Annotated in this window: 82 protein-coding genes and 10 pseudogenes (1 of these 92 only partly in view); 49 read left to right on the top strand and 43 right to left on the bottom strand. The window is 69.6% G+C overall.

What is annotated here, in order from left to right:
- Window positions 1-62: 62 nt before the first annotated feature.
- The 3 genes and pseudogenes from SLUN_RS03295 to SLUN_RS03285 all read left to right on the top strand — a co-directional run bounded on the left by SLUN_RS03295 (window position 63) and on the right by SLUN_RS03285 (window position 2,056).
- A pseudogene (locus SLUN_RS03295) lies at window positions 63-533 on the top strand (Crp/Fnr family transcriptional regulator).
- Window positions 534-575: 42 nt separating this feature from the next.
- Window positions 576-1,225, top strand: a pseudogene (locus tag SLUN_RS03290) (CBS domain-containing protein).
- A gap of 129 nt (window positions 1,226-1,354) precedes the next feature.
- Complete coding sequence (locus tag SLUN_RS03285) at window positions 1,355-2,056, top strand: response regulator (RefSeq protein WP_108147076.1); 702 nt, start codon at window positions 1,355-1,357, stop codon at window positions 2,054-2,056.
- A 54-nt stretch (window positions 2,057-2,110) separates the two neighbouring features.
- Here SLUN_RS03285 and SLUN_RS03280 read toward each other — a convergent pair whose 3' ends face one another.
- The 4 genes from SLUN_RS03280 to SLUN_RS03265 form a co-directional block, all read right to left on the bottom strand.
- Window positions 2,111-3,862, bottom strand: coding sequence for a sensor histidine kinase (locus SLUN_RS03280; protein WP_159100172.1), 1,752 nt, complete (start codon window positions 3,860-3,862; stop codon window positions 2,111-2,113).
- Window positions 3,863-4,377: 515 nt separating this feature from the next.
- Window positions 4,378-4,887: a flavodoxin domain-containing protein gene (locus tag SLUN_RS03275; RefSeq protein ID WP_108147074.1), complete on the bottom strand. Its 510-nt coding sequence runs from the start codon at window positions 4,885-4,887 to the stop codon at window positions 4,378-4,380.
- A 32-nt stretch (window positions 4,888-4,919) separates the two neighbouring features.
- Complete coding sequence (locus SLUN_RS03270) at window positions 4,920-5,651, bottom strand: CBS domain-containing protein (RefSeq protein ID WP_108147073.1); 732 nt, start codon at window positions 5,649-5,651, stop codon at window positions 4,920-4,922.
- Window positions 5,652-5,663: 12 nt separating this feature from the next.
- Window positions 5,664-8,363 carry a bifunctional acetate--CoA ligase family protein/GNAT family N-acetyltransferase gene (locus tag SLUN_RS03265; protein ID WP_108147072.1) on the bottom strand — a complete coding sequence of 900 codons (2,700 nt, stop codon included), beginning with the start codon at window positions 8,361-8,363 and terminating at the stop codon, window positions 5,664-5,666.
- Window positions 8,364-8,588: 225 nt separating this feature from the next.
- Between SLUN_RS03265 and SLUN_RS03260 the strand changes: the two are divergent.
- Window positions 8,589-9,540 (top strand): annotated as a pseudogene (locus SLUN_RS03260) (IS481 family transposase).
- Window positions 9,541-9,650: 110 nt separating this feature from the next.
- Here the strand turns inward: SLUN_RS03260 and gap are convergent.
- The 11 genes and pseudogenes from gap to SLUN_RS03210 form a co-directional block, all read right to left on the bottom strand.
- A complete protein-coding gene (gene gap, locus SLUN_RS03255; protein WP_108147071.1) occupies window positions 9,651-10,664 on the bottom strand; it encodes a type I glyceraldehyde-3-phosphate dehydrogenase in 1,014 nt (337 codons plus the stop codon).
- A gap of 31 nt (window positions 10,665-10,695) precedes the next feature.
- The gene (locus tag SLUN_RS03250; RefSeq protein WP_108147070.1) at window positions 10,696-13,077 is read right to left on the bottom strand and encodes a phosphoketolase family protein; all 2,382 of its coding nucleotides are present in this window, start codon (window positions 13,075-13,077) and stop codon (window positions 10,696-10,698) included.
- Between the two features lie 154 nt (window positions 13,078-13,231).
- Entirely contained in the window at window positions 13,232-14,104 is an 873-nt protein-coding gene (locus SLUN_RS03245; RefSeq protein WP_108147069.1) for a universal stress protein, read from the bottom strand.
- Between the two features lie 5 nt (window positions 14,105-14,109).
- A pseudogene (locus SLUN_RS03240) lies at window positions 14,110-15,131 on the bottom strand (zinc-dependent alcohol dehydrogenase).
- A 24-nt stretch (window positions 15,132-15,155) separates the two neighbouring features.
- Complete coding sequence (locus SLUN_RS03235) at window positions 15,156-16,055, bottom strand: universal stress protein (protein ID WP_108154488.1); 900 nt, start codon at window positions 16,053-16,055, stop codon at window positions 15,156-15,158.
- Between the two features lie 124 nt (window positions 16,056-16,179).
- A complete protein-coding gene (locus SLUN_RS03230; RefSeq protein WP_108147068.1) occupies window positions 16,180-16,428 on the bottom strand; it encodes a hypothetical protein in 249 nt (82 codons plus the stop codon).
- A 280-nt stretch (window positions 16,429-16,708) separates the two neighbouring features.
- The gene (locus SLUN_RS03225) at window positions 16,709-18,616 is read right to left on the bottom strand and encodes a TniQ family protein (protein ID WP_257153898.1); all 1,908 of its coding nucleotides are present in this window, start codon (window positions 18,614-18,616) and stop codon (window positions 16,709-16,711) included.
- 5 nt (window positions 18,617-18,621) lie between these two features.
- Entirely contained in the window at window positions 18,622-19,869 is a 1,248-nt protein-coding gene (locus SLUN_RS03220) for an AAA family ATPase (protein ID WP_108147066.1), read from the bottom strand.
- Window positions 19,866-20,339: a hypothetical protein gene (locus tag SLUN_RS42005; protein WP_306610668.1), complete on the bottom strand. Its 474-nt coding sequence runs from the start codon at window positions 20,337-20,339 to the stop codon at window positions 19,866-19,868. Before SLUN_RS42005 ends, SLUN_RS03220 begins: the two co-directional genes overlap by 4 nt.
- A 205-nt stretch (window positions 20,340-20,544) precedes the next feature.
- Complete coding sequence (locus SLUN_RS42000; protein ID WP_306610667.1) at window positions 20,545-21,951, bottom strand: hypothetical protein; 1,407 nt, start codon at window positions 21,949-21,951, stop codon at window positions 20,545-20,547.
- Between the two features lie 227 nt (window positions 21,952-22,178).
- Complete coding sequence (locus SLUN_RS03210) at window positions 22,179-23,018, bottom strand: TnsA-like heteromeric transposase endonuclease subunit (RefSeq protein ID WP_257153645.1); 840 nt, start codon at window positions 23,016-23,018, stop codon at window positions 22,179-22,181.
- Window positions 23,019-23,169: 151 nt separating this feature from the next.
- Here SLUN_RS03210 and SLUN_RS42275 point away from each other — a divergent pair.
- The 3 genes and pseudogenes from SLUN_RS42275 to SLUN_RS40840 all read left to right on the top strand — a co-directional run.
- Window positions 23,170-23,754 (top strand): annotated as a pseudogene (locus SLUN_RS42275) (TniQ family protein); the annotation flags it as partial.
- 318 nt (window positions 23,755-24,072) lie between these two features.
- Window positions 24,073-25,242: a hypothetical protein gene (locus tag SLUN_RS40845; protein ID WP_254709835.1), complete on the top strand. Its 1,170-nt coding sequence runs from the start codon at window positions 24,073-24,075 to the stop codon at window positions 25,240-25,242.
- A 486-nt stretch (window positions 25,243-25,728) separates the two neighbouring features.
- Window positions 25,729-25,860 (top strand): annotated as a pseudogene (locus SLUN_RS40840) (alpha/beta hydrolase); the annotation flags it as partial.
- 120 nt (window positions 25,861-25,980) lie between these two features.
- Here SLUN_RS40840 and SLUN_RS03195 read toward each other — a convergent pair.
- From SLUN_RS03195 to SLUN_RS39285, 3 genes are all read right to left on the bottom strand, one after another.
- Window positions 25,981-26,292, bottom strand: coding sequence for a hypothetical protein (locus SLUN_RS03195; RefSeq protein ID WP_108147064.1), 312 nt, complete (start codon window positions 26,290-26,292; stop codon window positions 25,981-25,983).
- Window positions 26,264-26,842: an RNA polymerase sigma factor gene (locus SLUN_RS03190; protein WP_108147063.1), complete on the bottom strand. Its 579-nt coding sequence runs from the start codon at window positions 26,840-26,842 to the stop codon at window positions 26,264-26,266. Before SLUN_RS03190 ends, SLUN_RS03195 begins: the two co-directional genes overlap by 29 nt.
- A 199-nt stretch (window positions 26,843-27,041) precedes the next feature.
- The gene (locus SLUN_RS39285) at window positions 27,042-27,434 is read right to left on the bottom strand and encodes a transposase (protein ID WP_170146519.1); all 393 of its coding nucleotides are present in this window, start codon (window positions 27,432-27,434) and stop codon (window positions 27,042-27,044) included.
- Here SLUN_RS39285 and SLUN_RS40835 point away from each other — a divergent pair.
- A pseudogene (locus tag SLUN_RS40835) lies at window positions 27,397-27,945 on the top strand (ATP-binding protein); the annotation flags it as partial. The gene SLUN_RS39285 and the pseudogene SLUN_RS40835 sit on opposite strands and share 38 nt — an antisense overlap.
- 1,470 nt (window positions 27,946-29,415) lie before the next feature.
- Here the strand turns inward: SLUN_RS40835 and SLUN_RS03175 are convergent.
- From SLUN_RS03175 to SLUN_RS03160, 4 genes are all read right to left on the bottom strand, one after another.
- Entirely contained in the window at window positions 29,416-29,979 is a 564-nt protein-coding gene (locus SLUN_RS03175) for an alpha/beta fold hydrolase (protein ID WP_108154486.1), read from the bottom strand.
- 32 nt (window positions 29,980-30,011) lie between these two features.
- On the bottom strand, window positions 30,012-30,701 hold the full coding sequence (locus tag SLUN_RS03170; protein WP_108147061.1) for an alpha/beta fold hydrolase: 690 nt from the start codon (window positions 30,699-30,701) through the stop codon (window positions 30,012-30,014).
- 44 nt (window positions 30,702-30,745) lie between these two features.
- Window positions 30,746-31,720, bottom strand: a complete 975-nt coding sequence (locus SLUN_RS03165; protein WP_108147060.1) for an alpha/beta fold hydrolase — start codon at window positions 31,718-31,720, stop codon at window positions 30,746-30,748.
- A gap of 85 nt (window positions 31,721-31,805) precedes the next feature.
- Entirely contained in the window at window positions 31,806-32,774 is a 969-nt protein-coding gene (locus tag SLUN_RS03160; protein ID WP_108147059.1) for an RNA polymerase sigma factor, read from the bottom strand.
- A 1,261-nt stretch (window positions 32,775-34,035) separates the two neighbouring features.
- Between SLUN_RS03160 and SLUN_RS03150 the strand changes: the two genes are divergently transcribed.
- A complete protein-coding gene (locus SLUN_RS03150) occupies window positions 34,036-35,541 on the top strand; it encodes a GMC family oxidoreductase (protein ID WP_108154485.1) in 1,506 nt (501 codons plus the stop codon).
- Between the two features lie 463 nt (window positions 35,542-36,004).
- Here the strand turns inward: SLUN_RS03150 and SLUN_RS03145 are convergent, their stop codons facing one another.
- Window positions 36,005-37,039: a helix-turn-helix domain-containing protein gene (locus tag SLUN_RS03145; RefSeq protein ID WP_217505059.1), complete on the bottom strand. Its 1,035-nt coding sequence runs from the start codon at window positions 37,037-37,039 to the stop codon at window positions 36,005-36,007.
- 274 nt (window positions 37,040-37,313) lie between these two features.
- On the opposite strand from SLUN_RS03145, the gene SLUN_RS03140 reads away from it, so the two are divergent.
- The 9 genes from SLUN_RS03140 to SLUN_RS03105 all read left to right on the top strand — a co-directional run bounded on the left by SLUN_RS03140 (window position 37,314) and on the right by SLUN_RS03105 (window position 50,164).
- Entirely contained in the window at window positions 37,314-38,777 is a 1,464-nt protein-coding gene (locus tag SLUN_RS03140) for an ISAs1 family transposase (protein WP_306610747.1), read from the top strand.
- Window positions 38,778-38,918: 141 nt separating this feature from the next.
- Complete coding sequence (locus SLUN_RS03135) at window positions 38,919-39,746, top strand: FAD binding domain-containing protein (RefSeq protein ID WP_108147057.1); 828 nt, start codon at window positions 38,919-38,921, stop codon at window positions 39,744-39,746.
- On the top strand, window positions 39,743-42,466 hold the full coding sequence (locus SLUN_RS03130) for a molybdopterin-dependent oxidoreductase (protein WP_108147056.1): 2,724 nt from the start codon (window positions 39,743-39,745) through the stop codon (window positions 42,464-42,466). The genes SLUN_RS03135 and SLUN_RS03130 overlap by 4 nt, the downstream gene beginning before the upstream one ends.
- 4 nt (window positions 42,467-42,470) lie before the next feature.
- Window positions 42,471-43,442, top strand: coding sequence for an antibiotic biosynthesis monooxygenase (locus tag SLUN_RS03125; protein ID WP_108147055.1), 972 nt, complete (start codon window positions 42,471-42,473; stop codon window positions 43,440-43,442).
- Window positions 43,443-43,964: 522 nt separating this feature from the next.
- Entirely contained in the window at window positions 43,965-44,891 is a 927-nt protein-coding gene (locus SLUN_RS03120) for an LLM class flavin-dependent oxidoreductase (RefSeq protein ID WP_306610665.1), read from the top strand.
- Entirely contained in the window at window positions 44,870-45,028 is a 159-nt protein-coding gene (locus tag SLUN_RS41990) for a hypothetical protein (RefSeq protein WP_306610664.1), read from the top strand. Before SLUN_RS03120 ends, SLUN_RS41990 begins: the two co-directional genes overlap by 22 nt.
- 102 nt (window positions 45,029-45,130) lie before the next feature.
- Entirely contained in the window at window positions 45,131-46,018 is an 888-nt protein-coding gene (locus SLUN_RS03115; RefSeq protein ID WP_108147054.1) for an oxygenase MpaB family protein, read from the top strand.
- 26 nt (window positions 46,019-46,044) lie between these two features.
- A complete protein-coding gene (locus SLUN_RS03110; protein ID WP_108147053.1) occupies window positions 46,045-48,279 on the top strand; it encodes a serine/threonine-protein kinase in 2,235 nt (744 codons plus the stop codon).
- Between the two features lie 334 nt (window positions 48,280-48,613).
- Window positions 48,614-50,164 carry a phytoene desaturase family protein gene (locus SLUN_RS03105; RefSeq protein ID WP_108147052.1) on the top strand — a complete coding sequence of 517 codons (1,551 nt, stop codon included), beginning with the start codon at window positions 48,614-48,616 and terminating at the stop codon, window positions 50,162-50,164.
- Between the two features lie 87 nt (window positions 50,165-50,251).
- Here the strand turns inward: SLUN_RS03105 and SLUN_RS03100 are convergent, their stop codons facing one another.
- Window positions 50,252-52,072: a serine hydrolase domain-containing protein gene (locus SLUN_RS03100; RefSeq protein ID WP_108147051.1), complete on the bottom strand. Its 1,821-nt coding sequence runs from the start codon at window positions 52,070-52,072 to the stop codon at window positions 50,252-50,254.
- Between the two features lie 150 nt (window positions 52,073-52,222).
- Here SLUN_RS03100 and SLUN_RS03095 point away from each other — a divergent pair, with 150 nt between their 5' ends.
- A complete protein-coding gene (locus SLUN_RS03095; RefSeq protein ID WP_108147050.1) occupies window positions 52,223-53,332 on the top strand; it encodes an NAD(P)H-dependent flavin oxidoreductase in 1,110 nt (369 codons plus the stop codon).
- A 56-nt stretch (window positions 53,333-53,388) separates the two neighbouring features.
- Window positions 53,389-54,963, top strand: coding sequence for an acyl-CoA synthetase (locus tag SLUN_RS03090; protein ID WP_108154484.1), 1,575 nt, complete (start codon window positions 53,389-53,391; stop codon window positions 54,961-54,963).
- Window positions 54,964-55,086: 123 nt separating this feature from the next.
- Here SLUN_RS03090 and SLUN_RS03085 read toward each other — a convergent pair whose 3' ends face one another.
- Entirely contained in the window at window positions 55,087-57,540 is a 2,454-nt protein-coding gene (locus SLUN_RS03085; protein WP_108154483.1) for a penicillin acylase family protein, read from the bottom strand.
- Between the two features lie 570 nt (window positions 57,541-58,110).
- On the opposite strand from SLUN_RS03085, the gene SLUN_RS03080 reads away from it, so the two are divergent.
- Window positions 58,111-58,374 carry a hypothetical protein gene (locus SLUN_RS03080; protein ID WP_159100169.1) on the top strand — a complete coding sequence of 88 codons (264 nt, stop codon included), beginning with the start codon at window positions 58,111-58,113 and terminating at the stop codon, window positions 58,372-58,374.
- A gap of 96 nt (window positions 58,375-58,470) precedes the next feature.
- Here SLUN_RS03080 and SLUN_RS03075 read toward each other — a convergent pair.
- Window positions 58,471-58,770: pseudogene (locus SLUN_RS03075) on the bottom strand (IS5-like element IS4811 family transposase); the annotation flags it as partial.
- Between SLUN_RS03075 and SLUN_RS03070 the strand changes: the two are divergent.
- A pseudogene (locus SLUN_RS03070) lies at window positions 58,771-58,965 on the top strand (AMP-binding enzyme); the annotation flags it as partial.
- On the opposite strand, the gene paaK reads toward SLUN_RS03070, so the two are convergent.
- The gene (paaK, locus tag SLUN_RS03065) at window positions 58,952-60,238 is read right to left on the bottom strand and encodes a phenylacetate--CoA ligase PaaK (RefSeq protein ID WP_108147048.1); all 1,287 of its coding nucleotides are present in this window, start codon (window positions 60,236-60,238) and stop codon (window positions 58,952-58,954) included. The pseudogene SLUN_RS03070 and the gene paaK sit on opposite strands and share 14 nt — an antisense overlap.
- 330 nt (window positions 60,239-60,568) lie before the next feature.
- Between paaK and SLUN_RS03055 the strand changes: the two genes are divergently transcribed.
- Window positions 60,569-61,108 (top strand): VOC family protein, encoded by a 540-nt coding sequence (locus SLUN_RS03055; RefSeq protein WP_108154481.1) that lies wholly within the window; start codon window positions 60,569-60,571, stop codon window positions 61,106-61,108.
- A 135-nt stretch (window positions 61,109-61,243) separates the two neighbouring features.
- On the opposite strand, the gene SLUN_RS03050 is transcribed toward SLUN_RS03055, so the two are convergent.
- Complete coding sequence (locus SLUN_RS03050; RefSeq protein ID WP_108147047.1) at window positions 61,244-62,866, bottom strand: acyl-CoA synthetase; 1,623 nt, start codon at window positions 62,864-62,866, stop codon at window positions 61,244-61,246.
- A 179-nt stretch (window positions 62,867-63,045) separates the two neighbouring features.
- Between SLUN_RS03050 and SLUN_RS03045 the strand changes: the two genes are divergently transcribed.
- From SLUN_RS03045 to SLUN_RS03010, 8 genes are all read left to right on the top strand, one after another.
- Window positions 63,046-63,855, top strand: a complete 810-nt coding sequence (locus tag SLUN_RS03045; RefSeq protein ID WP_108147046.1) for a crotonase/enoyl-CoA hydratase family protein — start codon at window positions 63,046-63,048, stop codon at window positions 63,853-63,855.
- Window positions 63,856-63,970: 115 nt separating this feature from the next.
- On the top strand, window positions 63,971-64,930 hold the full coding sequence (locus SLUN_RS03040; RefSeq protein ID WP_108147045.1) for a Zn-ribbon domain-containing OB-fold protein: 960 nt from the start codon (window positions 63,971-63,973) through the stop codon (window positions 64,928-64,930).
- On the top strand, window positions 64,930-65,982 hold the full coding sequence (locus SLUN_RS03035; protein ID WP_108147044.1) for a thiolase family protein: 1,053 nt from the start codon (window positions 64,930-64,932) through the stop codon (window positions 65,980-65,982). The genes SLUN_RS03040 and SLUN_RS03035 overlap by 1 nt, the downstream gene beginning before the upstream one ends.
- Complete coding sequence (locus SLUN_RS03030; protein WP_108147043.1) at window positions 65,979-67,160, top strand: thiolase family protein; 1,182 nt, start codon at window positions 65,979-65,981, stop codon at window positions 67,158-67,160. The genes SLUN_RS03035 and SLUN_RS03030 overlap by 4 nt, the downstream gene beginning before the upstream one ends.
- Window positions 67,161-67,306: 146 nt before the next feature.
- Window positions 67,307-67,522, top strand: a complete 216-nt coding sequence (locus SLUN_RS03025) for a DUF397 domain-containing protein (protein ID WP_108154480.1) — start codon at window positions 67,307-67,309, stop codon at window positions 67,520-67,522.
- Window positions 67,523-67,678: 156 nt separating this feature from the next.
- Window positions 67,679-68,026: a hypothetical protein gene (locus SLUN_RS03020; protein ID WP_108147042.1), complete on the top strand. Its 348-nt coding sequence runs from the start codon at window positions 67,679-67,681 to the stop codon at window positions 68,024-68,026.
- A 136-nt stretch (window positions 68,027-68,162) separates the two neighbouring features.
- Window positions 68,163-71,078 (top strand): ATP-binding protein, encoded by a 2,916-nt coding sequence (locus SLUN_RS03015; RefSeq protein WP_108147041.1) that lies wholly within the window; start codon window positions 68,163-68,165, stop codon window positions 71,076-71,078.
- 67 nt (window positions 71,079-71,145) lie between these two features.
- Window positions 71,146-71,646 (top strand): hypothetical protein, encoded by a 501-nt coding sequence (locus tag SLUN_RS03010; protein WP_108147040.1) that lies wholly within the window; start codon window positions 71,146-71,148, stop codon window positions 71,644-71,646.
- A gap of 58 nt (window positions 71,647-71,704) precedes the next feature.
- On the opposite strand, the gene SLUN_RS03005 is transcribed toward SLUN_RS03010, so the two are convergent.
- The 3 genes from SLUN_RS03005 to SLUN_RS02995 form a co-directional block, all read right to left on the bottom strand.
- Entirely contained in the window at window positions 71,705-73,915 is a 2,211-nt protein-coding gene (locus SLUN_RS03005; protein ID WP_108147039.1) for a terpene synthase family protein, read from the bottom strand.
- A 170-nt stretch (window positions 73,916-74,085) separates the two neighbouring features.
- Window positions 74,086-76,008 (bottom strand): N-acetylmuramoyl-L-alanine amidase, encoded by a 1,923-nt coding sequence (locus SLUN_RS03000; protein ID WP_108154479.1) that lies wholly within the window; start codon window positions 76,006-76,008, stop codon window positions 74,086-74,088.
- Window positions 76,009-76,387: 379 nt separating this feature from the next.
- Window positions 76,388-77,512 (bottom strand): aminoglycoside phosphotransferase family protein, encoded by a 1,125-nt coding sequence (locus SLUN_RS02995; RefSeq protein WP_108147038.1) that lies wholly within the window; start codon window positions 77,510-77,512, stop codon window positions 76,388-76,390.
- A gap of 233 nt (window positions 77,513-77,745) precedes the next feature.
- On the opposite strand from SLUN_RS02995, the gene SLUN_RS02990 reads away from it, so the two are divergent.
- Window positions 77,746-79,242 carry a DNA-binding protein NsdB gene (locus tag SLUN_RS02990; RefSeq protein WP_108147037.1) on the top strand — a complete coding sequence of 499 codons (1,497 nt, stop codon included), beginning with the start codon at window positions 77,746-77,748 and terminating at the stop codon, window positions 79,240-79,242.
- Between the two features lie 107 nt (window positions 79,243-79,349).
- Here the strand turns inward: SLUN_RS02990 and SLUN_RS02985 are convergent, their stop codons facing one another.
- Complete coding sequence (locus tag SLUN_RS02985) at window positions 79,350-80,786, bottom strand: PP2C family protein-serine/threonine phosphatase (RefSeq protein ID WP_108147036.1); 1,437 nt, start codon at window positions 80,784-80,786, stop codon at window positions 79,350-79,352.
- Between the two features lie 253 nt (window positions 80,787-81,039).
- Here SLUN_RS02985 and SLUN_RS40825 point away from each other — a divergent pair, with 253 nt between their 5' ends.
- Window positions 81,040-81,243: a DUF5999 family protein gene (locus SLUN_RS40825; RefSeq protein ID WP_108147035.1), complete on the top strand. Its 204-nt coding sequence runs from the start codon at window positions 81,040-81,042 to the stop codon at window positions 81,241-81,243.
- A gap of 160 nt (window positions 81,244-81,403) precedes the next feature.
- Here the strand turns inward: SLUN_RS40825 and SLUN_RS02975 are convergent, their stop codons facing one another.
- Window positions 81,404-81,955 carry a DM13 domain-containing protein gene (locus SLUN_RS02975; RefSeq protein WP_257153644.1) on the bottom strand — a complete coding sequence of 184 codons (552 nt, stop codon included), beginning with the start codon at window positions 81,953-81,955 and terminating at the stop codon, window positions 81,404-81,406.
- A 220-nt stretch (window positions 81,956-82,175) separates the two neighbouring features.
- Here SLUN_RS02975 and ligA point away from each other — a divergent pair, with 220 nt between their 5' ends.
- Together ligA and SLUN_RS39875 are read left to right on the top strand one after the other, a co-directional pair.
- A complete protein-coding gene (ligA, locus tag SLUN_RS02970; RefSeq protein WP_170146547.1) occupies window positions 82,176-84,302 on the top strand; it encodes an NAD-dependent DNA ligase LigA in 2,127 nt (708 codons plus the stop codon).
- 231 nt (window positions 84,303-84,533) lie between these two features.
- A complete protein-coding gene (locus SLUN_RS39875) occupies window positions 84,534-84,968 on the top strand; it encodes a hypothetical protein (protein WP_108147033.1) in 435 nt (144 codons plus the stop codon).
- A 75-nt stretch (window positions 84,969-85,043) separates the two neighbouring features.
- Here the strand turns inward: SLUN_RS39875 and SLUN_RS02960 are convergent, their stop codons facing one another.
- Both SLUN_RS02960 and SLUN_RS02955 read right to left on the bottom strand, forming a co-directional pair.
- Window positions 85,044-85,628, bottom strand: a complete 585-nt coding sequence (locus tag SLUN_RS02960; RefSeq protein ID WP_108147032.1) for a GNAT family N-acetyltransferase — start codon at window positions 85,626-85,628, stop codon at window positions 85,044-85,046.
- Window positions 85,618-87,681, bottom strand: a complete 2,064-nt coding sequence (locus SLUN_RS02955) for a penicillin acylase family protein (protein WP_108147031.1) — start codon at window positions 87,679-87,681, stop codon at window positions 85,618-85,620. The genes SLUN_RS02960 and SLUN_RS02955 overlap by 11 nt, the downstream gene beginning before the upstream one ends.
- 90 nt (window positions 87,682-87,771) lie before the next feature.
- On the opposite strand from SLUN_RS02955, the gene SLUN_RS02950 reads away from it, so the two are divergent.
- From SLUN_RS02950 to SLUN_RS02935, 3 genes are all read left to right on the top strand, one after another.
- A complete protein-coding gene (locus SLUN_RS02950) occupies window positions 87,772-88,500 on the top strand; it encodes a siderophore-interacting protein (protein WP_108147030.1) in 729 nt (242 codons plus the stop codon).
- A gap of 34 nt (window positions 88,501-88,534) precedes the next feature.
- Window positions 88,535-89,131, top strand: a complete 597-nt coding sequence (locus SLUN_RS02945) for an HD domain-containing protein (protein ID WP_257153643.1) — start codon at window positions 88,535-88,537, stop codon at window positions 89,129-89,131.
- A gap of 346 nt (window positions 89,132-89,477) precedes the next feature.
- Window positions 89,478-89,954: a GNAT family N-acetyltransferase gene (locus tag SLUN_RS02935; RefSeq protein ID WP_108147028.1), complete on the top strand. Its 477-nt coding sequence runs from the start codon at window positions 89,478-89,480 to the stop codon at window positions 89,952-89,954.
- 48 nt (window positions 89,955-90,002) lie between these two features.
- Here SLUN_RS02935 and SLUN_RS02930 read toward each other — a convergent pair whose 3' ends face one another.
- Entirely contained in the window at window positions 90,003-90,737 is a 735-nt protein-coding gene (locus tag SLUN_RS02930; RefSeq protein WP_254708370.1) for a carbonic anhydrase, read from the bottom strand.
- 189 nt (window positions 90,738-90,926) lie between these two features.
- Here SLUN_RS02930 and SLUN_RS02925 point away from each other — a divergent pair, with 189 nt between their 5' ends.
- Window positions 90,927-92,552 (top strand): adenosine deaminase family protein, encoded by a 1,626-nt coding sequence (locus SLUN_RS02925; RefSeq protein WP_108147026.1) that lies wholly within the window; start codon window positions 90,927-90,929, stop codon window positions 92,550-92,552.
- 183 nt (window positions 92,553-92,735) lie between these two features.
- Here SLUN_RS02925 and SLUN_RS02920 read toward each other — a convergent pair whose 3' ends face one another.
- Window positions 92,736-93,587 (bottom strand): caspase family protein, encoded by an 852-nt coding sequence (locus SLUN_RS02920; RefSeq protein ID WP_108147025.1) that lies wholly within the window; start codon window positions 93,585-93,587, stop codon window positions 92,736-92,738.
- A gap of 180 nt (window positions 93,588-93,767) precedes the next feature.
- Between SLUN_RS02920 and SLUN_RS02915 the strand changes: the two genes are divergently transcribed.
- The 5 genes from SLUN_RS02915 (at window position 93,768) to SLUN_RS02895 (ending at window position 101,081) form a co-directional block, all read left to right on the top strand.
- Window positions 93,768-94,709 carry an alpha/beta fold hydrolase gene (locus SLUN_RS02915; protein ID WP_108147024.1) on the top strand — a complete coding sequence of 314 codons (942 nt, stop codon included), beginning with the start codon at window positions 93,768-93,770 and terminating at the stop codon, window positions 94,707-94,709.
- 83 nt (window positions 94,710-94,792) lie between these two features.
- Complete coding sequence (locus SLUN_RS02910; RefSeq protein ID WP_108147023.1) at window positions 94,793-95,914, top strand: hypothetical protein; 1,122 nt, start codon at window positions 94,793-94,795, stop codon at window positions 95,912-95,914.
- Window positions 95,895-98,888, top strand: coding sequence for an AAA family ATPase (locus SLUN_RS02905; protein ID WP_257153642.1), 2,994 nt, complete (start codon window positions 95,895-95,897; stop codon window positions 98,886-98,888). The genes SLUN_RS02910 and SLUN_RS02905 overlap by 20 nt, the downstream gene beginning before the upstream one ends.
- Entirely contained in the window at window positions 98,885-100,009 is a 1,125-nt protein-coding gene (locus SLUN_RS02900) for a trypsin-like peptidase domain-containing protein (RefSeq protein WP_108147021.1), read from the top strand. The genes SLUN_RS02905 and SLUN_RS02900 overlap by 4 nt, the downstream gene beginning before the upstream one ends.
- A gap of 10 nt (window positions 100,010-100,019) precedes the next feature.
- Window positions 100,020-101,081, top strand: a complete 1,062-nt coding sequence (locus SLUN_RS02895; protein ID WP_108147020.1) for a trypsin-like serine peptidase — start codon at window positions 100,020-100,022, stop codon at window positions 101,079-101,081.
- A gap of 104 nt (window positions 101,082-101,185) precedes the next feature.
- Here SLUN_RS02895 and SLUN_RS02890 read toward each other — a convergent pair whose 3' ends face one another.
- The gene (locus SLUN_RS02890) at window positions 101,186-102,448 is read right to left on the bottom strand and encodes a Tm-1-like ATP-binding domain-containing protein (RefSeq protein ID WP_108147019.1); all 1,263 of its coding nucleotides are present in this window, start codon (window positions 102,446-102,448) and stop codon (window positions 101,186-101,188) included.
- A gap of 201 nt (window positions 102,449-102,649) precedes the next feature.
- On the opposite strand from SLUN_RS02890, the gene SLUN_RS02885 reads away from it, so the two are divergent.
- Window positions 102,650-106,027, top strand: a complete 3,378-nt coding sequence (locus SLUN_RS02885; protein ID WP_108147018.1) for a pyruvate carboxylase — start codon at window positions 102,650-102,652, stop codon at window positions 106,025-106,027.
- Here the strand turns inward: SLUN_RS02885 and SLUN_RS02880 are convergent.
- Both SLUN_RS02880 and SLUN_RS02875 read right to left on the bottom strand, forming a co-directional pair.
- Complete coding sequence (locus tag SLUN_RS02880) at window positions 106,020-107,333, bottom strand: YhgE/Pip domain-containing protein (RefSeq protein ID WP_108147017.1); 1,314 nt, start codon at window positions 107,331-107,333, stop codon at window positions 106,020-106,022. The genes SLUN_RS02885 and SLUN_RS02880 overlap by 8 nt on opposite strands.
- A 117-nt stretch (window positions 107,334-107,450) precedes the next feature.
- A complete protein-coding gene (locus tag SLUN_RS02875) occupies window positions 107,451-108,749 on the bottom strand; it encodes a YncE family protein (protein ID WP_108147016.1) in 1,299 nt (432 codons plus the stop codon).
- A 190-nt stretch (window positions 108,750-108,939) separates the two neighbouring features.
- Between SLUN_RS02875 and SLUN_RS02870 the strand changes: the two genes are divergently transcribed.
- Window positions 108,940-109,590, top strand: a complete 651-nt coding sequence (locus tag SLUN_RS02870; protein WP_108147015.1) for a TetR/AcrR family transcriptional regulator — start codon at window positions 108,940-108,942, stop codon at window positions 109,588-109,590.
- A gap of 18 nt (window positions 109,591-109,608) precedes the next feature.
- Here the strand turns inward: SLUN_RS02870 and SLUN_RS02865 are convergent, their stop codons facing one another.
- A complete protein-coding gene (locus SLUN_RS02865; protein WP_108147014.1) occupies window positions 109,609-110,193 on the bottom strand; it encodes a TetR/AcrR family transcriptional regulator in 585 nt (194 codons plus the stop codon).
- 118 nt (window positions 110,194-110,311) lie between these two features.
- Here SLUN_RS02865 and SLUN_RS02860 point away from each other — a divergent pair, with 118 nt between their 5' ends.
- Window positions 110,312-111,016 (top strand): SDR family oxidoreductase, encoded by a 705-nt coding sequence (locus tag SLUN_RS02860; RefSeq protein WP_108154476.1) that lies wholly within the window; start codon window positions 110,312-110,314, stop codon window positions 111,014-111,016.
- Window positions 111,017-111,102: 86 nt separating this feature from the next.
- On the opposite strand, the pseudogene SLUN_RS40815 reads toward SLUN_RS02860, so the two are convergent.
- A pseudogene (locus SLUN_RS40815) lies at window positions 111,103-111,349 on the bottom strand (SAM-dependent methyltransferase); the annotation flags it as partial.
- 171 nt (window positions 111,350-111,520) lie between these two features.
- On the opposite strand from SLUN_RS40815, the gene SLUN_RS02855 reads away from it, so the two are divergent.
- Window positions 111,521-113,926, top strand: a complete 2,406-nt coding sequence (locus tag SLUN_RS02855; protein ID WP_108147013.1) for a SpoIIE family protein phosphatase — start codon at window positions 111,521-111,523, stop codon at window positions 113,924-113,926.
- A gap of 47 nt (window positions 113,927-113,973) precedes the next feature.
- Here the strand turns inward: SLUN_RS02855 and SLUN_RS02850 are convergent, their stop codons facing one another.
- Window positions 113,974-114,486: a DinB family protein gene (locus tag SLUN_RS02850; RefSeq protein WP_108147012.1), complete on the bottom strand. Its 513-nt coding sequence runs from the start codon at window positions 114,484-114,486 to the stop codon at window positions 113,974-113,976.
- 283 nt (window positions 114,487-114,769) lie between these two features.
- Here SLUN_RS02850 and SLUN_RS02845 point away from each other — a divergent pair, with 283 nt between their 5' ends.
- Window positions 114,770-115,343 carry the 5' portion of an extracellular catalytic domain type 1 short-chain-length polyhydroxyalkanoate depolymerase gene (locus SLUN_RS02845; RefSeq protein WP_108147011.1) on the top strand. The gene runs 902 nt beyond the window's last position, so the window shows 574 of its 1,476 coding nt (coding positions 1-574); its start codon is at window positions 114,770-114,772; its stop codon lies off the right edge, out of view.

The raw sequence follows: 115,343 nt of genomic DNA, 5'->3' as shown, positions 1-115,343 counted from the left end.
GAGGAGAGGAGATGGGAAGAGATTGGAGTCGGCAGGGTCGCGCGCCAGGAAGAGGCAGGACCATGAACGCTTCCCCTACACCCACATCCACCATGCTGCGGGCGTTGCCCGCCGATCACCGCGAGCGGCTGATGCGCCTCGCCCGCGAGGTGTCGTTCCCGCAGGGCACCCGCCTCTTCAATGAGGGCGGGCGAGCCGACCGGTTCTGGATCATCCGTACCGGCACGATCGCCCTCGACATGCACGTGCCCGGCCGCCAAGCAGCCGTCATCGAGACACTCGGGCACAACGAACTCGTCGGCTGGTCCTGGCTGTTCGGACCGCACGCCTGGTAACTGGGCGCCGAGACGACGAGCCCGGTGCGCGCGTACGAGTTCGACGCCGAGGCGGTACGGGCCATGTGTCGGGCCGATCCCGTGCTGGGAATGGCAGTGACCCAGTGGGTGGGAGACGTCGTCGCCCGCCGGCTGCGGTCGGCGAGGACCCGCTTGCTGGACGTGTACGCGCCCGACGGCAGCGGCGGCGCACGCTGACCCGACCACGACGGAATCGTCGGAACCGACCAAGGAGTCACCGTGCACGGCACCCCGCACATCGTGAGCGACGTGATGACCCACACCGTCGCCTCCATCGGCCGCAGGGCCGACTTCAAGGAGATCGTGCAGTTGATGGAAGAGTGGAATGTCAGTGCCCTTCCCGTTCTGGAGGGCGAGGGTCGGGTGGTCGGCGTCGTCTCCGAGGCCGACCTGCTGTACAAGGAGGAGTTCCGCGACGCCGACCCCGACGGCTACACACAGTTGCGGCGTTTCTCCGATCTCGCCAAGGCCGGCGCCGTGACCGCCGAGGAGCTGATGACGTCGCCGGCCCTGACCGTCCACGCGAACGCGACCCTCGCGCAGGCCGCCCGCACCATGGCGCACGCCAAGGTCAAGCGGCTCCCCGTCGTCGACTGGAAGGCGTCGTCAGCCGCGGTGATCTCCTGAAGGTGTTCCTGCGGGACGATGAGGAAGTCGCCGAGGAGGTCCGCAGGGAAGTCGTGTCATATCTGTTCCCCGCGTCGTCCTCGTCTGTCCGTGTGCAGGTGAAGGAGGGGGTCGTCACACTCGCCGGGCGCGTCAGGGACACCTCTCTGGTGCCCGTGGCCGCACGCCTGGTGCGGGCCGTCGAGGGTGTGGTGGACGTCGAGTGCGAGCTCGCGGGCCCGGCTCGCCGCCCGGAGCAGTGACCGGCAGCCGAACCGGGGGGCCATCGCCGGGTTGGCCCGGTCGGCCCTGGTGCGTGCGGTTCGGACGGGTGACGATCGTCATCACAGTCGGCATGTGGTCCGTGGTCCACCAGCGAACGAGGGGTCGTTATGGCCGAGGCACGTACCTTCACGGAACAGAACCCGATCCGGGTCTTCCTGCTGGACGACCACGAGGTCGTACGACGCGGTCTCACCGACCTGCTGGACTCCGAGCCGGACATCTCGGTGGTCGGCGACGCGGACAGCGTCGAGCACGCGCTGGTGCGCGGGCCGGCGCTGCGCCCGGACGTGGCCGTCCTCGACGTACGCCTGCCGGACGGTGACGGGATCAGTGTCTGCCGTGAGCTGCGCAGCCGGATGCCGGAGCTGGCCTGTCTGATGCTGACGTCCTTCGACGAGGAGGAAGCGCTGCTCGACGCGATCATGGCAGGGGCGGCGGGCTATGTGCTCAAACAGATCAGGGGGTCCGACCTGGTCGCGGCGGTCCGCACGGTCGCTTCCGGCCAGTCGATGCTGGATCCGACGACGACCGCCCGCCTGATGCGCTCCCTGCGGGCGGACCCCACCGAGGGACCGGCACCCGCACCCGAACTCGCCGGCCTGTCACCCCGCGAGCGGGACATCCTCGCGCTGATCGGGGACGGGCTCACCAACCGTGAGATCGGCAAGAAGCTCTACCTGTCCGAGAAGACGGTGAAGAACCACATCTCCCGGCTGCTGGCCAAGCTCGGCGTCCAGCGCCGCGTCCAGGCGGCGGTCCTGGCCAGCCATCTCGAACAGCCCGCCTCCCCCGACCGCTCGACGCGATGAGTCCGCCCTGCCCCGCCTCGCCGTTCGGGCCGGCGGGGCCGCGGCCTTCGGCGGTCAGCCTTCGTCCGCGGCACCGTCCGCACTCACCGGAACCCGCCACACCAGCCGCGTTCCGCCGCCCTCCGGCCGTTCGCCGAGTGCAAGAGTTCCGCCGAGGGTGACGGCCCGCTCCTCAAGGTTCTTCAGCCCGCTGCGTCCGACGCCACCTGGCACCCCGCAGCCGTCGTCCGTCACCGTGAGCGTCAACTCGCCCCTGGCGCACTGAAGCCGGACGTCCACCGCCTGTGCTCCGGAGTGCCGGGCCGCGTTGCTGAGCGCCTCGCCGAGCACCGCGACCGCATGGTCGGCGATGTCGCCGGGGACACCCGTCTCGACGAGCCCCTCGATGCGCAGCGCGGGCGGGAATCCGAGTGACGTGGCCGAGGCACTCACCGCCTCGGCCACCCGGCCGCGCAAGCCCTCGCTCTCCCGCCCGACCCCGCTGTGGGTGCGCAGTCCGAAGATCGTGGACCGAATGATCTTGATGGTGTCGTCGAGGTCGTCGACGGTCCGGGTCAGGCGCTCCATACCCTCGGGGTGCTCCATGAAGCGCTGTGTGCTCTGCAGGGTCATGCCGGCCGCGAAGAGCCGCTGGATGGCGAGGTCATGGAGGTCGCGGGCGATGCGGTCACGGTCCTGGAGCAGCGTGAGCTGTTCCGCGTCCCGCCGCCGTTCGGCCAGCTCCAGGGCCAGTGCCGCCTGGTCGGCGAACCCGAGCAGCGGCCCGGTGTCCACGTCGCCGAACGGCGTACCGGCCGGCACGCGTCCCAGCAACAGCACGCCCCGCGTCTTGCCGCCGGCGCCGAGCGGCACTGCGACCACGGGTCCGAGCCCGGCCCACTGGGCCTCGTCCTCGCCCGTGCGTGCGTCGTGCTCGATGTCGGCGCTGACCACCGGCGCCGCCGCGCCGAGTGCCGCTCCGACGAAACCGTCGCGCGCGGACAACACCAGACCGCTGCGCTCCTCTCGGCCCAGGCCGACCGCCAGGGCCGGCCGCAGTGTCTCCTCGCCCGGTACGTGCTCCGCGATCAGCCCCATGTCGGCGGAGACGATCTTCCGGGCCTCGTCGACGATCAGTTCCAGAACGTCCGCGCTCGGCGCACCGGTCAGGAGCATGCTGGTGACCTTGCCGCTGGCCCGCTGCCAGCGTTCGCGCAGCATGGTCTCCTCGTACAGCCGTGCGTTCTCGATGGCCACTCCGGCGGCCACCGCCAGCGTCGACAGGACGGACTCGTCCTCCACGTCGAATTCCCTGGCGCTGCGTTTCTCGGTGAGGTAGAGGTTCCCGAAGACCTCGTCGCGCACCCGGATCGGTACGCCGAGGAAGGAGTGCATCGGCGGGTGGTGCGCCGGGAAGCCGTACGACGCCGAATGCTCCGACAGCTCCGGCAGCCGCAGTGGTGACGGGTGCCGGATCAGCTCTCCGAGGAGCCCGTGCCCGCTGGGCAGCGCCCCGATCTCCGACCGCTCCTCTTCGCCGATACCGACGGTCAGGAACTCGGACAGCTTCTGGTCACCGCCGATCACGCCCAGCGCCCCGTACTCGGCGTCCACCAGCACCACCGCGGCCTCGACGATGCTGCGCAGCACCTGCGGCAGGTCGAGCTCCCGTCCGACGGAGAGGACGGCCTCCAGCAGGCTGTGCAGGCGGTCCCGCGTGCCCCGTACGGCGTCGATGCGCACCTGCAGCTCGCCCAGCAGCTCATCGAGCCGCAGCTTGGGCACATGCTCCTCAAAACCGCCGCGTCGATCCCCATCCCCACTCATGACTTCCTCCGACCGACACAGCAGACAAGGCGGCTCGAACCAGTTCCCCTGCCTTCACCGTACTGTCCGGGGGTCTCGGCCTCGCCGTCAAGCGGGCCGAAGACAGGTCGGCATCCCGGCGGCGCGGACCGCTCCTTCAAGCACAACGCCGGCTCCAGAACGGCCCCGTCGCTCCCCACACCCGCTCCCGCTCCCACACGCCCGCCCGACGGCGTTGGGCCACGGTCCGCACCCCCATCCACACGCCCGCCACGCATCCGCGACCGCCGTGGCTGCCCCCTGCCGGACGACCGTGGCGCTGCCCGCGGCTGCACCGGCCACCACCCTGACCGCGCTGATCCGTCCCCGCCCGCAGGGGCCGGTCCCGCGCACGGTCACGAGGTGTCCCGACCGGACCCAGCCTCTCGACGGACCGGCCCGCAGGGCGTCGTACTCGGCGGAGCCGACGAACACAGCGCCCAGGGGCGCACTCACCGACAGGACGGCGGAGAGGGACGGGAGGAGGCCCGCATGGTTCAGCTCCCTTGTGACACGCCCGCGAGTTCACTGCCGATCCGAGTGGCCCATGCCTCGATCGCCGTGAAGTCGCGGAAGTCTCCGCCCTTGCCGGAGGAGACGATCTTCCGGGCGATGAATCCCTTCGCTCCCTCTTCGAGGCAGCCGCCGAAGGTGACGTGTTCCCTGGCGTCGAGCCGGATCATGGCCCGCTTCAATCCGGGAACGGGCGGGATGTTCCGCTCCGAGGCCGAGGGGTCGAGCGGGCCGCTGCTGAACATCCACAGTGGGTGTCCGGCCAGTGCGCGGCTGTGGTGGCGGACGAAGCGGCGGGCGTGCTTCTGCCAGCGCCCGGCGTACACGCCGCCTCCGACCACCACGGCCTCGTAGGATGCCACGCTCGCCACGGACTGGGCGGGCAGTACGTCGACCGTCAGCCCGGCCTTGCGCAGGACCTTGGCCACGGCCTCGGCGATCTGCGCGGTCGATCCGTTCGTCGTTCCGTAGGCGACCAACACACTGCTGGGCATGGCGGTCCGCCTCCTCTCATAGGTTGTGCAGCTCAGAGTTTGCGCAGCCAGTCGTCGGCGACGCCGTGCAGCGCCTGCTCGTTCGGCTGGAGGTGTGAGTCGTCCAGACGGTGGGTGAGCCTGTCGACCACCGCGACGACGCCGTCGATGCGGTTGGTCATGGCGAGGGCGATCTCCGCCTCGCTCCTGCGCTCCACGTGGCCCGCGAGCGTCACGACTCCTTCGTCCACACCGACCTCGACGCTCGACGGCGCCAGCCACAGCGAGTGGACCAGCACCTCGTCGATCACCTCGCGGCGGATCTCGTTGTCGGGCCGCAGGAAGACCTGGAGCAGGTCACGGCGGGTGACGATGCCGACGACCCGGTCCTCCTCGTCCACCACCGGCAGCCGCTCCACACGGTTCTGTGCCATGGCCCGGGCGGCCTCGGCAATGGTGTTGTCGGCGTACACCGTGACCGGCGGCACGGACATCAGCTCTCCGGCGGTACGGGCATGTGCCTTCGCGGCCTGCCTGCGAGCGCGGCGGGTCAGCTCGGCGAGCCGGAAGCGGCGCTTCGGCCCGTAGGGGGCGGGCGTCTCGGCCTGCCGGACCATCAGGTCGGTTTCGGAGATCACCCCGATGACCTTCTCGTCCTCGTCGACCACCGGCAGTCCGCTGATGCGGTGCTCGGCGAGGAGTCGTGCCACCTCCTTGAACGGGGAGCCGAACACGGCACGGACGACCTCGGTGGTCATCACGGTGCCGACCTTGTTGTGCTTCATGTCTGTTCCTCCTCAGCGCAGTTGGCGCAGGTAGGGGTCCTGAGCCGTGCGTGGCAGCAGGCGGACTCGTGCGTCGAGCACCGTGACCGCGTCAGGCGTCGTGAGGACGGGGTTGAAGTCGGCCTCGGCGAGTTGCGGAAGGTCGACCGCCATACGGGACAGGCGCAGCAGCAGTTGTTCCAGACCCTGGAGGTCGACGGGGCCGCTGCCGTGCGCGCCGAACAGGAGCGGTGCGCAGCGCGGCGCGGTGATCAGGTCGTGGACGTCGTGGTCGGTGAGCGGGGCGAGGCGGGCGGCCTGGTCGGCCAGGACCTCGGTGGCGGTGCCGCCGAGTCCGAACAGCACGAGCGGGCCGAAGACCTCGTCCTGGACGACTCCCGCGAACAGTTCGGTGCCGCGTGCGGCCAGCGGCTGGACGACCACCCCGGTCATCAGGCCGGCGAAACGTGTCTCGAAGTCCCGGTAGGCGGACCGGACTTGGGCGTCTCCTTCGAGATCGAGGTGCACGGCGTGCTGTTCGCTCTTGTGGAGCTGGCCGGGCCAGTGGGCCTTTATGACCACCCGCCCGTCGGGGCCGCGCAGCCGTTCGGCCGCGATGACGGCGTCGTTCTCCGTCTGCGCCCAGGACCACGGGAGCTGGGGAATGCCGTAGCAGGTGAGGAGTTCGGCGCAGGTGCGCGGGTCGAGCCAGCCGCCGTCCGGGTGGGCGGCGAGATAGGTCTCGGCGACCGTGCGGGCCCGGGCCGTGTCGACCTCCGCGAGCTCCGGCACGGTGCCCACGGGTCGGCTCAGCCAGGCAGCACGGCGGGAGGCGTGCGCCAACGCCCGCGCCGCCGAGCCCGGTTCGGCGTACGACGGGATGGCGCCGCCGTCCCGCGTCGGCAGGAGCCGGACCGGCAGGTCCTGCTCCAGGCGTACGACGGCGACCGGAAGGGCGTGGCGTGCGGGGCCGCTGGTGAGGGCCCGCACGAGGTCGTCGCCGGTCGCGGCCGCGACGGCCGTGGGGACGAGGGCCAGCAGGACGGCGTCGATACCCGGGTGCCGCATGATCCGGTCCACGCAGTCCCCGAGCTGCTCCTCCGTGACGGCGGTGGTGACGTCGACGGGGTTGCCGACGGTGGAACCGTCGGGCAGTACGGCAGACAGGCTTTCGACCACCGAGGGTGTGAGCGGCGGAAGCGACAGCCCCGCTTCCGCGCAGGCGTCCGCGGCCAGGACACCCGCGCCGCCCGCGTTGGTGACGATGGCCACGCGGCTGCCCGTCGGCAGCGGCTGGGAGTGCAGCAGGGCGGCGGTTTCGAGGAGTTCACCCACCGAGCGGGTGGCGGTGATGCCGGCCTGGGTGAACAGCGCCTGCCGGGTCATGGTCGGGGTCGCGGCGGCCGCGGTGTGCGAGGCGGCGGCGCGACGGCCGGCGTCGGTGCGGCCGGCGTCGACCGTCAGCACGGGCATACGGCGGGTCACGCGCCGGGCGGTACGGGAGAACGCCCGCGGGTTGCCGAAGGACTCCAGGTGCAGCAGGGCGAGTTCGGTGCGGCCGTCGCTCTCCCACCACTGGAGCATGTCGTTGCCGCTGACGTCGTACTTGTCGCCGAGCGAGGCGAAGGACGAGACACCGATGCCGAGCCGGGACAGCCCGTCGAGGAGGGCGATGCCGACGCCGCCGGACTGCACGGCGACGCCTGCCGTGCCGGGGCGCGGATGGTCCGCCGCGAAGGTGGCGTCGAGGGAGAGTGCCGGGTCGGTGTTGGTGATGCCGAGGCAGTTGGGTCCGACGAGCCGCATGCCGTACGTGCGGCAGGCGGCCATGAGGGCTTCCGCCTGCCGGCTGTCGAGGCCGGCCGAGACGACGAGCAGTGCCCGTACTCCGGCCTTGCCGCACTCCTCCGCGGTGGCAGGGAGGGCTGCCGCGGGCACCGCGAGGACCGCGAGATCCGGGACCTTGGGCAGCGCGCTGACCGAGGGGTGGGACGGCACGCCGAGGATCGAGGTGGCACGGGGGTTCACCGCGAAGAGCCGCCGGGTGAAGCCGCCCGCGTGCAGATGGTGCAGGAGGGCCCGCCCCACCGATCCGGGCCTGCGCCCGGCGCCCACCACGGCGATCGCGTTCGGCCGCAGCAGCGGCTCCAGGCTGGCCACGTCGGCGGCCCGGCCGCGGGCCTCGACGGCGGAGAGATAGCCGTCGTCCTCGTCCTCGTTCAGCTCGATGGCGCAGCGCACCTCCGGACCCTCGAAACGGCGTGCGGTGCGCAGGCCCAGGTCGGCGAAGAGCCGAAGCACTTCGTGGTTCTCCGAGAGCGCGTCCGCCGTGAACGTGGTGATGCCGTCCGCACGGGCGGCGGAGACCAGGTGCTCGACGAGGAGCGTGCCGACGCCCCGGTGGTGCAGCCTGTCGGCCACGGCGATGGAGATCTCGGCCGTTGCCGCTTCGTCGCCGACCTCGTACTCGGCCAGGCCGATCACCTGCCCCTGCGACTCGGCCATCAGTGCCCGGTATCCGGGGCGCGGTGGCGTACAGGCCCGGTCGGCGGCCATCGCTGCGGAACGCCGGCTCGCCGCGAAGAACCGCAGCCGCAGATTCTCCGCGGACATCTCCTCGTAGAGCCCCTGCAGTTGCTCGTGATCGTCCGGCCGCACAGGACGTATGCACACGGTGGTGCCGTCCGAGAGCAGGGCATGGACCGTGGGTCGGCTGAGCGTGTCATACGTCATCGTGGGTCTCCTCCAAAGCCTTCTGACACTTCGAGCATCCAGCGGATCTGGCAGTGATCCCATGGGCTCTCCGGGGGTGCTTTGGGGGCCGATCGGCCCTAGGTGTTCTGTCCGGGGAGGTTGTGGACGGGTGATGCAGGTCTCGGCTGAGAGATCTTGAAATGGGTGAGGGCCTTCTGGCCTGGTGTGGATTGCGACATCTGCACCGGCGACAGGAAGGCCCTCGTGCCCCACCGTAATGCACCCCTGACCGAGACCGGCCGGCTGCGGCTGGCCCGCTGCGTCGTTGACGACGGCTGGACCTTTCGCCGGGCGGCCGAACGCTTCCGGTCTCCCCGACCACAGCCCAGCGGTGGGCCGACCGCTACCGGCTTTTCGGCGAGGCGGGCATGGCCGACCGTTCAAGCCGCCCGCAGCGCAGTCCGCGACGCACCCCGACCCGCACCGAACGCCGGATCATCAAGGTCCGCATCCTGCGCCGGTGGGGCCCGGCCCGGATCGCCGGCCTGCTCGGTCTGGTCCCTTCGACCGTGCACCGTGTACTGACCCGCTACCGCCTGGCCCGCCTGACCCATCTGGACCGGGCCACCGGCCGGCCGATACGCCGCTACGAACGCGACCGGCCGGGCGAGCTGGTGCACGTGGACATCAAGAAGCTCGGCAACATCCCCGACGGCGGCGGGCACAAGGTGCTGGGCCGTCAGGCGGCCGCAAGAAGCGTTCCGGGGCCGGCTACAGCTACATCCACACCGCCGTCGACGACCACTCCCGCCTCGCCTACAGCGAGATCCTCGGCGACGAGAAGAAGGAGACCGCCACCGCCTTCTGGACCCGGGCCCAGGCGTTCTTCACCTCGTGCGGGATCACCGTCGAGCGGGTGCTGACCGACAACGGCTCCTGCTACAAGTCCGGCCTCTGGCACGAAACGCTCGCGGCGGCCGGGATCACCCACAAGCGAACCCGGCCCTACCGGCCGCAGACCAATGGCAAGGTCGAACGCCTCAACCGCACCCTGCTCGACGAATGGGCCTACGCCCGCCCCTACCGCTCAGAGCAGCAACGACGCGACGCCTTCCCGAAATGGCTGCACACCTACAATCACCACCGCGGACACACCGCGCTCGCAGGCAAACCACCCGCCAGCCGCGTCCCCAACCTCACAGGGCAATACACCTAGGGCGTGGTCCCGAACGCGCGACGGGCCCACGCCGGCACCCGGCGGACATCGAGGGTGCGGGCGTGGGCCCGGGCGGGGTGACGGTGACGCAGGTGTACGGGGCGGCGTCCTCAGTCGTCGGCCACCAGTGCCGTGAGGTCCAGGAGCCGGTTGGTGTAGCCCCACTCGTTGTCGTACCAGCCGAAGACCTTGACCAGATTGCCGTTCGCCTGTGTCAGGGCCGGGTCGAAGATGCAGGACGCGGCGTCGCCGATGACGTCGCGGGAGACGATGGGCGCCTTCGCCACGCGGAGGATGCCGTTCAACGGGCCCTGAGCGGCCTCGGCGAAGGCCGTGTTGACTTCGTCCACCGTCGCCTCGCGCCGCAGCACCACCGCGAGGTCCGTGAGCGAGCCGTCCTCGACGGGCACGCGGACCGCGATGCCGTCCAGGGCGCCCGCCAGTTCCGGCAGCACCAGGCCGACGGCGCGGGCGGCTCCCGTGCTGGTCGGGATGATGCTGAGCGCCGCGGAGCGGGCCCGGCGCAGGTCCTTGTGCGGGCCGTCCAGCAGGGACTGGTCGTTGGTGTAGCCGTGGATGGTGGTCATCATTCCGCGGTCGATGCCGAAGGTCTCGTGGAGCACCTTGACCATCGGAGCGACGCAGTTGGTGGTGCAGGAGGCCGCCGACACGATCCGGTCACTGTGGCGGTCGTACGTGCCGTCGTTGACGCCCATGACGATGGTGGCGTCCGCGTTCTTGCCGGGCGCGGAGAGCAGCACTGTGTGGGCGCCGCTCTTCAGGTGCAGTGCGGCGGAGTCGCGATCACGGAAGTGCCCGGTGGACTCGATGACGATGCCGGCGCCGCAGTCGCCCCACTGGAGGGCTGCCGGGTCGCGTTCGGCGGTGACGGCGATGCGATGGCCGTCGACGGTGATCGAACTGTCGTCGTGGGTGACCTCGCGTCCGATGCGGCCGAACGTCGAGTCGTATTCCAGCAGATGGGCCAGCGTGGCAGGCGGGGCGATGTCGTTGACGGCGACCACCTCGACGTACTGGGTGCCCGCCTCCGCCCGGTCGAGGGCCGCGCGGAGGTAGGTGCGGCCGATGCGGCCGAAGCCGTTGATGCCGACGCGTACGGTCATGGCGTTGAACTCCTTTGCGGGGCAGGGGTGTTCAGGCCGTCCAGGTCCAGTCGGTGACCTCGGGCAGGTCTATGCCGTGCTCGCGGATCCAGGCGTGGTGGCGGGTGCGGGCGTCGGCCATCTCCTGGCGTACGGCGGCGGCGCGGACGCCGAGGCCGGGCACCCGGTCGATGACGTCCATGACCAGCCGGTAGCGGTCCATGTCGTTGCGGACGACCATGTCGAACGGGGTGGTCGTGGTGCCCATCTCCTTGTAGCCGCGGACGTGCAGTTGGGCGTGGCCCGTGCGGCGGTAGGAGAGGCGGTGGATCAGCCAGGGGTAGCCGTGGTAGGCGAAGATCACCGGCTTGTCCGTCGTGAACAGGCCGTCGTACTCGAAGTCGCCCATTCCGTGCGGGTGTTCCTCGCTCGGCAGCAGCCGGGCCAGGTCGACGACGTTGACGACCCGGACGGCGAGTTCCGGCAGATGGCGCCGCAGCAGATCGGACGCGGCCAGGATCTCCAGGGTCGGTACGTCTCCCGCGCAGGCCAGCACCACGACGGGCTCGCCTCCGTTCTCGCTGCCCGCCCAGTCCCAGATCCCGGCACCGCGGGCGCAGTGGGCGCGGGCCTCGTCCATGGACAGCCAGTCGAAACAGGGCTGCTTGCCCGCCACGATCACGTTGACGTAGTCACGGCTGCGCAGGACGTGATCCGCCACCGACAGCAGGGTGTTGGCGTCCGGCGGCAGATAGACCCGTACGACCTCGGGGCTCTTGCTGAGGACGTGGTCGATGAACCCGGGGTCCTGGTGCGAGAAGCCGTTGTGGTCCTGACGCCAGACATGCGACGTCAGAAGGTAGTTGAGGGAGGCGATCGGGGCCCGCCACGCCAACTGCCTCGATGTCTTCAGCCACTTGATGTGCTGGTTGACCATCGAGTCGACGATGTGGACGAACGCCTCGTAGCAGGAGAACAGCCCGTGCCTGCCGGTGAGCAGATAGCCCTCCAGCCAGCCCTGGCAGAGGTGTTCGGAGAGGATCTCCATGACCCGGCCGTGCCGGTCCAAGTGCTCGTCCACCTGGAGGGTCTGGGCCTGCCAGGCTTTGCCGCTGGCGTTGAAGACGGCGCCGAGCCGGTTGGACGCGGTCTCGTCCGGGCCCACCAGACGGAAGTCACGCCGTTCCGACGTGTCCCGCATGACCTGTTCGAGGAGGTCGCCGAGGACCCGGGTGGGCTGGTGCAGGGTGGCGCCCGGCTTGTCGACGGGGACGGCGAAACGGTCGAGGGAGGGCATCGGCAGGTCACGTACGAGCAGGCCGCTGTTGGCGTGCGGGGTGGCGCCCAGCCGGCGGGTCCCCTCGGGGACACAGGCGAGGACGTCGGCGGTGGGCCGCCCGTCGGCGCCGAACAGCTCCTCGGGACGGTACGAGCGCAGCCAGGTCTCCAGCTGCCGCAGGTGCTCAGGGTTTTCGCGTACGGCGGACAGCGGGACCTGGTGCGCGCGCCAGGTGCCCTCGACCGGGACTCCGTCGACCTCGGCGGGGCCCGTCCAGCCCTTCGGTGTACGCAGCACGATCATGGGCCAGCGCACGCGCTCGGTCCTGCCGTCCTCGCGGGCCGCGCGCTGCATCACGGCGATGCGGTCCAGTGCCTGGTCGAAGGCGTCGGCCATGGCGCGGTGGACCTGGTGCGGGTCGTCGCTGGTGACGTGGATCGGTTCGTGGCCGTAGCCGCGCAGCAGCTCGTCGAGTTCGGACTCCGGGAGGCGGGAGAGGACGGTCGGGTTGGCGATCTTGTAGCCGTTGAGGTGCAGGATCGGCAGGACCGCGCCGTCGTGCACCGGGTCGAGGAACTTGTTGGAGTGCCAGGACGCGGCCAGTGGCCCGGTCTCCGCCTCGCCGTCGCCGATCACGCAGGCGACCAGCAGGTCCGGGTTGTCGAAGGCGGCGCCGTACGCGTGCGCGAGCGAGTAGCCCAGCTCGCCGCCCTCGTGGATCGAGCCGGGTGTCTCCGGCGCGACATGGCTGGGCACGCCGCCGGGGAAGGAGAACTGCCGGAAGAGCCGGTCCATGCCCGCCGCGTCCCGCGGGACGTCCGGGTAGGTCTGACTGTAGCTGCCTTCCAGCCAGGAGTTCGCGAGCACCGCCGGCCCGCCGTGGCCGGGACCCCATACGCACAGCGCGTCGAGCCCGCGAGCCTTGATCACCCGGTTGAGGTGCGTGTACACGAGGTTGAGGCCCGGGGAAGTGCCCCAGTGGCCGAGCAGCCGCGGCTTGATGTGGGCGGCGGTGAGGGGTTCGGTGAGGAGCGGGTTGGCCATCAGATAGATCTGGCCGACGGCAAGGTAGTTGGCGGCCCGCCAGTGGGCGTCCAGGGTGCGCAGTTCCTCGTCGGTCAGCACGGTGCTGTTCGGGTGTTCGACCTTGGGCATGGTGACTCCGCAAGTCATCGAGGCGAGTCGGACTTCAGGGAAGGGCGCGAACCGAGGGCGCCCGCTCGTCGTGGTGTTCGAAGGGCGCCACGTTCAAACGCGTCTCGGAGCACGTGAACCCGCGCGTTGCGCACACGGTGGCGCTCTGAGCCGGTCATGCCCGCTGGGGTACGACGGCCACCGGGCAGGCGGAGTGGTGCAGGACCGCGTGGGCGACCCTGCCGAGCTGGAGCCCGAAGTGGCCGTGGCGCCGCCGGGCGCCGACGACGAGCAGGCCGGCGTCGGCCGAGGCGTCGAGCAGCACCTTGCGGGCGGGGCCTTCGGCGGTACGGCGGTGCAGTTCCACACCCTCGGGGGCTTCCCGCAGCGCCGCGTCCAGGGTCTGAACGGCCCGCTCCTCGTGCAGCCGGGCGGGTTCGCCGGCCATCAGAGGGTGGTCGGTGGTCTCGTACCCGGGGCACCGCCAGGCGCGTACGGCCTCCAGGGGCACTCGGCGTTCCGCCGCCTCCTGGAAGGCGAAGCGCACGGCCGCCGAGTTCTCCGGCTCCTCGCCGACCCCCAACACGACGGGCCCGCGCATCGCGGAGTTCGCCTGGTTGTCGTGGCTGCCGCGCAGCACGATCACCGGGCAGTCGGCGCGGGCGGCGACCGCGAGGCTGACCGAGCCGAGCAGCAGCTCGGCGATGCCGCCGCGGCCGCGCGAGCCCAGGACCAGCGCCGAAGCGGTACGGCCCTCGCGCAGCAGAGCGGGCACCGGCTCTTCGGGCAGTACCTCGGTGGAGATCTTCACGTCCACCTCGCGGCGGTGGGCGCGCTTCGCGGCGGCCTCGACGATGGTGTCGGCCAGCACCTGCTCCGAGGACCTGCCAAGCCCCGTGGCGAGGGCGGGACCCTCGTAGCGCTCCCACAGCGAGGCGTACACCAGCCGCAGCGGCACCCCGCGCAGGGCGGCCTCATCGGCCGCCCAGTCCACGGCGCGCAGACTCGGCTCGGAACCGTCGACGCCCACGACCAGGGGGAGTTCCATCGTCCTCACCTTCCCGCAGCCATGTCGAAGACGATCCGCGCCTTGATCTCGCCGCGCAGCACGTCGTCGATGGACTCATTGACGCTCGCGAGCGGCCGTGTCTCGTAGATGACCCTGGTGCGGCCTGCCGCGTGGAGCTGGAAGACCTCGGCCAGGTCCTGCCGGGTACCCACGATGGAGCCGATCACCGAGGTGCCGTTCAGCACGGTGTCGAAGATCGGGACCTGGATCGTGCCGTGCGCAGGCAGGGCCACCATCACGAGCTTCCCGCCGCGCCGCAGCCCGGCGTACGCCGCCGAGAACGCCGCCTCGTTCACCGCCAGCGCGATGGCGGCATGCGCACCGCCGTAGCGCTGGAGCACCTCTCCCGGGTCCTGCTTGCGGGCGTCGATGACGAGGTCGGCGCCGAGTCCCGCGGCGAGTTCGAGCTTCTCGTCCGTGACGTCGATCGCCGCCACCTGCGCCCGGCGATCTTCGCGTACTGCACCGCCAGGTGGCCCAGTCCTCCGACACCGGAGATGGCTACGAGCTGGGTCGGCTGGACGTCGGCGACCTTGAGGGCCTTGTACGTGGTGACGCCGGCGCAGGTCAGCGGGGCGGCCTCCAGGGCGCTGATGCCGTCGGGCACCGGCTGGGCGAAGTCGGCCCAGGCCAGCATCTTCTCCGCGTACCCGCCGTCGCACCCGTATCCGGTGTTGATCTGCTGCTCGCACAGCGTCTCCCAGCCGGACAGGCAGTACTCGCATCGCCCGCACGTCCTGCCCAGCCAGGGCACGGCAACGCGCTGCCCCAGTGCGAGGTGCGTGACGCCGTCGCCGAGGGCCTCGACGAGGCCGACGCCCTCGTGGCCGGGGACGAACGGCGGGCTCGGCCTGACCGGCCAGTCTCCGCGGGCGGCGTGGATGTCGGTGTGGCACAGCCCGGAGGCCTCGACCCGGATACGGACCTGTCCGGGGCCGGGCTCGGGATCGGGGCGCTCCTCGATGACCAGGGGCTCGCCGAAGGCTCGTACGACTGCTGCCTTCATGGTTTCTCTCCTCCTCGGGGCAGGTCAGCCGTGTGCGACGACGGCGACGGGGGCGGTGGCGTGGTGCAGTACGGCGTGCGTGATCGGGCCGATGCGGGCGCCGAGCGGGCTGCGGCGGATTCGGCGGCCGACGACGACCAGGGAGGCCTCGCGGGAGGCGTCGACCAGGTGAATGGCGGCCGTTCCGTACCGGGACTCCTCGACGACCTCGACGGCGGGGAACTTCTGCCGCCACGGGCGCAGGACCTCGGTGAGGGTGGCGGCTTCCTGCCGGGCCAGCTCGGTGTGGAGTTCGAGGTCGGAGGAGAGGCCGTAGGCGTAGTAGGGCGGCGGGTTCCAGCCGTGGACGACCCGCAGGGAGGTGGCGCGGCGGTCGGCCGCGTCGAAGGCGAACTCGACGAGCGAGGGGTCCGGGTCGTCGGTGTCCAGGCCCAGGACCACGGGCCGGTAGGGGGCCGCGGCGGACGGGATGCCCGTCCGGTCCATCAGGTGCTCGTCGGCGGCCTGCTCCCCGGCGCGGACGAGGACCACGGGCCGCTCGGCGTGCGCCACGACGGCGAGGCCGACCGAGCCCACCAGGAACCCGCCGACCCCGCTCAGGCCGCGCGAGCCCAGGACGAGCAGCACGGCGTCATCGGCGATGCGTGACAGGACCTCGCCTGGCCGGCCGGAGACCTGCTCCGCGGTGATCTCGATGCCGGGGTGCCGCAGCCTCAGTCCCTCTGCGGACTCATGGCGGGTGCTCCCATGCTGCTGGGGCTCGGCGCCGAGGAGCGGGGCCTGCGCCATCGGCGTGGGAACCGGCTCCCAGACGTTGACGAGCTTCAGCGGCAGGCCGCGCAGCTTGGCCTCCCTGGCCGCCCATTCTGCGGCGGCGCGGCTCTCGGGCGAGCCGTCGAGGCCCACGGTGATGGTGCGGGGCATGGTCTCCACCTCCTGGATCGGGATCGCACGATCCGATTCCAGACTGGTGTCGATCGAGTTCGTGGTGCAGGGGCCGCAGGTCCCTGGCAGGGGCCGATCGGCCCCTGCCAGGGACCTGCGGCGGTCAGCGCAGCCAGCCGTTCGGTGAGGACGAACGGCAGCTTGCCCAGAGGCTGCCGACGCCCCAGGTGCCGTCGGCGGAGGCCAGGGACGGGGCGATCAGGGCGACGGCGTAGATGAGGTGGTAGTCGGCGAACGGGTCCACGGACATGCTCAGCGAGCCGTCGGAGAGGCGCTGGACGGGCGGCCACTCGGCGATCCACTTCAGCGCCGTCATCGCGGTGCCCGTGGGGGCGGCGAGCCGCAGCCCCACCTGGGCGCTGGGAAACGATCTTGATGTGCGCGGGAAGCGATCTTCGGCGCCTCGGCATTTGGCCTGACCAGCGCATTTCGTCGGTGCCCCATGGAACGTGGCCCTTGCCTCGGGAGACCTGTACTGGGAGCTGCTGGCCAGGGGCGACCGAGGCCAGTTGACAGCTGGCCACGATCTGACGGCGACGTGAATCCCGAGGGGCTGACGGTGAGAGTGCTCCACCGAGTACGGAGATCTGTGCACCAGGCCCCCGAGCCGCGCGCCTACGATCAGTGGGTGCTCACGGGACGAGGGTAGATCCCTGCGATTGGTCACAGGTGAGGGCGAGGCGGCTGGCGTATTGGTCGAGCCGGTGAAGAAGCTGGCCCACTGCGCCTTTACGGCCGGCGGCGGTGCGCATCCGGTTCACGGCTGCAACCAGGTGCGCGGTGTTCTGCCCCGACCGACGCAGTGCACTAAGGGCGGGGCTGTGGAGGTAGTCGCCCTGAGTGACCTTGGCCCAGACAAGTGCCGCGGCGGCGGGAGGGCGGGGCGACGTGGGTTCGCACCCGAACTGACTCAATCCCTCGCACAGCGTGATCCAGTCGGCATCGGGCATTCGCCACGAGGCAAGCGCGTGACGTCGCTCGGCGTAATTGATCCGGAGAGTATGGGAGTCCAGTGCGCAGGCGACTTGATCGACCGCTTGATCAAATGCCTCCCACGACTCGGTGGGTGCAAGTACACGCTTGAGGATCTTGAGGGAATGCTGCGCGGTATTCCAGGGTGTTCCTAGGGTTTCAGCGCATTCAGGCCAGGTGCCGCCTGCGGCCATCTCGACGAGTTTGAGTGACGCGGCCCGGCGCAGGTGGCGCATATTCCAGACTGTGATTGGTCCCACACGCTCCACGAGGCCGGTGAAGTGGGTGTCGAACCATGTGGAAGGCATCAGAGCGGGGACGTGCTCGGCGCTGAAGCGACACTCACGCGAGGGCGCCCGGAGTTTGGAGTGCCGATGTCCGCCTGCTTGGTAGAAGCCGTTGACCTTCCGGGCTAGGGCACGAGCGAGAACCGGCGAGAACTCCATCCGGCGGAAGGCAGCAGCCATGTTCGTGGGGATACGTTCGAAGGCGGCGCGGGACAGTGATTGGACCCGGTCCCGCAGTTCGGCGTCGTCTCTAGGGTCATGGCCGAGGAGCTCATCGGCGGCCAGGAGGAGGGCTGCACACTCGGCGGGATCGTCCGGCGCGGACCACGGGCTGGACGAGCGCGTGCCTGGGCCGACGGGTTGATCAAGCTGGTTGACGATCACATTGGCGTGGCTGTCGATGAGGGAGGACAGAGCCGCAGAGCGGACCAGGTTGGACCCTAAGGGCCAGCTGAACTTGACTAGTTGAACGGCTGCGATCAGATCGAGGAAGAAGTATCGATCACTTGCCCCGCACTCCGACCTCGGCGGCGAGGCTTCTGGCAACAGGTGCTGATCGATTCGACGTTGCAGGACGAGTAATCGATCCATGTCATCGGGGTTCATTACCGGAGAGTCCTCCGATGGTTGATCCAGCCGTGCTCCGCAGGAGCGGTTGATGCGAGCCGAAGCCGGTCGAGTGCCCAGCATCGGATGGCGGCACTGTGCTGGATGGAGCCCGTCGGCTGCACGTTGCATGAGCAGGCCAACGCGTTCGGTTCCCGGCGGACGGTTGGGGGGATTGCGGCACTGCGGACAGGTGCCGGACAGCAGGGCGGAGTGCTGGGGGCAAGCGAAGACCACCGGCAGGTGCCATCGCAACCGCCACGCGCCGCCGAGTGTGCTCTGTACGAGGCTGCCGTCGCCGGCCAGGCATCGGGGGCAGAATCGACTGGATAGGTTGATGGCCCATCGCCGCCGCGCAGCCGCGTGGTTGCGGCCTTGGTCCAGGCGAGTTGTGACCAGTGGCGTGTACGTGGTGGCGAGCCCTGAGCCGACGAGTGTCAGTGCTTGCGCCTCTGCCAGGGACAGTCGCGTGGTGCGGGCGAGAGTAGTGGCGAGCTGTGGCGGCAGGGCGAGCAGGTACTCGGCGGGCAGCCGGTGTTGCAGGCTGCTGAGTCCGCACAGGACACCGATTCGGGCAGGGGATCGGTCCAAACGGTAGGCGAGCCGCAGCAGGAATCCGGGCAGTGACTCCTCCGGCAGCGGTGCCAGGCTCCGGGCCAGCACTCGGTGCTCCACGGCGGTCAACCAACTGAACTCTCGGCCGGTCCATCGTCGTCGAAGACGGTGTTACGTCCCTTCTTCCGCGGCTTCTTGGGCTTGGGCACGGCAGGAATCTCAGGCTGTTCGCCTGACTCTGCGTCCAGGTCGGGCAGGTCGTCCGGGGTGACAGCGAACTGGTTGAACAGGTCTTTCGCCAGCCGTTCGCTGCCGTCCTTGATGGCGATGCGGCAGCCGCGCTGGATGAGCTTCTCCAGGACGCCGACGACGCCCTTGGTACGGCTGAACAGGTACTCGGGCATGTCGCCGTCCGTGAGCATGCCCTCGGTGTCGTGGAGCAGGCGCAGGTTCTTCTCCAGGCCGCGCAGGTGGTTGGTCCAGGCGGCGATCTGCTTGTCAGTGTCGTAGCGGAACGGATCGAGATCGACCAACTCGAAGCGGCGCTCGTGCTGGCTTGCCGCATGTGCGTTGGGGCTGCGGCCCCGGTCCGTGAGCGGCGGGAAGATCCAGTTGCCCGTCTTCGCGTCCCGGCGCCCCTCGCGTAATAGCCCCGAGGTGGGAATGCCGACGCCGACGAGGATGAGCGTGACAGGCATGCTCATCATCTCGCGGATGAGGTCGAGGACGTCCTGGTCGGCTTCGCGATGGAGCTTGAGGCGGGTGATGTCGTCGATCACGAGCGCTTTCGTAGCGTGTTCGATGATCGAGGTCTTGACGGTACGGACCAGGTCCTCGAGGCGCATGCCCTTGTAGTCCTCACCGTAGAAGTCGAGGATGCGCTGGCAGGTGGAGATGGGCGTGGCCTTCACTGGACAACGCACGTAGGCGACGGGCGCGACCAAGTCGCGGGTGCCGGGCATCGCGTCGGGGTTCAACTGGTTGTGGAGGGCCAGCCATTCCTCCTCGAAGCGTGCGAGTGCCGCGCAGACGGTTTCGGTCTTGCCCTGGGCGCCGTTCCCGTTGACCATGACGCCGGCGCGGGTCCCTGCTTTGTGGCTGAAGGCGCCGTCCTCGACGCGAGCCCGTACGGCTGCGGCGACCGCTTCGCTCATCGGGGTGGCCTGAAGAGGCAGGCTGCTGTGGGTGGCGAGCCGGTGCAGATCATGGACACGCCGCTGGCGAGGTGTCTTGCGTGCGTATTCCTCTTCGGTGAGCGCGGGAGCGGGCACGAAGTCGTGCCGGGTCCGGCCCCAACACTGCCAGCCCTCGCACGTGGTGCGGTCGATCGGAGGACCGGGCAGAAAGGACGGCGTGCTGCTCTCCCCGCTCACAGGTCGATCTCTCCCTCGGCCACGGCGGCCGTGTCGTCGATGTCGTTCTCGTCGAGGTCGTCGTCTGGAAGGACCATCAGGCTTGAGGCGCGCAGCTGTTCATCGAGTCCTGGTGGTGCTGTGGGGCGTTCGGGAACCACGGCTTCCCTGCGCCGGCGGCGCTCGTGGTCCAGTGCGTTCTGCCCTTGCGTGGCGCGATCGCACCATCGCAGGGGTACGACGTTGCCGTCGGCGCCAGTTGTCGTGGCCACAGGAAGCCGGGGTGCGTGAACCGCCAAGGCTGAGGCGGGGCGGTCGGCAGCTGCGGCACCGGCCTGGGCCACCTCGCGGGCGTGCGCCGTGCGTTCGGCCTTGGACAGCTGCGTCGGCCACCGCTCTACGGGGATGTTGTTGCCGATCACCTCCAGGAGCAGCGGCAGCAGCTCCTTGTCCGACTTCGGTGATATCCCCCGCCTGCGGACCTCCCGCATGACCTCACGAATCCGGGCATCGCTGAAGGCGGGGACCTCGCCCTCGTCCGGCAGACCGGTCCAGCGCAGGGTATGCCACTCGTGGGTGCGCGGGTCCTGAAAGAAAACGAAGCAGGGGTCGCGCGGGTCGCGATGGAAAACGTACTTGTTCTTGGCACAGCCGCCACGCCGCGAGACCTCGCCCCGGTAAGGGCCCAGGGCCTCCTCATCGTCGTACGTTTTTGATCTTCACTCCGCGTTTGCCATGGATCATGACCCGGTGCGTGGGTAGCAGTTGGTAGTACAGCTCGGCCGACGGGATCCTCAGCGAGAAGCCACCCTGGGCCATGGCTGCGGCGAACAGGCTGTTCGGGCTGTGGTCGCCGCCGGGATCCCAACTCGGCGCGTACGAGTCGAAGCGTCGGTTCTGCCACACCTTGACGATCCAGGTGGCGATCAGATGCTCCATTTCCGCCACCGTCAGGCAGGCATCGGCCTCCGGGTCCACGCCGCGGTCCGCAGTGTCCACGCCCTGGTAGCCGGGCAGGATGGCGAACAACAGCGACTGGATGCCGCCGAAGGCTCGTTCCACGGCCTGCTTGTCGGTCGGGCGCAGTACGCGGCTGGGCTTGATGTTCGCCTTGATCACTCGCTGGACTTCGACCAGATGGTGATTGCGGTAGACGGCCCCGTGGTCCGTGGTGACCGTCTCCGGCGCGAGGAACGGCAGACCGGCGACCTCGTGCCCGGCGAAATCCGCGACCACCGTGGTCGGGATGCCGGGGTAGGCCCACTCCATGTCCTTGCCCCAGTCCGGGCGCATGGGCAGCGGCATCATCACATCGCGAAGCACCATCGCCACGTCGATCGAAGCGTCCGAGACCAGACTGAGCCGGAACGCCACGATCGAGTGGGTGTACACATCCAGGGCCATCGTCAGGTGGACGGAGACTGGATCGCCGAACACGTTCTCCAGCACCTTCACCGGCAGCACCGTTGTGTCCAGGGCCACCACCTGCCCGGGGCGGTGCACCACAACGTGTCGGCCCGTCGTATTCTTCTGCGCGGCCGCAGCCGAGCGGGCGTAGCGGGCGCGGGCGCCGGTAGAGCCGAACCACTCCTGCCAGATGGTGCGTAGTGTGTCGTAGCCGGGGATGCGCTCGCACTCCTCGGGTCCGAAGACCTCACGTACATACTGGTGGATCAGGCGTTCGCGGGCCTTCGCGCTGATCTTCGCGCGATGGAGTGTCTCCTCGCGCACCGCGTACAGTGCTTCGCGGACCGCGGGCGTGACCCGGTGCCCGGTTGCCTCCCGCAACCACCTGTCGTCGGCCAGGCCCACTGGCCCGAAGCGTCTGCGGCCCATGTCCCATCGCACCAGCGTACGCAGACTCACGCGATGCAGCTCCAACTCCTTGGCGCGCTCGGGGTCCTCGGCCGCGGCCCGGCGCAGCTCCTCTACCTTCGCCAGGCGGCGCTGCGTCATCGTGGTGGTGTCGGTGTCGTACTGCGGACGGGGTTCGTGCGGTAGCGCCGCGAACGGATCACCGCTGCGGAAACCGGTCTCCACCTCGCGGATGTGGTCCAGGCGCCGCATCACGTGCCTGCGCTTGATCTGGAGAAGATCCTCCATCGCCTTCGACTGGCGTCCGCGGCTCGCGGCCGGAAGATCCGTCCGTGTCCGTGTGGACGGCCGGCAGTCCGGCCGATGTATCAGCTCGCTCAGCGACGTCGTCCACGCCGAGCCCTCGTCCCCAATCAGAGTCACCCGGCCCAGGTGCGGCAGGCACGACTCAACCCGCCACTCGTTCCCGCCGACAATCAACTCTGTGCCCGGTGAAAGCTCCCAGACGGTCGCCGTCACCTCTCCCGCCCCCATCGACGCCCGCGCTCCGCCAACCGGACCAGGCTCCAATCTCCGTAGGGACCGGACAGATCCACGCCCATGTAGCGGTGCCACATCAGGTGAGAAGCGTGGGCACGCGCAATCGCCGGGTACCTGCATTGCCCGACCAAGTCACCAAAGGGCATTGGCTCATGCGCGACCGCCTCGATCAACTGCCCCTGAGTACCCAGCACGTCAGGAAGGTCGCGGCGCTCCGCCGAGAGGGCATCCACCGTCCCGAGTGCGTACCGTCGCCATCCCGTCACCACGCTGTAGTTCCAGCCGGCGGCCAGAGCGACCTCTGCGGTAGCCGCGAACTTCAGAGCGTCTGCTGAACGGATGCGATCTGCCGGGCGCACGTCCACGAGATACGGACCCGAATCCGTGAGCAGCAAGTAGTCCGGTGTGTGCTCGACACGCCGGCCGCCAGCACGCAAGCGCAGCCTGAACGGCTGGGATAGAGCCTCCACCAGGCCAGCGGCAAAGTCTGTCACCAGCAGCAGGCGCTCCTCCTCAAAGCTCTCAAAACCGTGATGCCGGTCCGTCGTCACCAGATACTCCAGCCCCGGCCGGTGGTACTGGTCCGTGCGCCACGTGAAGCGACGCACGGGAGTACATTGAGACACGTCCACCTCGGCGAGATCCCGCACTGCGTGGACCACCGAAGTGCGGCCGACCTTCCACGTGGTAGTCCAACGCGCTGGCCACTGCTCACCGAGGTCCAACTGCTGTGAATACGCGGTGAATCCGGTGGATGCGACCGCCAAGTCGTCCAACCCGCACACGTCGGACCACGTTGCTTCGTGGGACGCCACGCGTGCTGTCTCATGCACCCAACCCCGGCTTACATCCTTCGAGTACACGGCTTCGCCCCCTCATCACTCGGCCGCGTCCGTATAGCGCGCGACGACGATATGGCGATCACCTTCTGTAAGGCGGTCGCTTTTGCGAGAGTCCCTCGTACGAGTGGCGGGATGCTGGGAGGTGTTGCGCCTGGTGTATGGACAGTTTGACTGGGCCGATGCCAAGGAATCCAGGATCGCTTTGGGCGGCGGGTTCCTCCCTGTTCGTCTCAGTAGTCCTCGGAGGAGCGCCACGACGACACGACGACTTCCGCGTAGCCTCGCGCCGCTGGTCGAAGAGTCCCTGCCCGGCTTCCTGTTGCGCATGGCCTACCGCTTGGGCGTATCTCCCGGTCGGATTGCCGATCTGTGCGGACTGAGTGATAGCCACGGCAGACTTCCGTACGCCTACCTGCGCGCCCTTCCTGACGAACTGGTGAGACAGTTGGCCCACGCGGCGCGCCTGACCACAGAGGAGGCGGAGGCCTTGACCTTGCGACGGTTCGCCGGTGCCTATCCGCCTCTGGGCAGACTGCGCGCGGACACGCCCCGGATCGGAGCAAGCGCGTCGGCCAACTGGGCCGTGAGGGCCTCCAGTCGCTACTGCCCAGAGTGCCTTCGGGGGGACGGCGGCCCTGTCGAGAACGCCTTTGGCGGTCCGTGGCGACGGCCTTGGCACCTGCCGATCGTTTTCGCCTGCTCCCGGCACCACCGTCTCCTCGAGCACGAGTGTCCCGAGTGCGAGCGTCCTCTCAACGCTGCCGTGAGTAGGCGTCCTGGTCTGATCAAGAACCCACGTCTCGTCGGTCTGCACCCGTCGCAGTGTCGCAACAGATCGCCAGCCGAGGAACGGCATGGCAGCAACCCGCGGAGTGCCAGCATCGCCTGCGGTGCACGGCTCGATGAGAACTTGGGCAGCGCCGGAAGGGAGCTGCCACCTGGGGACCTTGCCCGGCTCCTGTCGCTGCAGCAACGCCTCATTGAGCACCTAGTGCCTACATCACCGGAATCCGATGACGCCAGCCCCATGGGCAGCTCCTTTTTCCCGGATCTGATCACGACCACGCATCTGATCAAGCTGACCTGGCCTCTGGGCGAAGCCTACGTTCCCTCGACCCCGTTGGCCGATCTCATCGACAGACAAGCGGCACGCGTTGCGGCACTGGTCGAAGCCAGACGTGAGGGGCGGGCCGACGCCAAACTGATTGGCACCCGCACAGCGCCGGGCGACGCCGCGCAGTGCGGTGCTCTGCTCCTGGCCGCCGACGCACTTCTCGGGGACCGTGACCTGGCCTCCCTTCGGGGCCGGATCAATCCTTTGACGCGCGAGGCTTACCGGCGATCCAAGGGATACGCCAGCTTGATCTTCAGGCACGGTGACATCTCAACCACTCTCTCCCGCGCCACCGCTCGCCGGATCTATGGCCTCCAGACCCGCCGACGACTGCGCCTCACGGCCCCTGGTCACCGATTCCGATTGGAGGAAGTTCCGGCGTTCGTGCCTCGCGCGTGGTTCGACGCCCACATCGCCCCTCTCGCCGCTCGCCTGCCGAGCCGTGGTCAGAACACTGTCCGCTTCTTGCGTCGCGCCGCGTCACTCGGGCTCGCCCAGTTGACCTCCGGCGCTAAATGGCCCGAGTGCGCCGTCGCCATGGGGCTGCCAGAGGGCTGCGCCCGGTACGCCTTGCACGTTCTGGGCCGCCAGCTTGACGAAGCCCATTTGTGGCCAGCCTTTGAGGAAGCCGTCGAGCAGATCGCCCGAGATCTCGACCAGCAGATGAACAGCGTCGACTACGCCAACCGACGGCAAATGATGGCAACGTGGCCGCTGCCCGTGGACGACTGGCTCGCGCTCTCCGTGGACCTTCCCAAGCTTGGCCGAATGCGTGCCAAGGCTGACCCGGCCATCGGCTCCATCCTCGTGTGGAGCGAGGTCACCCAAGGGGAACACCTGCACAGTCCCGATGTGGCCGAGCTACGCGAGCAGGGCGGAAATGCGCGGATGCTCGCTCGGCGCGCCGGCGAGTACTATGCGGCGACGCTTCGAGGCTCACGGTTACGGCTGCGCCAACGGCTCCGCCTCTACGCTAATCGGCTGGCCGCCGCGTGTGATCAACATCGTGTACTGCGCGTGCCGGTGAACGAAATCGTCGGTATGGAGGCCGACACGGAGGCTGCCTCTGGGGAGCTCGGCTGACCATTGTGCCTCAATCACCTGAACGTCGAGCCGCCACCGGTCCGGGTCACGGGGTCCACCGCCAGCCCAGGCTGGCGCGGATCGAGGGTCCTCGGCGGGGCGGTAAGTAAGCCAGCCCGTGCGGCAGTGTCGCAAGTCCTATCTCGGGGGTAGCAGACGGCGGCAGTCAGCGCAGAAGACCTTGTACTTGTTCGTGGCCATCGTCGTGATTGCGCTGGTCCACCGCCAGGGCTTGCCGGGCAAATCTTGGGCGCGGTGACGGCGTACTTGAGAACACACACCGCCGTGTCGATCACAGTCCGCTCGGCCGATGGCTGTACCAAAGTGCCAAGTAGAGTTCTGAGTTTGGGTCTGATGTGCTGAACCGTAGTTGGCATCACTGCAGGTCAGGGGCGTCAGTTAGTGTCAACTAGGAGTCTTGGTCACAGGGCGCGTATCGAGAGTGTTCTCGGAGCGGTTGTCAGGCCGCTTCGCTACGGTGCAGCCATGGCGAATTTCGTACTGGTTGCAGGCGCGCGGCTCGGATCGTGGGCGTGGGACGAGGTGGTGCCGTATCTGCGTGCGGCTGGCCATGGCGCCCATCCGTTGACGCTGTCCGGTCTTGCCGACAAGCAGGGTCGCCAACGCCCGGCGTGTTGCCGGTGCCCACCTTCGTGGGGGTCCCTACCGGCCGGTGGCGTGGGAAGCGTCCTCGGCGGACGCGGTGTCCCGGACGCAGGCACCGAGCCCACGGCTTTGCTACAGCGAGACCGATTCGGTCGGCCGCTCCTCGTGGTCTCGATCCGCGACGGTCAGCTTGCACCGGCCGTCCTCGCAGGTGTGCTGCAGGCGGCCCCGCGAGATGGTCTGTATCAGGCCGATGGTCCAGCACATCGGGCAGCCGCGCAGTGCCAGTACGCCGACCGGCAGGAGCAGCAGGCTGACCGGGCCGGCGGTCGGGATGAACGCGACCGAGCCGATCAGGCTGCTGAAGCCGATCACGCCCCGGACCAGGTGGCGGGGCAGGGACGAACTCGCGAAGTCAGGGCCGTCGGCTTTGGTTGTCGTCATGGGTATCTCCAGGCGTAGGTTCGGGTGTGGCACGGAGGGACTGCTGAACCGCAGTGCGGGCGCGGTGCAGACGCGATTTCATCGCGGCGGTACTGAGGCCGAGCGCCTCGGCGACCATTCGTCCGCTGTAGCCCTGGATGTCCCGCATGATCAGCACGCGGCGCTGCTCGGCCGGCAGTGCGGCGATGGCGGCCGCCACCTTGCCCGCCTCGATGCGCTGCAGAACCACTTCCTCGGCCGAGCGCACGGCGGCATCCGGCAGGGGTGCGTGGGCCCGCATCGTCCGCGCGCGCCGCAGGCACTCGTTGCGGACGATGCGAAACATCCACGACGTCAGCGCGCCGGACGCCCGTAGCATCCCGATCTTGCGATAGAGGATGATCAAGGCTTCCTGTGCCGCGTCCTCGGCATCCTCAGGAGTGGCGCAGAGCGAGCGGGCGAATCGCTGCACGTTCGGGTGCGAACCCGACACCAACGCGGTGATCGAATCGGCGTCGCCGCGCTGGGCGGCGACGATCAGCTGTTCACCGGGCCAGGACGAGTCAGCCACGGGCTTGCTTTCGCTTGCGCATGGCGAAGTAGCTACACGTGCAGAGCAGCACGGCTCCGGCGGCGATGGCGATACCTATGATCATGTAGACCTCCTGATCCCGTCCCGACGTTTGTCGGCACATGTATAGGAGGTGCGGGCCCGCCGAAAGGATTCGGCCTGCGCCCGGAAAAGTTGATCGCGCCGTGCAACATCAGCTTCAGCACAGGGGCAGGGCTCCGTCGTTACCTCGCGATCGGTGCGGATTGATCGTGAGCCCGAGGGGCGTCGGCGGCCGGGCCATGTCCCGGCCGTGGCGGCGCAGGCCTTCGGCGATGTTTCCGCAGCCCGTCATCCGCAGAGTGCCGATCGCGAGGTTGCGCAGGGAGGCCATCGCCCGCGGCGCGCTGCCGGTCCGTACCCGTGAGGCATCCTCCCCGAACGTCACATCCCGCACATAGTGCTCTCGATTCTCAATAGCCCATTGCCCGCGCACGCGTTCGGCCAGCTCAGCAGCTGTTGCCTGGTGAACCGTCAGACTGGTGAGGGCGTAGACGCGTTCGGCTCTTCCCGTCATGTCGCTGATCCTGCCCACCACTACGGGAGGCTTCATGGCATCCCTTGCACCGCCCTCCCCGGAAGGCGACCACAACCGCGCCGGCGATTCCCGTGTGTACTCGACCGGTCGTCTCATCGGACGATCGGCAGAACTGGCGATCATCGACGGGCTCTTCGGCGCAGCCGTCACGCGGGGTACCGCGCTGATGCTGACCGGAGAGGCCGGGGTGGGCAAAAGCGCGCTGCTGGACGCTGCGGCGCTGCGCGCGTCCGAGACCGGTTTCCGGGTTCTGCGTGTCGTCGGCTCGCAGTTCGAGGAAAGTGTCAGCTTCTCGGCACTGAACCAGATATTGCAGCCGCTGGCCGGAGAGATTCCAGCGCTGCCCGCCCGGCAGGCCGAAACGCTCCAGGCGGCCGGAGGGCTGTCCGAAGGGCAGCCGACCGAGCTGCTCACCGTCGCGGACGCCGTGCATGTCCTGCTGTCGAAGGCCGCGGCCAAGAGCGGTCCTCTTGCTCTGATCATCGATGAAGTGGCGTGGTTGGACCGGCCCAGCGCCGTGGTTCTGGGAACCGTCGCCCGCTACATCCGCACTGGTTCCATCGCCCTGCTGGCGGCGTCCCGGACCGGCGACGAGTCGTTCCTGAGCAGCACCGGGATAGCTACGTACGAGGTTCATCCCCTGGACGACGAATCGGCGAACGAGTTGGTGACCGAGCGGTTCCCCGCCATGGCGGCCAGGGTCCGCCGACGTCTTGTCGCCGAGGCCCGGGGAAACCCCCTGGCGCTGCTGGAGCTGCCCGTCCCGCTCAACGACGCACAGCAGACGGAGCGAGGAACGCTGCCGGCCGTGCTGCCGTTGACCGAGCGGCTCAAGAGGATCTTTTCCGTCCGGGTCGGCGCGCTCCCGGACGCCACACGGAAACTGCTCCTGCTCGCCGTCCTGGACGGCTCGGGTGATCTGCACATCCTTCAGCAGGCCATGGGCGGCCCCGACGGCCTGGCCGGGCTGTGTTCTGCCGAGAGGGCCGGACTCGTGCAGGTCGACACTGCCACCGGCCGTCTGGTCTTCCGGCACCCTCTCACCCGTTCCGCGGTCATGGATCTGTCGACCAGCGCCGAGCGCCGTTGGGGACATCTGGCGCTGGCCGAGGAACTCCCGGAAGGATCCGAACACCGGGCCCGGCACCTCGCCGACGCCGCCGTGGGCCCCGACGACCAGGTGGCCGCCCTTCTGCACGAGGTGGCCTACAGCACCCTGCGCCGCGGTGACGCCGTCGGCGCCATCACCACTCTGCTGCGCGCCTCGGAGCTGAGCAGCACGGGGACGGCCAAGGGACGAAGGCTGGCCGAGGCGGCCTGCCTGGGCGCCAACATCACCGGTGATCTCCGCAACGTACGCGCTCTGCTGGACAATGCCGGCCACGCCGATCCGGTCGGCACCGATTCCCTGGCGGCCGCCGCCGCGGCGGCCAGTCATCTCCTCAACGGCGAAGGCGACGTGGACACCGCTCACCGACTTCTCGTCGGCGCCATCGACAACCACGACCTGCCCGACGGGGCGGACGACACCATCCTCCGCGAAGCACTGCACACCCTGGCCCTGGTGTGTTTCTTCGGCGGAAGGCCAGACCTGTGGCACTCCTTCGACAGGGCCGTGACGCGACGTCCGCTGCGCTCCTCGGATCCCCTGCTGCCGGTGATCCGGGGCACCTTCGGCGATCCGGCCCACGCGGCACTGTCCGTGCTGGACGGTCTCGACGAGCTCATCTCCGATCTCCACCGGGAGACCGACCCCACACGCATCATTCGGACCGCCGTCTCCGCCGCCTATGTCGACCGCCTGCCGGGCTGCCGCAGCGCGTTGCGGCGCGTCGTCGACGACGGCCGAAACGGCGGCGCCATCACGTCGGCGATCGAGGCGCTCTTCCTCCTGGGGAACGACGCCTACACCAGTGGACAGTGGGGCGACCTCCTGGAGACCACTGACGAGGGTCTCGGGTGGTGCGCGACATACAACTACCGCGTGCTGGCATGCTCAGGCCAGTTCCTTCAGGGGCTGCTGGCTGCCGCACAAGGTGACAACACCACCGCGCGAAAAGTCGCGGACCGCCTCATCTCCGTGGGAGGCGTAGACGCGGAGCGTACCCAGCCCTCGGGGGTTCCCCCACGTGCTGAGCGCGGCGTCCAGGTGTTCGCGGGCTGCGACGCCTCCGGCGACGTAGACAAGCGCCTTGACGTTGGGGTTGTCGGCCGCGGCGTTGGTGATCACCGCGCCGCCGTAGGAGTGCCCGGCGAGGATGATCGGACCCTTGATGGACTTGAGGACGCTGGCCAGGTAAGGCGCGTCGGCCGGCAGTCCACGCAGCGGGTTGGCGGGCGCCACGACCGGGTAGCCGTCCCTCTGCAGCTGCTTGATCACGCCGTTCCAGCTCGCCGACGCATCGGCGAAGCCACCGTGCACGAGCACCACTGTCGGCTTGGCGGCGTCCGTCTGGTCGGACGCCGACGTCGCTGACGCGGTCGATGCCAGCAGGGCTGCCGCTGCGGCTCCGGCAGTGCCCGCCGCGACTATTCCGTAACGTACAACGTTTTTGCGCATGTTCTCGGCTCTCTGTCTTTCTGGTGGTGGGGTTACGCCCGGTGGGCGGCGGCCTGCTTGATCAGCTCGGCCACGGCTTCCGGCTGGGAGACGTAGATGGCGTGGCTTCCGGCGGCCTCGGTCACGGTGGCTCCGGCTCGCTCGGCCATCGCGCGCTGAGCCGGCGGCGGGATCATGCGGTCGTCGGTCGCGACGAGGTACCAGCTCTGCTTGGCACGCCAGGCGGCCTCCGTGACCTTCCCGTTGAGTGCCCCCACGCCCCAGGGCACCTGCGAGTCGGCCATGAACCGGGCTTCTTCGGGCGCCACATCGCCCGCGAACGACGCGGCGAACTTCTCGCGGTCGAGGAACAGAAAGCCGTCCTGGGGCGGCAGGATCGGCGGAACGGGCGCGTCGGGAACCGGGTCGGCGATCAGGGTGGCGACCGACTCGTCCTTGTCCGGTGCGAAGGCCGCGATGTAGACGAGCGCGGCCACACCCTCGTGCCGTCCGGCCTCGGTGATCACGGCCCCGCCGTAGGAGTGGCCGACGAGCACGGCCGGCCCGTCCTGGGCATCGAGGACCTGGTGAGTGACCGCCACGTCGCCTTCGAGCGAGTGGGTCGGGTTCTGTACGACGCTGACGTTGAAGCCGTCGCGGGTGAGGAGGCGGTGGACCGGTTGCCAGCCGGAACCGTCGACGAATCCGCCATGCACAAGAACGATGTTCTTGACGGCACTCATGTGATTGCTCCTTGTTTGTCGGAAGCCTTCCGGGCAGCTACAAGCTAGGTCGGACCGTCCGTTCCGGCTTCGACCAAATGACCTAGTTGTGCGACGAGCGAGGCCGACGGAAGGTCAGCCGTGCTTCGCGCCGCGGCCGTCACGAAACGCGTCACCGCCTGCGAGAAGGCCTCCGGCTCCTCGAGGTGACCGAAGTGCCCGCTGTTCTCCAGGATCAGCAGTTCCGATCCGGGGATCAGCCGGTGCAGTTCCTCGGCCCATCGCACCCCGCAGATGACGTCGTGGCGGCCGACTACGACGAGGGTCGGCACGGTGAGCGAGCCGAGGTCCTCACGGTCGTCGATGACGTGCGGGGAGAGGTTCTCGTCCAGCCCGGAGATGTGGGTGGCCCGCACGGAGGCACGCAAGGGTGCGAACTCCTCCTGGCGGCCCCAGTAGTCGGCGAAGTACGAGGGGATCAGCCCCCTGACGACGACTGTCATCCGTGCGTCGTCGGAGATGGTGGGGATGGCCTGGAAAGCCGTCAGGACCTCGGGGAGTTCGGGATGGTCGGCGTGCCGCGCCGCGAACAACTGCACCAGGCGCATGGCCTCGGCGGCGTGTTCGGGACCGGTCAGCGGCGCGCTGTCGTAGAGGATCACCCCGGCGACGCGCTCGGGGTGGTGCAGCGTGTGGTACTGGGCGACGAAGCCGCCGTGCGAGTGACCCAGAAGGTGAACCTCGGGGACGCCGAGGTGCTCGATCAGCGCCCCGAGGAACCGGCTGTAGCGGGGCCTGGTGTAGCCGTGGGGGTGGGAGGGCAGGCGGCCGGAGGCGCCGCTGCCGATCGGCTCCGGGTACACAATCGTCAGGTGCCTCTCCAGCGCGGGCATGCGCAGGTACTCCCAGACGATGCCCGGTCCGCCGGAATGCGCGACGCACACCGGTCCCGTGCCGTGGACGTGATAGCGCTGCACGACTCCGTCGATCTCGACGGTGTGCGTTCCGGCGGCCAGAGGATCGGTCGCAGAGGTGGTCATGGGGTCTCCGTATCCGGCAGGTGTCGATGACACCGGCAGGACGCCGGAGAGAGGACGAAGTTCGACCCGGACTACGTGACGCCCGTCACATTGGGGTGAGTTGCTGGATGGCCTGCACCGGCCTGGGGTGCAGGAGACGCAGCCGGTGCGGACGACCGGCGTCGTCCAGGGTCATCAGCCAGGCCACCGAGGGCGGGCAGTGGCCGGGGTTGTCGGCGGGGTTGAGGAGTTCCATCTCCCAGACGACAAGGGACCGGCCGGCCACGGCATGAACCAGGCGCTGCCGTACACCGGCCTCGAGGTCACCGTCCATGCCGCGCACGAGGACGCTCCTGCCACCCACTGGGTCGTTCCCCCTGAGCAGGGCGATCTCGGGCGACCAGCGCTCCGTCATCAGCGCGCCGAAGCGTCCGCTCTCGGCGGCGGCCAGTGTCTCGCGTGCCTCGACACGGCTGGCGCGGATGCGCTGCGCGGTGTCGCCGTGCGGGGCGTCCGCCGTGGCGGCGAGGGCTGTCGCGAGCTTGGCCCGTCCCTGGTTGAGCCGGCTGCGGACCGTGCCGACCGGGACCCCGCAGGCGTCGGCTATCCGCTCGTAGGACGTGACGCCGGTGCTGAAGTGACGCAGCACCAGGGGCAGGCGCAGTGCGGGGGACAGCCCTTCTATGGCCTCCCAGATCCAGTTCCGCATCGTGTGGTGCTCCAGCCACTGCTCCGGACCGGCGTCCGTGGAGGGCACGTGCAGACCGTCGATCGGCTGGGAGGGAACGGAGCTGCGCAACAGTGAACGGCTGGCGTTGCGCACGATCATCCGCAGCCATGCGCCCACGGCCGCCGGGTCGCGGACGTCGCCCACGCGGCGGAGCGCGGTCACTGCAGCGTCCTGGACCATGTCGTCGACGTCGGGCCCCGGCCCCAGAATGCTCAGCGCCACCGCGCGCATACCTGCCCGGTGCCGTTCCAGCAGCAGACCCAGGGCAGCGGTCTCACCCGCCTGCGCGGCACGCGTGAGCACCGCGTCCTCGATGCGCCCGGCTTCGCCTGCATTCCAGCTCATGGGGTTCCTCTTCCGGCGTCTCCCGTCGTGCGTGTGACCGTACTGCGCGCGACCCGGTGGCGTCACGGCCTGCCAGGGAAGCGGTGTCGCCCGGGCTTCGTACCGGCAACGCGCCTTGCCATCGGTGTCCTGCGCGCCGCCGGGATGCTGCAACATCGCAGCCGCCCTGCGCCGAAACACCCGCGACGCCCTACGCCCACGGGCCAGGGCTGATGCGTTCTCAGTCGGCGAGATGAGCTGATCGCCTGCGTACGCGCCGCCGTGGTCGGTTCGGCCGGTACGGCAACGAGAGACGCGACCCCTGATGATCAGGGATCTCGAAGCCTGATCACGAACAGGCCGATCGCCTCGGGCCCTCGGACGAGGAGGCCGAGGCGGAGATGCGGCGCCTGCTTGGCATCGTTCCGATGGGGCGTCAGGCTTGGCCTCGTACTGCCGGCGACTGGGCTTGCGGCGACGCTACGGGCGCCGACTGTGCGGGGCTCCCTGCCGCGCTCTGTCACCGGTGAGCGTCTTGGTGGTCCACTGCCGTCCTCGCTGCCGGCCCAGGTTGACGCGGCCGTCGGTGGGAAGGGGCCGTCACCTGTGGCAGGGCAAGAACCTGGTCGACGCGTACGAGCAGCCTGCCGCAGTGCTGTGTGACGCCGACTGTCTCGCCACCCTGCCCGCCCGTGAACGAACCGAAGTATGTGCTCCAACGTTGTCTTATGGCGCTCAGGTTCCGAACGGACGTCGCGGTGGTTCAAGTGCGTGCTGTGTCGGTTTTCCTAAGCTTCGACGGCAGAAGGAACACCCGGGCTGTTCCTGGACGGGTACACACCAAAGACGAGAAACTCGTGAACCAAGAGAATTCCGGCCGCGTGGCCGTCATCGCAGGTACCGGCGCCGACATGGACATCCCCAACGGGGTGATCGGCAGTGTGCGGATCGCAGGCCCGCCGGATCAAGGTGATCGTTTGCCATCGGGTCACCTCGGTGTCCGTCGGCACCAGCAACGCCCACACCAGCAGGGGCGCGTGGCGGGCCTCCATCCGGACAGCCATGCTCCACTGGAGCCCGCTCGCTGCTGATCAGCCGGTTCCACGCCTTCTGCGCGCCGAGCCCGGACGCGGCTGGGCGACCCACAGGGCTGACGCGAAGACAACCATCCTCACTTTTAGACCCCTTTAGTACATAAGCATAATCAGCTCCTTGATCGTCGAGGAGCTGATTTTCTGAAATTCGGTGGTCGGACAAGGCTGCCGTGGAAAGCGGAGACATGATGGGCAAGAGTCCTTATGACTATGTCGTGGTGGGAGCGGGGACAGCGGGATGCGTGATTGCCTCCCGGCTTTCGGAACGCCCCGGCGTGCGGGTGTTGCTGCTGGAGGCCGGAGCCCGGGACGCAACCGAGACGATGGCATCTCCTTGGGGCTTCCTGGGGTTTGACCCGTCATCCCTCTGGCTGGGCGCCTCGACCGTGCAGGCCGGTACAGGCAGGGCCGCTGACGTGCTGCGCGGCAAGGCGCTCGGCGGATCGTCGAGTATCAACGGCCTCTACCACCTGCGGGGGCACCGCTCCGGTTACGACGAATGGCCCGGCCTCGGTGCTCCAGGCTGGGGTTTCGACGATCTGCTGCCCTATTTCCGCCGCAGCGAGAGCACTCGCAGCCGTAATGCCTCCGTGCGGGGCACGGACGGGCCGGTCGCGGTCGCCCCGGTCCCGGAACCCCATCCCCTGGCCACGGCGGGCGTCGACGCCGCGGTGGAGGCTGGGTTCGCACGCGCCGATGACATCGGCAGCGGGCTGGAGACCGGGTTCGGGTGGAGTGACATGAATCTGCCCGGCGGCGCCCGCCAGAGCGCGGCCGACGCCTACATCCGTCCGTTCCTCGACCGGCCGAACCTGGACGTCGTCACGGACGCGACCGTGCAGCGGCTGCGCACCACCGCGGGCCGCTGCACCGGCGTCGAGTACACCATCGGTGGGGAGCACCTGTCCGTCGACAGCGCCGAGGTGGTACTGACCGCGGGAGCCATCGGTTCCGCACACCTCCTGATGCTGTCAGGGATCGGCCCGGCACAACACCTTGAGGAACACGGTATCGACGTCGTCGCCGACCTGCCGGGAGTGGGCTCCCATCTGCAGGACCATCCGATGGCGGGCGTGGTGTACGAGGCCATCCAGCCAGTACCGTTCGTTCCTGCCAACCCGCCGGCCGAAATGATGGGCCTGCTGTACAGCGACCCCGCCGCGGCCCGGCCGGACCTTCAGGTCTACATCGTCGCCGCACCGCTCCCGTCGGCATGGGGCCAGCCGCCGGCCAACGGCTACTCCATCGCTTTCTCCGCGATGTCTCCGCACAGCAGCGGCACCGTGCGCCTGGCGGACGCCAATCCCGGCAGCGCTCCCGTCGTCGACCCCGGCTACCTGAGCGACTACCGTGACCTGGAGATCATGCGCAAGGGCCTGGCCCTGGCACGCCGCATCGGGGAGGCCGACGCGTTCGCCGACTGGCGCAAGCAGGAAGCGGTGCCGGGCTCCGGGACGAGCGGCGAATCCGTGGACGAGTTCATCCGCAAGGCCACCGGCCCCTACTTCCACTTCACCGGCACCTGCCGCATGGGAGCCGACGCCGATGCCGTCGTCGACCCTGCGAACCTTCGCGTGCACGGAATAGCCGGACTGCGGGTCGCCGATGCCTCGGTGATGCCGTCCATCCCCTCGGCCAACACCAACGCGACCGTCTACGCCATCGCCGAACGGGCCGCCGAACTGATCGACTGAGTCCTCTTCAGCGCCCACGGCGCTTCCACAACGCGCTCATCCCCGACGCCTGGACCGCCGGCAGCTGGCCGGAGTCTTCGACCAGTTGCCGGCATCCTGCTTGCCGAACTCAAGGCGGCCGGCGAGCTCGACGGGTCCAGGCCCTGTGTGGACGGCTGCCACATACGCGCGAAAGTGGGGGGAGCTGACGCCGGTCCGTCGTCGGTCGGCCAGCGGAAGGCGGCCAGCAAACACCACCCAATGCTGAGCCACGGGGCGGTGGATCACCTCTCAGCTCGCCGGGAACCGCCGAGGTCCTGAAACGACCGAGGGCCCCGCGGGCAGCGCCGGCGAGGTCACCCAGACCCGCGCCCTCATCGACAACATCCCGCCGCGGTCAAATGCCCAGGCCGCCCACAGCGCCGCCCTGCCTTGCTTGGGACACGCGTAGGCGGCATCCGCTGAACTGCGGTCGTACCTTTGGTCACGCGCTTTCGGCCGGCCCGTGGCCCGGCGGGTGCCGGTTCGGCGAGAGCGAGGCTGCTCCCGTCGAGCGGGCGTACTCGGTGGGAGTCTGACCGTAGTGCTTCTTGAAGGTCCGGGTGAAGTGGCTGCTGTCCGCGAACTGCCAGTGTGCGGCGAGTTCCGAGATACTCAGGCGACCTGACGGCGCGGTGAGGGCGAGCCGGGCCTCTTGCAGTCGCCGGTGGCGGATGTAGGTGGCCACCTGCTCTCCCACCGCGGCGAATGCCCGGTGCAGCGTACGGACAGAGACGTTGAGCTCACGCGCAAGCATCGCAGGTGAAAGTTCGGGATCAGCGAGCCGGCGGTCCGCGAGGTCCTTAGCTGCCTGGGTGAGCGCGGGAGCCAGCCGGGGTTCTACGTCGTCGAACCGGCCCTTCGTCACCGCCTTGGCCAGCTCGATCAGGGCGGCGTGGGCGGCTTCCACACCGGCCGGTCCGAGGTCGGCCACAGTTATGTGGATCATGTCCGTGAGGGCCGTCAGCAGGCGTATCTCGGCCGAGTCCGCCGGCCCGGTGATGACCCGGTTCCCGAGCAGGGGTTTGAGCTCGCCGGGGGGCAGGACGAAGAACTTCGCCGTGAGGTGCGCCGATGTCTCGAAGGCCGACAGGCGACCGACGTGCCGGACGAGGAACTGCCCGGCCGATACGGTCTGCTCGCCGCAATCCGGCGGGCCGCCCAGAGTCCACGCGCCGCGCTGCACTACGTACATCGCCACCAGATCCTGATCGCCGCCCGGGACGTCCGCGGTCCGGGTTGCCGACGCGGCGTGAAGATCGGCGATCGCCGCGCCCTGCACCTTGGCCACGTGGCCCTTGACCCGGAAGTCACCGATCGTGTCCGGGCTGAAGGCTGGCAGTTGGAAGACATCGTCGCCGATCTGCGTCTCCCACCCGCGCCGGAAGGCGTCGAGTCCCCGCGGTGCGGCGCCCGGGGCGGTCGAGTCCACTGATAACACCCCGCGCGCGCCGTCGGCCTCCGCTCCCGTACTGTTCATTACTCTCCGATCCTCACATTCATTGCTTCAACGCGGTGCTCGTGTTCCGTACGGGCGTCGCCGTGGTTCATGTGGGCGCTGTGCCAATCTTCCTACAGGCGGCCTGCATGGCAGCGGTCGAGGGGCAGAGCTGATGCGTTCTGATTCGGCGAGATGAGCTGATCGCCTGCGTACGCGCCGCCGTGGTCGGTTCGCCCAGTTCGGCAACGAGAGACGCGACCCCTGATGATCAAGCTTCTCGAAGTCTTTGATCACGAACAGGGGTCGCGTTCGCGTGCCATCCTCCCTAATCGGTGTCCTGCAACGCCACTGCGCGGACACCGATTCCACCTGCCCGGAACCGTCACAGCTCACCTGCCTGGCGGACGTGTTGGGCCGGATACCCGATCCCCGCCGGGTCCGGGGCCGCCGCTACCGCCTGGGCTCCCTGCTCGCGCTGTGCATGGTCGCCGTCCTCGGCGGAGCCACGTCCCTGGCGGCCATCGCCCGCTTCGCCGCCGATACCGACTCCGACCTGCGCGAACAACTCGGACTGACCTCCAACACGCCGAACGCCTCCACGCTGGGACGACTTCTGGCCCGCTTGGACGGCGACGCCCTGGACGACGCCGTGGGCGCCTGGCTCGCCCGGTACGCCGCCGACCCGGTCGACGAACCCGGCGACACCCTGGTTGGTCTGGCCGTCGACGGCAAGACCGTGCGAGGATCCCGCACCGACGGCGCAGCCGTCCACCTGCTCGCCGCCGCACTCCACGCCTGCCAGACCGTGATCGCCCAGCGCCAGATCGCCGCGAAGAGCAACGAAATACCCGCCTTCGCCCCACTGCTGAACCGGATCGCCTTGCGCGGCCTCGTCGTCACCGCCGATGCCGTGCACACCCTGCGCGCCCACGCCGAACACGTCATCACCGCCGGCGGCCACTACCTCTTGGTCGTGAAGGGCAACCAGAAGAAGCTGCGCAAGCAGCTGCGCCGCCTGCCCTGGAAGCAGATTCCGCTGCAGGCCCGCACCGCCGGGGCCGGGCACGGCCGCCGTGAGATCCGCCGTCTGAAGGTCTGCACCGTCCGTCCCGGCCTGCTCTTCCCGCACGATGTCCAGGCCATGCAGATCAAGCGCCGCCGCACCCACCACAAGACCGGCAAGGTCGAGACGAAGACCGTCTACGCGATTACCAGCCTCCCGCCCGAACAGGCCAGCCCGCCACAACCCGCCGAACTCGCGGAGAACCACTGGTCGGTTGAGGCCTTGCACCACATCCGAGACGTCACCTACGACGAGGACGCCTCACGAATACGCACCGGCGCCACACCCCGCGCCATGGCCACCCCTGCGCAACCTTGCCATCGGACTCATGCGACAAGCAGGCTGGACCAACATCGCCGCCGCAGCCGATCACTACCGGTCACGCCCCCAGCACGCGGCCGCCATGCTCCGGCTCACAGCCTGAGAACGCATCGCCCCTGGCCCACGGGCCTTACTCGGCATCGCGAGCACATGACTACGAACCAGACATCACGACTTCACGCCGAAGCCCTGACTTGGCGTGACTTGGCGACGCCGGCCCGTTCTGCGATATCGTTGAAGGAATCTCTGTGCCCCCCGGTCCTTCCGCGAGCAGTTCGACCGCAGCGGCCAGAATTCGATTCCGTCGCTCGAGGTTCTGCCGCTCACAGCGCGCATCGTGACCCGTCGACTTTCGACGAGTGCTATCGAGCCGAATGTCCGCAATCGAAATAGGATGTTCACAGCCCGACCTGCGACAACAAGATCGGGGAGGTGCCTGGCGTTGCCACGAACGCGCGCGGAGCCACACGCTGGTTGATCGAGTTCGGTAGGCGGTCCGCCGCACGATTGTCGTCGTGAGGGAGATCAGTTCCCATGGACCTCAACACCATCACCGAAGTCATCCGGCGACCGTCCGATCGGCCCGGCGTGAACTGGCGCGAAGGCGACGCCTGGCTCGCAGGTGGAACGTGGCTGTTCTCCTCGGAGCAGCCAAGCCTGCGCCGCCTGATCGACCTGACAGCGTTGCGTTGGGATCCCCTCGTCCCGAGCGACGCGGGCCTCGAAATCGGCGCAACGTGCACCGTCCGCGACCTGTATGCCGTTGCGCTGCCAGGTGATTGGATCGCGGGTACCCTTTTCGTGAAGAGCTGCGAGGCGTTCTTGTCCTCGTTCAAAGTCTGGAACTCGGCGACCGTCGGCGGCAATATCTGCATGTCTTTGCCTGCCGGCCCAATGATCACGCTGACGGTCGCACTCGAGGCACAGTATGAGCTGTGGGCTCCTGACGGGTCCGCGCGCACCGTCGATGCCCTCGACTTCGTGACCGGCGACAATCGGAACATTCTTACTCCCGGGGAAATCTTGCGCCGCATCGACATTTCGGCGCGTGCCCTGAGGAAACGCACCGCGCACCGCCGCTTCACGCTGACCCGCCTCGGCCGTTCGACGGTATTTCTCATCGGTACTCAAACGCCAGGAATGAGCGACCTGCTGCTCACCGTCACAGCCGGCACCACACGGCCCGTGCGCCTTGCCTTCGACACCATGCCCGATGCGCGGACCCTGCAGCAGAGCATCGACGTCATCCCCGCCGGCGTCTGGTTCGCCGATCCCAACGGGACCCCTGACCACCGTCGCCACCTGACGAAGCACTTCGCCGAAGAGATTCGTCGCGAACTCATGGATGGGGGCCCGACATGACCTACATCGTGAACGGCAAGAGCTTCGACGAAGAACCGGACCCCGGCCAGTGCTTGCGCACTTTCCTCCGCTCACTCGGCCACTACGGCGTCAAGAAGGGGTGCGACGCGGGCGATTGCGGCGCATGCACGGTGTGGTTGGACAGCGATCCGGTCCACAGTTGCATCACCCCTGCGTTCCGCGCGGACGGTCGTGAGGTGACCACGATCGAAGGCATCGGTTCACCCGGCAGCCTGCATCCGATGCAGCGACGGTTCCGCGACGCCCCGGGGTTCCAATGCGGTTTCTGCACCGCAGGGATGATCATGACCGCGACGACATTCACCGAGGCCCAGAAAGAGGACCTGCCACAGGCATTGAAGGGCAACCTCTGCCGCTGCACCGGCTATCGAGAGATCGAGGATGCCGTGAAGGGCGTCGCCGGCGTGGAGACAGCCGCGCCAGGAAAGGCCGTCGGGACGAGCGTCAGTGCGCCGGCAGCCAACGACGTGGTAACCGGTCGCGCCGAGTTCACGATGGACACCCACCTCGAAGGCATGCTGCACCTCAAGGTGCTGCACTCACCACATGCGCACGCCCGGATCGTCTCGATCGACAAGACCGCCGCACTCGCAGTTCCCGGCGTGCATCGGGTCTACACCTGGGAAGATGTGCCGCGCAAGCGTTTCACCACGGCGATCCACACCGACCATCTTGTCGATCCGGACGACACCTTCATCCTCGACAACACGGTCCGCTTCGTCGGCCAACGCGTCGTCGCGGTCCTGGCCGACACGGTCGGGGCGGCGGAAGAGGGCTGCCGACGGGTCGTCGTCGAATACGAGGTACTGCCGGCAGTGTTCGAACCCGAAGAGGCAATGGCCGAGGGGGCGCCACAGCTGCACGGCGCCGAGCACGATCCGTTCGCCCGCGATCCCGTCCACAACATCCTGGTCGAGATCCATTCACACATCGGTGATGTCGACGCGGGGTTCACCGAAGCCGACGTGATCCACGAAGGCACGTACTTCTCACCGCGAGTGCAACACGCGCACCTCGAGACGCACGGCTCGATCGCCTGGATGGAAAACGGTCGCCTGAACGTCCGCACCAGTTCGCAGTCGCCGTCGATCGCAAAAGTCAAACTCGCCTATCTGTTCGCGCTGCGCCCGGACCAACTCCGCGTGTTCTGCAAACGCGTTGGCGGGGGATTCGGCGGCAAACAGGAAGTGATCTCGGAGGATCTGGTCGCGCTCGCCACCCTGGACACCGGCCTGCCCGTCTGCTTCGAGTACACCCGCGAGGAGGAATTCACCACGGCTTCGCCACGGCATCCGATGGCGTTGACGGTCAAGCTCGGCGCGAAGGCGGACGGAACGCTCACGGCGTTCCAGGTCCGCAATGTGTCGAACACGGGTGCTTACGGCAACCACGGCGGCGAAACGCTGTATGCGGGCGGTGCCGCCGTCATGATCTACCGCTGCCCCAACAAGAAGTACGACGCGTTCTCCGTCTACACGAACACCGTTCCGAGCGGGGCACTGCGCGGTTACGGGATGACGCAACCGGCGTTCGCCGTGGAATCGGCGATGGACGAACTGGCACGCGCCTTGCACATCGATCCGCTCGCACTGCGAAGACGCAACATCGTGCGACCGGGTGATCGGCTCATCGCCATGCACGACGGCCCCGACGACGTAGTGTTCACCGAGGACGGCCTCGCGAAGTGCATCGATCTCGTGGCCGGCGCCATGGCCCGTACAGCCGATGAGCCGTCCCCCGGCCCCGGGTGGCTGGTCGGTGCCGGCGTCGCGAGTTCCTTGCACGAGACCGCGCCCCCGACCGAACACATCTCCGAGGCCTGGGTCACGCTCGGCGACGACCTCGTGTACGAGTTGGCCGTCGGAACGGTCGAATTCGGCGAGGGTACGTCGACCGCGCATGTCCAGATCGCGGCCAACCAGCTGGGCACGACGCCGTCGCGGATTCGCCTGGTGCAGTCCGACACCGACCGCACGGGATTTGACACCGGCGCCTTTGCGAGTGCGGGCCTTTTCGTGTCGGGCAACGCGGTGCTCCGAGCGGCCAATGCCGTGCGCGACCGCATCCTGGAGTTCGCCGCCGCGCACACGGGTGTTCATCTCGTGATGTGCTCGATGGACGACGGGGATGTCGTCTGCGGCGACCAGCGCGTGTCGCTGGCCGAGCTCGTCGCACTGGCCCGAGCGCGTGGAATTCGGTTCACCGCCGCCCGCAAGGCCTACGGCTCGCCCCGAAGCGTCGTCTCCAATACGCAGGGGTTCCGTATCGCCGTCCATCGGGTGACGGGCGAGATCCGTATCCTTTACAGCGTCCAGGCGACCGATGCCGGCGTGGTCATCAACCCCGCGCAAGTCCGGGGACAGGTAGAAGGCGGCGTCGCCCAGGGAATCGGCTTCACGTTGACCGAGAACTTCCACGTCGACGCGAACGGTGTCATGGTCAACCCGAACTTCCGCAACTACCGCATCCCCACCTACGCCGATACCCCCCGCACCGATGTGCTCCTGGTGGACTCGTCGGATTCCGTTGGCCCCATGCGGTCGAAGGGGATGGCGGAATGCTGTATCAACCCGGTGGCCCCCGCGTTGGCGAATGCGCTTCACGACGCCACGGGTGTCCGCTACCGTGCGCTGCCCCTGACTCCAGAACGAATCTACGGCCGGCTCAACGAAAAGCAGTCGGCACCGACGACGGCCTGAGCAAATGGACACCGAAAAGCTCGAAGGAAACGCGGCGACGGCAATCATCGGCCAGAGGATTCGGCGCGGGCTGGAACGGGAGTACGAAACGTGGCAGGAGAACGTCAACGCCGCTGCCGCCGACTATCCCGGGTTCCTGGGTGCCGAGAACTCCCCGCCGACGTCCCTGCAACCCGACTGGGTCGTCATATACCGATTCGACTCGATAGCCCATCTGCAAGCATGGATCAACAGCGCCACCAGGCAGGGTCTTCTCGATACTGGCAGAAAATACTTCGACGGCCCCGCAACCCAGCAGGTGGTCAGCGGCGGAACACAGCCAAAGGATCCGCTCGTGACCGTTGTGGTTACTCACCGCGTCCACCCGAACCACGTTGACGACTTTCTCGACTGGCAGCGCCACATGAGCCAGGAGGAAAGCAACTTCGAAGGTTTTCGCGGAACCGAGCTCTTCCGCCCGATCGAGGGACTTCAGGACGAATGGACCACGCTGTACCGATTCGACAACGCCGAGCACCTCGATGCCTGGCTGGCGTCGACCAAGCGGCAGGAAGTTCTCACTGAAGGTGAGAAGTTCAACGACTTCAAACTGCGCACCATCGACAACTCGTTCGGCAGCTGGTTCGCCTTCGAAGAGAACGGCAAGGAAGCGCCGCCCCCCTCGGAGACCAAAACCGCCATCGCGGTCTGGGTTGGCTTGTACCCGACCGTTGTGCTGCTGACGCTCGCCCTGTCGCCGCTGGAGATGCCGCTCTGGCTCGGGCTGCTTGTGGGCAACCTGTTTTCGAGCTTCATCATGAGCTTCTTCACGATGCCCTACTACGTGAACCGGCTGCTCAAGCGGTGGCTGCGGCCGTCACCGGGCGAACCGGCGGCGAAGTCCAACCTCGTCGGCCTCGGCATCGTCGCCGCGGTGACCGTGTTCTGGGGCGTCGTCTTCTACGTCGTGACGACCCAGATCTGGACGCTGCCCTGACCTGGGGATCTCGTCCCGCTCCTGCCCGCGCTCGTCGCGTGCGCGGGCGACGAGCGGGACTACGCCGTGCCCACGTCGCTGTGCGGAACTCCCGTCGACAGCGAGCTGCTCGAGCCGCTGCTGCCGCTCGGCAAGGAGCTCGGCCAGACCGGCGCGGCCGTGGCGGCGAGCACGCGGCGGACGGCGGGAAGGTCGCCTACTGGGATCAGGGGGCCGCGACGGTCGTCCCCTGCCGGAGCGAGAAGTGGAGGGCGCAGACGTTCTCCGTGGTCGTGGAGAGCGTCTACCGGGACGGACGCAAGGGCGACATCGACGCCCTCAAGGCATTCGTCGAGTCCTACGGGAAGGCTGTCGCCGAACGGCTGCCCTGCGCCTGAGGCCGGCTCGACGACGCTTTGGCCGTGCACTCACAGGCAGTCGACATTTTTCAGGAGACGGTGTGGACTGTGGTTCTGCCGACCGAGGCATGTTCTCAACCGCGCGCTCGAGGACGCTCGCATCACAAGATCCGAGGAGTACGCCATGACCAACCCTTCGATCGGTCAAACCGGTGGGGCAGACATCACGCTCGGGCTGGACACGTTCGGTGATGTGACGAACGACGCCGAAGGCAAGCCGCTCTCGCACGGTCAGACCATCCGCCATCTGGTCGAGGAAGGCGTCCTTGCCGACCGGGTCGGCCTGGACCACTTCGGCATCGGTGAGCACCACACCGACACGATGCCGCTCTCGGCTGCCGACGTCGTGCTCGCGGCCATCGCGGCGCGCACATCGCACATCCGCCTCGGTTCGGCGGTGACAGTGATCAGCTCCGACGATCCCGTCCGTGTCTTCCAGCGGTACGCCACTCTCGACGCCGTTTCCGGAGGTCGCGCCGAGGTGATCCTCGGCAGGGGGTCGAGCACCGAATCCTTCCCGATCTTCGGCTATGACCTGAGCGACTACGAGGAACTGTTCGAGGAGAAGCTCAGCCTGTTCGCCGAGCTTCTCCAGGAGAAGCCCGTCACCTGGTCCGGCAACACCCGCGCGTCCCTCGACGGTCTCTCCATCTATCCGCACAGCGAGTCGGGATCGATCCCGACCTGGGTCGGCGTCGGCGGCAGCCCCGAGTCGGTCATCCGGACCGCCCGGTACGGGTTCTCGCTGATGCTCGCGATCATCGGGGCGAGACGGCCCGCTTCGCGCCGTTCTCACAGCTGTTCCAGCAGGCGCTGGAGAAGTTCGGACAGCCTCAGCGGCCCGTCGGCGTCCATGCGCCCGGGCATGTCGCCGCCACCGACGAGCAGGCGGTGGAGGAGTTCCTGCCCGCCTTCGAAGCCACCATTCGAAGCGTGTCCAGGCAGCGCGGTTTCCGCACCCCGACCCGTGAGAGCCTCATGCGTGATGTCGGCGCGGGCGGCGCGCTGCACATCGGATCCCCCGAAACCGTGGCCCGCAAGATCACGGTGACGCTCAGGGACCTCGACGCGACCCGTTTCGATCTGAAGTACGGGATGAACGGAATGTCCCACAGTGCGCTCATGACCAACATCGAGCTGTTCGGCACCAAAGTGGCACCGCTGGTCCGCGAGATGATGGGCTCCTGACGCCCGTTGCGACGAACGCGGCGGTCTCAGACCGCCGGACACCCGTGCCGGTCGGGGATTGGGCCGGATGACATGCGGCGCAAGGAGTCCCACGTGCCAGGTATGAGCGACGCGGCCCCGGATCCCGGGCTTTTCGGACCCGACTCCGTCACCTGGCAGATGCACGGCGACCCGATGATGTGGGTCGCCGGGGTGCGCGCCCTCTACCTCCAGGCGCTGCACCCCCGTGCCGTGCGCGGCGTCATACAGAACAGCGACTTCAGGAAGGATGCCTGGGGCCGGCTGCTGCGTACGGCCAACTTCGTCGGCACCATCAGTTACGGCACCACCGAGGCCGCCGAGAAGGCGGGCGCCCGGGTCCGCCGCATTCACACCCACCTCAAGGCGACCGACCCCGCGACGGGGGAGCGGTACGGCGTCGACGAGCCGGAGCTGCTGCTGTGGGTGCACTGCGCCGAGGTCGGCTCGTATCTTGACGTCGCACGCCGCTCCGGCTTCCCGCTCAGCGACGCCCAGGCCGACCGCTATCTCGCCGAACAGCGCGAGGCAGCCCGCCTGGTCGGCCTCGAGCCGGCCGATGTGCCCGCCACCACCGCGCAGCTCGCCGCGTATTTCGACCGGGTACGCCCCGAGCTCGCCGCCGGGCCCGAGGCTCGCGAGGTCGACGACTTCCTGCAACGGCCCCCGGTGGCCACCCTGCTTCTCCCGGCGCGCGAACTGCTCTGGCGGCGCGTGGCCGCCCTCGCGTACAACGCACTGCCCCCTTACGCCCATGAGCTGTACGGCAGAGCTGCCCCCGCGCCCGGACGCGTCACGCATCAGCTCATCGCCACCGGTAGACTGCTGCGCTGCATTCCCTCTCGTCTGCGCTGGCAACTCCCGCCAGGTCACATCTTGAAAGCGATGGCGCGACTCGGCCCCGGCACGCGCCCGGCCCCGTACAAACTCCGCAGACAGGAGGCCATACTGGACGGGCCGGGGAGGGCGTAGCGAAGCGACGGGGGCGACGGCACGGGATGGCGGAATCCAGGCTGATCCAAGGCCGGTACCGGCTGCTCGAACTCATCGGGCGCGGCGGCATGGGCGAGGTGTGGCGCGCCCACGACGAGTCGCTCGGGCGGCGGGTCGCGGTCAAGTGCCTCAAGCCGATGGGAGCCCAGCACGACCAGTCCTTCACCCGGGTACTGCGGGAGCGCTTTCGGCGCGAGGCGCGGGTGGCCGCCGCGCTCCAGCACCGCGGGGTGACCGTCGTCCACGACTTCGGCGAGTACGAGGGCGTGCTGTACCTGGTCATGGAGCTGCTGGAAGGCCGCAACCTCAGCCAGCTGCTCGAGGAGAACAAGCAGCACCCCCTGCCGGTGGCCGACGTCGTCGACATCGCCGAGCAGGTCGCCGACGCCCTCGCCTACACCCATGAACAGGGCATCGTCCACCGGGACCTGAAGCCCGCCAACATCATGCGGCTCACCGACGGCGCGGTGAAGATCTGCGACTTCGGCATCGCCCGCCTCGCCGCCGACATCGGCTTCACCTCCAAGCTCACCGGCACCGGCATCGCCATGGGCACCCCGCACTACATGTCGCCCGAGCAGATCAGCGGGGACCATGTCGACCACCGCAGCGACCTCTACTCGCTGGGCTGTGTGCTGTACGAGATCGCCACCGGCGTTCCGCCCTTCGACCACGACGACGCCTGGGCGGTGCTCGTCGGACACCGCGACACGGTGCCGGAGCCGCCCCGCACCCTCCGCGCCGAGATCCCGGAGTTCTTCCAGCGGATCGTTCTCGACCTGCTCGCCAAGACCCCCGAGGACCGGCCCGCCGACGCCAAGGACCTCCGCCGCCGGATGGGCGCCGCGCACCAGGGCCGGGCGCACACGGTCCTGCCGGGGCCGCGCCCCGAGCAGCCGCCGTCGCGGGAGCCGCGGCTGCCCTCCTGGACCCGGGGTATGACCACCGGCCAGAAGGCGACCGGCACTTCGATCGCGCGGCCCGCCCTGCCCGACCACACCGCGGGTCTGACCAGTGAGTGGACGACGAACACCGATCCGCGCGGCGGCCCCCTCGTACCGGCCCAGTCCCGGCCCGAGCGGCCCACCCCGCCGCCGGAGCTGCTCGCCGTCCTCACCAGCCGGCACAACGCCGGTCTCAGCCTCGGCCGGCTCGGCCGCTGGGAGGAGGCCGGAGAGGTGCACCGCGCGGTCGCCGTCGAGCGGGAGCACGTCCTCGGCCCCGACCATCCCGACACCCTCGCCAGCCGCTACGAGGTCGGCTTCACGCTGAGCAGGACCGGGCGTGCGGCGGACGCGCTGCGGGAGTTCGGCAAGGTCGTGGACGGGCGCGAGCGGACCATGGGCGCCGACCACCCGGAGACGCTGGCCGCCCGGCAGGAGATGGCGTACGTACTCGGCCAGCTCGGCCGGCACTTCGAGGCCCACCAGGTGTACGCGTCGGTCCTCGACTCGCGCGAGCGGACCATGGGGCACGAGCACCCCGACACACTGCGCTGCCGCCACAACCTCGCCTTCAACCTCAGCAGGCTGGGCCGGCTGGAGGACTCGTACCAGATGGCGTACGAGGTCGCCGCCGCGCGCGCCCGCGTGCTCGGCGCGGGCCACCCCGACACCCTGGTCACGCGGTACGAAGTGGCGTACGCGCTCGGCCAGTTGGGACGCTGGATGGAGGCCCTGCAGACCTATCGCGAGGTGGCCGTCGCGCGCGCCCAGGCGCTGGGAGCCGACCACCCCGACACGCTGGCCGCCCGCTACGAGGTCGGCATCAGCCTCGGGCGGCTGGGCCGCAGCGCGGAGGCCCTGGAGCTCTACCGCGACCTCGTCGACGACCGCACCCGGGTGCACGGGCCCGCCGACCCCGAGACCCTGCGCGCCCGCCACGGTCTCGGCGTGAACCTCGGGCGGCTCGCCCGCTGGGAGGAAGCCCTCGTCGAGTCGCGCGACGTGTGCGCGCTGCGTGAGCGGGTCCTCGGATCCGAGCACCCCGACACCCTCATCAGCCGCCGCGAAGTGGCCGTGGGGCTCGGCTGGCTGGGCCGCTGGGCGGACGCCCTCGCGGTCTACGGACAGGTCGCGCAGGCCCGGGAGCGCGTGCTGGGCTCCGACCACCCCGACGCGCTGGCCAGCCGCAACGACGAGGCGCACTGCCTGGAGCAGCTGGGCCGCCACGCCGAGGCGGTCGAGCTGTACCGGCGGGTGGCGGCCCTGCGGCAGCAGCGCGGCGCACAGGGGCGCTAAGCGGCCCCGGGGAAGTCCGGGCGGCGTCGCGGGCGGATGGCTGTCGCCTGGCTGCGTTGTCGTCAGTCGCCGACGCTCCGCGTGGAGTCCTTCCTCCGCCTTGCCAGACTCGGCCCTCGACCCTCCCCCGTAGCCCTTCGGGCACGGGGGAGGGCGGAGGGCCGAGTCTGGCAAGGCGGAGGAACCCTCCCCCGTAGCCCTTCGGGCACGGGGGTGCCCCCACCCTTCACCCACCCGGACTTCCCCGACACCGCTTAGGCCCACAGGGCTGCCGGCGATCCCGGCGCGCGGGGCCACCGATGATCCCGGGGCCATGACCGGTTAGGGTCCCGCCATGCCCGCACACACCTCGTACGACGTCGTGATCGTCGGCGGCGGCCACAACGGCCTGGTCGCCGCCGCCTACCTCGCCCGCGCCGGACGCTCCGTCCTCGTCCTGGAGCGCCGCGGAAACACCGGAGGAGCGGCCGTCTCCACCCGCCCCTTCGCCGGCGTCGACGCCCGGCTCTCCCGTTACTCCTATCTGGTCTCGCTGCTGCCGGACAAGATCGTGCGCGAGCTGGGCCTGAACTTCGCCGTACGCAAACGCACCGTTTCCTCCTACACCCCGAAGGGGGCCGGCGGCCTGCTCGTGGGCGGCGACCGTACGCGCGAGTCGTTCGCGGAACTCACTGGCGGCGAGCGGGAGTTCGCGGCCTGGCAGGAGTTCTACGGGATGACCCACCAGGTCGCCGAGCGGGTGTTCCCGACCCTCACCGAGCCGCTGCCCACCCGCGAGTCGCTGCGTGCGCGCATCGACGACGAGACGGCGTGGCGGACGCTCTTCGAGGAGCCCATCGGCGTCGCGATCGAAAAGCGGTTCGCCGACGATCTCGTGCGGGGAGTGGTGCTGACCGATGCTCTGATCGGCACCTTCGCGGACGCCCACGACCCGTCGCTGTCGCAGAACCGCTGCTTCCTCTATCACGTGATCGGCGGCGGCACGGGGGACTGGGACGTGCCGGTGGGCGGCATGGGGGCGCTGACCGACGCGCTGGCGGGCGCGGCCACGGCCGCGGGCGCCGAGATCGCCGTGCTGCACGAGGTGACCCGCATTGAGACCGACGGCGCGCGGGCCGAGGTCACCTTCCGCTCGCAGGGCAAGGAGGGCAAGGAGGGCAAGGAGGGCACGGTCGCGGCCGGTCAGGTGCTGGTGAACGCCTCGCCGCAAGAGCTGGCCACGCTCCTCGGTGATGAGCCGCCCGTCGCTGCCGAGGGCGCGCAGCTCAAGGTCAATATGCTGCTGCGCCGGCTGCCGCGGCTGCGGGACCGCAGCGTCGATGCGCGCGACGCGTTTTCCGGCACCTTCCACGTCTCGGAGGGGTACGGCCAGCTGGCGACCGCGTACCAGGAGGCGGCCGGTGGACGGCTGCCGAGTGCGCCGCCGTCCGAGATCTACTGCCACTCCCTGACCGACCCGTCGATCCTCGGCCTCGAGCTGGCGGCCGAGGGCTACCAGACCCTGACCCTGTTCGGGCTGCACACCCCGGCCCGCCTCTTCGCAGCCGACAACGACGGGGCGCGCGCCCAGCTGCTCCAAGCCACCCTTGCCGAGCTCGACGCCCACCTGGACGAGCCGATCGCCGACTGCCTGGCGCTCGACGAGAACGGCGAGCCCTGTATCGAGGCGAAGACCCCGCTCGACCTGGAGCGGGAACTGCGGCTGCCCGGCGGCCATATCTTCCACCGCGATCTGGCCTTCCCCTACGCGTCGGAGTCCACCGGGCGCTGGGGTGTCGAGACGGCGCACGCCAATGTGCTGCTGTGCGGGGCGGGCGCTGTGCGCGGCGGCGGGGTCAGCGGTGTGCCGGGCCACAACGCCGCGATGGCGGCGCTGGGCCGGTGACACGCCACTGACAAGGCCCGTCAGCCCCGGGGCGGGCACGGTCGGTCCCCGGGGGAGCGGGCGCGACAGTCCTGGGGGCGGGCGCGGTCAGTCCCGGGACGCCGTCCAGCCGTTCACCTCGATCTGGGCGGCGTCCACGGGCCTGGCCTCGTCGAAGACCGCAAGACCTCGGTCCTCGACCCGCAGCGCGTCCACGTACACCCCACGGCCGACATACAGCTGATCGGTCGCGTACCGCCAGCGCAGCCGCACCTTGCCGCCGCGCCACGCCGACAGATCCGCGGTCAGCCGGTGCCAGACACGCCCGGACCAGCCGGTCACCGAGCCTGTCGGATGCGGCAGTGGCTCGGCCCCCTTCCGTACCGTCGTGAACGGCACCGCCCGCCAGGTCGACCCGTCGTCCGCCGACGCCTCCAGGAACAGCGCGTCCGAGCCGGGCTCCGTATCCCACCACAGCGAGCAGCACAGGCGCGCCCGCTGTGAGGTGAGGGCGAGCGCGGGCAGGGTGAGGGTGGCGGCCGTGGCCCCGGCCATGCCGGCGAACCAGGCGGCGCGGCCGTGCTGCGGGCGTACGGCGACCGCGCGGGCCATGTTGTTCGCGGCGGCGACCCGCGGGGCGCTGCCCGAGCGCCAACTGCGCACCGGGTGCACGGAGTTACCCAGCACAATGAGGAACGAGTCGGTGCTCGGGTCGAGGACCAGGCTGGTGCCGGTGAAACCGGTGTGGCCCGCGGTGCGCGGAGTGGCCATCGCGCCCATGTACCAGTGCTGGTAGAGCTCGAAACCGAGACCGTGCTCATCGCCGGGGAAGGCGGTGTTGAAGTCGGTGAACATCAACTCCACGGACGCCGCGCGCAGTATGCGCGAGTGGCCGTAGACACCGCCGTTGAGGAGGGTGCGGGCGAGGATCGCGAGATCCCAGGCGCAGGAGAAGACGCCGGCGTGGCCCGCGACGCCGCCGGAGCCGTACGCGTTCTCGTCGTGCACCTCGCCCCAGACGAGGCCGCGGTCGAGGCCCGACCAGGGCAGCCGGGCGTCCTCGGTGGCGGCGATCTTCGGCTTCCAGGAGGCGGGCGGGTTGTAGCGAGTGCGGTGCATCCCGAGCGGAGCGGTGATCTCGTTGTGGAGCAGTACATCCAGAGGGTGACCGGTGATCTCCTCGAGGATCAGCTGCAGCGAGATCAGATTGAGGTCGGAGTAGAGGTACTTGGTGCCGACAGGACTGGCCGGGGCCTCGTTCCACAGCAGCCGCAGCTTCCCCTCCCGCGTCGGCTCCTTGAACAGCGGAATCCACGCGCGGAATCCCGAGGTGTGGGTGAGCAGCTGGCGGACGGTGATGTCCTGCTTGCCCGCGCCGCCGAAGTCCGGGAGATACGAGGCGACCGTGGCCTCCAGCTCCAGAGCGCCCCGCTCGATCTGCTGCACGGCGAGAATCGAGGTGAACAGCTTCGAGACGGACGCCAGATCGAAGACGGTGTCCTCGGCCATAGAGATCTGCCCGTCGGCCGGGAACTCCACAGCCGTGCCGGTCTTCTCGTCGTACGCCGAGTAGCGCACGGCCTTGCCGATGGGCCGGTGCAGCGCCACGGTGCCGCCGCGCCCCGCGAGCAGCACGGCTCCCGCGTACCAGGGGTACGTGGGGGACGGATCGAGGAACCTCTCCGCGTCGGTGACGAGCCGGTCGAGATGGCCGGGGATCAGGCCGGCTTGCTCGGCGGAACCGCGCCGCAGGGTCGGCCGCCCAGATCCTGCCCCCGACCCTGAACCGCCTGCGGGCCGGCCACCCGCCCCGGACGACGCCGCCTCCGCGAAGGGAATCGGTGCCAGCGCGACCGCCCCGCCCAGTGCCAGTACTCCGCCGCCCAGCATCCGCCGGCTGATCCCTCTCCCCGCTGCGTCCTCAGTCATACGGAACCCTCTCCTGAAAGTATCTTTCGGGATCTGTAAAGGCAGTGAAACTTTCTTGCGGAGCCCGGGTGCTGTCAACCACCCAAAGAATCTGACACAGCATCAGAAAATCTCTTCCCTCGTCCGCCGGGCTGCGGCATCCTGCCGCTCATGGAGACGGAGCTGAGCAGGAAACTGGGGATCGAGCACGCCATCTTCGGCTTCACGCCGTTCCCCGCGGTGGCCGCCGCCATCAGCCGGGCCGGCGGTTTCGGCGTACTCGGCGCGGTCCGCTACACCGCGCCCGACGACCTCAAACGCGACCTCGACTGGATGCAGGAGCACACCGACGGCAAGCCCTACGGCCTCGATGTCGTCATGCCCGCCAAGAAGGTCGAGGGCGTGACCGAGGCGGAAGTGGAGGCGATGATCCCCGAAGGGCACCGGCAGTTCGTCAGGGACACCCTCGCCGAGCACGGCGTCCCCGAACTCGCCGAGGGCGAGGCCTCCGGCTGGCGCATCACCGGCTGGATGGAACAGGTCGCCCGTAACCAGCTCGACGTCGCCTTCGACTACCCGATCAAGCTGCTCGCCAACGCCCTCGGCTCCCCGCCCGCCGATGTCGTCCAACGCGCCCACGACCACGGCGTCCTGGTCGCGGCTCTGGCCGGCAGTGCCAAGCACGCCCGACGGCACGCCGAGGCGGGCATCGACATCGTCGTGGCCCAGGGGTACGAAGCGGGCGGCCACACCGGCGAGATCGCGTCCATGGTGCTCGTCCCCGAAGTCGTCGAGGCCGTGCACCCCCTTCCCGTACTCGCGGCGGGCGGCATCGGCAGCGGCGAACAGATCGCCGCCGGGCTCTCGCTCGGCGCCCAGGGCGCCTGGCTCGGCTCCCTCTGGCTCACCACCACGGAGGCCGACCTCCACTCCCGCGCGCTGACCGCCAAACTCCTCGCGGCAGGCTCCGGCGACACCGTCCGCTCCCGCGCTCTGACCGGCAAGCCCGCCCGCCAGCTGCGCACCGAGTGGACCGACGCCTGGGACGACCCGAGCGGCCCCGGCACGCTCCCCATGCCGCTGCAGGGCCTGCTCGTCGCCGATGCCGTCTCCCGTATCCAGAAGTACGAAGTGGCCCCGCTGCTCGGCACACCCGTGGGCCAGATCGTCGGCCGGATGAACTCCGAGCGCACCGTCCAGCAGGTCTTCGACGAGCTGACCAGCGGATTCGAGCGCGCCGTCGACCGCGTCATCCGCATCGCCGGACGGAGCCGGTCTTGACGGAGCCGGTCTTGAAGGAGCCGGTCATGAAGGAGCCAGCGATGAAGGAGTCAGCCATGAAGGGGCCCGAACCGACCGAACCGACCGAACGGGCCAACGGCTTCTGGGCGCAGGCGACCGCCGACCCGGACCGTACGATCCTGATCGCACCGGACGGCGAGGCATGGACCGCCGGGCGGCTGCACGCCACCGTCAACCAGCTCGTCCACGGACTGCGCGCGGCGGGTCTTGAGAAGGGCGACGCCTTCGCCGTCGTCCTCCCCAACGGCGTCGAGCTCTTCGCCGCGTATCTCGCCGCCTCTCAGGCCGGGCTCTATCTGGTCCCCGTCAACCACCACCTCGTCGGCCCCGAGATCGCCTGGATCGTCTCCGACTCCGGGGCCAAGGTGCTCATCGCGCACGAGCGGTTCGCGGGCGCCGCGACGGCCGCCGCGGACGAGGCGAAACTGCCCGCGAGCCACCGCTATGCCGTGGGCGGGATCGACGGCTTCCGCCCGTACGCCCAACTCCTCGACGGACAGCGCGCGTTCGTGCCGGAGGAACGCGCACTGGGCTGGGTCATGAACTACACCTCGGGCACCACGGGCCGGCCGCGCGGCATCCGCCGTCCGTTGTCGGGAAAGCTCCCCGAGGAGACGTACCTCGGCGGCTTCCTCGCCATCTTCGGCATCAAGCCCTTCGACGACAATGTGCACCTCGTCTGCTCGCCGCTCTACCACACCGCCGTGCTCCAATTCGCGGGCGCCGCCCTGCACATCGGCCATCAGCTCGTCCTGATGGACAAGTGGACACCCGAGGAGATGCTGCGCCTCATCGACGCGCACCGGTGCACCCATACACACATGGTGCCGACGCAGTTCCACCGGCTGCTCGCGCTGCCCGAGGAGGTGAGGGCGCGGTACGACGTGAGCTCCATGCGGCACGCCATCCATGGCGCTGCCCCCTGCCCCGACCACGTCAAGCGGGCGATGATCGACTGGTGGGGGAGCTGCGTCGAGGAGTACTACGCGGCCAGCGAGGGCGGTGGTGCGTTCGCGACGGCCGAGGACTGGCTGAAGAAACCCGGCACCGTCGGCAAGGCCTGGCCCATCAGTGAACTGGCCGTGTTCGACGACGACGGCAACAGGCTCCCGCCCGGCGAACTCGGCACCGTCTACATGAAGATGAGCACCGGCGGCTTCAGTTACCACAAGGACGAGGCCAAGACGCGGAAGAACCGCATCGGCGACTTCTTCACCGTCGGTGACCTCGGCATCCTCGACGAGGACGGCTACCTCTTCCTCCGCGACCGCAAGATCGACATGATCATCTCGGGCGGCGTCAACATCTACCCCGCCGAGATCGAGTCGGCCCTGCTCACCCATCCCGCCGTCGCGGACGCCGCCGCTTTCGGGATCCCGCACGCCGACTGGGGCGAGGAGGTCAAGGCGGTCGTCGAGGTGGCCGATGGCCGGCAGCCGGGCGAGGCCCTGGCGGCCGACATCCTCGCCCACTGCGAGCGCCAACTGGCCGCCTACAAACGCCCCAGGACGGTGGACTTCATCGACGTCATGCCGCGCGACCCGAACGGCAAGCTCTACAAGCGGCGGCTGCGCGCCCCGTACTGGGAGGGCCACGAGCGGGCCATGTGAGTTCCGGGCACCTGACCGTGGTGCCCGGACGAGCCACTCTCCTTCAGGGCGGCGTGCACATGGCGCTGTTCGCCGCCTTCGTGTTCCTCTCGTTCAGCCCGTGACCCTTCAGCCCCGGCCCCGTCAGTTCCTGACCCGCACCACCTTGAGCGCGGGCGAGCGCAGGATGTCCCTCTCGCAGAACCGTGACGTCACCCAGCGCTCGCCCGAGAACAGCTCGGTCTGGTCGCTGAAGTAGGGCGATGCGGGGTTCGACGACTGGGAGTACGTGAGCAGGGTGCGCGCCACCGGGCAGCGCCCGCCGTCCCAGCCGACGGCCTGGATGTGGCTCGAACCTGTCACTACCTCGGTGTAGCCGCCGCCCGCCGGATTCCACACCGGCTCGATCTTGTTCCAGACGCCGAGCCCCTCCGTGCCGCCCGGCACCGGGATGCGCTTCCCGTTCCGTACGACGAACTGGTGCTCGCCGAGCGGCGCGTCCAGCGGAATGCCCGCCGTACGCAGCTCTGCGACGGCCGCGGTGAGAGCTTTCGCGAAACCGGGCGACGTGGTGTTGAGCGTGTTCGGCGTACGCACCGGGTCGGCCGCCGAGAACGGCACCTTCCACAACTCCGCCGCCGGCACCGTCGCCGTGAGCCCCCGCCAGAACCGGTCGAAGAGCAGCGCGCCCCTGCTGCCGGTGTTCATGGTCCGGTCCCACGTCGCCAGTACGCCGCAGGCCCGGGCGAGATCGGGGCTCTTGTCGGGCAGCGCCGAACACGCCTTCGCCGTGTCGGCCGCGGCCAGATCCCCGGCGGGCGCGCGGTTCGCGAACTGTTGCTTCTGCAGATCGGCCACCGTCAGCCGGCCCTTCTCCGCCATCGAGGCCACATCCTCGATACCGCCGCGGGTGCGCAGCGAACTGGGTGTGCCGAGGGAGCCGAAGACCCGCTCGTAGCCGGTCAGCGGCAGGTCGGCATTGGTCAGCCAGGCGCTGTCGTTGGAGTTCTGCGCGTACGGAGCGCCCTTCAGCGTCGGCATCTTCGAGGGGCCGAAGATGCCCGGCTGCACGGCGTCCTCGTCGGAGCCCAGCGCGCAGTCACCGCGCGAACCGTCCAGCACCGCCACACCCGACGCCGGGTAGGTCACCTTGCCGAGCGGGGTGGAGCAGCGCTGCGCCAGCTCGTCCGTGATCCGCGGCAGCACCTGTGACTGCGAGAAGAGCGTGTGCCCCTTGGAGTCGGCGGCGATCGTGTTCACCCACGGCAGGCCCTGAGTGCGCTTCAGTGCCTTGAGCATGTCGTCCCTTGAGCGCGCCTTGCCGAAGGCCAGCGCGGTGTCGGAGCCGCGCAGATTGCTGGCGTTGGGGTCGTTCAGCGCGTACGCCGTCGTGGCCGACCACGGCAGCGGCAGCGTCGGACTGAGCGCGGTGACGACGGGTCCGTACCGCGTCCACCACTGCGTACGGGTCACGGGCGCACCGTCCTTGACCGGGACGGTGACGGTCCGCTTCGTCATCCGCTCCGGCTTCCCGTCCACCAGGTACGTGGTCGGGTCGGCCGGATCGAGGGCCAGCTGGTGCAGATTCAGCGTGACGCCGGTGGCGACGGTGTGGCTCCACGCCACCTTGTCGTTGAAGCCGATGTTGACCACGGCGGTGCCGAGCAGCGAGCTGCCCGAGACATTCAGCTCGCCGGGGATGGTCTGCTGCGACTGCCAGAAGCGGCGGCCGCCCTGCCACGGATAGTGCGGATTGCCGATCAGCAGTCCCCGCCCGTTGGCGGTCGTCTTCCCGCTGAACGCGACGGCGTTGGAGCCCATGTCGGCGTTCTCGGCGGCGAACAACTCCCGTGCGGCTTTCGCCGTCCGCTCCGCGTCCGGGGGAGCGACCGGGGTCGTGCCCGGCGGCCGTGCCGCCGTGATGCCTTCGATGCCGCGCCCCTGGCCGCCGAGTACCGAGACGGCGAAGCCGCGCCTGGCCACGTCCAGAGTGGTCACGGGCCCCACCCAGCCGGCGTTCTTGCAGGCCGGATCGGTGATGCGATTCTGCTTCAGCCAGGCGTTGTAGCCCGCCGCCCAGCCCCGCATCAGCTCCTTGGCCTGCTTGCCTGCGCCTGCCGGAGCGGGAGTGGCGAGCAGCTTCTCGACGGTGCCGGCGTCTCGTACCCCGCGGAAGTACAGATCGCTTGAGAGGTTCTTCGTCGCCGAGGAGAGCGAGCCGTCCGGGGCCGCGTCGGGGCCGAAGTAGCGGGAGCGTTCACCGCGTACCGTGACGAAGCCGTCGGCGAGCGTGCACACCTGGTCGGCGGCCTGCGCCCAGCCGGTGCCGAAGCCGAGGTTCGCGTAGTCCTTGGCCACGATGTGCGGGATGCCGTGCTCGGTGTAGCGGATGACGGCGGACAGACCGCCGCCGGAAGGGTGCCGGTCATGCCGCTCATGCCGGTCACCGGAGTCGGCGGCCGCGGCCGGCGGCAGCGTGGCCGCGGCGGTCACCAGGGCGATGCCGGTGAGCGTGAGCCGTCTCAGGCGGGTTCTCGGGCGGGTGCGGAAGAGCAACGTGCCTCCCAACGGGACTGCGGTGATTGCGGGTTGGTCCATGCATTCAGCCATGGCGATCCGTGTCAACATCCCGTTCGGTATCCGTGGGCTCGACCGACGCGGGCGCCGCTGGGATCGGCGGCATGACAGAGCACGAGGGCCGGATGGACTCCTCGCCGTCCGGTATCGGCAGGTTCGGATATTCGTCCGTGCGGAACAGGGCCGTCAGGCGTTGTCAGTGGACAAGGACACACACCGGAACCCGCGCCGGACTGTCGCCCGGGTGAGTCGGCCCGGGGCGGCGGGCTACTCCCAGAGGCGGAGCCGGGTGCGGGCAGCGATGACGATCCAGGCGCGGGTATGAGCATGCGCCTCCTTGCGCAGACCAAGTCAGGCGCTGTGCGCGATTCCCTTCATCGGCGGGCCGGTACCTGACACGATGTCGGTCTGGGGTATGGCTGGTTGGGGGGATTCATGGCGTCTGACGATGGTGGTGTGCCTGAGCGGCAGGAGGTGCCGGGTGCCGGTGAGCAGGGCGCGCGAAGATCCGCCGGGCAGAGTCGCTGAAGCGTCGCGGTCGTTGACGGGGGTGAGCTAGTGCGGCCATTCTCCGCCGGTGCACTCGAACTCTTGACCATCGCCGGTGAGCTCGCGCGTAGCCGCAATGCGGCGGTGTGTTCGTCGAAGGATCTGGCTATCGCTGTGGTGGTCTACCGCAAGCTGCTGGTGAACCGCGAGTTCGAGCCGGTGCAGCAGCCGAGTCTGTCCCCGGAAATGCTGGGTTTCGACACTTCGGTGGAGCGGCTGGTAATGGGGAACGGAGAACTCGAGGTGGCAGAACTGGTCGCCCTGGCGGCTTCAGAGAATCCGGATCTGGCGGAATATCTCGAGTGAGGAAACTTCGGGGGCGGGTGCCGTTCTTCTCCTTGTGGGTCTTGTGGTCTGTGGGCGGGAGGGAGGCACTCGGTCACCCGGGATCTGGAGGATGGGCTTGGGCTTCCTCGCCCAGGAGTTGCGGGGGCCCGTGCGGGTGAGGCGCTTGGTCATCACGGTGATCAGTGCCCAGTTCGGATGGGCTTCGCTGTGCTGAGAAAGACGTTCGTAGTCGTGGACACTGCGGCGGGCGTTCATCACCCAGCCCAGTGTCCGCTCGACCTTCCAGCGGCAGGGAAGGACGACGAATCCTTTGTCGCCATTGGGTCGGGAGACGGTCCGCAGGGTGAGCCAGAGACGGTCTTCGGCCCAGGTCACGAGCTGGCCGGTATCGGCGGAGTCGGCCCAGACCTGGGTCGCTGGATCGAGGCCGTCACCGCCGTCGTCGTCGCGCGAGGCGACGTCACGGAAGCCGAACTCATCGACCACGCACGGGAGAAGCTCGCCCACTTCAAGGCCCCCGAAAAGGTCCTGTTCGTGGACGAGCTGCCGCGCAACGCCACTGGCAAGATCCTCAAGCGCGAGCCCCGGGACCGCTTCACTTCGGCCTGAGGTCCACGACCCGCTTGAGTTTGCCCACCGACCGCTCCAGCGTCTCGGGGTCTACCACCTCGACCGCGACCGACACCCCGACGCCGTCCTTCACGGCCGCCGCGATCGCCTGTGCGGCGGCCGCCCGCTGCTCGGGCGTCGCCTCCGCCCGCGCCTCGGCCCGTACCGTCAGCGCGTCCAGACGGCCCTCGCGGGTCAGCCGCAGCTGGAAGTGCGGCGCGACATGCGGCGTACGGAGCACGATCTCCTCGATCTGGGTCGGGAAGAGGTTCACCCCGCGCAGGATCACCATGTCGTCGCTGCGTCCGGTGACCTTCTCCATGCGCCGGAAGACCCGGGCCGTGCCCGGCAGCAGCCTCGTCAAGTCCCGTGTCCGGTAACGGATCACGGGCATGGCCTCCTTGGTGAGCGAGGTGAACACCAGCTCACCCGGCTCGCCGTCCGGCAGCACCTCGCCGGTGAACGGATCGACGACTTCCGGATAAAAATGGTCCTCCCAGATGTGCAGGCCGTCCTTGGTCTCCACAAACTCCTGCGCCACGCCCGGGCCCATCACCTCCGACAGCCCGTATATGTCGACGGCGTCGATCGCGAACCGCTCCTCGATCTCACGCCGCATCTCCTCCGTCCACGGCTCCGCCCCGAAGATGCCGACCTGGAGAGAGGTCGTACGGGGATCGACGCCCTGGCGCTCGAACTCGTCGAGCAGGGTGAGCATGTACGAGGGGGTCACCATGATGACCTCGGGACGGAAGTCCTGGATCAGCTGCACCTGGCGGGCGGTCATGCCGCCGGAGGCCGGGATGACCGTACAGCCGAGCCGCTCCGCGCCGTAGTGCGCGCCGAGGCCGCCGGTGAACAGCCCGTATCCGTACGCCACATGGACCTTGTGCCCTGGGCGGCCGCCCGCCGCGCGGATCGAGCGGGCCACCACGTCCGCCCAGGTGTCGAGGTCGCGCTGGGTGTAGCCGACGACGGTGGGACGGCCCGTGGTCCCGCTGGAGGCATGGATCCGTCGCACCTGGGACTGCTCCACCGCGAACATCCCGAACGGGTAGTTGTCCCGCAGATCGGTCTTGGCGGTGAAGGGGAAGCGGGCGAGATCGGCGAGCGTGCGGCAGTCGTCGGGACGCAGCCCCGCTTTGTCGAAGGCCGTCCGATAGAAGCCGACGTTCTCGTACGCATGGCGCAGGATCGCCCGCAGCCGTTCGAGCTGCAGCGCCTCGAGCTCCTCGCGACTGAGCCGTTCCGCCGCGTCCAGCAGGTCCGTCATTCGGATTACTCCCGTCCCAAACCGGACGACCGATCATTCGGTCGTGCTGTTTCGAGATCAGTTATCCAGCCCGCACCGCCGGGCGTCAAGGCATCGGCCAGGTCCTTCTCGGCTGCCGGGACGCGGCGGCGACCGGCTTGTGAGGCCGTGCTCCGAGCGTAGAGCGAGCTCGTCGTGCAGCCGGGTGGCGGGCACTTCCCCCGGCTCGACGATCCGGAGTGGTGCGTACGGGCGGTTGCCGCGTCCTGTCGCGGTGAGCCGTGCCCGAGTGGGGATGATGCGGGATAGAAGTTGATCCCGCAATCAACCGCTTGAGAAGTGGAGACCGCGATGCCCCAGCCCGAGGGAGCCGAGCTCGACGCCGTACTCGCCCGCAGGGAAGAGCTGCGCCGGCGCTATCTGCGCCCGCCCCCCGACCGGCCTCCGACCACGGCGCGCGGTATCCACCATGTGGCCTTCATCTGCCGCGACGTCGAGGAGACCATCCGCTTCTACCAGGAGTTCCTGGGCTTCCCGCTGGTCGAGATCGTGGAGAACCGCGACTACCGCGGCTCCACCCACTTCTTCTTCGACATCGGCCACGGCAATCTGCTGGGCTTCTTCGACTTCCCCGGCCATGACCACCCGCCCATCACCGAGACGATCGGCGGGGTGCAGCATCTCGCCCTGTCGGTCGACGCGGCGCAGTACGACGCGGCCCGCAAGGCGCTGGACGAGACAGGTGTCGAATACCTCGGCCCGGACCGGGGAGTCGGGGACAGTCTGTACATCCGCGACCCCAACGGCGTGCCGCTGGAGCTGTACCGGGAGCAGCTCGGCATCTTCAACGGCGAGCGCATCCTCGGTCCGGCCGACGGCGAGGCCTGCTGATCGCCTCGGCAGCACACGTACGGCACGAGCGGCAGCTCGGCCCGCTCCGCACGGCAGCTCGACGCGCTCCGCAGGGCGGCGCCGGCCTGCTCGCCGCAGTCCGTCCGCGCGGCCTGAACGGCCGCCCGCGGGCCGTCACTGCGCGGCCGACTCCACGGCCACCGTCCGCGCCCAGCGGTAGTCCGCCTTGCCGCTCGGCGAGCGCTGGATCTCCTGCGCGATCACCAGCTGCCGGGGGATCTTGTAACCCGCGAGCCGGGTGCGGCAGTGCGACTGGATGTCGTCCAGCGAAGGGGTGAGCGCACCCGCGCGCAGCTGCACCACAGCCGCCACATGGTTGCCCCACCTGCTGTCCGGCACCCCGGCGACCAGCGCGTCGTACACATCCGGATGGGATTTGAGCGCCTGCTCGACCTCCTCCGGATACACCTTCTCGCCACCGGTGTTGATGCACTGCGAGCCACGGCCGAGGACGGTGACGATGCCCTCCTCGTCCACCGTCGCCATGTCGCCGAGCAGTACCCACCGCTCGTCGCCGCGCTGGAAGAAGGTCTCGGCGGTCTTCCTCGGGTCGTTGTAGTAGCCGAGGGGGACGTGTCCGCGCTGGGCGATGCGGCCCGGCTCGCCGGGCTTCACCGGTTCGTACGTGGCCGGGTCGACCACCGCCGTACGGGCGTTGACCCGCAGCCTGAATCCCTTCTCCGGCCCGGAGTCGTCGGTCGCGGTGCCGTTGAAGCCGGACTCCGACGAGCCGAAGTTGTTCAGCAGCATCACATTCGGCACCAGCGCGGCGAACTGCGCGCGCACCGTCTCGGACATGATCGCGCCCGAGCTGGAGACGCTGAACATCGAGGAGCAGTCGGTGCCCTTGAGCGGCCCGGACAGCGCGTCGATCAGCGGCCGCAGCATCGCGTCGCCGACCAGCGACACGCTGGTGACCTTCTCCTTCTCGATCGTACGGAGCACCTCTTCCGGCACGAACTTGCGGTGGATGACGATCCGCTGGCCGAAGTTGAAGCCGATGAACGCGGTGAGGGTGGAGGTGCCGTGCATCAGCGGGGGAGTCGGGAAGAAGGTGATGCCTTCGCCGCCCGCGGCCACCCGCTGGGCGAGTTCTTCGGGCGAGGAGACCGGCTCGCCGGTCGGCGCGCCGCCTCCGAGCCCGGAGAAGAACAGATCCTCCTGGCGCCACATCACCCCCTTGGGCATACCGGTGGTGCCGCCCGTGTAGATGATGAACTGGTCGTCGGCCGAGCGCGCCGCGAAGCCCCGTTCCGGGGATGCGGCCGCCTCGGCGTCCGTGAAGGGGACAGCGGACAGTGGGGGCGCGTCGTCCGGGGGAGTCCCCACCCGCACCAGATGCCTGAGCTTCTGGGTCTGCGGCAGCGCGGCCGCGACCCGCTCCGTGAACTCCGCGTCGAAGACGAGCGCGGCGAGATCGGCGTCCCGGTAGAGGTAGACGAGCTCCTCTTCCACATACCGGTAGTTGACGTTGACCGGCACGACGCGGGCTTTGAGGCAGCCGAGGACGGTCTGCAGATACTCGATGCCGTTGTAGAGGTGCAGGCCGAGGTGCTCGCCCGGCCCGATGCCGGCGTCGATCAGATGGTGCGCGACACGGTTGGCGGCCGCGTCGAGTTCCGCGTAGCCGAGTCTGCGCTCCGCGCCCGTACCGGGATGGTCGATGTACACAAGCGCTTCGCGGTCCGGGACCACATCGACGACCGATTCGAACAGGTCGGCAAGGTTGTACTCCACCGTTCCTCCTGACGCCCGGCGACATCCCGGCGAACTCCGGCTCGGCCGTCATTACAGCGCCGGTGGGCACAACTGGGAAGAGGTGCCGCAGAAGAAATCTGACTGACTGTCAGAAAGCTATTGAACTGAACCCCCGCCTACTGCAACCTGTTCTAGGTCTTGAGACGGGAGGCCCGCACATGGAACAACGTGGTGGTACCGAACACCTCACTGTGCAGCGCGAAGGCGCCACGCTGGTGCTCACCTTGAACAGGCCCGAGGCGAAGAACGCGCTCTCGCTGCCGATGCTGGTCGGGCTGTACGACGGCTGGCTGGAGGCGGACGAGGACGACGCGATCCGCTCCATTGTGCTCACGGGGGCAGGCGGCTCCTTCTGCGCCGGCATGGACCTGAAGGCCCTCGCGGGCAAGGGGATGGAAGGAGAGCAGTACCGGGACCGGATGAAGGCCGACCCCGACCTCCACTGGAAGGCGATGCTGCGCCACCACCGCCCGCGGAAACCGGTGATCACCGCCGTCGAGGGCCACTGCGTCGCCGGCGGGACCGAGATCCTCCAGGGCACGGACATCCGGGTCGCGGGCGAGAGCGCCACGTTCGGACTCTTCGAGGTCAAGCGCGGGCTCTTCCCGATCGGCGGCTCGACGGTACGGCTGCAGCGCCAGATCCCGCGGACACACGCCCTGGAAATGCTGCTCACGGGCCGCCCGTACAGCGCATCGGAGGCGCAGGGGATCGGGCTCATCGGCCATGTCGTCCCGGACGGCACCGCGCTGGAGAAGGCCCTCGCCATCGCCGAGCAGATCAACGCGTGCGGCCCGCTGGCCGTCGAGGCGGTGAAGGCGTCGGTGTACGAGACGGCGGAGATGACGGAGACGGAGGGGCTGGCGGCTGAGCTGAAGCGGGGGTGGCCGGTCTTCGACACGGCGGATGCGAAGGAGGGGGCGAGGGCCTTCGCGGAGAAGAGGGCGCCGGTGTATCGCCGGGCCTGAGCTTCCCGTACCGGGGGCGCTGCCCCCGGACCCCCGCGCCTCAATCGCCGGCGGGGCTTGAGGTTTGCGGTCCGGGCACCCCGCACCCGCACCCACCCCAGAAGAAAGGGCCCCCATGTCAGCAACCCCGTCCCCAGACCTCCTCCGCGCACCGCTCGTCGTCGAGTTCCCCTTCACCCGCTCCCTCGGCCCCGTCCAGTCCGCCTTCCTCACCGGACTGCGCGAGCGCACCGTCCTCGGTGTTCGGACCAGCGACGGCAAGATCCTCGTCCCGCCCGTCGAGTACGACCCCGTCACCGCCGAGGAGATCCGCGATCTGGTCGAGGTCGGCGCCACCGGGACCGTCACCACCTGGGCCTGGAACCCCGACCCGCGCCGCGACCAGCCGCTCACGACGCCCTTCGCGTGGGTGCTGGTGCGGCTCGACGGAGCCGACACCTCGCTGCTCCACGTCCTCGACGCCCCGGGCCCCGAATCCGTACGCAGCGCAATGCGCGTCCGCATCCGCTGGGCAGAGGAACGCACCGGCGCCATCACCGACATCGCCTGCTTCGAGCCGCACGAGAGCGAGCCGACCGCCCACGTCACAGGACACAGCGGAGAGTTCGATGACGCGGTGACCGGCATCGTCACCCCCGCCCGGCTGGACTACACCTACTCGCCCGGCCGTGCGCAGACCGGCTTCATCAACGCCCTCGCCGGCCGCAGGACCGTCGGCGAGCGCTGCCCGTCGTGCCGGAAGGTGTACGTCCCGCCCCGCGGCGCCTGCCCCACCTGCGGCGTCGCCACCGCCGAACAGGTCGAGGTCGGACCGCGCGGCACAGTGACCACGTACTGCATCGTCAACATCAAAGCCCGGGGTCTCGACATCGACGTGCCGTATGTCTACGCGCACATCGCCCTCGACGGCGCGGACCTCGCCCTGCACGGCCGCATCGGCGGCATCCCGTACGACCAGGTACGGATGGGTCTGCGCGTCGAGCCGGTGTGGACCGAAGGAAGCCGCCACCCCGACCACTACCGGCCCACGGGCGAGCCGGACGCCGACTACGACCTGTACAAGGAGCTGCTCTGATGCGATACGCCAGGGACGTGGCCATCGTCGCCTTCGCGCAGACGGACACTCTGCGGCGCTCCGACGAGCTCTCCGAGGTCGAGATGGTGATGCCGGTCCTGCACGACGTACTGCGGCAGACCGGACTGCGGAGCAGCGACATCGGCTTCACCTGCTCCGGATCCACCGACTACCTCGCGGGCCGTGCCTTCTCCTTCACCATGGCCCTCGACGGTGTGGGCGCCTGGCCGCCGATCTCCGAGTCGCATGTGGAGATGGACGGCGCCTGGGCGCTGTACGAGGCCTGGGTGAAGATCCTCACCGGCGAGGCCGACACCGCACTCGTCTACGCCTACGGCAAGTCCTCGCCCGGCGAGGTGCGCGATGTGCTGACCCGCCAGCTCGATCCGTACTACGTCGCTCCGCTCTGGCCCGACTCGGTCGCGCTCGCCGCGCTCCAGGCGCAGGCGCTGATCGACGCGGGCGGGACCGACGAGCCGGCGCTGGCCGCCGTCGCGGCCCGCAGTCGCACCGACGCGTCCGACAACCCGCACGCTCAACTGAAGGGTTCGATCCCGTCGGGCGAGTACATCGTGCGGCCGCTGCGGAGGGGCGACTGCCCGCCCGTCGGCGACGGCGCGGCCGCCGTGATCCTCGCCGCCGGGGACCGCGCCCGCGACCTGTGCGAGCGCCCCGCCTGGATCCGCGGCATGGACCACCGCATAGAGCCGCACAGCCTCGGCGTCCGTGACCTCACCGACTCGCCCTCCACCCGGCTCGCCGCCGGGCGCGCCGGAGCCTTCGAGGCGCCGCTCGACACCGCTGAACTGCACGCCCCCTTCAGCTCCCAGGAAGTCGTCCTGCGGCGATCCCTCAACCTCAACGACAGCGTGAGGGTCAACCCGTCCGGCGGAGCGCTCGCCGCCAACCCCGTCATGGCCGCGGGCCTCATCCGCCTCGGCGAGGCCGCCGCCCGCATCCACCGCGGCGAGTCCGACCGGGCGCTCGCCCACGCCACCTCCGGCCCCTGCCTCCAGCAGAACCTGGTCGCCGTACTCGAGGGAGAGTCATGAGCAAGGCTGCGAGCGCGAAAGAGTGCGTGGCCGTCGTCGGCATCGGCCAGACCAAGCATGTCGCCTCCCGCCGGGACGTCTCCATCGCCGGTCTCGTACGCGAAGCGGCGCAGCGGGCCCTGGAGGACGCGCAGCTGACCTGGGCGGACATCGACGCCGTCGTGATCGGCAAAGCCCCCGACTTCTTCGAGGGCCTGATGATGCCCGAGCTGTATCTCGCCGACGCGCTCGGCGCGGTCGGCAAGCCGATGCTGCGCGTCCACACCGCCGGCTCGGTCGGCGGCTCCACCGCGCTCGTCGCCTCCAACCTGGTGGCCTCCCGCGTGCACCGCACCGTGCTCACCCTCGCCTTCGAGAAGCAGTCCGAGTCCAACGCCATGTGGGGACTGTCGCTGCCGATCCCGTTCCAGCAGCCGCTGCTGGCGGGTGCGGGCGGCTTCTTCGCCCCGCATGTACGCGCGTACATGCGCCGCACCGGCGCGCCCGACACGGTCGGCTCGCTGGTCGCGTACAAGGACCGCCGCAACGCGCTGAAGAATCCGTACGCGCACCTTCACGAGCACGACATCACGCTGGAGAAGGTCCAGGCGTCCCCGATGCTCTGGGACCCGATCCGCTACTCCGAGACCTGCCCGTCCTCCGACGGCGCGTGCGCGATGATCCTCACCGACCGTGCGGGCGCGGCCCGTTCACCGCAGCCGCCCGCGTGGATGCACGGCGGCGCGATGCGCAGCGAGCCCACCATGTTCGCGGGCAAGGACTTCGTCTCCCCGCAGGCCGGCAAGGACTGCGCGGCCGACGTCTACCGGCAGGCCCAGATCGCCGACCCGCGCCGTGAGATCGACGCCGTCGAGATGTACGTCCCGTTCTCCTGGTACGAACCGATGTGGCTGGAGAACCTGGGATTCGCCGCCGAGGGGGAGGGCTGGAAGCTCACCGAGTCCGGCGTCACCGAACTCGACGGCGATCTGCCCGTCAATCCGTCGGGCGGGGTGCTGTCCACCAACCCCATCGGGGCCTCCGGCATGATCCGCTTCGCCGAAGCGGCGTTGCAGGTGCGCGGCCAGGCGGGCGAACACCAGGTGGAGGGAGCCCGCAAGGCACTGGGCCATGCCTACGGCGGCGGTGCGCAGTTCTTCTCCATGTGGCTGGTCGGTGCCGAACCGCCCACCACCTGATCCGTCCTCCGCACGGTGGCACGCCGCGGACCGGCCCTGGTCCTTCTTCCGTGGCCTGTCCGTGACCGGAGACGATCGCTAGTCTGAGGCCCGGACGACGAACCGGGAGGAGCAGGGACGTGGCCGAGAGCCTGACCACCACGCAGATGTTTTCGGGCTGGGACAAGCCGGAACTCGACCTCAGCAACGCTGACTGGCAGTCGAGCAGTCAGGGAACGGGAGACGTCCAGATCGCCTTTGTGGAGGGTTTCATCGCGATGCGCAACGGCGGCAAGCCCGAGAGCCCGTCGCTGATCTTCAGCCCGGCCGAGTGGCGTGCCTTCGTCCTGAACGCCCGCGACGGGGAGTTCGACCTCACCTGACGGTCTCGGCGGCGCGACGGAGAGGGGGTCGCGGGGTCCGAACGGCCGGGCTTTGAACACGTCGAGGCGGATTCGCGTATCACTCTGCGCACCCCTGAACCCGTGGTGCGCAGCGTTCCCACGAGAATTCCGTTCCGAGACCGTGAGGATCAGCCCATGAACGACCCCACCATTCCTCCTCTCCAAGCCCTTCCGGACGGCGAGGCCGAACTCCGGCTGGTGCTCCGTCTGCAGTGGGAGGACATCGCGGCGCTGGGGCAGGAGGCCGGGCGCCTCGCCGCTCAGATGCGGCGCCCGGTGAGTCTGGACGAGGCCGCCAGCCATCGGCTGCGTACGCGAGCCGCCGCGACCCACGCGAGGCCCGCGGCCGCGCCTCAGCACGGCGCACCGACCTCCGTGTCGTCCCTGACCGCCCGCACGCCCGGTGAACACGCCCGCCAGGCCATAGAGAAGATCAACGGGACCGTCGCCGGCGGGCACGAAACGACACAGACGTCAGCCTGACGAATCATTACGAATAACCCCTGAGCCGAACAGGTCCGCGTGCGGCCCGGCGGGCGTACTCTGAGGTGCCTCGAGGACGTATGTCCCGGTGCCGCCTCAGCACGCCGGGCGTACGCCCCGGCCGTGGGGGTGCACCATGACGCGACGCGCCGGCAGAAACAGACGTCGGCTCCTCGAACGCGAAGCCGAACTGGCCGCCGCGGACGAAGCGTTGTGCGAACTGGCCGGACTCAACCCGGACGACAGCGAACCCGCCGAGCGCCCGCGCGGCGCCCTGCTCGCCTTCGCCGGGCCCGCGGGCCTCGGCAAGACGACCCTGCTGGCAGAAGTCCGCCGGCGCGCGGCCGCCAAGGGCTGCACCGTGCTCTCCGCGCGCGGCGGCGACCAGGAACAGCGCGTCGCCTTCCACGTCGCCCGCCAGCTCATCCAGCCGCAGCTCGCGGGCTCCTCGGACGCCGCACTCCGTCTGCAGCTGGGGAGTTGGTACGCCATCGTCGGCCCAGCACTCGGCCTGTGCACCGCCGAGGCGGGCGCACCGCCCGACCCGCAGGGCCTGCGCGACGGCCTCGACTGGGTCCTCACCCATCTCGCCGTCCAGCGCGCCCCGCTCGTCCTGGTCCTCGACGACGCGCACTGGGCCGATCCGGAATCGCTGAGCTGGCTCGCCGCCTTCGCGCCCCGGGCCGAAGAGCTCCCGATGCTGCTCGTCGTCGCCTACCGGCCCGATGAACTCCCGGACCACGCCCAGCAGTTCCGCGGGCTGCCCGGCCGGGCCGGACACCGCCCCATCGACCTCGAACCCCTCACGGCCCCGGCCGTCGGCCGGCTCGTACGGGAACAGCTCGGCGACCACGCCGACGACGCGTTCTGCCGCGAATGCTGGGCCGTCACCGCGGGCAACCCCTTCGAGGCGATCGAACTCACCGCCAAGGTCCGCGACCGGGGACTCGAGCCCAACGAGGCCGGCGCGCATCTCCTGCGCGACCTCGCCGCCGCCGTCAAGGGCAGCGGACTCGTCGCCCGCCTGGAGCGCCTTGGCAGCTCCACCGTCCGCCTCGCCTGGGCCGGCGCCGTCCTCGGCACCGAGATCCCGCCCGCGCTCGCCGCGAGCGTCGCGGGCCTCGGCGCCGAAGAGGCCGCCGATGCCGCCGACCGGCTGCGCGACGCCCGCATTCTCACCGGCTCGGACACCCTCGAATTCGTCCACCCGCTGATCGCCACCGCCGTCTACCGCGCCATCCCCGACGCCGTACGCGTGGCCCTGCACGGACAGGCCGCCTGGTCCGTCGTGGACGCCGGACTCGGCTCCACGGCCGCCGCCCGCCACCTCATGGAGACCCACCCCGAGGGCGACCCCTGGGTCGTCCAGCATCTGCGCGCGGCCGCCCGCGAGACCCTGCGCGCCGGAGCCCCCGACGCCGCCCGCCGCCATCTCGCCCGTGCCCTGCGCGAACCCCCGGCCTGCGAGGACCGGGCCGCAGTCCTCTTCGAACTGGGCTGCGCCTCCCTCCTCACCGAGCCCGCCACCACCGTCAACCATCTGCGCGCTGCCCTCGAGGAGCCGATCGCCGACCCCGCCCTGCGCCAGGGCATCGTCTACCGCCTCTCCCAGGTGCTCGCCCACAGCGACCGGCTCGGCGAGGCCTCCGACACCCTCGCCCGCGAGGCGCGCCTCACCACCGACCCGCGCACCCGGCTGCGGATGCAGGCCGAGAAGTTCATGTGGGACGCCTTCCGTGCCGACGAGCCCGACTCGCCGGCCCGCTCCCGGCGCCTGGCCCGGCTCGCCGACCGGCTGACCGGGCGTGACCTCACCGAGCGCTACATCATCGGGCTGCGCGCCTGGGACGCCACACTGCGCGCCGAACCGGCCGCCGTCGCCCTGAGCCATGCCGAACGCGCCCTCGAAGGCGGGCTCGGCTGGGCCGCCGAGGACCGCGGTTTCGAAGTACCCGTCCTGGTCGCGCTCACCTTCCTGTACGCGGACCGGCCCGGCCGCGCCGAGGAGCTGTTCGCCGCGGGTACCGCGGAGTTCGAGCGCCAGGGCTGGCGCGGCGCCCATCTCTCGTTCGCGTACACGCTCCTCGCCTACATCCGCTTCCGGCGCGGACGTCTGGCGGAGGCGGAGGACTTTGTACGGGCCGGGCTGCGCCTTGCCGAACGCGTCGGGCCGCGAACGCCCGTCGAGTGGTACGCCCTCGGTACCCTCGTCGAGGTCCTGCTCGCCCGGGGGCGCCTGGACGAGGCGGTGCAGGTCGCCCTGGACCACGATTTCGGAGAGCCGTTCCCCGCGGCCGTGACCTTCCCCGACTCCCAGACCGTGTACGGGGAGCTGCTGCTGGCCCGCGGCCGTCCCAAGGAGGCGGCCGTGGAACTGGCGGCGGCGGGCCGGCGGCTCGACCCGCGCGGAATGCGCAATCCCGCCTGGTGTCCCTGGCAGCTGCATCTCGCGCTCGCCGAGGCACACGACGCCCCCGATCGGGCCCGGGAGATCGCACTCGATGCCGTGCACCGCGCCCGCAGGTACGCCACCGCATCGGCGATCGGCCAGGCACTGCGTGTCGCCGCAGAGGTCTCCGGCGGCACCGAGCGCACCGGTTTCCTCGAGGAAGCCGTGTACCACCTGGAGCGCTCACCCGCCGGGTACGAGCTGGCCCGCGCCGTCGTCGACCTGGGCACTCACCTGCGCCGCACCGGCCGTCCGCAGGAGGCCGCCGAGCATCTGTACCGCGGTCTCGAGGCGGCCGGGCAGTGCGGCGCGGACGGGCTCGTGGACAGCGCCCGCGACGAGCTCGCCGCCGCGGGGCTCCGCCCGAGGCGGCTCCGCGCCATCGAGACGGACGCCCTCACCGCCCGGGAGCGGACCGCCGCCGTCCTGACCGCCCAGGGGCGCGACGCGGCCATGGTCGCCACCGCCCTCCACCTCGACGAACAGGCCGTGACCAGGCTGCTCTCCGCCGTCTACCGCAAGGTGGGCACCGACAGAGCGGGATTGGCAGAGGCCCTCGGGGACGGCCTCACGGACACCCTGGAGGCTCCTCATGGAAGGTGACAGACGGCGGCCAAGAGGGTCCGGGCCCCCGCTCGGCCGAGCCCGCCCGGACACGTACCATGGCGGTATGTCCTTCCTCCGCCGCCGCAGCGCCGCCACCCCCGCGGGCCCGGACTTCGATGTCCTGGCCATGGACCCGGGCGACTGGCCCGGCAATCTCGGTGCCGGTCTGCTGCCCGCCCCCGACGGCAGCTGCCAGGGCGTCTTCCTGCGGTACGACCTGTTCGGCGGCCGCGGCCCCGCGATGATCATCGGCAATCTGCCGGAGGGCTCACCGGCCCGCGACCTCGAAGAGGGCGAGATCCCCTTCGAGGTGGCACAGCTGCTCCTCGCGCTGGAGAACGACGAGCCCGTCGACGTGGTGGACGTCGAGGACATGCCGGTGATGCAGGGCGACAACCTGCTGATCGTGCGTCGTCTCAAGCTCTCCGAAAGCCGTATCTCCTGCGTCCAGTTCGACCGCAGCGACAAGGTCCTGGTCACCATCGCCAGTTGGGACCGGCCGATCACGGACGATCTGTACGCGCTGCTCAAGCCGCTTCCCGCGGAGTTGTTCCAGCAGGGCTGAGCCCCACCCGGCGTAACGGCCCGCTGCGGCGTGCGCACGGCGGGCCGCACGGGTCAGTTCAATTCACCACGGCCACCCCGGCCGGAGACGACCTGGCGAGCCGGCTGATGATGCGGGACGCCGATGTGCCGAGCCCCGTGGGACCGCCCAGGTGCCACGAGGTGTCCTTCCGCAGATCCTCGTCCCTGTAGCGGCGCACTTTCCGGTGCCAGTTCAGAATGCCGGCGATCCAGTCCTCCAGCTCCCGCACATATGCGTCGAGCGCCGCCCTGCCCGCCTCGTTCAGCGCGAAGTCCTCGTACAGCACGGGGACTTCGTGCTCCTTGACATGCAGGAACTGACGCATCCGCCCGCGCATCAGGTCGTCGATGATCGCGACCGCGGTGGGGTAGTCGCAATCGAAGAAGGACTGCACGACCAGTACTGCGTTGTGCACCTCACCCTCGACCTCGACCTCCTTCTGGTAGGAGAAGAGGTCGTTGATGAGCACCGCGTAGTCCGACGCGGAGCTCTCCAGACTGCGTACCGTCCCGCTCCGGAAGATCTCCGGCGGCAGCCCGCGCGCGTGCCGCAGCCGGCACAGCTGCATGGTGAGGTCGGAGCCGAAGGTCAGCCGCCGCATCTCGATGTAGTCGACCGGGTCGGGGATGCGGTGCTGCGCCTGGTTGTGCAGCTCCCACAGCCAGCTTTCGAGCATGTCGTCCAGTGCCTTGCGCAGCGACGCCCGCGCCTCGGCACCCATCGGCCCCGCGGTGCGCGCCCACAGATCGGCCAGCCCCCGCTCCATCGGACTCACGGCCACCGCCGGGCCGGCGGCCGGTTCGTCGACGGGCATGCAGTCCATCAGCCGGTCGGTGCAGACCTTCGCGCCGACGAGGTTGCGCGGACGGCCGAAGACGAGCGGGTAGTAGTCGTCGCCGTACGTCCCCCAGGTCAGCCACTCCGCGCTGAGTTCCAGCTCCTCGAGACTGGCGTCGGGGTCCAGGCCTGCCGAGCACAGGGCGAAGTCGAAGCCTTCGAGCTGCTGTCTGTCCCAGATGTCGTCCAGCAGTCCCATCCGGTCCGTCCACTCGACGGACCTCCTCTTGGCGTCCTGGTGGTGCGGGCTCAGGGTCAGCGGGAAGGGCATGTCGAACTCCGGCAGCAGCGAAGGCCCGACCTGCCGCGGCACATGGGTGAGACTGCGCAGCCGCGCGGTTGCCGGGCGGCCGAACAGCGTCTTGATATCGAGCGCCGAGGTGCCGAGGACACCGCCGAACAGCGATTGCCCGGTGTCCACTTCCTCGTTCATATAGCGGCTGGAGCGCATGTGCCACTCATGGCCGCCGGACTGCCAGTCCTGAAGTCCCTTGGTGTACGCGGCCACTGCGGCACACTCCGCCGGGTTCAGTCCCTTCTCCAGGCAGAGCGCGGGGACTTCGGTGAGCGCGGTGTTCTCGAACTGCTGGACCCGGGAGGTCAGCAGATCGTTGACGGCTTCGGCCGCCTCCTGAGTCGTACAGCCCAGGAAGGTCTCAAGGACCAGCACACCATTGCTGAGCTCACCCTCGTCCTCGACCTCCCGCTGGTAGGAGAAGAGGTCGTTGCGCAGATGCACCGCGTCGGCAAAGGCGTCGGTGAGCACCCGCAGCGGGCGTGAACCGGCCACCGATTCGGGCACCTCGGCGCCCGCCGCGTATTCCACCAGCCCTGCCGACCAGGGCGCGCCGCCCACCTTGCGGCGCATCTCGATGTACTCGACGGGGTTGGCGATCCGCCCCTCGTTGATATTGGTCAGCTCCCAGAGGGATTCGTTCAGGAGGTTCTTCGTGGCCTCGGCGAACCGGACCCGCCACTCGCCGGACATGCTGGGCACGGTGCGCGCCCACAGATCGGCGAGACCGGCCTCCACCGCGTTGGTGGGCTCCGGCGTGCCCGCCGAGAGATCCATCGGCATGAAGTCCGGCAGCCGGTCCAGATACGCCTTGCCGCCCGCACGGTCCTGGCTCCGCTTGAAGATCTCCAGGAAGTGGTCGTCGAAGAAGAAGACCCACACATACCAGTCGGTGACGAGGGAGAGGGCGTCGGCGTCGCAGTCGGGATGGGTGTACGAGCACAGCAGGGCGTAGTCGTGCGCCTCGAGATCGCTCTCCTCCCAGATGCCGGACCCCTCCAGCATCCCCATCCGGCGCGCCCACTCTCTGGTGTGCCGCCGCGCCTCCTCGACATGCGGATTGAGCCGCGCCGGATACGGGACATAGAAATCCGGCAGTACGAAGGGCTGTGCCATGTGCGCCAGGGCCTTTCGGTGAGCACCCGCGCGCGAGAGCGCGGACCGGTCGTGGACGGGCCAGCCCTACCCGTCGCCCGTACGGCTCACGCTCCACGGCAATTAGTCGCACAAGCCCACAAAGTATGGGCGGTGCGCCACCGGACCCCACGAACGGTGGCGCACCGCGGCTACGGCAGTACGCGCACGTCGGACGCCTTCACAAAGGCGACCCGGTGCCCGAACTGGATCTCGTAGTACGCCTCGTTGCCGCGCACCACCCGGTGACCGGAGGTGTCGAACGTCGTCGCGTACAGGTATTCGCCCGGGACCCGGTCGCCCACCACATACCGCTGGCCTGCGAGCAGCTTGTACGGCAGCGGCGAGATCGCCTGTACCGGGACGCCCGCGGGGTACGCGGCGGCCTCCGGGTAGGCCCGCCCGTACACCGGAATCTCCGAGGCCCCCGCCTTGGGCGTCAGCACCCGGCCCCTGGCGGGCACCGCCGTCGGCTGCTTGCGCGGGTTGAGGAACCAGGCCTGCTGACCCAGGTACCAGATGGCCGTCCAGTCGCCCTGACGGTCGGCGACCGCGTACTGCTGGCCCGTCGAGGCCCGCGCACCCGTGTCGTTGACGCCGGTGGTGGAGTCCTGGCCGCCGGGGCGCAGACCGATGTCCTTGACCAGCGGGGCATCCTCGGCGGGCGCGGTGTGCAGCCGGACCGCGCCCGAGCCGTGCGGCGCACACGCTTCACCCGCCTTCGCGCAGCCCGTGTACACCGGCTGGTTCCTCACGTAGTCCGGACGGATCGTCACCACATCGCTGCGCGGTCCCGCGGTCGGCGTGAACGGGCGGCCGAGCAGCTGGAAGTAGTGCGCCCAGTCCCAGTACGGGCCCGGGTCGGTGTGCATCCCGGCGATCGTCGCCTTGGTCGTGCCCGGCACATTGTCATGGCCGAGGATGTGCTGTCGGTCCAGCGGAACGTCGTACCGCTGCGACAGGTACCTCACCAGCCGGGCGGACGTGCGGTACATCGCCTCCGTGTACCAGGCGTCCGGCGAGACCAGGAATCCCTCGTGCTCCAGGCCCACCGACTTGGCGTTCACGTACCAGTTCCCGGCGTGCCAGGCGACGTCCTTGAGCGGGACGTGCTGCGCGATGTGCCCGTCGGAGGAGCGCAGGGTGTACTGCCAGGAGACGTACGCCGGGTCCTGCACCAGCTTGAGGGTGGTGTCCCAGGAGCCCTCGGTGTCATGGATGACGATGAACTTCACTGTCTGGGAGACGGGCCGGTCCGCCAGGTCGTGATTGCCGTAGTCGCCCTCGCCGAACTCCTCGTACGGCGCCGGGATCCACTCGCAGGCCACCGTCCGAGGGCACTCGGTCTTCTTCGCGTCCGCCGTACGCAGACCGAGCCGGGCCACCTGCGCCGGGTCGGGCGACGCCCCCGGGTCCGCCGCGAGTGCGACGCGCTGCCCGCTGTCCGTGGTGCGGCTCTCGCCCGAGCGGATCACGTCGAAGACATCGTTGGCGTACGTCGTCGCGGTCGCCGTGTCGTCCGCGCCGGAGAAGTGCGCCACCGCGCCGTACCAGTCGGCCGCGTTCCGGCTCAGCGGCCGGCCGAGCTTCTTCTGCGCGTCGGCGAGGAGAGCCGCACCGCCGCGAACGTTGGCGGCCGCATTGTCGCGCAGCTGCTCGGCGGAAATGCCGGACAGGGCGGCCGCGCGGTCCAACGTCCTCAGCCGGGCCGGGAGTTCGGATGCCTTGGGCAGCGCAGCCTCGGTGATCTCCAGCGCCGCACGCGCGTCGTCGCCGCGAGGGTCCTCCGTGCCGTGCGAATGGTGCGGTGCCTCGGCGAGCGCGGACCTGGCGTCGGTCAGATGCATGGGTCCGTAGCCGCCGGTGACGCTCGCCGCGCCGCCGTGTGCGTCCCAGCGGGACTGCAGATAGGAGACGCCGAGCAGCACACTCTGCGGCACGCCGTACTGGGCGGCCGCCGCGGCGAAGCCGTGCTGCAGCGCGCCGGACGTGGGTTGCTCCGCGGTTGCGGACGGGCCGGCCGAGACGAGTGGCAGCAGCAGGGCGGCGGCCGCCACCGCGCCCCCTGCCCGCAGCAGGCGCCCGCGGGCGCTTCTCGGTCGTGCGGGGGCGGATGCTTGCACGGCAGCCTCCAGGGACGGGTGGTGCGCGACGGTGCCTGCGGGGTCGGACACGAGTACAGGGGTATCGGCTCCCGGACGATCCGTCAATCATGCTCAGCCACAAGGATTTCGCACGTCAGCGCGGGTGTCGCGGTCTTTCGCGGCGGCGGGCGCGGGGCCTGCGGCGCGTCAGTGGCATGGACCAATGTCCTTATAGGGAAGGCGAGTTCGGCCGTCCCGGTATTCGGTCAGGAATCGCTCAGGAGACCGCGCCACCGGGGCACAACAGCGCGCTGCGCGCCCAGTGTGTCGGCACTGGGCGCGCAGCGCGCTTCCCCCTCTGTGTGGTCGGTCAGCGAGTGCCGACCGCGGCGCGCACGGCCCGCCGTGCCAGCGCGCAGTCATCGTGCAGCCGCCGCAGCAGCAGCCGCTGTTCCTCGCCGGCCGACAGTCCACCGGACTGCGCCTGGCCGGCGCCCGCGGGTGCCGCCTCTCGCATCGTCCGCTGCACAGCCGTCTCGTACGTACGGATCTCCCGGGTCAGCACCAGCATCAGATTCACCAGGAACGCGTCCCGCGCCGCCGGTCCCGTCTGCTGCGCCAGCTGGCTGATCTGACGGCGCGCCACCGGCGCGTCCCCCAGCACCGCCCACAGTGTCGCCAGGTCGTACCCGGGCAGATACCAGCCCGCGTGCTCCCAGTCGACCAGCACAGGCCCCGTCGGCGACAGCAGGATGTTGGAGAGCAGCGCGTCGCCGTGACAGAACTGGCCCATGCCCTGCCTGCCTCCCGCATACGCCAGCCCGTGCAGCAGCTTCTGCAGGTCGCCGAGGTCACGGTCGGTGAAGAGGCCCAGCTCGTGATAACGCGAGATGCGGGAGGCGTAGTCGAGGGGGGCGTCGAACATCCCGGCCGGCGGCCGCCAGGAATTGAGTCGCGCGATCGCGCCGAGGGCGGCCCGTACATCGGCACGGGGCGGAGCCTCGGCCGGGTGCCGTGCAAGGGCCGCCGCCCGGCCCGGCATCCGCTCGATCACCAGTGTGCAGTTGTCGGGATCCGCGGCGACCAGCCGCGGGACCCGCACTGGTGGGCGGTGCCGGACGAAGGCGCGATAGGCAGCTATTTCATGACGGAACCGCTCGGTCCACGCGGGCGAGTGGTCCAGTAAGCACTTGGCGACCGCCGTGGTACGCCCTGTGGTGCCGACGAGCAGTACGGAACGTCCGCTGCGGCGCAGTACCTGAACCGGATTGAACTCCGGACAGATCCGGTGCACCGACGCGATAGCCATTCGCAGCTGCGCGCCCTGAGGGCCGGACAAGTCGATTCTCCCGCTGAGGGGTTGGCTGACCGCCCCCGCCGGCCGTCGAGCCCGGCCGGCGTGGGTGGGGTCGAGATACGGTCCTGTGCCGGCCGGCACAACGGGGGAGCGCTGCGGCCGGTGCGGAGCGGACACGGAGGACGATGCTGTGTACATGGGAGATACAGATCCCTTCGTGTGCCGACAAGTTACGTACGCGGCCCCGCCCCGGCAGCCGATCGGCACCCTGGGGAATGCCTCCGGCTGCCGGGCCGAGGTGGCGCGTTCCTACGTCACACCCCGCCGCGGGTGGCAGACCATCTGGCGCACCCTGGCGAAGCCTGGCGAATAGTCGCCACCCATCTGACAGGGGGTTACTGTCAACTCAGCCGAGAACCTGGGGGCTTGAAGTGACCGGAGAACCCAACACCCGCCTCTGCGACCTGTTCGGCCTGGCCGGCTGGTCCAAGGGGGAACTCGCAAGACTCGTGAACCGGCAGGCGGCGGCCATGGGCCACCCCCAGCTGGCGACCGACACCTCGCGGGTACGGCGGTGGATCGACATGGGGGAGTCCCCCCGCGATCCGGTGCCCCGCGTGCTGGCAGCTCTGTTCACCGAGCGACTCGGTCGTGTCGTGACCATCGAGGACCTCGGGTTCGTACGTATCGGGCGAGCGGGTAGGCGGCGGGACGTCCAGGGAAGTGACAACAACCCTGACGGCCTTCCGTGGGCGCCCGAACGGACGGCAGCGGTCCTCACCGAATTCACGGGAATGGACCTCATGCTCAACCGACGCGGCCTGGTGGGCGCGGGCGCCGCGCTCGCCGCAGGCTCCGCACTCAGCAGCGCCATGCACGACTGGCTGCACACCGACCCCGCACTCGTCCAGGACGCCCCACGTATCGACAGTCCCCTGCACGCCGACCCCGCTGGGTTCGACCGCTATGAGGCCGCCCCCATCGGGTCGCAGGAGATCGAGGCACTCGAGCGTTCCGTCGAAGTGTTCCGCGCCTGGGACGCCGCCCGCGGCGGCGGCCTCCAGCGCAAGGCAGTTGTGGGGCAGCTCAACGAAGTGGGCGGCATGCTCGCCTACCGGCACCCCGACCATCTCCAGCGTCGCCTGTGGGGCGTCGCCGCCAACCTCGCCGTGCTCGCCGGCTGGATGTCACACGACGTCGGCCTCGAACCCACCGCCCAGAAGTACTTCGTCATCGCCGCTCACGCGGCACGCGAGGGCGGCGACCGCCCGCGCGCCGGTGAAGCGCTCTCCAGGGCTGCCCGCCAGATGGTCCACCTGGGCCGTCCCGACGACGCCCTTGACCTGATGAAGCTGGCCAAGTCCGGCTCGGGTGAACAGACCCTGCCGCGCACCCGGGCGATGCTGCACACCATCGAAGCATGGGCACAGGCATCCATGGGACGCGGCCAGGCCATGCGCCGCACCCTCGGCGAGGCCGAGGACCTGTTCGTGTCCGACAAGGGCGATGTACCTGCGCCGAGTTGGATGCAGATGTTCAACGAGGCGGATCTGCACGGCATGGAAGCCCTGGCCTACCGCACCCTCGCCGAACACGACGCGACAGCGGCGAACACCGCGCAGGGTCACGCCAAACAGGCGCTGGACCTGCGGGAGGGCGGCCGCCAGCGCTCCAAGATCTTCGACTACATCTCACTGGCCTCGGCATGCTTCATCGCCGACGACCCCGAACAGGCTGACCGCTACGCCCGCCTGGCACTCGTCTCGATGGGGGAGACCTCCTCGCACCGGACGTGGGACAGGCTGCGGGAGATGTACCGACTGACCGGGCACTATGCGGGCTACGCGAAGATCCAGGATCTGCGCGAGGAAATCCAGCTGGCCCTGCCCAGCAGCCCGACGAAGACGTCGAGGAGCGCCGAGATCTAGGAACCACCGAACAGTTCCCACCGGTTCTGCTCAGAGGCTTCTGGCTCAGTGGGGTTCTTCTACCGGCTTTCCTCAGAAGACGAGTTCACCAAGCGGCGGACGGCGTGCTACGCGCCGATCCTCGCGACCATCACACAGCCGTCGTCCTCGCGGTTGTCCTCACCGAATTCCTCGACGACCATACGCACGCACTCGTGCGCGTCGCGGGCTTCTGCGAACCTCGGTGCCAGCGCGAGCAGCCGGTCCGTGTCGCACTCCTCGGCTGCGCTCGTGCGCGTCAGTCCGTCGGTGTGCAGCACCAGCAGATCGCCGGGGAGGAGTTTCAGTTCGGCCTGCTCGTAGGCCGCGCCGGACGTCGCTCCGAGGAGCACCCCGTCCGGCGGCGTCAGGGCGCGCCCCGTCCCGTTGCGGAACAGCAGCGGGGCGGGGTGTCCTGCTTGCGCCCAGGAGAGGGTCCGGGAGGCAGGGTCGTAGCGGCAGCAGACCGCGCTGCCCAGGGCGGGCTGGACCGACGTTTCCAGCAGGTGGTTGAGATGCGTCATCAGCGGTCCGGGCCGGATACCGGCCACGGCCATACCGCGCAGGGCGCCCAGCAGCATCGCCATCGTCGAGGTCGCGGTCACGCCGTGCCCGGTGAGGTCTCCGACGCTCAACAGCGACTCACCGCCCGGCAGTTGGAGCGCGTCGTACCAGTCGCCGCCGATCAGTGCGCTGTTGGAGGACGGCAGATAGTGCGCGGAGACGTCCAGGGCCGCGGGTCCTTCGAGCGGGAACTGCAGCGATCCGCGCCAGGGCGGGAGCACGGCTTCCTGCAGCTCGACCGCGAGCCTGCGCTCGGTCTGGGCGAAGTGCTGCCGGCGCTGCAGCGAGTCACGGCTCTCGCGTACGGCCCGCTGGCTGCGGCGCAGCTCGCTGACGTCCCGGAGCACCGCCCACATGGATGCGGTGGATCCGTCGGCGTCGAGGACGGGCTCCCCCATCATGTGCACCGTACGGACCCTGCCGTCGGCCCGGACCATGCGGAATTCGCCGTCGATGGGCCGGCCGTCGACGAGGCAGTCCGTCACCAGGGAGGTGAGCAGTGCCTGGTCCTCCGCGAACACCATGGACGGCAGTTCGTCCAGGGACATCGGCCCGTTCTGCGGAGGGCGGCCGAGGATCTGATAGAGCTCGTCGGACCAGTTCACCTCGTCGGTGAGGAGATTCCACTCCGCGCTGCCGACCCGGCTGAGGAGCGAACCGGAGCGCTGGGCGTGGTCCGCCTCGTAATCGGCGAGATCGTCCTCGAAAGCCTCGACGGCATCTTGCGGTAGCCCGTCCTTGAGCTGACCCAGGTGCGAGCCGAGGTCGTCCAGATGGTGGACCGCAAGGTCGCACAGGGCCCGCTGCCACCGGCCCTGCGGATCGTCCTCGGTCACTTCCGAGTCCCGGCGCACGGCGTCGACGCCACCGCGCAGCCGGCGCGTCTGAGTGATCAGCGCATCGACGGTGCCGCGCTCGGGCGGCTGCGGGGCGGGACGGTCCGCGAAGAGATGGGACGGCATGTCGTACTCCGATACAGGCGCGGCCACTGCCAGGTCCGAATAGTGGACCGGTTACGACTGTTGCACAGGGAGCAAGGGCCCGTAAGGGATTCGGCAACACTCGATCCGGTGGTGCCTCTGGTATATGCCTCCGGCTGCCTGTCGCCTTGATTGTCAGGTGTGGGCCGATGAGTTCTGGGCATTGGTTCGGTCATAACCGGTGGAGAGTGCATGCGGCAAGTGCGTCGCAGGCCAAAGGAGTTGGAGGTGCGCCATGCGTTCGAATCGGCCCCCGTGTCCGTCCGCCGCGAGCCTCGATCGGGCCGCCGCGCACACCTTTGTACCGCTGCCCGAGCAAGGCTGGAGTCCGTTGTGCAACGCTGCCATCCTCTTCGAGGACATGGGTGAGCTTCTGCCCGACGGCCGGGCAGAGTCTCCTCTGCCCTCGACCGGACAGCGCGCATGCGCTGCGGCTTGAGAGGGTGAGGGTGATGGCCAAGGCTCCTCAGATCCGAATCCGCAGGCCCGTACGGCAGAAGCCCGCCCGCGACCTCGACCTGCGGACCCCGTCGGGACGGGTGCTTCCGTTCTGAGGGGGCGCCCGCCGCCGATCCGTCGCTGTCCGAGGTCAGGCGCTCTCAGGCGCGAGCGAGCGCGGCCGCTCCGAAGGAGACATCGAAGCGGTCGCACCAGATCGTGACGCTGGTGAACTGCTTCAGATCGAGGTCCTCCGGCAGGGCGTAGTTCTGGTCCCCCTTGTTTCCCTTGAGCTTGCCCAGGCTGAGGTACTTGCCGTCGTCGAAGACGCGCCAGCCCGCAACGCCCTCCTTCACCGCGGCATCGGTGATCCACACCCGCAGATCGGGTCCGTTGCTGGTATCGAGGTCCTCCAGCCGGAGGGCGCGCGTCCCGTCGGCCAGCTGCAGGACCCTTACCGAGCCACTCGTGTTGTGTTCATGGCTGATCAGCTCGCCGGTGGCAAGGGTCCGGGGCGCCGAACCGGCCGGCTGCGCCGCCGGGTCCCCGGCACCCGTGCCGGCTGCCGCCGTGGGGACCGCGTCCTTTACGGTCTCGTCCATCCACAGCTTCCACGGCTGGAACCAGTACAGCCCCACGCCGGCCACTGCCAGCCCGACGGCCAGCACCGTCACGCCCCACGGCCTGCCCAACCACGTCCGTACGCGCCCCACCGTCGTCTCCTCACATCCGCCGATCCCCACGCGACCGGTCCCGGCCTCAATTGAACGGGATCGCGGGCCGATTGGCGTGCCGAGCCTGATGACGAAACTCTTACGTCGAGCAGACCGGTCAGACGGTGCCGAGCCCGCCTGCCCGAGCCTGCCTGCCGAGGCGACCGCCGAAATCGGCCGGCCGGGGCCATTGTCAGTGGTGGGCGGCAGTATGAGAGCCATGACGACGACACCTGCCGCTCATGCCGCTGCCGCCATCCTCGACGACGCAGCCGCGTACGCCGAAGCGGTCGCGACCGCCACCAAGGCCGCTGCCGCGTACTACGCGACGGGCGAGAGCACCCTGGACGACGACGCGTACGACCGCCTGGTGCGCGGTATCGCCGCGTACGAACAGGCGCACCCCGACGAGATGTCGGCCGACTCGCCGACCGGGCAGGTCGCCGGCGGAGCAGCGGTCGGCGATGTGCCCCACACGGTGCCGATGCTGTCGCTGGACAACGTCTTCTCCGCCGAGCAGCTGCTGGCCTGGACCGCTTCCGTGGAGCGCCGGATCGGCCGGCCGGTCGGGCAGTGGAGCGTCGAGGCGAAGCTGGACGGCCTGGCGATAGCAGCGCGCTACGAGGACGGCCGCCTCGCCCGGCTGATCACCCGCGGCGACGGCAGTGCGGGCGAGGACGTGTCGCACGCGATCGGTACCGTCATCGGCCTGCCGGACCGGCTCGCGGAGCCGGTCACGCTCGAGGTGCGCGGCGAAGTGCTCATGACCACCGCGCAGTTCGAGCAGGCCAACACGGTCCGCACCGAGCACGGCGGGGTCCCGTTCGCCAACCCGCGCAACGGCGCGGCCGGTACGTTGCGGGCCAAGGACCGCGAGTACACGGTGGAGATGACGTTCTTCGGCTACGGAGCGCTGCCGCTGCCCGCGTCCGGCGCCGAACTCGCCGAGCGGATCAGGGAGTGGCCGCACAGCGAGCTCATGTCCTACGTCGCCGGGCTGGGCGTACACACCGCCGAGACCACCCCGGTCGCGCCCCGCACGCTGACGGCGGTCGCCGAGGTCCAGGCCCGTATCGAAGAGATCGCCGCCCTGCGCCCCGAGCTGCCCTTCGGCATCGACGGCATCGTCATCAAGGCGGACCGCGCCGCCGACCAGGCCGCGGCCGGCTCCGGTTCGCGGGCGCCGCGGTGGGCGATCGCGTACAAGCTGCCCGCGGTGGAGAAGGTCACGACCCTGCTCGGCGTCGAGTGGAATGTGGGACGCACCGGCATCATCGCGCCCCGAGCCGTCCTGGAGCCGGTGGAGATCGACGGATCGACCGTCACCTTCGCCACCCTCCACAACCCGGCCGACATCACCCGCCGCGACCTGCGCATCGGTGACCAGGTGATGGTCTACAAGGCGGGCGACGTCATCCCCCGTATCGAGGCGCCCGTCGCCCATCTGCGGACCGGCGACGAGCAGGTGATCGTCTTCCCCGAGGTGTGTCCGCAGTGCGGCTCCGGCATCGACACCTCCGAGCAGCGCTGGCGGTGTGTGCGGGGACGCAACTGCCGGCTGGTGGCCTCCGTCTCGTACGCCGCCGGACGCGACCAGCTCGACATCGAGGGACTCGGTGCCACCCGCGTGGTCCAGCTCGTCGACGCGGGGCTCGTCGCCGACTTCGCCGATCTGTTCACGCTCACCCGGGACCGGCTGCTGGACCTGGACCGGATGGGGGAGACCAGCACCGACAATCTCCTCGCGGCCATCGACGGGGCGAAGGCCCGGCCGCTGTCCAGGGTGTTCTGCGCGCTGGGCGTGCGCGGCACGGGCCGCTCCATGTCCCGCCGTATCGCACGTCACTTCGCGACCATGGAGCACATACGGGCCGCCGACGCGGATGCCTTGCAGCAGGTCGAGGGCATAGGTGTCGAAAAGGCCAGAATGGTGGTCGCCGAGCTCGCCGAACTGGCTCCGCTCATCGACCGGCTCACTGCCGCGGGCGTCAACATGACCGAGCCTGGCGCGACTCCGCCCGTCGAGCCAGGAGACGCCGCAGCCCGGGACGGCGAAGGCGGACAAGACGAACACGCGGCAGACGGAGGCCCGCTGGACGGTATGACCGTCGTGGTCACCGGCGCCATGACCGGAGCCCTGGAGAAGCTCTCGCGCAACCAGATGAACGAACTCGTCGAGCGGGCCGGCGGCAAGTCCTCCTCCAGCGTCTCCAAGCGCACGTCACTGCTTGTCGCCGGTGAAAACGCGGGATCCAAGCGGGAGAAGGCCGAGCAACTGGGCACCCGGGTCGTAGGCCCCGACGAGTTCGCCGAGCTGGTTGCCGACTTCCTCGACCGGACCGGCTGACGGCCTGGACGCCCACCCGCGGAGCCTCATCGCGTCGCGGACGTGGCCGTGCGCCTTCGAGCCACAGATCGCCCAGAAGCGGCAGCGGCGCCTGACCGGCGTCGACGAACTGGCGCTCTCGCCGTCCGCGAAGGGCCTCACCCGGACAGAGCTGTCAGCAGGTCGACACTCCCCCGACACTCGCCCAACGGGCTGGATTCGGACTCGACCGGGCATGAAGCCCCACCACCGATGTACAAGATCACGTTACAGGTCGAATGTCTCGGAAACGGCAACACCACGTTCGACCTGCCCGACTACCGCGGATACCTGTTGCGCGGCGTGGACGACTACACCGGGCGCGACCCTGACGCGGGCAGCCGGACCGCGGCGAACCAGGGGGGAGCCGCCGGCGACAAGGCCGGTTCGGTGCAGAACCACGCCGCCGCCCTGCCTGCGACCACATTGTTCACGCTGGGCAGCCCCGGCCCCCACAGCCACTCGGTTTCCGGCGTCCCCACCGACAGTTCGTCCACCGCCGTGGCCGGCTCGCACAGGTCCATCTGGAACCGCGACAGCGTGGACACCGACTCCGCCGGAGACCATCACCACAGCCTCTCAGGCGGCGACACCGAGACCCGCCCGGTGAACGCGTACGTCAACTTCCTCATCCGCTGCCAGGCCTGACTCACCGGGACGAGCACGTTTCTTGGTTCGGATGGCGGGCTGACGGCCCGCTCGTGTGCCTGCTCGCAGGCTCGCTCAGCCGCTGCGCCCCAGTGCGTCGCGGCTGAGAAAGGCCAGCCGGGCCCGCTTCTCCGGCTTGTCGATCTCGGGTCCGAGCACGAAACCCGCCCGGACAAGGCGCTCGATGGCCTTGCTGTTGCGGGCGTCCGGCTCGACCACGACCCGCTTCCACCGCGGATCCGCCAGCACATAGCTGAGGAACACGGTGAGGAGGCCGCCGGTGAAGCCGCGCTCCGCACTGCCTTCGGCGGGACTGATCAGCAGATGGACCCCGTAGTCGCCGGGCTGTACCTCGTAGCACTCGCCGACCGGGTCGGCGTCCGGTTCGTAACTCTGGAAGAGCGCGACCGGCACGCCGTCCCGCTGCACCAGAAAGGCGTGGTGGGTGGTGAGCGAGTCCAGATACTCGTAGATCTCCAGGACCTGATCACGGCTGTGGCCGCTCATGCCCCAGAACCGGGCCCGTTCCCCGGTGACCCAGCCGTGGATCAGATCGACGTCGGCGGCAGGGTCCACCGGGACGATGCGGACGGTCCCGAAGCCCTCGACGTGCTGCTCGTGCACGGCCTCGCGGGGGCGGGTGGCGGATTCAGAAGTCACTTGTCTCCTCGGTCAGTTGAGTCCAGTCGGTGATCACGGGAACGAGTTCCCCGCGCAGCCACAGCGGCAGCTGGTCCCGGTGGTGGGCATCGCCGGGCACCCCCGACGCCCCGAACGGAACCACCCAGCGGCTGTCCTCCCGCCGTGCGAGGTCCCACACATAGCGGGCCGCCGGTCCCCGCGAGCTGCGGTCGGTGATGCCCGGAACGCTCGATGTGGACAGCACACAGTCGTGGTCACCGGACAGCCCCGGCCAGACCTCGTGCGTCGGGTCGGGCAGCGCCTGCCACGGTGCGAGCCGGTGCGTCTCACCCCACGCCGTGGGCGTACGGCCCTCGGCGGCCACCTCCTCGACGGCGGCCCGCACCAGCTCCGGCCGGTCGATCCCGGGCAGGGCGCCGGTCGTCAGCAGCGTCTCGAGCGCGAACGCGACCCGCGGGACGAGCGCCAGCCAGGGCAGGAACATCTCCGGGTACCCTGAGGGCTCGGCAGGCCGTGCCAACGCCTCCAGTGCCGGATCGGCGGCCAGTCGGTGCACCACCGCCGAGCGCAGATCGGCGTACGCCGCCGCGTCCGTACTCCCGGCGTCCATCCGGCAGTCCCAGCCCAGCAGCCGCCCCCGCAGCTCCGATGCCGCCTCGCTCAGTCCGTCCAAGCCGCCCAGCAGCTCCAACAGGGGCCGGGAGGACGCCAGTTGGGTGTCCATGTGTACGGCGGCCATGTCCTTGGCCGACCGGGCGCCCGGCTCGTCCAGCAGGCGGCGTATGCGGTCGGCGCGGTGCGGTGGCGCGAACTCGACACCGAGGGGTTCGGCCAGTCCGCGCTGGTTCGCCATCACCGCGACGCCGTCGACCGCCTCGCGCGGCAGCGGCGAGTACCAGCCGCACCATTCGTGTCCCGGCTCCCAGGCCGGTACGACACGCAGCCGGTTGTCCTGATGCCGCAGCGGCACCCGGCCCGCGACACGGTGCAGCAGACCGCCCTCGGTGTCCGCGGCCTGTACGACATTGACGGGCTCGGCCCATCCGTCGAACGCCCGGTCCACGTCGGCGACGGTCCGGGCGCGCAGCAGCGCGGGCAGGGAGCCGAAGCCGAGGTCCCCGCTCACTCGTGGGGGAATGCGGAGGCTGATCGCCGCCGTCTCGTCCGGGCCGCCGATCACGACGGGCCCGCGCTCGGTCTCGATCACCTCGATCTCGACGGGGTCGGCGCCCGCGACCTCGATGGTCTCGGTATGTACGGAGGTGAGCCGCCAGCCCTCCGTGCCGAGCGCTTCCACTTCCGTGCCGCGTCGTCGGAGCCGCTCGGCGTAGAGGTCCTGGTAGTCGGCCATGGCGTTGGTGATCGCCCAGGCCACCGACCCGGTGTGCCCGAAATGCGGGGTCCCCGGGATGCCCGGCACGGCCAGCCCGACCACGTCGAACTCCGGGCAGGACAGATGGATCTGCTGGTAGATCCCCGGGTCCTCGATGAAACGGTGCGGGTCGCCCGCGATGAGCGCAGCCCCGGTGACGGTCCGCTCGCCGGTGACGAGCCAGCCGTTGCTCCCCGAGGTGCCGGGCCCATCGGTGGCGAACAGCTCGATCGCCTCGTCACCGAGGGTGCGGGCGACCTCCTCGCGCCACAGCTTGGTGGGGAAGCCCGCGAAGAGGATGTGCGTGCCGAGCCAGATCCCCAGCGGTGTCCACGGCTCCCATCGCCCGGGAGCCAGTCCCGCGACAGCGAATTCCGGGGCCCGTCGCGCCCCGTCGGCAAGGCCTGCGTTGACCCCGTCGACGTACTTCGTGATCCAGGAGGCGGTGTTCTTGTCGAGGCCGCGGAAGCAGCGCCGGGCGGTGTCGTCCAGCCGGGCCTGCCGGGCGAAACGGTCCCAGCCGACGGCGTCCACGCCGAGAAAGGCGGCCGTGGTGCCCTGTGACCGGTGCCGGTCGACCTCGATCTGCCAGGCCCGGTCCACGGCGGCGTTGCGCCCCTGGGCGAAGGCGAGTTCGCCGGCGCTGTCCGCCCGCAGATGCGGGATCCCCCAGGCGTCCCGGTAGATCTTTGTGCTCACTCTGCTCCTCGACTTCTTTAGGTTAGGCTGGCCTAACTTAAGCGACGGTTGCCCGGGAAACAATCCCGGGCCTGTGGGGAGGAGTGCGTGGTGGGTCACGGCTGGGAGGGCGTCGTCCTCAAACTGATGCGCGGCAAGGACTTCGAGTTCACCGTGACGGGGTCCGAGGAGGTCACCAAGGACTTCCGGCGGGTGCACTTCACCGACGGCGGCATGCTCGCGCTGACCGGCGTGCACCCCACCATGTGGGTCCGCGTGTGGTTCGAGAACGGCGGCAAGCCGCATCAGCGGGCGTACACCCTCGTCGATCCCGACCCTGCCGCCGGGACCTTCAGCCTGGAGTTCGCCCTGCACGAGGGCTGCGCGAGCGACTGGGCGCGCAAGGCGCAGCCTGGCGACATGATCGAGGCGACGCTTCAGGGCACCGGGTTCGCCGCGCCCGACCCGCTGCCGACGCGGCTCTTCGTCATCGGCGACCCGGCCTCGCTCCCGGCGATCAACTCACTGCTCGACGCGCTCCCGGAGGTGCCGGCGACTATCTGGTTCGAAACGACGCACGCGTCGGACCACGACCTGCCGCTCCGTCTGGACGCGGCCCACCACGACCTGCGCAGCGTCCCTCGCCGCGACGCCGGAGCCCACCTGGTCGACGAGGTGAAGACCGCCCTGCCGTCCCTGCTCGACGGCGCGGCCGACGCGTACATCTGGATCGCCTGCGATACGACGACGACCCGGGCGCTGACCGCGTACGTACGCAAGGACCTGGCGATCCCCAAGGATCGTGTGAACGCCCTGGGTTACTGGCGCACAGCGGCCTGAGGTCGGCGAGGCGGTTGGCACGTACCCTGGCGCGGTGACGACCGCCGACCTGCTGCAGCGTGCGCTGCACCACACCGACGACCCGCCGCTGCGCCCGCTGCCGGAGCAGGTGGCCGACCTCCTCCGGCGCCTGGACGCCCCGCCGCGCCTCGCGGCGCATCTCCGCGCCGTTCACGATGTCGCGCACCAACTCGCCGACTGGACGGAGCGGCGGAACCCGGCGCTGTCCTTCGACCGGGAGGCCGTTCTCTTCGGGGCTGCAACGCACGATGTGGGCAAGACCATGTACGTCGCCGAACTCACCGGCCCCGGCTCGGAGCACGAGGAAGCAGGGCGCCGGCTCCTGCTCGCCGAAGGGTTCGCCCCCCACCTCGCCCGGTTCGCAGGCACCCACGCGAGGTGGACCGACCCCGAAATCGGGATCGAGGATCTGCTGGTGAGCCTCGCGGACAAGATCTGGAAGAACAAGCGCGTCCAGGAACTGGAGGATCTGCTGGTGGCGCGGCTGGCCGGGGCGAGCGGCGGGGCGGCCTGGGAGGAGTTCCTGGAGCTCGACGAGGAGCTGGCGCGCGTCGGTGAGGGCGCCGACGGGCGACTGGCCTTCCAGGCTTCGTACCCCGTGCACGGCTGAAGCCGAAGCCCGAAGCCCGAAGCCCGACGCCCGAAGTCCACGCCACAGCGTTGAAGGGCCGGCCTCAGGATCCGTTGTGCGGTGTGACTTCCGGATTCGCCGCCGACGGGCCGTTGAGCAGCGGCTGCGCGATGCCCCGCAGGTGCAGGTCGAAGAAGGCCCCGACGTAGTCGCGGTGATCTCTCCCGCGTGCCGCCCGGGCAGCGGCTCGGAGGAGTCGTTCAGTCCCAACTGCGCTCCGAGCACCGGGAGATCGACTATGACAAGGCGGTCGTCCGTGCCGCGGTGAGCAGCCCACCGTACGCGTCGCAGACGTGCCGGACGACGGGCCGTCTACCGTGGTGGCATGACCCCGAACAGCCGGCCGGCCGGCGCCGAAGAGGTGCGGATCAGGCGGGCGACGGCCCGGGATGCGAAACGGCTCACGAAGCTGATGCGTCGCTCCCGTGCGTACGAAGGTCCTTACGCGCCGATGATCGCCGGATACCGGGTGGGCCCCGACTACATCGAGACCCACCGGGTCTTCCTGGCCCTCGGCGAGGACGAAAGACTGCTCGGTTTCTACGCCCTCGTCCTGTCCCCACCCGAACTCGACCTGATGTTCGTCGCCGACGCCGCGCAGGGACTCGGCATCGGCCGCCGCATGATCGAGCACCTGCTGGGCGAGGCGCGCGATGCCGGGCTGGCAGCCGTCCGTATCGTCGCGCACCCGCCTGCCGAGGGCTTCTACCTCAGCGTCGGGGCGAAACGGATCGGCACCGTGAGCGCGAATCCGCCCGCGGTGATGTGGGACCGGCCCGAGATGGTCCTCCCGATCGGTTGACGCCGCCCGCCCGCGCCATCCACCCCACGTGAGCCGTCAGGGGCAGCGTCAGTCGAGCGCGTGGACGAGCTGAGACGTGAGCTCGTACCGGGCCCCGACGATGGCGAGTTCCCCGGCGGCAACCTTGGCGGCGAGGTCGGGCTCCGCGGCGAGGCGTCGGCGGACGAGTCCGGCATTGCGGTTGACGGTCGAGTCGACACGGGCGTCGCCGTGCTGGCTGTAGTCTATCGCCGGACGTATCTGATCGGCCAAGTACTGGATGTGCGCGGGCAGTTGTTCGCCCGATTCATCGGCGTGAACCGCCGCGGCGACCGCGCCGCAGGACTGGTGCCCGAGAACCAGTATCAGGGGTATCTCCAGCTCCAGGACGCCGTACGCGATGCTCCCGAGGACGGCTTCGTCCAGCACCTCGCCTGCCGAGCGTACGGTCAGCAGGTCGCCGAGCCCCTGGTCGAAGACCAGCTCCGGCGGTACGCGCGAGTCGATGCACCCCAGGATCACGGCGAAGGGGTGCTGGCCGGACACCAGGGCGTTCCGCACGGACCGTGACTCGTGCGGGTGTTGCTGATGGAAGGTGCGCCAGCGCCGGTTGCCCGCGGCCAGCTCGTCCAGTGCCTGCCAGGGAGTGGACGGCCGGGGACCGGAGCTCGTCGCAGGGGGCGCGGCTGACGCCGGAATCGTCCCGAGCGCAAGGCCACCGGTGGCTGCCGCGCTGCTCGCGACTGCTGCCCGTAGAAACGTACGACGTCCTGTACCGGTTCGCAGATGATCATCTCGCCTCAGCTTCACCGGGGAAACGTATCTCCCGCCGACGACACGGCGTTGATGTTTGGCCATTGTTTACAGATCGTTGAACAGACCCGGACGGTCTCACCAACAGCCTTCGCCGAGAACGAGGTTGGCACTCGCTCTTTCAGGGGATCACGGCCTGTCGCCACCTCGTTTCGGGGCCGAGGTGGCCACGATGCCAGCATGATCAACAACAGTCGTAGCACCGCACGGAACCGTCGGACGGTGGTGATTGCTCTGGGGCTCGCGCTGCTCACCGCGCCGGCAGCAGCAGCCGCCGACACCGGCGCGCCACCCGCACCAACAACCGCACCCGCACCAGCACCCGCACCAGGTCCCGCCACCGAGCACCGCGTGTCCGCATTCCTGGACAGCATCCGCGACCGGCCGCAGGACCTGGCCGCGTTCTTCCGCCAACTGCCCAAGGGCGGAGACCTGCACAGCCATCTCGCCGGAGCGGCATCGACCGAGCTGCTGATGGACCTGGCCGTGACGGACGGTCTCTGCATCGAGAACGGCACCCAGCGCGCCCTCGCGCCGCCATGCCCGGCGAACAGCCGGCCCGCCGCCGACCTGCGCACCGATGCCGAGTTCCGGCAGCAGGTCCTGCGCGCCTGGTCGATGCAGGACTTCACACCGGGAGAGGAGTCAGGACACGACCACTTCTTCGCGACCTTCGGCAAGTTCGGCGAGGCGTCCTGGCGGCATCCGGGGAAGCTGATGGCCGAGGTGGCGAACACCGTGGCCCGGCAGAACCAGTTCTACCAAGAGCTGATGATCACCCCGAACAGCCCGGGGGCCAACGCGCTCGCCGACCGTGTCGGCTACGACGCGAACCTGCCCCGGATGCGTCAGAAGCTGCTCGCCGACGGCGCCATGGACCAGGTCGTGCGCCAGGCGCGGACCGATGCCGACCAGGGCCTCGCCGAGTTCCGGGCCACCGCCCGCTGCGACAGCGCCAAGCCGGACCCGGGCTGCGCGGTGCCGTTCCGGTTCATCTCGCAGGTCTCGCGGAACAGCGCTCCCGAGCGGGTCTTCACGCAGATGGTCGTGGCCATGGAGCTCGCCGAACGTGACCCCCGGTTCGTCGCGGTGAACCTGGTGCAGCCCGAGGACGGGGCTGTATCGCTGCGGGACTACAGCCTGCACATGCGGATGCTGGGCCATCTGCACCGCGTCTACCCCCGGGCGCACATCACCCTGCACGCCGGTGAACTCGCCCCCGGCCTGGTCAAGCCCGAGGACCTGCGCTTCCACATCGCCGAGGCGGTGAACGTCGCGCACGCCGAGCGCATCGGACACGGCGTCGACATCCGGCACGAGGACGGAGCGGACGGACTGCTGCGGTCCATGGCCGAGCGGCGGGTCGCCGTGGAGGTCCCGCTCAGCAGCAACGACCAGATCCTCGGCGTCTCGGGCCCCGAACACCCCTTCCCGCTCTACCGGCAGCGTGGTGTCCCGGTCGTGCTCGCCACCGATGACGCGGGTGTCTCCCGCATCACCATCAGCGACGAGTACCGGCGCGCGGCCACGACGTACGACCTGTCCTACCGGGAACTGAAGGACCTGGCCCGCGCCTCGCTCGAGTACGCCTTCCTGCCGGGCCGCAGCCTGTGGCGCACGCCGGACGGCTACCGTCCGGTGCTCGAGTGCCTCGCCGAACGGCCAGGCAAGCGTGAACCGGGCCGTCTCTGTGCGGCGTTCCTCGCGGCCAATGAGAAGGCAGTGGTGGAATGGCGGCAGGAGGCCGCGTTCACAGCCTTCGAGCAACGGGTACTCGCGTCCGCCCGGGGCCAGGCGCGGTCATAGGGCGTGTTTGAGAAGTCCCGGCTGCCCCGCGGCGCCTGGCACGCGCACTCGCGATGTTGTCGGAGCCGCCCAAGTACGTCCAGTACGAGGGCGATCCTCCGCCTTGCGATTGCACGCACCAGACGCCGCAGGGCCCGCCCTGCGGGCGGACGGCGCTACTTCTCAAACACGCCCTGGCACGGCTCAGACAGTGAACGGCCGCTGCTGAAGGAAGTCGTCGCCCGGCCGGCCCGCCACGTAGAAGTTCGGGCTCTGCGTGGCGGGCATGCGCTGGAGGATGTCGCGGTGGAACGCGCGATAGCCGCCGCGGAACGCCCCGCTGCCCCAGACGTCCAGCAGAGCCCCGGTGAACGCGCCGTTGACCGGGCCGTCGGAGGAGAGCTGGTTGTCCTGGCAGCCGGAGACGAGGAGCGCGCTCACGTCCCCCTCGCCGCCGTCCTGCGCGGCGATTCCCCGCTGGATCTCCTGGAAGAATTCCTTGTCCCGCTGGTAGATCTCCGCCTGCTTGGCGACCGGCATGAGCCGTGAGGTGTTCTCGATCTCGTTCGGGTCGCGGGTCTGGAAGTGCTCCTGCATGGCCTCGGAGCTGAGGACGTCCCGTACTTCGATGCCGCTTCCGCTGTGGCAGGAGTCCAGGAAGGCCAGGATCCGCACGCCCTCGGCGAAGCGCCCGAACTCTCTGTGCAGCTCGTCGTCGAGGAACTCACGGTCGAAGAGGACCAGGGTCTCGTCGAAGTCGTCCGGTTCGTTGTCCGAGCCCTTGGCGTTCGGCACCTGCCCGCCGTGGCCCGAGTAGCTGAAGAGCAGGATGTCGCCGCTCTTCAGCTTCTTGGCCGCCTTGCGCAGCTCTGCGGTGATGTTCTCTACGGTGCCGTCGGGGGTGAGCAGGGTCGTGTCGCCGAACCCGGCCTCGCGCGCCAGCTGAGCCATGTCGTTGGCGTCCTGCTCACAGGCGACGAGCTCGCCGTCCCAGCCGCCGTACTTCGCCGGGTCGACCTTGTTGAGTCCGATGTGCAGGGAAAGGCCGGTGGCCATGGGTGTCTCCTCGCGCGTGGGCTGCGGGCATCGCCGGGATGTGTTCCGTGGCCGGCGGGCGTACGAACCCGGCGGCGGCCCCTACCGCCTGAACGGTCCTCCTCGAGGTGACGAATGGCGGTCATCTCGCCCCGACCCAATACTGACAGTGACCGGCGCCCGACCGTCGCGGGAGGCACGATGCAACCCAGGGTCATTTACGTCCACGGCAATGGGAACAAGGTCCGCTCGGAACTGCTCAAATCTCAATGGGACAACGCGCTGTTCGGCCGGGACATGGCAGAGGCCTCGCGCATGGCGTACTGGGCTCCGCTCCGGTACGAGACGCCCTTGCCCGATTTCCGGCCCGACCCCCTGGACGGCGGGCCGGACGGAATCGAGGAGATGCCGCCACCCGCGGCCTTCGGCGCGCCTGAGGAGTTCGTCGCGGAAACCCTCGGCGAAGCCCGCGCGGACGGCGGTGGCGTCCCGCCCGAGGGCGTTCCCGGCACCGGTGAGCGGCCGGACGCCGCTCTGGGCGACTGGCTGCGTGACATGACCTATCTCGCGGACACCCTCGCCGAGACCGAGGAGGCCGGGGAGCAGGGGCCCGGAACCGAACCCCTGCCCGAGGCGCTCCCGCTGCCCGCGGCGGCTCGGAAAGCGGTGTTCCGTACGCTCGTCAAGCACACGTTCAGGGACGTCTACGCCTATTTCTTCGGCGGGATGGGACAGGCGATTCGCGACGTGGTCGAGGAGGCGCTGGACTCTCTGGACGGGGCCCCGGTCGTGGTCGTCGGCCACAGTCTCGGGTCCATCGTCGCCTACGAGGTGCTGACCGAGCAGAAGCGGGAGGTCGAGCTCTTCGTCACCGTCGGATCGCCGCTGGCGATCACCGAGGTGCAGGACAACCTCCAGCTGCGGCCCGCGGTGCCGGCCGGCGTGCTGGCCTGGCGCAACGCCTCGGACCTCCGGGATCTGGTGGCACTCGACCACACACTCAGACCCGAGTACGCGCCACCGGACCGGGTCACCGACCTGCTCGTGACCAACGACAGCAAGAACCACCACGGCATCACCGAGTATCTGGGAAATTCGCAGGTCAGAGATTCGGTCCAGCGGATGTTCAACCGTCTTGCGTGAGTGCAAACTGGGTGGAAGCATGACAAGTAGGAGTCAGTCCGTCTCATGCTCCCCAGGGACTGCCGGGTAGGTGCGGAATGCCGTTGGCGGAAACGGAATGGGATCTCGTCACCATGTGGGTACGGGAGTACCTCCTCGACACCACCGACCCCCACAACCAGCTTTCCCATAGCGGATTCTCCTCGGAATTCATCGGCGCGCTGCCCCTGACGGCGGTCAGCGCCGAGAACGCCCGCGCGCTGGTGCGGGCCTCACGCAAGGACATCCAGCGGCAGCTGGAACTCATCGAGGCCGTCGCCGCGATCGACAGACTGGCCGTACTGCCGGAAGTCGCGAAGGCCCTTGAATTCCGGGACCGGCTCCGCGAGGACGGCCGCACCCACGCCTCGAAGGACAACTTCCGCACCTGCGTCCTCAAGAACGGCACCGAGGTCTTCATCGACCGCCAGAGCCTGCGGGAAACGCTCCGCGGCTTTGTCGAGGACCCCGAAAAGTCCGTGCTGCTGGTCGACGGCGACCCGGACAGCGGCAGGTCGTACACCTACAACCTCATTCGCCACATCGGCCAGCACAGCGGATTCCGCCCGGCGAGAGTGACCCTGTCGCGTACGTCCACCGCCGACAAAGTCGTCCGGCGGCTGGCCGAATTCGTCGCCGACCCCCGCGCGGGCATCTCGCCGCTGAACCCCACGGAGCTGAATGACCCGCTGCCCTCGCTCGACGACGCCGTGCACCGGGTGGTCGGGCGCGCGACAGCCGCCGAGGACACCTACTGGCTGGTCCTCGACGAATGCGACAGGCTCGACCCCAGCTCCGATGTGTGGGACTTCATCGGACAACTCGCGCTCGCCATCTACGAACACGCCGCTGTACGGGGCGACCAGGCACCCCGTCTGGTGCTGCTCGGCTACGGGCCCGCGATGCGCCAACTGCCGTACGACCTGCGGGGAAGCCTGAGCCGGGACACGGCCCGCGTCGCCGAACGGGCCGATCTGCGCAACTTCTTCGACCAGTACTTCCACGAATCCCCTCCCGGCTTCCTCGGTGCGGGGCAGTCCGGCGACGCCTCGATCGCCGAGCTCGTCGACACGGCCGTCGACGAGGTACTGAGGGCCGCGCAGACCGATGGCAACGGCGGCGAGAGCTACATGCGGAAGATCTGCACGGCGGCGGAGGGGGCGATCCGTGTCTACCGATCCCTCTGAGGCGCGGGAGATCTTCACCGCGCGGCTGCGGGAGGAGCTGCGGGCCGGCGAAGACCACCCGGAGACCGTCTCGGACCCCCGCCGGGCCTATCGGGAAGCGGGTGCCCTGCTCACCCGCTTCGATCCGATGCTGCTCCGGCTGCCCGGTGAGGAGCGTGCGACCGGCGGAGCGGTCCTGGAGCTGCTGGACGACTGCACGACCATGGGGATGCGGGAGAGAGCGGCATGGACGCTCAAGTCCGATGTGCGGGAAGGGGCGTTGCGCGGGCTGGCCGGTCCCGGCGCCGCCCGGCTGGCTCTGGAGTGCAACGCCGGGCAGTTCCCGGCGGAGCCCAGCCCTGAGCACATCTGCCTTTCCTACCTGTCCGGCAGCCCGCCGCGGTGGGCGGACCGGACCGCCGACGAGCTGGGCGACATCCTCCAGTCGGTGCTGTGGCTCTCGCTCGTGCCGGGCATGAACGGACTGCCGGACGCCGGGGAACTCCAGCACACCCTGGACCGGGCCAGACTTTTCCAGCCCCTCGAACGCCTCGTACGGGGAGCGTTTCAGGGACGCACCCATGAACTCGACGAACTGCGCGGCTATGTGGGCATGCCCGTCGAGTCCGCCTCAGCCCGCCTGAAGCAGGCCGGGCGCCGCCTCAGTACGGGCACGCACCACGCGCCAGTACCCCCACTGGTGATCCACGGGCCCGGTGGCATGGGCAAGAGCACGCTGCTCGCCAAATTCCTCCTCGACAGCAGCCACGATCACACCCCCGAATTCCCCTTCGCCTACATCGACTTCGAGCGGCCCACGCTCTCGATCCACGAACCGGTCACCCTCATCGCCGAATCGGCCCGGCAGCTCGCCATCCAGTACCCGCCGTGCCGTACCGAGCTGGACGCGCTCGCCGAGGAGTGCCAGCAGGCGGCGCGCAGCCAGCGCGAGGGCCAGGAGCGGGTGACCCAGCTGCACCAGCTCGCCACCACCCGGACTGTCCTGGGGCGCCGTTCCTCGCAGGAGTTCCAGCTGCTCGCAACCGAGCGCGAGACCGATCTCATCCGGCGGGTCGCCGAAGTGCTGGTCCGGGCGGTGGCGGCGGCCGGTCAGGACCACCCGCCGTTCGTGCTGGTGATCGATTCGTTCGAGGAGGCGCAGTACCGCGGATCACCGGTGATGGGCAGGATGTGGGCGATCTGCATGGCGCTCCAATACGTGTACCCGCGGCTGCGGGTCGTCGTCTCCGGGCGCGCTCCCGTCGACCATCCGGCGAAGACCATGACGTCGCTGGACATCGAACTCCACGAGCTCGATCCGCAGGCGGCCGTCGGCCTTCTGCTGTCCTGCGGCGTCACGGATCCCGACATGGCGGGGGCGCTCGCGGACAGGGTCGGCGGCCACCCGCTCAGCCTGAAACTCGCCGCACGGGCCGCCACCCTCGCCGGCGGCGAGGCCGACCGCATGGGCGATCTCATCCGCAGCCTGCCCGCCCGGCGCCACCACTTCTTCCGCCGCGTCGACCAGATGCTCGTCCAGGGCATCCTGTACGACCGCATCCTCAACCACCTCGCCAACGAGGACGTACGCCGCCTCGCCCATCCCGGACTGGTGCTCCGCGTCATCACTCCCGAGATCATCAAGGATGTCCTCGCCGAATCCTGCGGTCTGCGGGTGGAGACCCTCGACGACGCGCGCCTCCTCTTCGACGAGCTCTCCCGCCTCGACCTGGTGGAGCCGGCCGGACCCGAGGCCGTGCGGCACCGCGCCGACGTACGCGCCATCATGCTGCGGCTGCCGGGGAGCGACCGCACCGACGTGATGCGTACCGTCGAGCGGCGCGCGGTCGAGTACTACGCCGGGCGGGGCGGGCTGGAGGCGCGCGCCGAGGAGATCTACCACCGGCTGCGGCTCAACGAGAACCCGCGCTCGGTGCAGGAGCGCTGGCTGCCCGGGGTCGAGCGGTTCCTGGTCGGGGCGCAGCAGGAGATGAGCCCCAGGGCCGCGGCCCTGCTCGGCGCCAATCTCGGCGGAGGGGCTGCCGACCAGGTCATGGCGGGCGCCGACCAGGAGGACTGGGAGCGGCTCGCCGCCCGCGAGGTCGAGGACATGCTCGCGCAGGGCTTCACCGAAGCGGCGTTCGACCGGCTCGGGGAGCGCCGGCCCTGGGCTCCGTGCAGCCCTCTGCACTCCCTGCTGGCCGAGACGTTGAACCGGCTCGGGCGAGGGGAGGAGGCCCGCACAGCGGTGTCGGAAGCCACCGGCCGCGCGGAGGGCGCGGGATGCGCCGAGCGGCAGCTGGAACTGCTGCTGCTCTCTGCCCGGCTCGCGGAGGAGGCCGGAAATCTGGAGAGTGCCGGGCGCGAGCTGCGCCTGGCCGAGGACGTCGCGGTCGGGCTCGGGCAGGATCTCGAAGCGATGGGCGCGCTGCTGGCGCGTGCCCGGCTGGTCGCCGGAGCCGACGTCCCGGATCCCGAGGTCGACAGCCAACTCGCCCTGCGGCTGCGGTTGTTGCCCGATGCCGTCCTCGTCGACCAGCCCGTTCTCGTACGCGCCGTCGCGTCGCAGATCTACGCACAGGATCCCGAGGTGCTCGACCACGCGCTGGACGTCGTGGGGCTGCCGGCCGACGACGAGGCGCTGGACATCCTCGGCGAGGCGATGCGCCGTGCGGTCGCACACCGGCCGGGGCTGCTCGGCGCCCTGATGGAGATCCTGGACGAGGCTGCCGGACCGGCCCGGCAGCAGGCGGGAGCCGCGCCCTCCAGCATCACCGGGATCCTGCGCCTGGCCCGCGACCGCGGCACCCTCGACGAACTCGCCCGGCGGCTGCTGACCGTCACCGACGAGAGCGGTGAGATCGCGGCCGGGGTGGCCGCCGCGATGCGCGCGGGCGCGGGCGGGCGTCCGGCGAAGCGGCCCCGCACCGCCGCAGCGGCCGAGCGGGTCCCGGGCAGCGAAGGGAACGGCCCCCCGCGGCCTGATCGCCCGTGAATGCCTACCTCTCGCCGGACGAGATCCTGCGGGTGCGCGATGCCGCCCTGGAGACCGGACTCGCCGACCCCTCGGTCCGGCCGCTGCTGTTCGACGGCATCATGCCCAAGTACCGCGGCACACTGCCGCTGCTCGCGGCGCCCGGACGGCAGGTGCACTCGGACCTGAACGAGATGAACCGGGTGGAGCGGCTCGTGGACGGCTCCGTGCCGCTGGAGTTGTGGCTGCGCAACGCCGTCGCCCAGACGACGGAGGCCGCGGCGCTCGCCGTCCTCCAGCGTGCCCTGGACGATGTGGCGCGGAAGGCCGGCGGCGAGCCGGATGTCATGGCCGGGGTGCCCGTCCCGGAAATCAAGGAAGAGATCGTTCATCGCGACGACACTGTCCCTTTCGGCTTCCTGCGGGGCGGCGATCTGGCCGGAACGTCGGTCGCCCGCATCAAGGTCCCGCCTTACGAGGGCGGCGCCCCGCTGCAGCCGAACGGTTTCCCGCACTCCGGCACGGGATGGCTCATCGCCCCCGCCCTCCTCATCACCAACCACCATGTGGTCAACGCCCGGACCGGCACCGGCGCGGGGCGTCCTGTGGCCGAGGACAGCGATCTGCGCCTCCAGGCACAGCACACCCGCGCCCGGTTCGACTACGACACGGACGAGGTGGAGACGGAGGAGGCCCCCTTCTCGGAACTCGTCGCCGCGGACCCGGAACTCGACTATGCGGTCCTCCGCCTGGCCGCCGGGCCCTCCCGGCCGGTACTGAAGCTGGCGGGGAAGTCGCTGGCGGTCGCCAACGGCGACTACGTGGCCGTCAACATCATCCAGCACCCGGGCGGACAGCCGAAGCGCGTCGCCCTGCGCAACAACCTCGTCTACGAAGCGGACGAGCGCGATGTCCGCTACTTCACGGACACCCGCGGCGGATCCTCCGGGTCGCCCGTGTTCACGGACGACTGGAAGGTGGTCGCGCTCCACCGGGGGACGCGACGCGTGGAGAACGTGGCGTTCCAGGGCAACACCACGGCCTTTGTGAACGTCGGCACCCAGATGAACACCGTCATGCGCCACCTGGAGGCCAACCACCCCCTGATCCATGCCGAGATCGAGGCGGCACAACGCGACTGAGGAGAGCCATATGCGCAGCCGTAGCAGGTCACCGGTGGCGACCGGCCCCGAGCAGGTCTTCAGGGACCTTCGGGAGGTCGCCCAGCGGGTACGGGACGGTCTGGCACGGGAAATCCCCGAATCGTCGGAGGAACTCCCCGCGGATGAGCTGCCCGCGGGGCAGATTTCCCGGTTCGCCCGGCAGGAACGGGACCGTGTGCTGTCGGCGGGCGCCGTCGGTCTGGAGAAGCTCGCCGAGGGGCGCGCCGACGAGATCAGCGACGACGAGTCCTTCGGCATGGAAGCGATCGTCCTGCTCGAAGGCAGACCGGCCATCCTCGTCCAGAACCACGACTTCACCCCGCAGGAAGGCGACTGGGCGGTCCTCGACGGCCACCGCGCCGCGATCCGCGAGTCGATCGCGCGCGTCGGCCGGGTCGAGGTGACCGGTCACTCCAGTCTGGACTGGATCGGCACGGCCTTTCTCGTCGGCCCGGACGCCGTCATGACGAACCGCCATGTCGCGGCGGAGTTCGCCCACGGCGACGGCACCGGCTGGACCTTCCACGAGGGCATGAGCGCCGAACTCGACATGGGCGAGGAGTACGGCGCCGTCCCCGAGGACCGCGGACCGGCCTACGAGGTCAGTGAGGTGCTGGGCATCCACAGGGACGTCGACATGGCCCTGCTGCGGGTCTCTCCCGCCGCCGGCGGTCCGCTGCCGACCCCCCTGGCCGTGGCCGGGGACGCGCCCGCCGACCTGCCCGGACGTCCGGTGTACTGCGTCGGTTATCCCGCCGCGGACGGCCGCCGCAACGAACCGGAGTCGATGCGCAGGATCTTCATGGACATCTACAACGTCAAGCGCCTCCAGCCCGGCACCACCACGGAGCTCGTGCCCGAGCAGGCCGTCATCAAGCACGACTGCTCCACCCTGGGCGGCAACAGCGGCTCGCCGGTCTTCGACCTCACCGACCATCGCGTTCTCGGCCTCCACTTCGGGGGCCGCTACGGCTTCGGCAACTACGCCGTACCGCTCTGGCAGTTCGAGGACGATCCCCTGCTGCGCCGCGCCGAGGTCAACTTCGTCTGAACCCGCCGAGGAGCCGGGCCGACGGGTCGATGCGTACTGATGTGCGGTGCGCCCCGGCTGTCCGCTCGCGTCCCGCGCCGCGAGGGATTGCTGCCGTGGCTCGTTCAGGCCGTGGCGGCCGCCGTTTCCGACTGGGCGGTGATCATCCGGTGGAGGCGGTCGGCGGCCGCCCGCCCGAACGCCGGGTCGTTGATGTGGGTGTCGAAGGTCTGGAGCTCGACCTCGCTGTCGTTCAGTCCCGCGCAGAGTTCCGCGACGAGCGCGGCGTCGGCCTGTGGGTCGTGGTACGGACCGCTGGAGATCCCGAGGGTCGACAGGCCGCGCAGGGGAGCGAGGACGGCCGTGGGGCCGGTCGCGGTACGGAGCTTCGCCGCGATACGGCGCCCCAGTTCGGCGCACTCCGGCGCCGTGGTGCGGATGACGGTGATGGACGGGTTGTGGACGCGTACGAGACGGTCGCGGAACTCGCCGGGGAGGGTGTCGAGCGGACCGAACTTCACCATGTCCAGTGCGCCCAGGCTCACCACCTGAGGCACCCCGGCGCGGCCGGCGGCCTCCAGGCGGTCGGGGCCCGCGGTCAGGATGCCGCCGACGAGATCGTCGGCCAGTTCGCTCAGGGTCAGATCCAGTACCCCGGCGAAGAGGCCCTGTGCGGCCAGGGCTTCCAGCGAGCGCCCTCCGGAGCCGCTGGTGTGGAACACCAGTACTTCGTAGCCGAGTTGAGTCAGCCGCTCGCGCGCCGCATCGACGCCCGGAGTGGTCACTCCCGCCATGGACGCCGCCACCAGCGGCCTGCCCCGGGCGAGGAGATCCTCTGCCCGGACCGCTCGCGGTGCGCGGGCGAAGCCCTCGGCCATTCCCGCCATGGCGTCGGCGGCGTTGGCGAGCAGCGGGGCGGAGATCCGGTTGACTCCCGCGATGTCGACGACGCTGTACATCATGGTGAGGTCCGAGGCTCCGACGTACGGGGCCACATTGCCCGAAGCCATCGAGGAGACCATCAGTTTGGGCACGCCGAGCGGCAGTGCGCGCATCACCTGGCTCGCCATCGATGTTCCGCCGCTGCCGCCGAGGGCCAGTACGCCGTGCAGACGGCCCTGTGCGTACAGATCCAGCGCTATGTTCGTCGCGCCACGAGCCATTGCCGCGACGGCTGCGCCTCGGTCCTGCCCCTGGAGGTGGACGAGGTCCGTGCCGGCGGCGCGGGCCACCTCGGCGTGGGTGATGTCAGGGCGCACCACCGGCTCGCCCATGACGCCGGTGTCGATGAGGATGGTCTCGATGCCGTGCCGGTGCAAGTGATCTCGCAGCCGGCCGTATTCCGTTCCTTTGGTGTCCAGCGTGCCCACCAGTGCAACGATTGCCATATCAATTCATATTCATGGCCCTTTGCGCGCGGGGCAAGGGCGTAGTCCCTGGTTGATGCGGGTGAGCGAGACTTCGGCCACACGTGGGAACCGTTCGCGATCAGTTCCGAAACCGCCGGGTACGGTGACCAACGCATCGATAGTCCTGAGGCCGCCCACCGCCCGCCCGCCCGCTCGCTCGCGACACGACAGGGGAGTTTGATGTTCGGCAAGGTATTGGTCGCCAACCGCGGTGAGATCGCGATCCGCGCGTTCCGTGCGGCGTTCGAGCTGGGTGTCTCCACGGTGGCGGTGTTCCCCTACGAGGACCGCAACTCATTGCACCGGGCCAAGGCGGACGAGGCCTACCAGATCGGTGAACCCGGCCATCCCGTACGCGCGTACCTGTCGGTCGAAGAAGTGATCAAGGCCGCGCGCAAGGCAGGCGCCGACGCGATCTACCCCGGCTACGGGTTCCTCTCGGAGAACCCGGACCTCGCCGCGGCCTGCGCGGAGGCCGGGATCACCTTCGTCGGACCTCCCGCGCCGGTGCTGCTCCTGACGGGCAACAAGTCCCGCGCGATCGCGGCGGCACGGGAAGCCGGTGTTCCCGTACTCAAGTCGTCGCAGCCCTCCACGGACGTGGACGCGCTCCTCGCCGACGCCGACGACATCGGCTTCCCGCTGTTCGTCAAAGCCGTCGCCGGTGGTGGCGGGCGGGGCATGCGCCGGGTGGCCGAACGAGGCGAACTGCGGGAGTCGATCGACGCCGCGATGCGCGAGGCGCAGTCCGCCTTCGGCGATGGGACGGTCTTCCTCGAGCAGGCCGTGGTGAACCCGCGCCACATCGAGGTGCAGATCCTCGCCGACGCCGACGGCAGCGTCGTGCACCTGTACGAGCGCGACTGCTCGGTGCAGCGACGTCACCAGAAGGTCGTCGAGATCGCGCCCGCGCCCAATCTGGACCCGGAGCTGCGCGAGCGGATCTGCGCCGACGCCGTCGCGTTCGCCCGCCACATCGGTTACGTGAACGCCGGCACCGTGGAGTTCCTCGTCGACGAGCGCGGCAGCCACGTCTTCATCGAGATGAACCCGCGCATCCAGGTGGAGCACACGGTGACCGAGCAGGTCACCGGCCGGGACCTGGTGATCGCGCAACTGCGCATCGCCGCCGGGATGACTCTTCCCGAACTGCGCCTGACGCAGGACGACATCGTCCTGAACGGCACCGCACTCCAGTGCCGAATCACCACCGAGGACCCCGCCAACGGCTTCCGGCCCGACGTCGGCACCATCTCCGCCTACCGCTCACCCGGCGGGCCGGGCGTCCGGCTCGACGGCGGCACGGTGCACACCGGCGCCGAGGTGTCCGCGCACTTCGACTCGATGCTCGTCAAACTCACCTGCCACGGGCACGACTTCGCCAACGCCGCCCGTCGCGCGCGCCGCGCGATCGCCGAGTTCCGCATCCGCGGAGTGGCGACCAACCTGCCCTTCCTCGGCGCCGTGCTCGACCACCCCGAATTCCGCGCCGGACGCATCACGACCAGCTTCATCGACGAGCATCCGGAGCTGATGCGGGCCCGCCCGTCGGCCGACCGCGGCAGCCGCATGCTCAGCTACCTCGCCGAGACGACCGTCAACCGTCCCCACGGGCGCCGACCGCACGTCATCAACCCCAGCGACAAACTGCCCTCCATCCCGATCGGTACGCCGCCGCCCGACGGTTCCCGCCAGCGCCTGGCGGCCCTGGGGCCGGACGCCTTCGCCGCCGGACTGCGCCGCCAGTCGGCAGTGGCCGTCACCGACACCACCTTCCGTGACGCGCACCAGTCGCTGCTCGCGACCCGCGTGCGGACGCGGGACCTGCTGGCCGTGGCCCCGCACGTCGCGCACACGGCGCCGCAGCTGCTGAGCCTGGAGTGCTGGGGCGGTGCGACCTACGACGTGGCGCTGCGGTTCCTCGCCGAGGACCCTTGGGAACGACTCGCGGCGCTGCGGGAGGCCGTACCCAACGTCTGCACCCAGATGCTGCTGCGAGGGCGCAACACCGTCGGCTACACGCCCTATCCGACAAAGGTGACGGAAGCGTTCGTCGCCGAGGCCGCGGCCACGGGCATGGACATCTTCCGTATCTTCGACGCACTCAACGACGTCTCACAGATGCGTCCGGCGATCGACGCGGTACGCGCCACCGGCACGGCACTGGCCGAGGTCGCCCTCTGCTACACCGCGGACCTGTCGGACCCGGCCGAGCCGCTCTACACGCTGGACTACTACCTGCGCCTGGCCGAGCAGATCGTCGAAGCCGGTGCGCATGTGCTGGCGATCAAGGACATGGCCGGGCTGCTGCGCCCGCCCGCCGCCCGCACGCTGGTGACGGCGCTGCGGGAGCGGTTCGACCTTCCGGTGCATCTGCACACCCACGACACGGCGGGCGGACAGATGGCCACGCTGATGGCCGCGATCGACGCGGGTGTCGACGCGGTCGACGCCGCGGTCGCCTCGATGGCGGGCACCACCAGCCAGCCGCCGCTGTCCGCGCTGGTGGCCGCCACCGACCACACGGAGCGGGCAACCGGTCTGTCGCTGCAGGCCGTTGGGGATCTGGAGCCGTACTGGGAGGCGACGCGGAAGGTCTACGCGCCCTTCGAGTCCGGTCTCGCCTCGCCGACGGGGCGCATCTACCACCATGAGATCCCCGGCGGACAGCTGTCGAACCTGCGCCAGCAGGCCATCGCGCTCGGCCTGGGCGACCGCTTCGAGCTGATCGAGGACTGCTACGCGGCGGCGGACCGGATGCTGGGCCGGCTGGTGAAGGTGACGCCCTCGTCGAAGGTCGTGGGAGACCTCGCGCTGCATCTGGTCGGCGCCGGGGTCGAGGCCGCCGACTTCGAGTCCGACCCGGGCAAGTTCGATGTGCCGGACTCGGTGATCGGCTTCCTGCGCGGCGAGTTGGGCGACCCGCCCGGCGGCTGGCCCGAGCCGTTCCGCACCCGCGCGCTGCAGGGCCGCCCGCCGCGGGCGGCGCTGCCGACGCTGTCGGACGAGGACCTGCGCGGTCTGCTTCAAGCGCCCCGGCCGACGCTGAACAGGCTGCTGTTCCCCGGCCCCACCAAGGAGCTCGACGCCCATCGCGAAGCCTACGGCGACACCTCCGTACTGCCGACGCAGGACTTCTTCTACGGCCTGGAACCCGAGACCGAGCACACGGTCACCCTCGAGCCCGGCGTCACGCTGCTGATCGAGCTGGAGGCCATTTCCGAGGCGGACGAGCGGGGCATCCGTACGGTGCTGACCACGCTCAACGGGCAGCTGCGACCGGTGTCGGTGCGGGACAGGTCCATCGCCACGGAGGTCAAGGCGGCGGAGAAGGCCGAGCGGGGCAACGACCGTCATGTCGCCGCGCCGTTCGCGGGTGTGGTCACGCTGCAGGTGGACGAGGGCGCCTCGGTGTCCGCGGGCGAGACGGTGGCCACCATCGAGGCGATGAAGATGGAGGCGTCCATCACCGCGCAGCGCGCCGGCACGGTCGGACGGCTCGCGATCGGCAAGATCCAGCAGGTCGAGGCGGGCGATCTGCTCATCGAGATCAACTAGCGGCCGGCGTGGGCTGCTCCGCGTGTTCGGGCACGATGCGGTGCAGCCCCTTGCGGTCGTAGTACGTGGTCATCGCGAAGCCGAAGAGCAGTCCGGCCGCCATGCCGATGGCCATCATGGTCCAGCCCCGGGTGAGGCCGGCGTCGCCCCGCGCGTCGAAGTACAGGATCGAGCGGACGCCGTCGGTGAGCTGGCGCATCGGTTCGAAGTAGGACAACACGCGATAGAAGTCGGGAAGCGCCTCCAGCGGGACGGTGGCACCGGAGGAGGGCAGCGACAGTGCGATGAACACGAACATGCTCACGAGCTGCCCGATCCCGCCGAACGCGGCGTTGATGGCCTGGACGCCGACGCCCACCGTGGCCGATGCGCCCACCGAGAAGACCCACAGCAGCGGGATGTGGGTGGCGTCCATGCCCAGGATCGCGACACTGGCGAGGAGGATCAGGGTGGATGTCAGCACTGACAGGGCGACCGACATGGCACAGGTGACCATGAGCGTCTGGGTGCGCGAGATGGGCACCGTGGGCAGCTGTCTGCGCAGGGGGCCGATCTCGCTTGCCGCGTAACCGAGGCCCACGTCGACGCTGTTGCTGATGACGTTGCCGCCCAGAAAGCCGACCAGTACCAGCAGCAGTGTGTAGTAGAACGCGGTCAGCCCGAGGCCGCTGCGCGCGCCGATCGGATGGCCGACGGTCACCTCGACCGTGATCGGGTCGGCGAGCAGGAGCCGCTCGGCGTTGGTCACTTCGCCGCCCTGGGCCTGGAGGCGGTCGGTGAGGGAGCGGCCCAGTTGCGTCGAGGCCGAGTGCGCTGCCTGTTGGGCGATCGAGGCGGCCAGGGACGAGGCCAGACTGCCGGCCCCGGGATTGGTCAGCATGGTCATCGTCGGCCTGTCCGGTGCCCGCTGTCCCGAGGCCTCCAGCGCCGCCACCGAGGCTGAGAAGTCCTGCGGCACCTCGAGGACGCCGTACAACTTGCCCGAAGCCAGACCGTCTCTGGCCGCGGCCGGGTCCAGCACCCGCCAGGCGACCTGGTCCTTGGGGTCGGGCGAGGTGTTGATGCTCTGAGTGATCTGAGCACCCAGATTCACCCGCTGTCCCGTCACCACGGCACCCCGGTCGGCATTGACCAGCCCGATCGGCATGCGCTGCAAGTCATCGCGCGGGGTGAGAATGCCGCCCAGGTAGACGAGGGAGAGCAGCAGAGCCACCACTCCCACGATGACCGTGGGCAGCACCCAGATCTTCGGGGTCCGCAGTACCCGCCCCGCCGTGGTCCCCGTCAGGCGTTGATTCGAAGGCATGACTCTCCTCGGGGAAGCGCCGGCGTACCGAATGCCCGGATCCGGCCTTCTGCCCCAGTTAACTCACGCCCGTCGGTGACGGCGAGGCGCCCCGCCGGGTCTCGTGATCGCGCGCGATCAGTCGGCGGCAGCGCCGCTCCAGTCGGCTGCCACATGGGCGATCCGTACGCGCTGGGGGTGGTCGCCGACCGCCACGGAGGCGACCTTCCTGCCGGTGGCGAAGCTGATCGCGGTGACGCGGTCGGCGCCGCTCTCGGAGATGACGCAGAAAGTGCCGTCGCCGCTGACGGTCGCCCAGTACGGCTTCGAGGCCTCCACCAGCGGCCCTTCCTGGAGCGATGCGCGGTCGACGATCGTCGCGTAGTCGTCCATCGTCCCGGCGATGCACAGCTTGTCGCCCGCGGAGTTCACCGACATGCCGTGGTGGCGTGAGTCGTTGACCCATGTCGTACGGTCCTCGCTGGTCGCGGGGTTCTTCGGCAGCGTCTTCGCCCGGGTGATCCGGTCGGAGGCGACGTCGTACTCGAGGAAGCCGTTGAAGAAGGAGACCTGGAAGTAGAGCTTGGAAGCGTCCGGTGTGAAAGCGACGGGCCGGACCGCGTCGGACAGGTCCTTGCGTCCGAAGGCGTCGAGCCGCTCGCGCATGTCGATGACCTTGACCTCCTTGAAGGTGGTGGCGTCGACCACGGTGATGCGGCGGTCGCCCTTCGTCCAGTCCCACGCGGGGGCGTCGAGGGCGGTGTTGACCTCGCCGATCGACATGTTCCACAGGTACTTGCCGCCGTCGGTGAAGACGTTCTCGTGCGGCTTGTCCCCGGTCTTGAACGACCCGAGCTGCTTGCCGGTCCGGATGTCGAGCACATGCACGGTGTTGGAGGTCGAGGCCGAGACGGCGACGCGGGTGCCGTCGGGGGAGACCGCCATGTGGTCGGAGCGGTAACCGGACACGGGGAAACGCCAGTTGATCCGGCCGGTGGCGAGATCGATCGACACGACGTCGGCGAAACTCGGGCGGGAGACGACCATGGCCGAGCCGTCGGGCGTGGAGTACATGTCGTCGACGAACTGGTCGTGTCCCTCGCCGGGGCCGTTGCGGATGCCGAGAAAATAGATGAGCTTGACCGGGTTGAGGTAGATCTCCGCGAGTCGCTCGGCCTTGTCCGGGATGACGTTGACGCGGCCGATCCTGGCGAAGTCGCCGCTGGAGGCGATGACGTCGGCGGTGCCGTCCCAGTTGTTGCCCACGAACATCACCTCCTTGAGGCGGGCGGTGGCGCCCTGTGCGGCGCTTCCGGGCGTTGTCCGAGGCGCGGTGGGCGGGGCGGCCGCGGCTGACGAACCTGCGACGGCGATGGTCAGAGCTGTGGCGAGAACACTGAGCGCGCGCAGGGGCGGACGGTGCTGGGGGAGGGACATCGTTGTTCCTTCCGTGGGGGGCGAGTCCGGGCTCGTGGTGCGGAAGTGGCTCTGGAGTGCGGCGAGTTGTGCGACATTCCCACTCTGAATACGGTCCCGTTCAGATTGGGCTACTGGAAAGTAACGACAGCCGGGGCGCTCCACAAGACTCACGACACGGGAAAATGGCCGTAGCGACGAGGGAGGGGCAGTGGCGGGCAGGCTCGCAAAACCGACCGGCCGTTACGCGGGCAGGTCAGCCGAGGAGCGGCAGGCCGAGCGGCGTCAGCGGTTCCTCGACGCAGGGCTCCAGCTCTTCGGTGACAGCCCTGGTTACCGTGCAACGACCGTGGCGGCGCTGAGTGAGGCCGCGGGACTGTCCACCCGTCAGTTCTACGAGGAGTTCCGCACCCTCGAGGACGTGCTTGCCGCTCTGCATCTGCAGGTCAACGACTGGGCGGAGGCGGCCTCCCTGGCCGCGCTCGCAGGGGCCGACGGGCTGCCGATCGCGGAACGGGCCGCGGCGACCTTCCGCGCCTATGCCGCCAACGTCACCGGCGACCCGCGTCGTATACGCATCACGTTCGTCGAGATCATCGGCGTCAGTGCACGGCTGGAGGAGCAGCGTCTGGCCCGCCGCTCCCGCTGGGTGGATCTCATCTGCGCGGAGGCGGCAGCGGCGGCCGAGCGCGGGGAGGCGGCGCCGCGCGACTATCGCATCGCTGCGGCGGCCTTCATCGGAAGCGTGAACGGTCTGCTGCACGACTGGAGGGCCGGCTGGGTGGACGCGACGCTCGATCAGGTCGTCGACGAGCTTGTGCAGGTGCTGCTTGGCATCGTGCGCCCTGCGGACACCGCTTAGGGGGTGGCCCGGCCCCCTTCAGCGGGCTTCCGGACCACTCAGTCCTGCCGCGTCGAGGAGTGTGCCGACGGTCGCTGTGGTGAGCCCGTCGAGGATCTCGTCGCCGACCCCGGCGCGAGCGCTCGCGCCGTCGAAGACCAGGGTCAACTGCCGTGCCAGCAGTGCGGGATCGTGCGCGCCGCCGCGTTCCCCTTCCGTGCGGAAGAAGTCGGTGAGGGACTGCTTGGCCCCGCGGGCGACCCGGCTCGCCGGATGCTCGGGGTTCTTGAGCTCGACCTCCGTGGCGAGGAACGGGCAGCCCCGGTAGCCGGGCTTCACCGACGCCGCCTCCAGCTGTTCGAAGACATGCAGGATCCGCGAGCGGGGCGGCCGCCCGTCGTCCTCCGGGGGGAGGAGCAGCGCCTCGGTCGAAGCGGCGCGCCGCTGCAGGACGGCGGCGAGGACCGCGTCCTTGCTGTCGAACAGCTGGTACATGGACCGCTTGGAGACCCCGGCCGTCCTGCAGAGCGCCTCGACGCCGATGCCGACGCCCTCGCGGTAGAAGAGCTCGGCCGCGGCGTCGAGCAGCCGCTCCCGTGTGGAGGCTGTCGCTGTCGTGGTCATGCCTTGAGGTTACCGCTGGGGGTTGTCAGATGAAAACCGATCGGTTTACCCTGATTGAAACCGATCGGTTTCCGGGTCGGTGAAAACCACCCGCTCCGCGGGACGAGGAGGCATGACCATGCAGATCGAAGGCGCAGTGGCTCTGGTGACCGGGGGCAATCGCGGACTGGGGGAGCAGTTCGTCAAGGCGCTGCTCGACCGTGGGGCGGCCAAGGTCTACGCGGCCGCACGCAACCCGGACACGGTCACCACACCGGGCGCGGTGCCGCTCGCGCTCGACATCACGGACCCCGACTCGGTCCGTGCCGCAGCCGAGAAGGCCCAGGACGTCACACTGCTGATCAACAACGCGGGGATCTCCACCGGAGCCGGGGTGATCGACGGGGACCTGGCGGACTACCGGCGGGAGATGGACACCCACGTCTTCGGCACACTCGCGATGAGCAGGGCCTTCGCACCCGCCCTGGCCCGCAATGGCGGCGGCGCGCTCCTCAATGTGCTGTCGGTGCTCTCCTGGTACGTGATTCCAGCCGGCGCCGCCTACAGCGCGGCCAAGGCGGCCGAGTGGTCCGTCACGAACTCCCTGAGGGTGCAACTGGCCGAGCAGCAGACGCTCGTCACCGCGCTGCACGTCGGGTACATGGACACCGACATGGCCGCGAGCCTCGACACCCCCAAGGCCGACCCTGCCAAGGTCGCCCACGCCGCTCTCGACGGCATCGAGGCGCGACAGTACGAAGTCCTCGCCGACGACATCAGCCAACAGGTCAAGGCCGGGCTCGCCGCCGACCCCTCCGCGCTCTACCCGCAGCTTCTCGGCTGAGACCTCCCGCGGCTCCCGTTCCCGGCGGGAGCCGCGGGATCCTTCACGGTCGGCGCAGCAGCCGGCAGACGGTTTTCGAGTTATCCGGCCGCGGTCACGGACGCGCCGGGGATGTCGAGACCGGCGGTGCGTGCCCCGCGCTCGGCGAACGCGACCGCTCGGTGGCCATTTGGCCCTGCAGATGGAGAGCATCACGTCCCGGCAAGATCGGCCGGACAGGGCCCAGGGCCTCCCGCTCGACCGGGCGAACCACCGGGCCGGGTCGGCGCCCCGGCCGACGCCGTAGAACCGGCTCGCGAGATGGACGGGCGTCCGTGCGTCCCAGTCGGCTTCTGCGCATCAAGCCCTCCCGGCGCATCCCGCCCTCCCGGCGAGGGCGGGACGGGGCTGTCCCCGGTGGCACGCGGGCAAAAGGCCCGCGTGCTGCTCAATGCGGCCATTGCGGTTGTGCCAGCCCCGGGCAGGGCGGATTCTGGAGGCAATGAACCGGGCTGGTGTGGCGCTATGAGCGCATGGAACACGGCGGAGAGTGCCGATTTTCGTGGTCCGCTCGACATCACCAGGGCAGCCACGGCGGTGCTCGACGCCCAGGACACGATCATCGGGTGGAGCCGCGCGGCGGAGGATCTCCTCGGCTACCCGCAGCACGAGATCATCGGAAAGCACGTGGATACGGTCCTGCCGCCCCGGGAGGACCCCGAGTTCACTGCCGAGCCCGAGTCGGCCGCAGCCCGGCGCACCCCACTGAGCGGAAGCGAGATCCGCGTCGCCCTGCACCGGGACGGCCGCGAGCTGCTGCTCGCCACTGCGGTGTCCGACCCGCCCGGCACCGGCACGGCGGCTCGTGTCCTCGTAGTGACGGAGCTGGAGGGTCTGCGGCTGTGGGAATCGCGGCTGGCCCTGCTGCAGGGGCTGGCCACCCAGTCGCCCGTCGGTCTGGGCATCTACGACACCGACCTGCGCCTGACGTGGTGCAACGCCGCGTACGAACGGGAGATCGGACGGCCGTTCGCCGAGTTCCGCGGTATGCGCGCCGATGAGCTGTACTCCGAGGGCAGGTTCCTGACCAAGGGGTACCCGCAGACACTCGCCGGCGTCATGCAGCACGTAATCGACACCGGCGAACCGATCCTCGACCTGCACTTCTACGGGGAACCACCCGGCGACCCCGGCAAGAACCACCTCTGGTCATGCGCCTACTACCGGCTCCAGGACGCCGACGGGCATGTGTTCGGAGTGTGCGAGGACGCATTCGACATCACCGACCGCTACGAGGCCCAGAAGCGGCTGGCCCTGCTGGTCGAAGCCGGCCGCGCAATCGGCACGGTGCTGGACGTCGTCGTCACTGCCGAGGAGATCACCGAGGTGGCGGTCCCGGACTTCGCCGACACCGTTACGGTCGACCTCGCGGAGGAAGTCGTGGAAGGGGAGGTGCTCGGCGCCGGCCGCCCGGCAGAGACCGACCTCGTACGAGTCGCCTCCCGGCCGGCGCCGGCAAAGGGGCGCGGCGACCCGGGGGAGTCCCCGCAGCGATCGCCTGTCGCATACCCGCCGGGCTCTCCCCAGCACCGCAGCCTCGCCTCGGGCGGTCTCGTGCTCGAGGACAACACCCTGGTCGTGCCGTTGCGGGCCGGGGGCAGCACGCTGGGTCTCGTCACGTTCCTCCGTGACTCCCCGCTGACCACGTTCGACGACGGCGAGGTCGCACTCGCCGACGAGCTCGCGGCTCGTACCGCAGTGTGCATCGACAACGCCCGACGCTTCACACGTGAACGTATGGCCTCACTCGCCCTGCAGCGCCAACTGCTGCCGCAGCACCTGCCGCAGCAATCGGCGGGCGAGGTGGCCTATCGCTACCTTCCCACCGACGACGTGACAGGGGTCGGCGGCGACTGGTTCGACGTCATCGCGCTCTCCGGAACGCGGGTCGGACTCGTCGTCGGGGATGTGGTCGGCCACGGCCTGCAGGCGGCCGCCACCATGGGACGGCTGCGCACCACCGTACGCGCGCTCGCTCAACTGGACTTGTCCCCCGACGAGTTGCTCACGCGTCTCGACGATCTGGTGAGCCAGTCGGCGGAGGACCAGTCGGACGCCTCCGGCGCGCTCGCCGACCCTCACGAGGACGACGCGACCGGTGCTACGTGTCTTTACGCCGTCTACGATCCGGTCTCGCGTCGCTGTGTCATGGCCCGGGCGGGCCACCTGCCGCCGGCGATCGTGGACCCCGACGGCCGGCTGTCCTTCCCAGAGCTTCCCGCCGGTCCGCCGCTGGGGCTCGGAGGCCTGCCGTTCGAGTCCATGGAGATCGAGTTGCCGGTGGGCAGCCTGGTGGCCCTCTTCACCGACGGCCTGGTCGAAGCCCGCGACCGTGATATCGACGAGGGGCTCGAGATCCTGGGGAGGGTACTCGGCGACCGCGGAGCGTCCCTGGAAGAACTGTGTGACAGCGCTCTGTCGGCACTTCTCCCGGACGGCACGACGCCCGACGACATCGCGCTGCTGCTCGTGCGTACGCGCGAACTCGACGCCGGCCAGGTCGCCGACTGGGAGCTGCCCGCCGAACCTGTCGCGGTGGGCCACGCCCGGGAGCTCGCTATCGGGCAGCTTCACAAGTGGGGCCTGGAAGAGCTGTCGTTCTCGACCGAGCTCGTGGTCAGCGAGCTGGTCACCAACGCGGTCAGGCACGCCGGCGGGCCGCTGCACCTGCGCCTCATCCGTGACCGCACGCTCCTGTGCGAGGTCGCGGACGCCGGCCACACCTCACCGCACCTGCGCCACAGTGCGGAGGACGACGAAGGCGGGCGCGGGCTGTTCATCGTCGCGCAACTGGTGCACCGCTGGGGAACGCGCTACACCCAGTCCGGGAAGACGATCTGGACGGAACAGGCCTTTCCCTCGGACGGATGACGTGCTCCAGGGCAGGGCGACCGGTCCGGTCGCCATGGCCTTCCGCCTCAGTAGTAGCCCTTTTCGCCGTCGAGCAGCTCGCGAATGGTGTCCATGTGGCCGGCGTGCCGGGCGGTCTCCTCGACCATGTGGATCACCATCCACCGCAGAGTGGCGGCGGCGGAGCCGAAGTCCGGGTGCCGGCCGATGTCATCCAGCGAATGGGCGGCGATGATCTCGTTCGACACGGCACATTGCCGTTCGTATTCATCGAGGAGCTGTGCGAGCGGGATGCCTTCGACCATCATGTCGGCGTCCTCGGGCCCGTCGTCGAATTGCGGTCCCTCGGCCGGTCGACCCAGGAAGAGGACCTCGAACCAGCAGTGCTCGACCCAGCGCATGTGGGAGACGAGCCCCGCCATCGTCATGCAGGGCGAGGTCGGAAGGACGGATCGGTGGGCATCCACGTCGGACAGCCCTTCGCATTTCCACTGGATGATCGAGCGCTGCATGTCGAACCAGCCGATGAGCTGGGTCCGCTCGTCTGCGACGAAAGGAGGGCGATTGCGGGGAGGCGTCATGAGCGCCGACGCTACCCGCGCACGGCCTCATCTCGCACCGTAGTTTTGACCAGGGGATTCGCCGCCAGTGTCACATCGTCAGATGCCAGGCCTGGTCGGCACGTTGTCGGGCTTCGGTGTGTCCGCTGCGTCGAGGAGCTGTCCTCTAGCAGGCCGACGCCGCACGGGCAACAGTGCGCACACCGCCGTCGGCGGCCTCCGCTGTGGGTGGCGTCACCATTTCCCGGCGATCTTCCCGTTCCTAGGGTGACCGGCACCTCGGAACATCTGCGGGAGGTCTCGGATGCCCTTGCACGTAAGCCCGCCCAAGCCAACCCTTCTTCGCCGTGCCGCCGGTCGTACGGGCGCGGTCCTCGCTCTGCTCGCGGCCACGCTGTGGCTCGGCCCGGCGCCCGCCGCGCATGCGGCCGTCCCCCTGGAGAGGGTGAGCAGTTTCGGCGCCAATCCCGGCGCTCTGAACATGTACGTGTACCGGCCCGCCACCCTCCCGGCGCATCCCGCGGTCGTGGTCGCCCTGCACGGTTGCACCCAGAGCGCTCAGGTCTACGCCGACAACTCCGGTCTGACGACGTTCGCCGACCGGCATGGATTCCTGCTGGTCTTCGCGGAGACGACGTCCGCGAACAACCTCAACAGCTGCTTCAACTGGTTCCAGGCGACCGACATTCAGCGCGGCCAGGGCGAGGCCGCGTCCGTGCGCCAGATGGTTGCCCACGCGGAGACCGCGTACGGCGCCGATGTCGCACGTACGTACGTCACCGGGCTGTCGGCCGGAGGCGGCATGACCGCGGTGATGCTCGCCGCCTACCCCGACGTCTTCGAGGCGGGCGCGGTGATCGCGGGGCTTGGGTACAACT

The sequence above is a fragment of the Streptomyces lunaelactis genome, assembly GCF_003054555.1.
GTDB lineage: Bacteria > Actinomycetota > Actinomycetes > Streptomycetales > Streptomycetaceae > Streptomyces > Streptomyces lunaelactis.
The sequence above is the reverse complement of the archived record's forward strand: the minus strand, read 5'-3'. Positions and strand labels throughout refer to the sequence as shown.

Excerpts from the sequence above, each read along its gene's own strand:
- SLUN_RS03085 (WP_108154483.1), bottom strand. The coding sequence starts at position 57,540 with ATGGACCAACCCGCAATCACCGCAGTCCCGTTGGGAGGCACGTTGCTC.
- SLUN_RS40825 (WP_108147035.1), top strand. The coding sequence starts at position 81,040 with ATGCGTTCGAATCGGCCCCCGTGTCCGTCCGCCGCGAGCCTCGATCGG.
- SLUN_RS03100 (WP_108147051.1), bottom strand. The coding sequence starts at position 52,072 with ATGACTGAGGACGCAGCGGGGAGAGGGATCAGCCGGCGGATGCTGGGC.
- SLUN_RS42000 (WP_306610667.1), bottom strand. The coding sequence starts at position 21,951 with ATGGAGGATCTTCTCCAGATCAAGCGCAGGCACGTGATGCGGCGCCTG.
- SLUN_RS39875 (WP_108147033.1), top strand. The coding sequence starts at position 84,534 with ATGTACAAGATCACGTTACAGGTCGAATGTCTCGGAAACGGCAACACC.
- SLUN_RS03160 (WP_108147059.1), bottom strand. The coding sequence starts at position 32,774 with ATGAGCTGGAATGCAGGCGAAGCCGGGCGCATCGAGGACGCGGTGCTC.
- gap (WP_108147071.1), bottom strand. The coding sequence starts at position 10,664 with ATGACCGTACGCGTCGGCATCAACGGCTTCGGCCGCATCGGCCGCACC.
- SLUN_RS02895 (WP_108147020.1), top strand. The coding sequence starts at position 100,020 with ATGCGCAGCCGTAGCAGGTCACCGGTGGCGACCGGCCCCGAGCAGGTC.
- SLUN_RS03040 (WP_108147045.1), top strand. The coding sequence starts at position 63,971 with ATGTCAGCAACCCCGTCCCCAGACCTCCTCCGCGCACCGCTCGTCGTC.
- paaK (WP_108147048.1), bottom strand. The coding sequence starts at position 60,238 with ATGACGGACCTGCTGGACGCGGCGGAACGGCTCAGTCGCGAGGAGCTC.
- SLUN_RS03105 (WP_108147052.1), top strand. The coding sequence starts at position 48,614 with ATGCCCGCACACACCTCGTACGACGTCGTGATCGTCGGCGGCGGCCAC.
- SLUN_RS03280 (WP_159100172.1), bottom strand. The coding sequence starts at position 3,862 with ATGAGTGGGGATGGGGATCGACGCGGCGGTTTTGAGGAGCATGTGCCC.
- SLUN_RS03285 (WP_108147076.1), top strand. The coding sequence starts at position 1,355 with ATGGCCGAGGCACGTACCTTCACGGAACAGAACCCGATCCGGGTCTTC.
- SLUN_RS03015 (WP_108147041.1), top strand. The coding sequence starts at position 68,163 with ATGACGCGACGCGCCGGCAGAAACAGACGTCGGCTCCTCGAACGCGAA.
- SLUN_RS02885 (WP_108147018.1), top strand. The coding sequence starts at position 102,650 with ATGTTCGGCAAGGTATTGGTCGCCAACCGCGGTGAGATCGCGATCCGC.
- SLUN_RS03010 (WP_108147040.1), top strand. The coding sequence starts at position 71,146 with ATGTCCTTCCTCCGCCGCCGCAGCGCCGCCACCCCCGCGGGCCCGGAC.
- SLUN_RS03110 (WP_108147053.1), top strand. The coding sequence starts at position 46,045 with ATGGCGGAATCCAGGCTGATCCAAGGCCGGTACCGGCTGCTCGAACTC.
- SLUN_RS02865 (WP_108147014.1), bottom strand. The coding sequence starts at position 110,193 with ATGACCACGACAGCGACAGCCTCCACACGGGAGCGGCTGCTCGACGCC.
- SLUN_RS02925 (WP_108147026.1), top strand. The coding sequence starts at position 90,927 with ATGATCAACAACAGTCGTAGCACCGCACGGAACCGTCGGACGGTGGTG.
- SLUN_RS03235 (WP_108154488.1), bottom strand. The coding sequence starts at position 16,055 with ATGCCCCGCACCATCACCGTGGGCCTCGACGGCTCGCCCGAGAGCCGC.
- SLUN_RS02995 (WP_108147038.1), bottom strand. The coding sequence starts at position 77,512 with ATGTACACAGCATCGTCCTCCGTGTCCGCTCCGCACCGGCCGCAGCGC.
- SLUN_RS03245 (WP_108147069.1), bottom strand. The coding sequence starts at position 14,104 with ATGGAACTCCCCCTGGTCGTGGGCGTCGACGGTTCCGAGCCGAGTCTG.
- SLUN_RS03270 (WP_108147073.1), bottom strand. The coding sequence starts at position 5,651 with ATGAAGCACAACAAGGTCGGCACCGTGATGACCACCGAGGTCGTCCGT.
- SLUN_RS03150 (WP_108154485.1), top strand. The coding sequence starts at position 34,036 with ATGGGCAAGAGTCCTTATGACTATGTCGTGGTGGGAGCGGGGACAGCG.
- SLUN_RS39285 (WP_170146519.1), bottom strand. The coding sequence starts at position 27,434 with ATGAAGCCTCCCGTAGTGGTGGGCAGGATCAGCGACATGACGGGAAGA.
- SLUN_RS02880 (WP_108147017.1), bottom strand. The coding sequence starts at position 107,333 with ATGCCTTCGAATCAACGCCTGACGGGGACCACGGCGGGGCGGGTACTG.
- SLUN_RS03130 (WP_108147056.1), top strand. The coding sequence starts at position 39,743 with ATGACCTACATCGTGAACGGCAAGAGCTTCGACGAAGAACCGGACCCC.
- SLUN_RS03250 (WP_108147070.1), bottom strand. The coding sequence starts at position 13,077 with ATGCCCAAGGTCGAACACCCGAACAGCACCGTGCTGACCGACGAGGAA.
- SLUN_RS02850 (WP_108147012.1), bottom strand. The coding sequence starts at position 114,486 with ATGACGCCTCCCCGCAATCGCCCTCCTTTCGTCGCAGACGAGCGGACC.
- SLUN_RS02915 (WP_108147024.1), top strand. The coding sequence starts at position 93,768 with ATGCAACCCAGGGTCATTTACGTCCACGGCAATGGGAACAAGGTCCGC.
- SLUN_RS03165 (WP_108147060.1), bottom strand. The coding sequence starts at position 31,720 with ATGACCACCTCTGCGACCGATCCTCTGGCCGCCGGAACGCACACCGTC.
- SLUN_RS03120 (WP_306610665.1), top strand. The coding sequence starts at position 43,965 with ATGACCAACCCTTCGATCGGTCAAACCGGTGGGGCAGACATCACGCTC.
- SLUN_RS03115 (WP_108147054.1), top strand. The coding sequence starts at position 45,131 with ATGAGCGACGCGGCCCCGGATCCCGGGCTTTTCGGACCCGACTCCGTC.
- SLUN_RS03145 (WP_217505059.1), bottom strand. The coding sequence starts at position 37,039 with ATGAACAGTACGGGAGCGGAGGCCGACGGCGCGCGCGGGGTGTTATCA.
- SLUN_RS40845 (WP_254709835.1), top strand. The coding sequence starts at position 24,073 with ATGGGCAGCTCCTTTTTCCCGGATCTGATCACGACCACGCATCTGATC.
- SLUN_RS03030 (WP_108147043.1), top strand. The coding sequence starts at position 65,979 with ATGAGCAAGGCTGCGAGCGCGAAAGAGTGCGTGGCCGTCGTCGGCATC.
- SLUN_RS03195 (WP_108147064.1), bottom strand. The coding sequence starts at position 26,292 with ATGACGACAACCAAAGCCGACGGCCCTGACTTCGCGAGTTCGTCCCTG.
- SLUN_RS02985 (WP_108147036.1), bottom strand. The coding sequence starts at position 80,786 with ATGCCGTCCCATCTCTTCGCGGACCGTCCCGCCCCGCAGCCGCCCGAG.
- SLUN_RS03090 (WP_108154484.1), top strand. The coding sequence starts at position 53,389 with ATGAAGGGGCCCGAACCGACCGAACCGACCGAACGGGCCAACGGCTTC.
- SLUN_RS03055 (WP_108154481.1), top strand. The coding sequence starts at position 60,569 with ATGCCCCAGCCCGAGGGAGCCGAGCTCGACGCCGTACTCGCCCGCAGG.
- SLUN_RS03125 (WP_108147055.1), top strand. The coding sequence starts at position 42,471 with ATGGACACCGAAAAGCTCGAAGGAAACGCGGCGACGGCAATCATCGGC.
- SLUN_RS03025 (WP_108154480.1), top strand. The coding sequence starts at position 67,307 with ATGTTTTCGGGCTGGGACAAGCCGGAACTCGACCTCAGCAACGCTGAC.
- SLUN_RS03265 (WP_108147072.1), bottom strand. The coding sequence starts at position 8,363 with ATGACGTATGACACGCTCAGCCGACCCACGGTCCATGCCCTGCTCTCG.
- SLUN_RS03005 (WP_108147039.1), bottom strand. The coding sequence starts at position 73,915 with ATGGCACAGCCCTTCGTACTGCCGGATTTCTATGTCCCGTATCCGGCG.
- SLUN_RS02855 (WP_108147013.1), top strand. The coding sequence starts at position 111,521 with ATGAGCGCATGGAACACGGCGGAGAGTGCCGATTTTCGTGGTCCGCTC.
- SLUN_RS03020 (WP_108147042.1), top strand. The coding sequence starts at position 67,679 with ATGAACGACCCCACCATTCCTCCTCTCCAAGCCCTTCCGGACGGCGAG.
- SLUN_RS02920 (WP_108147025.1), bottom strand. The coding sequence starts at position 93,587 with ATGGCCACCGGCCTTTCCCTGCACATCGGACTCAACAAGGTCGACCCG.
- SLUN_RS02875 (WP_108147016.1), bottom strand. The coding sequence starts at position 108,749 with ATGTCCCTCCCCCAGCACCGTCCGCCCCTGCGCGCGCTCAGTGTTCTC.
- SLUN_RS03170 (WP_108147061.1), bottom strand. The coding sequence starts at position 30,701 with ATGAGTGCCGTCAAGAACATCGTTCTTGTGCATGGCGGATTCGTCGAC.
- SLUN_RS02890 (WP_108147019.1), bottom strand. The coding sequence starts at position 102,448 with ATGGCAATCGTTGCACTGGTGGGCACGCTGGACACCAAAGGAACGGAA.
- SLUN_RS02935 (WP_108147028.1), top strand. The coding sequence starts at position 89,478 with ATGACCCCGAACAGCCGGCCGGCCGGCGCCGAAGAGGTGCGGATCAGG.
- SLUN_RS03275 (WP_108147074.1), bottom strand. The coding sequence starts at position 4,887 with ATGCCCAGCAGTGTGTTGGTCGCCTACGGAACGACGAACGGATCGACC.
- SLUN_RS03175 (WP_108154486.1), bottom strand. The coding sequence starts at position 29,979 with ATGCGCAAAAACGTTGTACGTTACGGAATAGTCGCGGCGGGCACTGCC.
- SLUN_RS02860 (WP_108154476.1), top strand. The coding sequence starts at position 110,312 with ATGCAGATCGAAGGCGCAGTGGCTCTGGTGACCGGGGGCAATCGCGGA.
- ligA (WP_170146547.1), top strand. The coding sequence starts at position 82,176 with ATGACGACGACACCTGCCGCTCATGCCGCTGCCGCCATCCTCGACGAC.
- SLUN_RS03035 (WP_108147044.1), top strand. The coding sequence starts at position 64,930 with ATGCGATACGCCAGGGACGTGGCCATCGTCGCCTTCGCGCAGACGGAC.
- SLUN_RS03095 (WP_108147050.1), top strand. The coding sequence starts at position 52,223 with ATGGAGACGGAGCTGAGCAGGAAACTGGGGATCGAGCACGCCATCTTC.
- SLUN_RS42005 (WP_306610668.1), bottom strand. The coding sequence starts at position 20,339 with ATGCGGGAGGTCCGCAGGCGGGGGATATCACCGAAGTCGGACAAGGAG.
- SLUN_RS03135 (WP_108147057.1), top strand. The coding sequence starts at position 38,919 with ATGGACCTCAACACCATCACCGAAGTCATCCGGCGACCGTCCGATCGG.
- SLUN_RS03045 (WP_108147046.1), top strand. The coding sequence starts at position 63,046 with ATGGAACAACGTGGTGGTACCGAACACCTCACTGTGCAGCGCGAAGGC.